Source organism: Micromonospora sp. LOL_015, assembly GCF_048060275.1.
In the GTDB taxonomy this organism is placed as follows: Bacteria; Actinomycetota; Actinomycetes; order Mycobacteriales; family Micromonosporaceae; genus Micromonospora_E.
This window is the reverse complement of record NZ_JBHMIO010000017.1, coordinates 1-110,750: the sequence shown is the minus strand read 5'-3', so window position 1 is coordinate 110,750 and position 110,750 is coordinate 1. Positions and strand designations below refer to the sequence as shown.

112 protein-coding genes, 1 tRNA gene and 5 pseudogenes are annotated in these 110,750 nt (G+C 70.5%); 64 read left to right on the top strand and 54 right to left on the bottom strand.

The window, feature by feature from the left end:
- Positions 1–293: pseudogene (locus ACFHWU_RS16115) on the top strand (hypothetical protein); the annotation flags it as partial.
- Between the two features lie 286 nt (positions 294–579).
- Here the strand turns inward: ACFHWU_RS16115 and ACFHWU_RS16110 are convergent.
- Together ACFHWU_RS16110 and ACFHWU_RS16105 are read right to left on the bottom strand one after the other, a co-directional pair.
- Positions 580–792, bottom strand: coding sequence for a DUF397 domain-containing protein (locus ACFHWU_RS16110; protein ID WP_416557616.1), 213 nt, complete (start codon positions 790–792; stop codon positions 580–582).
- Positions 782–1,678 carry a helix-turn-helix domain-containing protein gene (locus tag ACFHWU_RS16105; protein WP_416557615.1) on the bottom strand — a complete coding sequence of 299 codons (897 nt, stop codon included), beginning with the start codon at positions 1,676–1,678 and terminating at the stop codon, positions 782–784. The genes ACFHWU_RS16110 and ACFHWU_RS16105 overlap by 11 nt, the downstream gene beginning before the upstream one ends.
- A 256-nt stretch (positions 1,679–1,934) precedes the next feature.
- Here ACFHWU_RS16105 and ACFHWU_RS16100 point away from each other — a divergent pair, with 256 nt between their 5' ends.
- The 16 genes from ACFHWU_RS16100 (at position 1,935) to ACFHWU_RS16025 (ending at position 12,619) form a co-directional block, all read left to right on the top strand.
- A complete protein-coding gene (locus ACFHWU_RS16100; RefSeq protein ID WP_416557613.1) occupies positions 1,935–2,102 on the top strand; it encodes a hypothetical protein in 168 nt (55 codons plus the stop codon).
- A gap of 133 nt (positions 2,103–2,235) precedes the next feature.
- Positions 2,236–2,562: a hypothetical protein gene (locus ACFHWU_RS16095; protein WP_416557612.1), complete on the top strand. Its 327-nt coding sequence runs from the start codon at positions 2,236–2,238 to the stop codon at positions 2,560–2,562.
- Positions 2,563–2,658: 96 nt separating this feature from the next.
- Positions 2,659–2,958, top strand: a complete 300-nt coding sequence (locus ACFHWU_RS16090; protein WP_416590916.1) for a hypothetical protein — start codon at positions 2,659–2,661, stop codon at positions 2,956–2,958.
- 4 nt (positions 2,959–2,962) lie between these two features.
- Positions 2,963–3,547 (top strand): GTP cyclohydrolase I, encoded by a 585-nt coding sequence (folE, locus tag ACFHWU_RS16085; RefSeq protein WP_416590915.1) that lies wholly within the window; start codon positions 2,963–2,965, stop codon positions 3,545–3,547.
- A 78-nt stretch (positions 3,548–3,625) separates the two neighbouring features.
- The gene (queC, locus tag ACFHWU_RS16080; RefSeq protein ID WP_416569242.1) at positions 3,626–4,336 is read left to right on the top strand and encodes a 7-cyano-7-deazaguanine synthase QueC; all 711 of its coding nucleotides are present in this window, start codon (positions 3,626–3,628) and stop codon (positions 4,334–4,336) included.
- Complete coding sequence (locus ACFHWU_RS16075) at positions 4,337–4,720, top strand: 6-pyruvoyl trahydropterin synthase family protein (protein ID WP_416569241.1); 384 nt, start codon at positions 4,337–4,339, stop codon at positions 4,718–4,720. It begins immediately after the preceding gene.
- Positions 4,717–5,418, top strand: a complete 702-nt coding sequence (locus ACFHWU_RS16070) for a 7-carboxy-7-deazaguanine synthase QueE (protein ID WP_416569240.1) — start codon at positions 4,717–4,719, stop codon at positions 5,416–5,418. The genes ACFHWU_RS16075 and ACFHWU_RS16070 overlap by 4 nt, the downstream gene beginning before the upstream one ends.
- Before the next feature lie 166 nt (positions 5,419–5,584).
- Positions 5,585–6,373, top strand: a complete 789-nt coding sequence (locus tag ACFHWU_RS16065) for an RNA-directed DNA polymerase (Reverse transcriptase) (RefSeq protein WP_416569239.1) — start codon at positions 5,585–5,587, stop codon at positions 6,371–6,373.
- 10 nt (positions 6,374–6,383) lie between these two features.
- On the top strand, positions 6,384–7,004 hold the full coding sequence (locus ACFHWU_RS16060) for a formylglycine-generating enzyme family protein (RefSeq protein ID WP_416569238.1): 621 nt from the start codon (positions 6,384–6,386) through the stop codon (positions 7,002–7,004).
- Positions 7,001–7,465: a DUF6884 domain-containing protein gene (locus ACFHWU_RS16055; RefSeq protein ID WP_416590914.1), complete on the top strand. Its 465-nt coding sequence runs from the start codon at positions 7,001–7,003 to the stop codon at positions 7,463–7,465. Before ACFHWU_RS16060 ends, ACFHWU_RS16055 begins: the two co-directional genes overlap by 4 nt.
- Before the next feature lie 2 nt (positions 7,466–7,467).
- Positions 7,468–8,499: a glycosyltransferase family 2 protein gene (locus ACFHWU_RS16050; protein ID WP_416590913.1), complete on the top strand. Its 1,032-nt coding sequence runs from the start codon at positions 7,468–7,470 to the stop codon at positions 8,497–8,499.
- Complete coding sequence (locus ACFHWU_RS16045; RefSeq protein WP_416569236.1) at positions 8,496–9,431, top strand: radical SAM protein; 936 nt, start codon at positions 8,496–8,498, stop codon at positions 9,429–9,431. The genes ACFHWU_RS16050 and ACFHWU_RS16045 overlap by 4 nt, the downstream gene beginning before the upstream one ends.
- A complete protein-coding gene (locus ACFHWU_RS16040; RefSeq protein ID WP_416569235.1) occupies positions 9,428–9,997 on the top strand; it encodes a phosphoribosyltransferase in 570 nt (189 codons plus the stop codon). The genes ACFHWU_RS16045 and ACFHWU_RS16040 overlap by 4 nt, the downstream gene beginning before the upstream one ends.
- Positions 9,994–11,094, top strand: a complete 1,101-nt coding sequence (locus ACFHWU_RS16035) for a glycosyltransferase family 4 protein (protein ID WP_416569234.1) — start codon at positions 9,994–9,996, stop codon at positions 11,092–11,094. The genes ACFHWU_RS16040 and ACFHWU_RS16035 overlap by 4 nt, the downstream gene beginning before the upstream one ends.
- Positions 11,094–11,990, top strand: a complete 897-nt coding sequence (locus ACFHWU_RS16030) for a 5'-3' exonuclease (protein ID WP_416569233.1) — start codon at positions 11,094–11,096, stop codon at positions 11,988–11,990. The genes ACFHWU_RS16035 and ACFHWU_RS16030 overlap by 1 nt, the downstream gene beginning before the upstream one ends.
- Positions 11,984–12,619 (top strand): PIG-L deacetylase family protein, encoded by a 636-nt coding sequence (locus tag ACFHWU_RS16025; RefSeq protein WP_416569232.1) that lies wholly within the window; start codon positions 11,984–11,986, stop codon positions 12,617–12,619. The genes ACFHWU_RS16030 and ACFHWU_RS16025 overlap by 7 nt, the downstream gene beginning before the upstream one ends.
- Positions 12,620–12,844: 225 nt before the next feature.
- Here ACFHWU_RS16025 and ACFHWU_RS16020 read toward each other — a convergent pair whose 3' ends face one another.
- From ACFHWU_RS16020 to ACFHWU_RS16000, 5 genes are all read right to left on the bottom strand, one after another.
- On the bottom strand, positions 12,845–14,854 hold the full coding sequence (locus ACFHWU_RS16020) for a hypothetical protein (protein ID WP_416590912.1): 2,010 nt from the start codon (positions 14,852–14,854) through the stop codon (positions 12,845–12,847).
- On the bottom strand, positions 14,851–16,002 hold the full coding sequence (locus tag ACFHWU_RS16015; protein ID WP_416590911.1) for a purine phosphorylase: 1,152 nt from the start codon (positions 16,000–16,002) through the stop codon (positions 14,851–14,853). The genes ACFHWU_RS16020 and ACFHWU_RS16015 overlap by 4 nt, the downstream gene beginning before the upstream one ends.
- Positions 15,999–16,730, bottom strand: a complete 732-nt coding sequence (locus tag ACFHWU_RS16010) for an NUDIX hydrolase (protein WP_416557505.1) — start codon at positions 16,728–16,730, stop codon at positions 15,999–16,001. The genes ACFHWU_RS16015 and ACFHWU_RS16010 overlap by 4 nt, the downstream gene beginning before the upstream one ends.
- 194 nt (positions 16,731–16,924) lie before the next feature.
- A complete protein-coding gene (locus tag ACFHWU_RS16005) occupies positions 16,925–17,602 on the bottom strand; it encodes a response regulator (protein WP_416569230.1) in 678 nt (225 codons plus the stop codon).
- Positions 17,599–18,681, bottom strand: coding sequence for a sensor histidine kinase (locus ACFHWU_RS16000; RefSeq protein WP_416557507.1), 1,083 nt, complete (start codon positions 18,679–18,681; stop codon positions 17,599–17,601). The genes ACFHWU_RS16005 and ACFHWU_RS16000 overlap by 4 nt, the downstream gene beginning before the upstream one ends.
- Positions 18,682–19,232: 551 nt before the next feature.
- On the opposite strand from ACFHWU_RS16000, the gene ACFHWU_RS15995 reads away from it, so the two are divergent.
- The 6 genes from ACFHWU_RS15995 (at position 19,233) to ACFHWU_RS15970 (ending at position 26,151) form a co-directional block, all read left to right on the top strand.
- Complete coding sequence (locus ACFHWU_RS15995; protein ID WP_416590910.1) at positions 19,233–20,267, top strand: lysylphosphatidylglycerol synthase domain-containing protein; 1,035 nt, start codon at positions 19,233–19,235, stop codon at positions 20,265–20,267.
- Between the two features lie 166 nt (positions 20,268–20,433).
- Positions 20,434–21,762: an aspartate aminotransferase family protein gene (locus ACFHWU_RS15990; protein WP_416569249.1), complete on the top strand. Its 1,329-nt coding sequence runs from the start codon at positions 20,434–20,436 to the stop codon at positions 21,760–21,762.
- Positions 21,759–22,817, top strand: a complete 1,059-nt coding sequence (locus tag ACFHWU_RS15985; RefSeq protein WP_416557509.1) for an NAD-dependent epimerase/dehydratase family protein — start codon at positions 21,759–21,761, stop codon at positions 22,815–22,817. The genes ACFHWU_RS15990 and ACFHWU_RS15985 overlap by 4 nt, the downstream gene beginning before the upstream one ends.
- 48 nt (positions 22,818–22,865) lie before the next feature.
- Positions 22,866–23,837 carry a decaprenyl-phosphate phosphoribosyltransferase gene (locus ACFHWU_RS15980; RefSeq protein WP_416557510.1) on the top strand — a complete coding sequence of 324 codons (972 nt, stop codon included), beginning with the start codon at positions 22,866–22,868 and terminating at the stop codon, positions 23,835–23,837.
- Positions 23,838–23,893: 56 nt separating this feature from the next.
- The gene (locus ACFHWU_RS15975; protein ID WP_416590909.1) at positions 23,894–24,940 is read left to right on the top strand and encodes a glycosyltransferase family 2 protein; all 1,047 of its coding nucleotides are present in this window, start codon (positions 23,894–23,896) and stop codon (positions 24,938–24,940) included.
- Positions 24,937–26,151, top strand: coding sequence for an endonuclease/exonuclease/phosphatase family protein (locus ACFHWU_RS15970; RefSeq protein WP_416590908.1), 1,215 nt, complete (start codon positions 24,937–24,939; stop codon positions 26,149–26,151). The genes ACFHWU_RS15975 and ACFHWU_RS15970 overlap by 4 nt, the downstream gene beginning before the upstream one ends.
- Before the next feature lie 210 nt (positions 26,152–26,361).
- Here the strand turns inward: ACFHWU_RS15970 and ACFHWU_RS15965 are convergent.
- Positions 26,362–26,796 (bottom strand): annotated as a pseudogene (locus ACFHWU_RS15965) (tetratricopeptide repeat protein); the annotation flags it as partial.
- Positions 26,797–26,894: 98 nt separating this feature from the next.
- Between ACFHWU_RS15965 and ACFHWU_RS15960 the strand changes: the two are divergent.
- Positions 26,895–27,038: a hypothetical protein gene (locus ACFHWU_RS15960; RefSeq protein WP_416557371.1), complete on the top strand. Its 144-nt coding sequence runs from the start codon at positions 26,895–26,897 to the stop codon at positions 27,036–27,038.
- A gap of 32 nt (positions 27,039–27,070) precedes the next feature.
- Here the strand turns inward: ACFHWU_RS15960 and ACFHWU_RS15955 are convergent, their stop codons facing one another.
- The gene (locus ACFHWU_RS15955; RefSeq protein WP_416557370.1) at positions 27,071–27,778 is read right to left on the bottom strand and encodes a GTP cyclohydrolase II; all 708 of its coding nucleotides are present in this window, start codon (positions 27,776–27,778) and stop codon (positions 27,071–27,073) included.
- A 146-nt stretch (positions 27,779–27,924) separates the two neighbouring features.
- Between ACFHWU_RS15955 and ACFHWU_RS15950 the strand changes: the two genes are divergently transcribed.
- Positions 27,925–28,617, top strand: coding sequence for a RibD family protein (locus tag ACFHWU_RS15950; protein WP_416557369.1), 693 nt, complete (start codon positions 27,925–27,927; stop codon positions 28,615–28,617).
- A 35-nt stretch (positions 28,618–28,652) separates the two neighbouring features.
- On the opposite strand, the gene ACFHWU_RS15945 is transcribed toward ACFHWU_RS15950, so the two are convergent.
- The 5 genes from ACFHWU_RS15945 to ACFHWU_RS15925 all read right to left on the bottom strand — a co-directional run bounded on the left by ACFHWU_RS15945 (position 28,653) and on the right by ACFHWU_RS15925 (position 33,167).
- The gene (locus ACFHWU_RS15945; RefSeq protein WP_416557368.1) at positions 28,653–29,672 is read right to left on the bottom strand and encodes a lysylphosphatidylglycerol synthase transmembrane domain-containing protein; all 1,020 of its coding nucleotides are present in this window, start codon (positions 29,670–29,672) and stop codon (positions 28,653–28,655) included.
- Between the two features lie 146 nt (positions 29,673–29,818).
- Positions 29,819–30,646 carry a class I SAM-dependent methyltransferase gene (locus ACFHWU_RS15940; protein WP_416590907.1) on the bottom strand — a complete coding sequence of 276 codons (828 nt, stop codon included), beginning with the start codon at positions 30,644–30,646 and terminating at the stop codon, positions 29,819–29,821.
- A gap of 62 nt (positions 30,647–30,708) precedes the next feature.
- Complete coding sequence (locus tag ACFHWU_RS15935; RefSeq protein WP_416557373.1) at positions 30,709–31,785, bottom strand: glycosyltransferase family 4 protein; 1,077 nt, start codon at positions 31,783–31,785, stop codon at positions 30,709–30,711.
- Positions 31,782–32,180: a 6-pyruvoyl trahydropterin synthase family protein gene (locus ACFHWU_RS15930; protein WP_416557366.1), complete on the bottom strand. Its 399-nt coding sequence runs from the start codon at positions 32,178–32,180 to the stop codon at positions 31,782–31,784. Before ACFHWU_RS15930 ends, ACFHWU_RS15935 begins: the two co-directional genes overlap by 4 nt.
- Positions 32,181–32,183: 3 nt before the next feature.
- Positions 32,184–33,167, bottom strand: coding sequence for a zinc-dependent alcohol dehydrogenase (locus ACFHWU_RS15925; protein ID WP_416557365.1), 984 nt, complete (start codon positions 33,165–33,167; stop codon positions 32,184–32,186).
- Between the two features lie 247 nt (positions 33,168–33,414).
- Between ACFHWU_RS15925 and ACFHWU_RS15920 the strand changes: the two genes are divergently transcribed.
- Positions 33,415–33,648 (top strand): TM2 domain-containing protein, encoded by a 234-nt coding sequence (locus tag ACFHWU_RS15920; RefSeq protein WP_416557364.1) that lies wholly within the window; start codon positions 33,415–33,417, stop codon positions 33,646–33,648.
- 54 nt (positions 33,649–33,702) lie between these two features.
- Here ACFHWU_RS15920 and ACFHWU_RS15915 read toward each other — a convergent pair whose 3' ends face one another.
- Entirely contained in the window at positions 33,703–38,502 is a 4,800-nt protein-coding gene (locus tag ACFHWU_RS15915) for a family 43 glycosylhydrolase (protein WP_416569225.1), read from the bottom strand.
- A 220-nt stretch (positions 38,503–38,722) separates the two neighbouring features.
- Here ACFHWU_RS15915 and ACFHWU_RS15910 point away from each other — a divergent pair, with 220 nt between their 5' ends.
- From ACFHWU_RS15910 to ACFHWU_RS15900, 3 genes are read left to right on the top strand one after another with little or no spacing between them, the layout of a single operon-like run.
- Positions 38,723–40,243: a hypothetical protein gene (locus ACFHWU_RS15910; protein ID WP_416590906.1), complete on the top strand. Its 1,521-nt coding sequence runs from the start codon at positions 38,723–38,725 to the stop codon at positions 40,241–40,243.
- Positions 40,244–40,288: 45 nt separating this feature from the next.
- Positions 40,289–40,762 (top strand): DUF4878 domain-containing protein, encoded by a 474-nt coding sequence (locus ACFHWU_RS15905; protein ID WP_416557361.1) that lies wholly within the window; start codon positions 40,289–40,291, stop codon positions 40,760–40,762.
- A 42-nt stretch (positions 40,763–40,804) separates the two neighbouring features.
- The gene (locus ACFHWU_RS15900) at positions 40,805–41,518 is read left to right on the top strand and encodes a 4'-phosphopantetheinyl transferase family protein (RefSeq protein WP_416557360.1); all 714 of its coding nucleotides are present in this window, start codon (positions 40,805–40,807) and stop codon (positions 41,516–41,518) included.
- Here the strand turns inward: ACFHWU_RS15900 and ACFHWU_RS15895 are convergent.
- Both ACFHWU_RS15895 and ACFHWU_RS15890 read right to left on the bottom strand, forming a co-directional pair.
- Positions 41,490–42,089 (bottom strand): DUF1707 SHOCT-like domain-containing protein, encoded by a 600-nt coding sequence (locus ACFHWU_RS15895; protein ID WP_416569222.1) that lies wholly within the window; start codon positions 42,087–42,089, stop codon positions 41,490–41,492. The two genes, ACFHWU_RS15900 and ACFHWU_RS15895, sit on opposite strands and share 29 nt — an antisense overlap.
- The gene (locus tag ACFHWU_RS15890) at positions 42,086–42,625 is read right to left on the bottom strand and encodes an NUDIX domain-containing protein (RefSeq protein WP_416590905.1); all 540 of its coding nucleotides are present in this window, start codon (positions 42,623–42,625) and stop codon (positions 42,086–42,088) included. Before ACFHWU_RS15890 ends, ACFHWU_RS15895 begins: the two co-directional genes overlap by 4 nt.
- Before the next feature lie 184 nt (positions 42,626–42,809).
- Between ACFHWU_RS15890 and ACFHWU_RS15885 the strand changes: the two genes are divergently transcribed.
- Positions 42,810–43,736 (top strand): acetamidase/formamidase family protein, encoded by a 927-nt coding sequence (locus ACFHWU_RS15885; RefSeq protein ID WP_416590904.1) that lies wholly within the window; start codon positions 42,810–42,812, stop codon positions 43,734–43,736.
- Positions 43,737–43,750: 14 nt separating this feature from the next.
- Here the strand turns inward: ACFHWU_RS15885 and ACFHWU_RS15880 are convergent, their stop codons facing one another.
- Together ACFHWU_RS15880 and ACFHWU_RS15875 are read right to left on the bottom strand one after the other, a co-directional pair.
- Positions 43,751–44,806: an acyltransferase family protein gene (locus ACFHWU_RS15880; protein ID WP_416590903.1), complete on the bottom strand. Its 1,056-nt coding sequence runs from the start codon at positions 44,804–44,806 to the stop codon at positions 43,751–43,753.
- 176 nt (positions 44,807–44,982) lie between these two features.
- Positions 44,983–45,342, bottom strand: a complete 360-nt coding sequence (locus ACFHWU_RS15875; protein WP_416590902.1) for a hypothetical protein — start codon at positions 45,340–45,342, stop codon at positions 44,983–44,985.
- A 255-nt stretch (positions 45,343–45,597) separates the two neighbouring features.
- Between ACFHWU_RS15875 and ACFHWU_RS15870 the strand changes: the two genes are divergently transcribed.
- The 6 genes and pseudogenes from ACFHWU_RS15870 (at position 45,598) to ACFHWU_RS15845 (ending at position 48,563) form a co-directional block, all read left to right on the top strand.
- Positions 45,598–45,897 (top strand): hypothetical protein, encoded by a 300-nt coding sequence (locus tag ACFHWU_RS15870; protein WP_416590901.1) that lies wholly within the window; start codon positions 45,598–45,600, stop codon positions 45,895–45,897.
- A 130-nt stretch (positions 45,898–46,027) separates the two neighbouring features.
- On the top strand, positions 46,028–46,549 hold the full coding sequence (locus ACFHWU_RS15865; protein ID WP_416590900.1) for a winged helix-turn-helix domain-containing protein: 522 nt from the start codon (positions 46,028–46,030) through the stop codon (positions 46,547–46,549).
- 180 nt (positions 46,550–46,729) lie between these two features.
- Positions 46,730–47,326 (top strand): NADPH-dependent FMN reductase, encoded by a 597-nt coding sequence (locus tag ACFHWU_RS15860; protein ID WP_416590899.1) that lies wholly within the window; start codon positions 46,730–46,732, stop codon positions 47,324–47,326.
- A 231-nt stretch (positions 47,327–47,557) separates the two neighbouring features.
- Entirely contained in the window at positions 47,558–48,244 is a 687-nt protein-coding gene (locus tag ACFHWU_RS15855; protein ID WP_416590898.1) for an erythromycin esterase family protein, read from the top strand.
- A pseudogene (locus tag ACFHWU_RS15850) lies at positions 48,151–48,348 on the top strand (hypothetical protein); the annotation flags it as partial. The gene ACFHWU_RS15855 and the pseudogene ACFHWU_RS15850, both read left to right, overlap by 94 nt.
- Before the next feature lie 47 nt (positions 48,349–48,395).
- Complete coding sequence (locus tag ACFHWU_RS15845; protein WP_416590897.1) at positions 48,396–48,563, top strand: hypothetical protein; 168 nt, start codon at positions 48,396–48,398, stop codon at positions 48,561–48,563.
- A gap of 5 nt (positions 48,564–48,568) precedes the next feature.
- On the opposite strand, the gene cpt is transcribed toward ACFHWU_RS15845, so the two are convergent.
- The 3 genes from cpt to ACFHWU_RS15830 form a co-directional block, all read right to left on the bottom strand.
- Positions 48,569–49,084 (bottom strand): chloramphenicol phosphotransferase CPT, encoded by a 516-nt coding sequence (gene cpt, locus ACFHWU_RS15840; RefSeq protein WP_416590896.1) that lies wholly within the window; start codon positions 49,082–49,084, stop codon positions 48,569–48,571.
- A gap of 751 nt (positions 49,085–49,835) precedes the next feature.
- On the bottom strand, positions 49,836–50,624 hold the full coding sequence (locus ACFHWU_RS15835) for a GntR family transcriptional regulator (protein WP_416590895.1): 789 nt from the start codon (positions 50,622–50,624) through the stop codon (positions 49,836–49,838).
- On the bottom strand, positions 50,621–51,163 hold the full coding sequence (locus ACFHWU_RS15830) for a GntR family transcriptional regulator (protein WP_416590894.1): 543 nt from the start codon (positions 51,161–51,163) through the stop codon (positions 50,621–50,623). The genes ACFHWU_RS15835 and ACFHWU_RS15830 overlap by 4 nt, the downstream gene beginning before the upstream one ends.
- Positions 51,164–51,464: 301 nt before the next feature.
- On the opposite strand from ACFHWU_RS15830, the gene ACFHWU_RS15825 reads away from it, so the two are divergent.
- On the top strand, positions 51,465–51,791 hold the full coding sequence (locus ACFHWU_RS15825; RefSeq protein ID WP_416590893.1) for a hypothetical protein: 327 nt from the start codon (positions 51,465–51,467) through the stop codon (positions 51,789–51,791).
- Between the two features lie 3 nt (positions 51,792–51,794).
- Entirely contained in the window at positions 51,795–52,043 is a 249-nt protein-coding gene (locus ACFHWU_RS15820; protein WP_416590892.1) for a hypothetical protein, read from the top strand.
- A gap of 317 nt (positions 52,044–52,360) precedes the next feature.
- On the opposite strand, the gene ACFHWU_RS15815 is transcribed toward ACFHWU_RS15820, so the two are convergent.
- The 8 genes from ACFHWU_RS15815 to ACFHWU_RS15780 form a co-directional block, all read right to left on the bottom strand.
- Complete coding sequence (locus ACFHWU_RS15815; protein ID WP_416590891.1) at positions 52,361–53,500, bottom strand: ABC transporter substrate-binding protein; 1,140 nt, start codon at positions 53,498–53,500, stop codon at positions 52,361–52,363.
- 76 nt (positions 53,501–53,576) lie between these two features.
- Positions 53,577–54,341, bottom strand: coding sequence for an ABC transporter permease (locus ACFHWU_RS15810; RefSeq protein ID WP_416557398.1), 765 nt, complete (start codon positions 54,339–54,341; stop codon positions 53,577–53,579).
- Positions 54,338–55,138, bottom strand: a complete 801-nt coding sequence (locus ACFHWU_RS15805) for an ABC transporter ATP-binding protein (RefSeq protein ID WP_416590890.1) — start codon at positions 55,136–55,138, stop codon at positions 54,338–54,340. The genes ACFHWU_RS15810 and ACFHWU_RS15805 overlap by 4 nt, the downstream gene beginning before the upstream one ends.
- Positions 55,135–56,016 carry an ABC transporter permease gene (locus tag ACFHWU_RS15800; RefSeq protein WP_416590889.1) on the bottom strand — a complete coding sequence of 294 codons (882 nt, stop codon included), beginning with the start codon at positions 56,014–56,016 and terminating at the stop codon, positions 55,135–55,137. Before ACFHWU_RS15800 ends, ACFHWU_RS15805 begins: the two co-directional genes overlap by 4 nt.
- Entirely contained in the window at positions 56,013–57,026 is a 1,014-nt protein-coding gene (locus ACFHWU_RS15795; protein ID WP_416590888.1) for a TIGR03842 family LLM class F420-dependent oxidoreductase, read from the bottom strand. Before ACFHWU_RS15795 ends, ACFHWU_RS15800 begins: the two co-directional genes overlap by 4 nt.
- A gap of 11 nt (positions 57,027–57,037) precedes the next feature.
- Entirely contained in the window at positions 57,038–58,444 is a 1,407-nt protein-coding gene (hydA, locus tag ACFHWU_RS15790; RefSeq protein ID WP_416568780.1) for a dihydropyrimidinase, read from the bottom strand.
- 16 nt (positions 58,445–58,460) lie between these two features.
- On the bottom strand, positions 58,461–59,303 hold the full coding sequence (locus ACFHWU_RS15785; RefSeq protein ID WP_416568781.1) for a nitrilase-related carbon-nitrogen hydrolase: 843 nt from the start codon (positions 59,301–59,303) through the stop codon (positions 58,461–58,463).
- A gap of 288 nt (positions 59,304–59,591) precedes the next feature.
- Positions 59,592–60,680: a lytic polysaccharide monooxygenase auxiliary activity family 9 protein gene (locus ACFHWU_RS15780; protein ID WP_416590887.1), complete on the bottom strand. Its 1,089-nt coding sequence runs from the start codon at positions 60,678–60,680 to the stop codon at positions 59,592–59,594.
- Positions 60,681–61,185: 505 nt separating this feature from the next.
- Here ACFHWU_RS15780 and ACFHWU_RS15775 point away from each other — a divergent pair.
- The 3 genes from ACFHWU_RS15775 to ACFHWU_RS15765 all read left to right on the top strand — a co-directional run bounded on the left by ACFHWU_RS15775 (position 61,186) and on the right by ACFHWU_RS15765 (position 64,838).
- Complete coding sequence (locus ACFHWU_RS15775) at positions 61,186–61,560, top strand: hypothetical protein (protein ID WP_416557292.1); 375 nt, start codon at positions 61,186–61,188, stop codon at positions 61,558–61,560.
- A 32-nt stretch (positions 61,561–61,592) separates the two neighbouring features.
- On the top strand, positions 61,593–63,590 hold the full coding sequence (locus tag ACFHWU_RS15770; RefSeq protein ID WP_416590920.1) for a glycogen debranching N-terminal domain-containing protein: 1,998 nt from the start codon (positions 61,593–61,595) through the stop codon (positions 63,588–63,590).
- Between the two features lie 144 nt (positions 63,591–63,734).
- The gene (locus ACFHWU_RS15765) at positions 63,735–64,838 is read left to right on the top strand and encodes a Vms1/Ankzf1 family peptidyl-tRNA hydrolase (protein ID WP_416590886.1); all 1,104 of its coding nucleotides are present in this window, start codon (positions 63,735–63,737) and stop codon (positions 64,836–64,838) included.
- A 38-nt stretch (positions 64,839–64,876) separates the two neighbouring features.
- Here ACFHWU_RS15765 and ACFHWU_RS15760 read toward each other — a convergent pair whose 3' ends face one another.
- On the bottom strand, positions 64,877–65,752 hold the full coding sequence (locus ACFHWU_RS15760) for a universal stress protein (protein ID WP_416557294.1): 876 nt from the start codon (positions 65,750–65,752) through the stop codon (positions 64,877–64,879).
- Positions 65,749–66,726, bottom strand: coding sequence for an Acg family FMN-binding oxidoreductase (locus ACFHWU_RS15755; protein WP_416557295.1), 978 nt, complete (start codon positions 66,724–66,726; stop codon positions 65,749–65,751). The genes ACFHWU_RS15760 and ACFHWU_RS15755 overlap by 4 nt, the downstream gene beginning before the upstream one ends.
- Before the next feature lie 196 nt (positions 66,727–66,922).
- Here ACFHWU_RS15755 and ACFHWU_RS15750 point away from each other — a divergent pair, with 196 nt between their 5' ends.
- On the top strand, positions 66,923–67,561 hold the full coding sequence (locus tag ACFHWU_RS15750; protein ID WP_123600861.1) for a response regulator: 639 nt from the start codon (positions 66,923–66,925) through the stop codon (positions 67,559–67,561).
- A gap of 44 nt (positions 67,562–67,605) precedes the next feature.
- Here ACFHWU_RS15750 and ACFHWU_RS15745 read toward each other — a convergent pair whose 3' ends face one another.
- The 3 genes from ACFHWU_RS15745 to ACFHWU_RS15735 form a co-directional block, all read right to left on the bottom strand.
- Positions 67,606–69,282 carry a GAF domain-containing protein gene (locus ACFHWU_RS15745; RefSeq protein WP_416590919.1) on the bottom strand — a complete coding sequence of 559 codons (1,677 nt, stop codon included), beginning with the start codon at positions 69,280–69,282 and terminating at the stop codon, positions 67,606–67,608.
- Between the two features lie 118 nt (positions 69,283–69,400).
- Positions 69,401–70,279, bottom strand: a complete 879-nt coding sequence (locus ACFHWU_RS15740; RefSeq protein WP_416590885.1) for a universal stress protein — start codon at positions 70,277–70,279, stop codon at positions 69,401–69,403.
- Complete coding sequence (locus ACFHWU_RS15735; RefSeq protein ID WP_416590884.1) at positions 70,276–71,388, bottom strand: Acg family FMN-binding oxidoreductase; 1,113 nt, start codon at positions 71,386–71,388, stop codon at positions 70,276–70,278. The genes ACFHWU_RS15740 and ACFHWU_RS15735 overlap by 4 nt, the downstream gene beginning before the upstream one ends.
- Positions 71,389–72,403: 1,015 nt before the next feature.
- Between ACFHWU_RS15735 and ACFHWU_RS15730 the strand changes: the two genes are divergently transcribed.
- Positions 72,404–73,714: an FAD-dependent oxidoreductase gene (locus tag ACFHWU_RS15730; RefSeq protein ID WP_416590883.1), complete on the top strand. Its 1,311-nt coding sequence runs from the start codon at positions 72,404–72,406 to the stop codon at positions 73,712–73,714.
- A 65-nt stretch (positions 73,715–73,779) separates the two neighbouring features.
- On the opposite strand, the gene ACFHWU_RS15725 is transcribed toward ACFHWU_RS15730, so the two are convergent.
- The 5 genes and pseudogenes from ACFHWU_RS15725 to ACFHWU_RS15705 all read right to left on the bottom strand — a co-directional run bounded on the left by ACFHWU_RS15725 (position 73,780) and on the right by ACFHWU_RS15705 (position 77,486).
- Complete coding sequence (locus ACFHWU_RS15725; protein WP_416590882.1) at positions 73,780–74,457, bottom strand: pyruvate formate lyase family protein; 678 nt, start codon at positions 74,455–74,457, stop codon at positions 73,780–73,782.
- 124 nt (positions 74,458–74,581) lie between these two features.
- Positions 74,582–75,460 (bottom strand): universal stress protein, encoded by an 879-nt coding sequence (locus ACFHWU_RS15720; protein WP_416568787.1) that lies wholly within the window; start codon positions 75,458–75,460, stop codon positions 74,582–74,584.
- 10 nt (positions 75,461–75,470) lie between these two features.
- Positions 75,471–75,920: a universal stress protein gene (locus ACFHWU_RS15715; protein WP_416557301.1), complete on the bottom strand. Its 450-nt coding sequence runs from the start codon at positions 75,918–75,920 to the stop codon at positions 75,471–75,473.
- Between the two features lie 206 nt (positions 75,921–76,126).
- Positions 76,127–76,417, bottom strand: a pseudogene (locus tag ACFHWU_RS15710) (helix-turn-helix transcriptional regulator); the annotation flags it as partial.
- A 208-nt stretch (positions 76,418–76,625) separates the two neighbouring features.
- Positions 76,626–77,486, bottom strand: a complete 861-nt coding sequence (locus tag ACFHWU_RS15705) for a universal stress protein (RefSeq protein WP_416590881.1) — start codon at positions 77,484–77,486, stop codon at positions 76,626–76,628.
- Positions 77,487–77,629: 143 nt separating this feature from the next.
- Between ACFHWU_RS15705 and ACFHWU_RS15700 the strand changes: the two genes are divergently transcribed.
- The 4 genes from ACFHWU_RS15700 to ACFHWU_RS15685 all read left to right on the top strand — a co-directional run bounded on the left by ACFHWU_RS15700 (position 77,630) and on the right by ACFHWU_RS15685 (position 80,699).
- Complete coding sequence (locus ACFHWU_RS15700) at positions 77,630–78,295, top strand: HAD family hydrolase (protein ID WP_416590880.1); 666 nt, start codon at positions 77,630–77,632, stop codon at positions 78,293–78,295.
- Between the two features lie 181 nt (positions 78,296–78,476).
- Positions 78,477–79,304 carry an SAM-dependent methyltransferase gene (locus ACFHWU_RS15695; protein WP_416590879.1) on the top strand — a complete coding sequence of 276 codons (828 nt, stop codon included), beginning with the start codon at positions 78,477–78,479 and terminating at the stop codon, positions 79,302–79,304.
- A 293-nt stretch (positions 79,305–79,597) separates the two neighbouring features.
- Entirely contained in the window at positions 79,598–79,879 is a 282-nt protein-coding gene (locus ACFHWU_RS15690; RefSeq protein ID WP_416590918.1) for an alpha-L-arabinofuranosidase C-terminal domain-containing protein, read from the top strand.
- Between the two features lie 121 nt (positions 79,880–80,000).
- The gene (locus ACFHWU_RS15685; protein ID WP_416557306.1) at positions 80,001–80,699 is read left to right on the top strand and encodes a DedA family protein; all 699 of its coding nucleotides are present in this window, start codon (positions 80,001–80,003) and stop codon (positions 80,697–80,699) included.
- Positions 80,700–80,730: 31 nt separating this feature from the next.
- Here ACFHWU_RS15685 and ACFHWU_RS15680 read toward each other — a convergent pair whose 3' ends face one another.
- From ACFHWU_RS15680 to ACFHWU_RS15670, 3 genes are all read right to left on the bottom strand, one after another.
- Positions 80,731–81,147: an NUDIX hydrolase gene (locus tag ACFHWU_RS15680; protein ID WP_416568790.1), complete on the bottom strand. Its 417-nt coding sequence runs from the start codon at positions 81,145–81,147 to the stop codon at positions 80,731–80,733.
- A gap of 159 nt (positions 81,148–81,306) precedes the next feature.
- A complete protein-coding gene (locus ACFHWU_RS15675) occupies positions 81,307–82,671 on the bottom strand; it encodes a cellulase family glycosylhydrolase (RefSeq protein ID WP_416590878.1) in 1,365 nt (454 codons plus the stop codon).
- Between the two features lie 257 nt (positions 82,672–82,928).
- A complete protein-coding gene (locus tag ACFHWU_RS15670) occupies positions 82,929–84,140 on the bottom strand; it encodes a LolA family protein (protein ID WP_416590877.1) in 1,212 nt (403 codons plus the stop codon).
- A 136-nt stretch (positions 84,141–84,276) separates the two neighbouring features.
- Between ACFHWU_RS15670 and ACFHWU_RS15665 the strand changes: the two genes are divergently transcribed.
- Positions 84,277–84,933: a response regulator transcription factor gene (locus tag ACFHWU_RS15665; RefSeq protein ID WP_416568793.1), complete on the top strand. Its 657-nt coding sequence runs from the start codon at positions 84,277–84,279 to the stop codon at positions 84,931–84,933.
- Between the two features lie 47 nt (positions 84,934–84,980).
- Positions 84,981–86,435 carry a sensor histidine kinase gene (locus ACFHWU_RS15660; protein ID WP_416590917.1) on the top strand — a complete coding sequence of 485 codons (1,455 nt, stop codon included), beginning with the start codon at positions 84,981–84,983 and terminating at the stop codon, positions 86,433–86,435.
- Positions 86,436–86,446: 11 nt separating this feature from the next.
- Here ACFHWU_RS15660 and ACFHWU_RS15655 read toward each other — a convergent pair whose 3' ends face one another.
- The gene (locus tag ACFHWU_RS15655; RefSeq protein ID WP_416590876.1) at positions 86,447–89,014 is read right to left on the bottom strand and encodes a tetratricopeptide repeat protein; all 2,568 of its coding nucleotides are present in this window, start codon (positions 89,012–89,014) and stop codon (positions 86,447–86,449) included.
- A 58-nt stretch (positions 89,015–89,072) separates the two neighbouring features.
- Positions 89,073–89,363: a MarR family winged helix-turn-helix transcriptional regulator gene (locus ACFHWU_RS15650; RefSeq protein WP_416590875.1), complete on the bottom strand. Its 291-nt coding sequence runs from the start codon at positions 89,361–89,363 to the stop codon at positions 89,073–89,075.
- Between the two features lie 56 nt (positions 89,364–89,419).
- Between ACFHWU_RS15650 and ACFHWU_RS15645 the strand changes: the two genes are divergently transcribed.
- Entirely contained in the window at positions 89,420–90,358 is a 939-nt protein-coding gene (locus tag ACFHWU_RS15645) for a hypothetical protein (RefSeq protein WP_416557312.1), read from the top strand.
- Here the strand turns inward: ACFHWU_RS15645 and ACFHWU_RS15640 are convergent.
- The 5 genes from ACFHWU_RS15640 to ACFHWU_RS15620 form a co-directional block, all read right to left on the bottom strand.
- On the bottom strand, positions 90,309–90,860 hold the full coding sequence (locus ACFHWU_RS15640; protein WP_416590874.1) for a potassium channel family protein: 552 nt from the start codon (positions 90,858–90,860) through the stop codon (positions 90,309–90,311). The two genes, ACFHWU_RS15645 and ACFHWU_RS15640, sit on opposite strands and share 50 nt — an antisense overlap.
- Before the next feature lie 84 nt (positions 90,861–90,944).
- Entirely contained in the window at positions 90,945–91,091 is a 147-nt protein-coding gene (locus ACFHWU_RS15635; protein ID WP_416590873.1) for a DUF4236 domain-containing protein, read from the bottom strand.
- A 15-nt stretch (positions 91,092–91,106) separates the two neighbouring features.
- Entirely contained in the window at positions 91,107–91,562 is a 456-nt protein-coding gene (locus ACFHWU_RS15630) for an RrF2 family transcriptional regulator (RefSeq protein ID WP_123600883.1), read from the bottom strand.
- Positions 91,517–92,503, bottom strand: a complete 987-nt coding sequence (locus tag ACFHWU_RS15625) for a helix-turn-helix domain-containing protein (protein WP_416554081.1) — start codon at positions 92,501–92,503, stop codon at positions 91,517–91,519. Before ACFHWU_RS15625 ends, ACFHWU_RS15630 begins: the two co-directional genes overlap by 46 nt.
- Positions 92,504–92,695: 192 nt before the next feature.
- Positions 92,696–93,127 carry an SsgA family sporulation/cell division regulator gene (locus ACFHWU_RS15620; protein WP_282230144.1) on the bottom strand — a complete coding sequence of 144 codons (432 nt, stop codon included), beginning with the start codon at positions 93,125–93,127 and terminating at the stop codon, positions 92,696–92,698.
- 384 nt (positions 93,128–93,511) lie between these two features.
- On the opposite strand from ACFHWU_RS15620, the gene ACFHWU_RS15615 reads away from it, so the two are divergent.
- From ACFHWU_RS15615 to ACFHWU_RS15605, 3 genes are all read left to right on the top strand, one after another.
- Positions 93,512–93,997, top strand: a complete 486-nt coding sequence (locus tag ACFHWU_RS15615; RefSeq protein ID WP_416568796.1) for a TIGR02611 family protein — start codon at positions 93,512–93,514, stop codon at positions 93,995–93,997.
- Between the two features lie 60 nt (positions 93,998–94,057).
- Positions 94,058–94,132, top strand: a tRNA-Val gene (locus ACFHWU_RS15610).
- Between the two features lie 367 nt (positions 94,133–94,499).
- Positions 94,500–95,354 carry a fumarylacetoacetate hydrolase family protein gene (locus ACFHWU_RS15605; RefSeq protein ID WP_416590872.1) on the top strand — a complete coding sequence of 285 codons (855 nt, stop codon included), beginning with the start codon at positions 94,500–94,502 and terminating at the stop codon, positions 95,352–95,354.
- Positions 95,355–95,544: 190 nt separating this feature from the next.
- Here ACFHWU_RS15605 and ACFHWU_RS15600 read toward each other — a convergent pair.
- The 3 genes and pseudogenes from ACFHWU_RS15600 to ACFHWU_RS15590 all read right to left on the bottom strand — a co-directional run.
- Positions 95,545–95,592 (bottom strand): annotated as a pseudogene (locus ACFHWU_RS15600) (hypothetical protein); the annotation flags it as partial.
- A gap of 160 nt (positions 95,593–95,752) precedes the next feature.
- Positions 95,753–96,502, bottom strand: coding sequence for an IclR family transcriptional regulator (locus ACFHWU_RS15595; RefSeq protein ID WP_416590871.1), 750 nt, complete (start codon positions 96,500–96,502; stop codon positions 95,753–95,755).
- A 10-nt stretch (positions 96,503–96,512) separates the two neighbouring features.
- On the bottom strand, positions 96,513–97,574 hold the full coding sequence (locus tag ACFHWU_RS15590; RefSeq protein WP_416590870.1) for a LacI family DNA-binding transcriptional regulator: 1,062 nt from the start codon (positions 97,572–97,574) through the stop codon (positions 96,513–96,515).
- Positions 97,575–97,828: 254 nt separating this feature from the next.
- Here ACFHWU_RS15590 and ACFHWU_RS15585 point away from each other — a divergent pair, with 254 nt between their 5' ends.
- The 9 genes from ACFHWU_RS15585 to ACFHWU_RS15545 all read left to right on the top strand — a co-directional run bounded on the left by ACFHWU_RS15585 (position 97,829) and on the right by ACFHWU_RS15545 (position 108,469).
- Positions 97,829–99,115, top strand: a complete 1,287-nt coding sequence (locus ACFHWU_RS15585; RefSeq protein WP_416568798.1) for an ABC transporter substrate-binding protein — start codon at positions 97,829–97,831, stop codon at positions 99,113–99,115.
- 109 nt (positions 99,116–99,224) lie between these two features.
- Positions 99,225–100,067: a carbohydrate ABC transporter permease gene (locus ACFHWU_RS15580; protein WP_416554093.1), complete on the top strand. Its 843-nt coding sequence runs from the start codon at positions 99,225–99,227 to the stop codon at positions 100,065–100,067.
- Positions 100,057–100,920, top strand: a complete 864-nt coding sequence (locus ACFHWU_RS15575; RefSeq protein ID WP_416554095.1) for a carbohydrate ABC transporter permease — start codon at positions 100,057–100,059, stop codon at positions 100,918–100,920. The genes ACFHWU_RS15580 and ACFHWU_RS15575 overlap by 11 nt, the downstream gene beginning before the upstream one ends.
- Before the next feature lie 12 nt (positions 100,921–100,932).
- Positions 100,933–101,700, top strand: a complete 768-nt coding sequence (locus tag ACFHWU_RS15570) for an SDR family NAD(P)-dependent oxidoreductase (RefSeq protein ID WP_416590869.1) — start codon at positions 100,933–100,935, stop codon at positions 101,698–101,700.
- Entirely contained in the window at positions 101,697–103,271 is a 1,575-nt protein-coding gene (locus ACFHWU_RS15565) for a heparinase II/III domain-containing protein (RefSeq protein WP_416590868.1), read from the top strand. The genes ACFHWU_RS15570 and ACFHWU_RS15565 overlap by 4 nt, the downstream gene beginning before the upstream one ends.
- Positions 103,271–105,322: a hypothetical protein gene (locus tag ACFHWU_RS15560; protein ID WP_416554101.1), complete on the top strand. Its 2,052-nt coding sequence runs from the start codon at positions 103,271–103,273 to the stop codon at positions 105,320–105,322. The genes ACFHWU_RS15565 and ACFHWU_RS15560 overlap by 1 nt, the downstream gene beginning before the upstream one ends.
- Complete coding sequence (locus ACFHWU_RS15555) at positions 105,310–106,071, top strand: hypothetical protein (protein ID WP_416590867.1); 762 nt, start codon at positions 105,310–105,312, stop codon at positions 106,069–106,071. The genes ACFHWU_RS15560 and ACFHWU_RS15555 overlap by 13 nt, the downstream gene beginning before the upstream one ends.
- Positions 106,068–107,201 carry a sugar kinase gene (locus ACFHWU_RS15550; protein WP_416568802.1) on the top strand — a complete coding sequence of 378 codons (1,134 nt, stop codon included), beginning with the start codon at positions 106,068–106,070 and terminating at the stop codon, positions 107,199–107,201. The genes ACFHWU_RS15555 and ACFHWU_RS15550 overlap by 4 nt, the downstream gene beginning before the upstream one ends.
- 110 nt (positions 107,202–107,311) lie before the next feature.
- Positions 107,312–108,469 carry an MFS transporter gene (locus tag ACFHWU_RS15545; RefSeq protein ID WP_416568803.1) on the top strand — a complete coding sequence of 386 codons (1,158 nt, stop codon included), beginning with the start codon at positions 107,312–107,314 and terminating at the stop codon, positions 108,467–108,469.
- Positions 108,470–108,552: 83 nt separating this feature from the next.
- On the opposite strand, the gene ACFHWU_RS15540 is transcribed toward ACFHWU_RS15545, so the two are convergent.
- A complete protein-coding gene (locus tag ACFHWU_RS15540; RefSeq protein ID WP_281554221.1) occupies positions 108,553–108,924 on the bottom strand; it encodes a DUF805 domain-containing protein in 372 nt (123 codons plus the stop codon).
- 492 nt (positions 108,925–109,416) lie between these two features.
- Between ACFHWU_RS15540 and ACFHWU_RS15535 the strand changes: the two genes are divergently transcribed.
- Positions 109,417–109,797 carry a hypothetical protein gene (locus ACFHWU_RS15535; protein ID WP_416590866.1) on the top strand — a complete coding sequence of 127 codons (381 nt, stop codon included), beginning with the start codon at positions 109,417–109,419 and terminating at the stop codon, positions 109,795–109,797.
- A 151-nt stretch (positions 109,798–109,948) separates the two neighbouring features.
- A partial coding sequence (locus ACFHWU_RS15530; RefSeq protein WP_416590865.1) for a transposase domain-containing protein occupies positions 109,949–110,750 on the top strand: 802 nt, incomplete at its 3' end.

Here is a 110,750-nt window from a genome sequence, read left to right as displayed (position 1 = left end):
CGGTACGGATCTGGGACCCTGACACCGGCGACCAGCTGGCCAAGCTCACCGGCCACACCGGCCAGGTGGCGGCGGTGGCGGTGCTGCCCGGTCCAGACGGCGGACACCTCATCATTTCCGGCGGCGGCGATGGCTCGGTACGGATCTGGGACCCTGACACCGGCGACCAGCTGGCCAAGCTCACCGGCCACACCGGTCGGGTGAATGCCGTTGCGGTGCTGCCCGGTCCAGGCAGTCGACACCTCATCGTCACTGGAAGCGACGACCGTTCCGTGATGGTCTATCGCCAGTGACCAAAGAGCCGCGCGGCAGCCGGCAGTCCCGCTAGCGACACTCTGGGACCCCGTTAGATTGGAGCATTCTCGCGGTGATCTCGATGGTGACCTTCTAGCTAGCCTGCAGCTGTCCCCGTTGGCGGTCTGCGGGATTGACCAGGCACCCACACTGCGGTTCACTGCCATGATCTCAGTAGCCGGCACGGTGGCGTGCCGGCTACTGGGATCAATGCGGTGAAGGCTGTCAGCCGCCCTCTGCGGACAGGGCCAACCCAGACGGCCTGTGGGCGCGGCGTACTGGCTGTTAGGCGGTGAAGCGTTCGCGGCTCGCTTCGCGTACGAAGGACTGCCAGTCCTCGGGGCCGATACTCAGGACGGGGCCGGCAGGGTCTTTGCTGTCGCGGACGAGGACCCGCCCGGTGGTCGGGAGGAGGTTGGTGGCCACCTCCACGCAGTCGTTGCCGTTGCCGCTGCGGCTGGACTTACGCCACTGGGCACCGGTCTGGTCAGGCTTCACGGAGTGCCTCCAATGCAGAAGTGATCATGCTTCTCGACTCGTCCTCGTTGAGTGAGCGGCGGTCGATGTCTTCCCAGACGAGCTGGTAGGTGCCGGACTCGCCGGGCTTGTTCAGGTAGAGCGCTCCGGTCAGGGTGTCGACGTAGGCGAGTGGCGGCTCCAGCGGCTCACCGCTCTGCGGGTCCGCCGGGAAGGTCAGCAGCGCGAACGGGGTGGACGCTGCCATGCCGCCGTGGACTCCGGCGGTGAACGGCAGCACCCGGATGCTGATGTTGCCGCGCCGGGTCAGGTCGAGCAGGTGCTCGAACTGCTCGACCATCACCTCGCGCCCGCCCACGTGCCGGTGTAGTACGGCCTCATTGAGGATGACGCTGAGGTGGGGCGCGCGAGGGCGGGTGAGCAGCGACTGCCGCTCCATCCGAACCTCGACGCGTCGCCGCTTCTCGTCGTCATCGATGTAGTCGGTCGGCACCCCATGGACTTCCTCGGCGTACCGCCGGGTCTGGAGCAGACCCGGGATCAGCTCGACCTCGTACTTCCGAATCGTCTCGGCGGAGTCCTCCAGCGAGACGTAGAGCGCGAAGAACGCCGGTAGCTCGGTCTCGGTGCGGTCGTGCCACCAGGACTTCCGTCGCCCGTTGCGGGTCTCGGCAGTGAGCGCGAGGAGGATCCTCCCGTCCTCAGGCTCCGCGCCGTAGAGCTCCAGCATGGCCTTGACGTCGATGTCCCGGAAGCGTACGGCCTCGTGCCCATCCTCCATGCGGGCGATCGTCGCGCGTCCCTTCTGGAGTGCGTCGGCTGCCTGCTCCTGGGTCAGGCCGGCGCGTCGTCGCAGTGCTTCGAGTCGCCGGCCGACGTACCGACGCAACAGTGCAGAACCCACCATATCCGACACCTGTCGACCACCTCCCGCTCGTTTTGGGCGTGTGTCTCGCCCAAATGATACAACCGTTCTGCCATTACATACATTGGCCCCGCCTAAATGGGCTGGACAATTACCGATGATCTCACGTCGGCTCGATTAATGGAAAGCCGATCCCCTGAGGTGTTGATTTTTGGTCACACTCAAAGTGTAATGAGGTGGTCGCAAGTTCTCCGCCGCCCGTTCTGGCACTGGCCAGGCTATCGATTGGAGCAAGAGCGTGATTCTCGTGCTGGTAGCCGCGATATGCCTGTTCGCCGGCGTCTTCGTCGGGTTCTGCTTCGGCAAGGAAGTCAGCGGATGGTGCGTGGAGTGCGGGGATCGGGTGCGCCCACCCGATCTGCACCGTGCCGGCGGCCAGACCCGTACCCGAAGACCCTGGTCCTGATCAAACGGACGCGCAACGGACCGACGTGCGCGGCCGACGACGGCTCGCGGAGCTTCAGCACCCCTGCACCTCGCTGCCCAGGCCGGGACCCGGCTCAACACCTATTACATAGCAACTCAAGGAAGGAGGCGTGATGCCACCACCCACCCCTGCCACCGACCCGCACCAGCGCCGCCCCGATGACATCGCCGACGCGGCCACCTATCGCCCGTCCGACCGCGTCTGGGTATGGCCCCCACACACCGGCCAGTGGCGACCCGGCGTCGTGGAAGCCAGGTCGAACCTTGCGGTGCTGGTGACCTACCAGCGTCCCGGCGGCGGGACCAGCGTCGACTCGCTGCTTCCGCACAACGTCATCGCCCGTACCGAGCCCGACGCCGACCTCGACGGCACCTCGTCCCTGCCGATCCGGCTGCGCGACATCCGCCCCGTGGTCGCCGGAGCCACCGCCTCAGCCTGACCAGCCGACTCTCGACGCGAAAGGGCTACGTGTGGACAGCGAGCTCCCAGCACCATCCGACATCCTCGACCACCCGGACTGGTGTGATCTCAACGAGTGCACCGCCGGCGGCCCCAGCGAGTTCCACCCGAGTCGTCGCCGCCCGCGCACTGGGGCCACCGGCATCCCTGCAACCCCCAGCCGGGGCGGTACCCGACCGAGGTCGCCGTCCAGCTCGTCCGGTTCGTCGATGACCCGCCGAAGACCGACTTCATCCGGGTGGAGCTGGGCAGCTACGAGGAGCGGCGCTCGCACTACCTGCGCCTCGCCCAGGGCGCGGCGATGCGCGACGTACTGAACGTGCTCCTCACGCAGACGCAGACGGGTCGCGACGTGACCCGCCAGTCGGGGGCGTGATCCCATGACCTCCGGCACTGTCGACGTGGAAGCCGCGGAACGTGCCGCCGAGCAGTTCCTGACGGAGCTGGGTGTCACCTTGGACACGGACTCCAGGTCGCGCAGCGCGGCGCGGATGGTGGCCGCCTACCGGGAGCTGCTGGCCGGCCCGCAGTTCGCACCGACGACCTTCGCGAACGACGCCGGCCATCGGGATCTGGTCCTGGCCCGCGCGGTGCCGTTCGTGTCGCTGTGCGAGCACCACTTCTTGCCGTTCACCGGGGTCGCGCACGTTGGCTACCTCCCTGACGGCCGCATCCTCGGCCTGTCGAAGATCGCTCGGCTGGTGGAGATGTTCGCCCGGCGTCCGCAGGTCCAGGAGAGCCTCACCCAACAGATCGTGGGCTGGCTGTTCGAGGAGTTGAGCGCACGCGGCACCGGGGCTGTCGTCGTCGCTGAGCACACCTGCATGACCCGCCGAGGTATCAGAGCGCACGGTGCGACAACCGTCAGCGTGGGATGGCGCGGCACCCTCGCCGACGATCCGTCCGCGAGGGCAGAGTTCCTGACCCTTGCCGGAGTCGCGCTACTCGCGGGAGGCGCGCTGTGACCGAAAATCCCACCCCGATAAGAGATCGCGAACGTACGGCAGACCTCACGCACGTTTCAGGTGACGCCAGGAGGGGCGATGAGACACGGACCTAGCGGGGCGAACGCGGGATCGCCAAGGAAAGTGGTACTGGTGCTTTCCGGCGGGTTGGACAGCACCGTGCTCGCCCATCGCCTGCGGGCCGAGGGCTGCGACCTGACGATGCTGTCGTTCAACTATGGGCAGTCGCATCGCCGGGAGCTGGAGTTCGCTTACCGGACAGCCGCAAGCCTCGGAGGTGCCCACCGGGTCGTCCAGCTCGGCGCGATCGCTGAGCTGCTCGCTGGGTCGTCGCTGACCGACCCAGCGGTGGCGATGCCCGACGGGCACTACTCCGACTCCTCGATGAGGGCTACGGTCGTGTCGAACCGCAACGCGATCATGCTTGACGTGGCGGTGGCGCACGCGGTTGCCATCGGAGCCAGCGCGGTGGCGCTCGGCGCTCACGCTGGCGATCATCCGATCTACCCGGACTGCCGGCCGAGCTTCGTCGCCGCCTACGAGCAGATGGTACGGGTGGCGAACGAGGGTTTCATCGATTCGGACTTCGTGGTCCTCGCGCCGTTCATCAACGCCAGCAAATCGCAGATCGTGGCCGAAGGTGCCCGACTGGGGGTGCCGTTCGAGGACACCTGGTCGTGCTACCGGGGCGGCGCACGGCATTGCGGCAGGTGCGGGACCTGCGTCGAGCGCCGCGAGGCCTTCTTCGTCGCCAACGTGGCGGACCCGACCGAGTACGAGGTGCCGTAGGTGTTCACCATCAGAAAGTCGTTCCGGTTCGAGGCGGCGCATCGAATCTCCGGCCTTCCCGCCGATCACAAGTGCGGGCGGCTGCACGGGCACAGCTACACCGTCGAGGTCCTTGTCACCAGCCCCGACCTCGTGCCGCCGGGGTTCGTGGTGGACTTCGCCGACCTGGCGCCGCTCGGTGAGTACCTGGCCGCCACGTTCGACCACCGGGACCTGGCGGAGGTGCTCGACGTCGCGCCGACGAGCGAGAACCTGGCGTGGTTTCTCTACGAGTGGTGCCAGGAGAACCTGCCCCTGCCCGTGACGGTCCAGCTGAGGGCCGTCCGCGTCGGTGAGACCGCGTCGACTTACGCGGAGTACGCCCCGGCGGACGGCCGGTCATGAGCGCGGCGGCCGGCGGCCTTCTGGTGGCGGAGATGTTCGCGACGGTGCAGGGCGAAGGGCCGAGCTGCGGCCAGCAGGCGTTGTTCGTCCGGCTGTCGCGGTGCAACCTGTCCTGCCCGTCGTGCGACACCCCGTACACCTGGGATTGGAGCCGGTTCGACCCGGCGCGTGAGGCGACCCGGCGTTCGACGGACGCCGTACTGCGGTGGGTGCTGGACCAGCCGACTCGGCTGGTGGTGGTCACCGGCGGTGAGCCGCTACTCCAGCAGGCCGAACTGGTGCCGCTGCTCGCCGAGCTGGCTGCTGCCGGTCGCCGAGTGGAGGTGGAGACCAACGGCACGGTGGTGCCCGATCCGGCGGTGGCGGAACTGGTGGACTGGAACGTCTCGCCGAAGCTGGCGAGCTTCAGCGCCCCGCGTGACCAGCTGCGCCGGACAGTCGGTAAGGCGTTGGAAGCGTTCGCGCGCACCGGCCGGGCGCGGTTCAAGTTCGTCGCATCCGGCCCGGCGGACCTCGACGAGATCGCCGGCCTGCAGCAGCGGTTCGGACTGGACCCGGTCTGGGTGATGCCGGAAGGCACCGCAGCGGATCAAGTGCTGACCGGGCTGCAGGGCCTGGCCGACGAGGTGGTGCGGCGGGGATGGAACCTGACCTCGCGGCTGCACGTCTTGGCCTGGGGTGACGTCCGTGGCCGGTAACTCGACCCATCACGAGGGCGAAGGGCCTGGACGGGGCCGTCGTTCCCGGCCCCATCGGCCGCGCGTGTCGGGTAGCGGCTCGGGTGACGCTGTGGGGGGCGGGATCGTTCCTGCCGTCCAGGCTCGATCGAGCGTACCGGATGCGGCCCTCGCGGCACACTCCCTGATGTCGTACCTCGTCGATCCGGTTCATCTGGTCGCGGCGGCCCGCGCCTGTATGCGGCGGGCGTCGGCACCCGGTGTCGACGGGATGACCTGGGCGGCGTACCGGGTGGGCCTACGGGACCGGCTCGCGAAGCTGGCTGAACGCCTCCGCGCCGGCTCCTGGCAGCCGGCTCCGCTGCGGCAGGTATGGCTTCCGAGCTACACCGGCAAGACCTTCCCAGCCGCGATCCCGACAGTGGAGGACCGGATCGTGCACCGCGCGATGCGCGACGCGCTCACGCCGATCATGGAGGCGAGGGTGCTCGCCGACTGGGTGTCGGGGTACCGCGCCGGTCGTAACCGGATCACCTCGATACGGCAGGCCGACCAGCACCGGCGTGCGGGTAGGTGTTGGGTCGCGGACGTTGACGTTGCCGGCGCGTCACAGGGCGGCACCGTCGACGAGCTGGTCGGCTGGCTCGCCGTACACGTGAAAGACGGTGCGTTCCTGGCACGGTTCCGCCGCGCCCTGGATGCCCTGCCCACCCCGATGATGCCTGGCAGCGGCCTGTGGCCGGTGGTGTTTCACCTGCGGCTGGCGCAGGCAGATGCGCAGCTCGACGGGCTGTCAGTAGTGCGCTTCGCCGACAACTACGCCGCGCTCGCACCCGACCGCCGAGGCGCGGCCATCGCGTACGAGCGGATCGGCTGCGCGCTCGCGTCGGTAGGGCTCGCCCCGAACGTACGCAAGAGCCGAATCCGGCCACCGCACCTGGCGCACCCCGAAGACCTGTTCCTGATCGACGGATGAGAGGAGAGACATGCACAGCACCGATACGACGCGGACCACCAACGCGGACGATAGGGCTGGTCGGGCGTCACCACTGCGGTGGCTACCCGTTCCCGGCGGCAACGGCCGGTTCGGGGACACGGCCCGGGAACGTACGGTGACCGACCTCCTCGTGGCGGCCACACCGTTGACGTACTGGCATCTGAACCGGGCCGACGAGCCGCCGGACCCGGACCTGCCGGTCGTCGAGGTCGACCATGCCCAGGCCGTCCGGCTCGCAGCCGACGTGGGCGGACGGCTGCCCACCTCAACGGAGTGGGAATGGATCGCCGGCGGCCGGCAGCGACGGACCTGGCCGTGGGGAGACGACTCCTGGCGGCCGGACCTCGCCCGACTCCGCGGCACGGAGGTCGAACACACCCGCTGCGGGCCGGTCGGCGTCCACCCGGCCGGGGCGACCCCGGAGGGCCTGCTCGACGTGGCCGGCAACTGCTGGGAGTGGACGTCCACACCAACCATGGGGCACGGGTACGTGATCAGAGGCGGCTCCTATGCCTCACCGCCGTTGTACGCCCGCTGCACGTTCCTCAACGCCGTGCACGCCGAGTGCCGCAGCGCGGGAATCGGCGTACGCCCGGTGAGGCCGGCATGAACCACAAACTTGCGCTGCCGGTCAGCGACGGGCTTGTCCTCGTCAGCTGCTCGAAGGAGAAGTCAGCAACGCGCCGTGCGCTGGCCGCGTTCGACCTCTACGACGGCGGCTGCGTCCCACCGATGCGCGATCGGCTCGGCTACCGGCCGCACCGCGACCGAGTCCGCTTCCTCAGCGCCGAACACGGACTCGTGCATGCCGACACCCCGTTGCACACCTACGACCGGCCGCTCGATCCGCACCGCGCCGTCGAGCTGCGGCCCCGGGTGGCGGCGGCACTGACCGCCGAGTTCGACACCACCGGCGTGCCGGACGAGATCCTCGTCGTCGCCAAACCGCTGTACCTGGTCCTGCTCGCCGACCTGCTCGCCCACCCGGCACGCCCTCGCATCCACTGGATTCCCGACCACGCGTCCGGGTGGCCCGACGCCGCCCGTGTTCTCAACACCTGGGGATGGTGACCATGCCGACCCTGGCCCAGATGCTGGCCGCCAGCGACAACGACCACACCGACCTGACCGCAGCGTTCACCGCCCGCACCGGGCTGGGCTGGCACGACCCGACACCAGCGGCGATGGCAGCGGGGACCGCGCTGTCGGTGGTGATCCCCGCACACAACAACGCCTACAGCCTGCCCGTCGTGCTCGACGCACTCGCGAAGCAGGACACCTCCGGAACGGTCCAGGTCTCCGTGATCGACGACGCCTCCACCGACGACACCCCGGCCATCATTCGACTGCACCCCGCAGTCGACACCGCCTACCGGCTGCCCGTACAGGTGGGTGGCGCCGCCGCCCGCAACGTCGGCACCCACCTCGCCGACGCCGACACCATCGTCCACCTCGACGCCGACATGGTGTTGACCGCCCACGCCCTCGCCGACATCGCCGTACGGGCCCACCCCAGCCTCGTTCAGGTCGGATTCCGGCACAACATCGCCTACCAGCCCGGCCGGTACCTGCGGGCCGAGGTCCCCGAAGGGGAGCCGGACCTGCACGCTGACCACCGCGTCCGGTGGACCCCGCCAGTCGGCAAACCCATGTTCTACACCGGCGATGTCTACCACCAGCCGATGGACCTGCGCCCGCTCGACGACACCCACGACTTCGTCGATCTCGGCCACGGCGCCCGCTACTTCGACTGGGACCTGCCGAGGATGGTCGTCACCGCACTGGTCGCGATGCCCCGCGCAGCCGTCACCCACGTCGGCGGATTCGACCCCGGATGGACCGTCGCCGGCTGGGGAGCCGAGGACACCCACCTCGGCGCGACACTGATCGCCGCCGGCTGCAAGATCACACCCCTGCGTCAGCTCCGCGCCTGGCACATCGACGCCCCCGACGCCGCAATCCAATGGCGGGCGAAGCTGGCCAGCGTCCCAGCCCGCATCGCCTACTACCGGCACCTCCTCGGCGAGCCCGCCCCCGCCCAGCGGGAAGCCGACCTCGCCTCGCGGGCCCAGGCCCTGCTCGCGCATGCGGAGGTGCTGCGGTGACCTCTCGTGTGTATGGCGTCGATGGCCACCTCGCCCACGACCCGGCGACCGGACTGACCCACCACGCCCCACACCCGCTACCCGCCGGCAGATGGAGCGGAGACCCCGCTGAGGTCAGCCGGTGGCCGGTCATCGCCCCCGACCAGCACACCCGATCCCAACCAGCCAGCATCTGCTGGTCGCCGATCGTCCGCTGCAACCTGCACTGCCCGCACTGCCTCGACGACACCAGCGTCCGTGAACTCGGCCCCGCCGACCGCAACCGCATCGCCCAGATCCTCGCCAGCAGCGACATCCTCGGCGTGGACATCAGCGGCGGCGAACCACTGCTCCTCAAAGACCTACCCGACCTGGCCCACACCGTCACCGCCGGTGGACGCGCCGCAGTGTCGATCACCACCAACGGCACCCACCTGCAACGCCGCGTCCCACACCTCGCAGACGTCGTCGATGCCATCCGGGTCTCCCTCGACGGAGCGACCGAGCCCACCCACGACCGGCTACGCGGCACCGGCAGCTTCACCCACGCCATCGCCGGAATCCGTGCCGCCGTCCAGGCCGGCGTCTCCGTCCAGATCCAGACCGTGCTGATGGCCACCAACCAGCCGGAGACCCAACGAATGATCGACCTCGCCCACGACCTCGGCGTCAACGGCCTGACCCTGCTCCAAATGCTGCCCATCGGCGCTGGCCTGCACCAACAGAACCAGATGCTCACCGACGTCGCCGCACTCGACCACGTGCACCGCCTGCACATCCCAGACACCCTGCGCGTCCGGCTGCGCACCCGCGAACTCGCGGGCGGATTCACCGTCGTCCGCGCCGACGGACACATCTGGCGCAACGACCAGCGCGGACTGACCATCGCCGGACTGAAGCCGCTGACCACCCCCGCCGACCTCACCCTCACCGCGAAGGACGGATCCGCATGACCAGCCGCACCGCCCAGCGGACCTTCACCCACCGCCGCGTCCTACGGCTCACCGCCGACGCCTACGAGCAGGCAGTCAACCTCCTCGCCCGCGAAGTGACCAACCGGATCGGACCCATCGGGGCGATCATCGGCATCGCCAACGGCGGCGTACCCCTGTCCCACAGCCTCGCCGCCCGCCTCGACGCCCGGGTCCTACGGGTCGATGCCAGACACAACCCCACCGACACGATCTACACCCAGGCCACCGGCCACGTCACCCTCGACCTGCGGCCACTCACCACCGTGCTGCGCGACACCCGCCTGCTCGGCAACGTCCTGCTCGTCGACGACATCTGCGGCACCGGCGCGACCATCGACGCGCTCTACCCGAAACTGTTCCCGTACCTCTGGGCGGGATCGGTCGTCCACACCGTCGTCCTGTGCCGCAACACCGGTGCCGACTACAACCCCCACCTGTGGATCTGGGACACCGACGACTGGGTGCACTTCCCCTGGGAAGCGCCCCTCCCCACCGCCACGCCCGTCGAAGACCTCGCCGTCCCCGACACCGCGCAACACCGATGACGACCGTCGCCTTCGTCCTCGCCTCCTGGCGACCGGACGCCCCCGCCGGCATGGAACGCGCCGTCGCTGGCACCGTCACCGGTCTGACCGCCAGCGGCCACCGTGCCGTCATCATCACCGCCGACCGCACCACGCCACCCAGCTACGCCGCCGCGCCCGTCGTCACCCTCGACAGCCTGCGCATCCCGCACCCCTGCGACGACGACAGCCTGCGCGACGCCATCACCGCCGCCGAAACGCCGATCCGCGCCGAGCTGACCAGCACGTTCGCCGCACACCAGGTCGAGATCACCGTGTACGTCGACAGCCTCTGGGGACTTGGCCGGGTCATGCCCACCACCGACACAACCCGCCGGATCCTCGGCATGCACGTCGTCGGCCATCACACCGACCTGGCCGCCGCCCTGCCCCGAGCCCACACCGTCATCGCCCCCTCCGACACCGTCCTGCGCCGCGCCGCCGCCAACGGCTACGACACCTCCCGCTGGCGGGTCGTCCCGAACCCTCTGCTCACCGACCAGCCGCCAGCACCGGAATCCCGCCGCCGTCTACTACGCCGGGAAGGTCCGATCCGCGTCGTCGCGCGCCTGGGCCCGGAGAAGGGCGTCACGCAGCTGCTCGCTGCCGCCAGCGCCCGTCCGTCCGGATACGCCGTCGAGATCGCCCTGGCCGCTGCCGGGTTCGAGGTCTCCACCGGGGGCCAATCGCAGCTACTTGGTGAAGCGCGGCGTCTCGCCGCCGGAGCCGGAGTGCAGCTCCGGGCAGGTCTGCGATGGGCGCAGGTGCCCGCCTGGCTCGCCGCCGCCAGCGTCTGCATCGTGCCTTCCCTGGCCGAGACGTTCGGCCTGGTCGCCCTCGAAGCAATGGCCGTCGGCACCCCCGTCATCGCCCTCGACGTCGACCACCTCCCGACGCTCATCGGCGATGGCGGCGTCATCGTCGAGCGGGCCAGCGGCCACGTCGGGCTGTGGCGCGCCGCCGACCAGCTCCTGCACGACCCGGTACGCTACGAACGCATCTCCAGGGTCGGCTACTACCGCGCGCGGGACTATCGACCCGCCCACATCGCTGGCCAACTCCTGAAGGTGGTGAGCTGATGGGCGGTCGCCCCATGCAGCCAACGCTCCCAATCCCCGCCGACATCACAGCTGCCCCGCCGCTGCTGCTCGTCGACGGACACAACCTCCTGTGGGGAGCCACCTTCGGCTTCCCCGCACCGATCTACTCCCGCGACAAGACCCGCCTGCTCACCGGACTGTTCGCCTTCTTCGCCCTCCTACGGGTCGCGATCCGCAACGAGATCCCCGGCGGCGGCCCTGAAGTCATCGTCGTCTGGGACGGCGAACACGGCTCGCGGGCACGCCAGCAGGAACACGACGGGTACAAGGCCAGCCGGCCCACCGACGACGACGCCCTCCTGCCGCTGCGCTTCCTGCCCGACGTCAAGCGAGGGCTCGACAGCTGTGGCATAGCTTGGATCGAACTGGACCAGGCCGAAGCCGACGACGTCATCGCCACCCTCGTCCATGCCACGCCAGCGCCGCGATCCGTGATCGTCATGTCCCGCGACCGGGACTACTACCAACTCGTCACCGACCGCGTACACGTCCTCAACACCCGCTTCCGCGCCGGCCACCGGCTCGTCACCCCCGACGAGGTGTACGCCCGCCACCAGGTCACCCCCGACCAGTGGGCCGACTTTCGCGCCCTGGCCGGCGACCCCGCCGACGAGATACCCGGCGTCCACGGCGTCGGTGCCAAGACCGCCGCGCGACTCCTCGACGGCGGACTTCACCTGGAAGACCTCCCCGCCTCCGGGCGGCTCACCAACGGCCGCGGCCGAACCGTCGCCGAGCAGTACGACCTCGCCCTCAAATGGCGCGACCTCATCCGACTCACCACCACCCTCGACCTGCCCCACCACCCGACCGGCACCCCCAGCCCGGCACTACCCCGACCCGCCGACATCGTTGAGGAACTCGGACTGTGGTAGCCACCCCCACCGGCGGAATCCTCACCGTCATGGCCCACCCCGACGACGCCGAACTCTGGGCCGGCGGAACCCTCGCCGTACACGCCGCCGCCGGCGTACCCGTCGCCATCGCCGTGCCCGGCCTCAACCCGACGAGACGTCGGGAAGCCGTCGCCGGCGCCCGACTCCTCGGCGCGACACCGCACCTACTCGATGCCATCACCGTAGACACAGTGCGGGATCTACTCGTCGGCATTCAGCCCGACGTCGTCATCACCCACAACCTCGACGACATCCACCCAGACCACCAACAAGCAGCGCAGATGCTGCTCACCGCGCTACCAGACGTTGTCATCAGCACCGGCAAACCCCACGCCGTCTACACCTGCGACAGCTACCACAACCTCGACCGCCACGGACACCCACTACATCTACCCACCATCATCGACATCACCCCCACCTGGCGCACCAAGATCACAGCGCTCGCCGTACACCAGTCCCAGCCCATCACCGAGCACTTCGGCCCCATGGCCGAAACCCTGGCTCGCCTCCACGGCGGACGCGCCGGTGTCCAGTACGCCGAAGCCTTCGCCCCCGTACCCGTCCTTGGCCGACTCCCCACCACCCCACTCTCCCTATCGGGGCATTAGGTGGAGTACGCACGAATTGCCGCAATACTCACTGGACGTAGATTCGCTAAGTGGACAAAATTGATATTCCGAGTGAATGCGGGCCGCTCTGACTAGTCGCGTAGCAGTTTGCGCGACGGAACTTGCAAGACCCAAATAAACTGCATGGGAATTCCATGTACTACGGGTGCGGTGATCGATGCTGAGTGCTGGCCGTGACCCCTGAAGTGGCCAGCGCCGCGTGGGTCAGTCCTCCATAGCCGCGACGAGCCGTCGTAGGCCGGCGCGTTCCCGGCGGTTCTCGTGGGTGATCCACTCCTTGCCTTCGGCGGCGATGCCTTCCAGCACATGCAGGGTGCGATCGAGACCCGAGGCGTCGAGGGAGACCTGGGAGGCGATGCGGTCGTCGTCGCCGAGCTCCGGCATGCCTGGCCACTCACCATTGATCGTCAGCTCGTCCCGGGGGTTGTTCGTCAGGGTCAGGGAGAGCTTTTTCTCGCCGTTGCGGGCATCGACGACGTGCGCCGCCACGACCGAGTTGTACTGGTATGTGAGGCGCTGCTGATCGCCGAATCCCGTGGTCTCGAAGTCGAGGGTGACCGTCACCTGGCGGACGCCGTCCTTGGTGAGCAGGAAGAGGAGAAGTTTGTATCGCGAGTAGCGCCATGGTCCTTTGCTGACTCGGGCCCGCTTGCACCCGGGCAGGGGCGCCTCGATGAAGGCGTGCGCTATCACGTCCTGCGCGGCCAAGCGGTAGTGCCGCAGCGTGTCCTGGACCAGGATCTTGCGATCGCAGTCGAGCCAGTGCGCCATCTCCGCGTCGGTTGGCTTCGATTCCAACTTGCGTACCCACCTGTCGTACGCCGCGCACCGGTCCTCGTAGTCGTGCCGGACCCGGACCAAGTCGTCCCGGTAGCGGTGGCGCTCGAGAAGGAGCGCATGCCAGCCCTGGATGGCGAGGCGAGCCCCGGCCACGACGCCGACCGTCGCGATCGCCGTCGTGAACGGTGCTTCGACGAGGGCCTGCCACAGGAGCAGCGGCCCGGCAACCACCAGGGCGAACACGGCGGCGCCGAAGGCGGCCCACGTCGAGGATGGCACTCGCGAGTTCTCGGGATCCGCTGTGAGTTCACCGCTGAGCCACAGCCGCTTGACGTCGCTGGCGAGGAATCTCACTAGCCAGGCGACCCGCTTGGCGTCGACCGATTGCTCCCGGTACAGCTCGACCAGCTCGTTGCGCAGGGACTGCCGGATGCCCGCCGTCTCCGCCAGCCACGTCTCCCGGGCCAGGCCCTGCGGCAGGTAACGTCCGAAGTAGCGGTCGAACAGGGAGTCCATCGCTGAGGCGAACCGGTCGGACTGTGCGGGTACACGCTGAGGTGTGAAGGTGAGACGTTGGCGGGCCATCCGCCGTCGATGCTGAGCCAGTCGGATCGTGAATCCCGCCCGGACCGTCACGACGGCGGCTCCAAGAGCCATCATCAGGTAGCCGGCCGAGCGGGGCCACGAGTGCGCCAAGGCGTAGTTGATCACCAATAGGCCCGTGACGAGGAGCAGCGCCGAGCCGCCGATGGCGCGCAGGACGTCCGCCGCGTCGGTGCGGAGCGGGGGTGGCGGAACCGGCCGAGGACGTACCGGCTTGGGCTGGAAGAACTTCCAGACGCGCTGCGCCCGGTCCTTGGCCGTCCTGTCGCGCCGCGCGGCCGCGAACGTCTTCTCCCAGGTCCAGTCCTGATGCGGGCCGGCCAGGAAGACCTCGAGATGGTTGAGGATGCTTTCCTGTAGGGACGGGTCGAGCGACTCGAACTCCTTGACCACCGCACCGATCTCGGCCGGGTCGGGAGTCTCCGCCGTGGTCTGCGGCAGCGAGTCCAGCAGCGAGCCGACGACATTGATGCCCCGAGCCCAGGGATCTTCGGAGCGTTGTGTCGCCCAACGGCGCACCTGTGCCAACTGTGCGAGTTCCTGGTCGGTCAGGCTCTGCACGGTACGGCCGCTCAGCAGTGCGAGCGCCAGGTAGAAATAGGCGCGGGAGTACTTGTAGCCCCGGGCGACCGCTTTCATGATCAGCTCCCTCGCCTTGGACGGCGCGCTAATCTCCAGGTAGTGGAGGCCGACCTCGAACTGCCGCTCAGGCGGGTCGTCCTCGCTGACGTGGTACCCGCCTTCGATGTGGACCCATTGGGCCTGGAACCCGACCCGGGCATCGCCGTCCGCGACGTTGATGAACGCTTTCTCCTGCGGTCCGGCGCTCATGACAGGGCCCGCAGAGCCGCTATGAGCCCCGCGACCCGCGTGGCGAGATCCGTCCAGTCCAGCAGCAGGCCGCGCAGCTTCCGCAGGGCGGTGGTCGCACGACTGCGTGCCTCGTCGTCGGCCGGAGGAACCTCTGCGGCGGCGGCATCCATCTCCTGCTCCGCAGCGCGGTACGTGACCGTGTCCACGTCACCCGCCTCATGGCACTTACGGAGCGCGGCGCGCAAGTCTGCGAGCTGGTCGTGGAATGTCTCCCTGCCGGGACCGCCTGGCGCGCCGTAGACGGTCGCGTGGTGAACGGTATGTGCCTGAAATCCGACGTGGGCGTTGCCCTTGGCGACGTTTCTGACAGAGCCGGACATCGACGAATCACCTGCTTCTTTCCGAGGACGGCGAGGGGAGGAGCCATACTGCGCCCCGAGCTCCTGAGCGAGCGCGAGGGCGAAGGCCGCAGCGTTGGCGGCGGCACGCGGCTGCCAGTTCTCGCCGTCGGTGTGGACCTTGGTCCCGTCAGCGCGGTCGCTGATACCGCGGACGACGACGGCCGGCAGAGAGCGGTTCAAGTGGGCGGCCTGGGCGACCCCGGCGGACTCCATCTCCACTGCCAACGCGTCGTTGTAGTGATCACGAATGCGCGTGGCCTCGGGCGAGGACGCCGAATCGAGGACGACCTCTCCAGCGGCGATCGGGCCGAACCGCACCCGGGGCACGCCTCCGGAGAGACCCTGCGCCCAGCCCCGCTCCCGCTCAAGATGCCGGGCGAGCTGATCACAGACATGGGGGATCTCCCACACGCGAGGTCGGGTGCGGAACGCGTCGCTCTCGCTGGTGCCGCCGTGATAGGCGTACACGTGGGTGGCCACGACGACGTCGCCGAGGCCGACGGAGGGCCAGAGCGCCCCGGCCACGCCGGCGAAGATGACCGCTTCCGGATCGAACTCGGTCATGGCGCGCTCGGCGATGACAGCGGAGGGATGGTTCCCCTTGCCGACAAGGCCGAGAATGATCTCACAGGAGCCTCCGGCCACAGTTCCACGTTCGAATCGCGTGCCCATCGGATGCACGTGCGGTTCGACTTTCGTGAGACGTTCGCGGACTGCGTTGTACTCGAGGTCCAGTGCGGTGAGCACGACCACAGGTCTGGTCATCTCTCATCTCCTCCGGATGTGACGGCCGAATCCGTGCGGATCATGGGTGGGTAGAGGTTCTGGCACGGACCAGCGCGGTAGACGCGGGCCGGGCGACCGGTGCCCGTGGCGCGCGGCGGACCGGCGGGGACCACGAAGCCCTTCGTGCCCTGGACCTTGCGGTAAAAGTTGCGGGGGTCGAGCGGCGTACCCCAGACGGCCTCGTAGACCTGCTGCAGCTCCGTGAGGGTGAAGACCTCGGGGCAGAAAGCGGTCGCGAGCCCGGTGTGCTCCAACTTGGAACGAGCACGCTCCACCCCGTCGACGACGATGCGGAGATGGTCGAAGGCAAGCGGTACCCGCGCCGCGAGTACATCGTCGGCCGGAGTCCACTCGGCGGCTGCGGCGTCGGTTCCGGCGATGGGCTCGGGAAGGCGCGGCACGACGGCGAGGTGGGCGACGGAGACTACGCGTCCACGAGGGTCACGGTCGGGGTCGCCGTATGTACCGAGCTGCTCCAGGTGCGGGATGTCGGTGAGCCCTGCCTCCTCCCGCAGCTCCCGGCGGGCGGCGCCGAGGATGTCCTCTCGCTCATCGGCGAGGAATCCACCAGGCAGCGCCGCCTGCCCAGCGAACGGCTCGACGCCGCGCCGCACGAGGAGCAGGTATAGGCGACCATCGCGCAGGGTGAGGATCACGAGATCGACAGTGAGCAGGATCCGGGGCGGTTCCCATATGTCATCGAGCACCACTCGACCATAGCTTTTTGTCGACATGACAAGAAGTCATCTGACCTGTCGTATCGTCGACACTCAAAGTAACGACTTGATCATCAAGAAGTGAGCCAACGGTGGCGAGTCAGTCCGGAAACGGTCCGATCGCCGGGCGTCCGATCGGCCCGGCACCGGGGAGCGCCGAAGTGCGGCGATGCGGGCGAGCCCAGTCAGTTGACCGGTGCCTGCGGCGCCGGCTTGATCAGCCGCGCCGCAGTAGCCTTGCGGATCGCGTCGACTCGCGACACCGCGTGCAGCTTCGCGTAGATGTTCGTCAGGTGCCGTTTGACGGTGGCCTCCGTGATGCACAGCCGACCGGCGATCTGGGCGTTGCTCAGCGCTTCGGCGGTCAACCGCAGCACCTCCAACTCCCGTTCTGTCAACGGTGGCGTGGTGCGCGGTCGCTGCCGGTCGAGCCGTTCCACGGTCGCGCGGGACACCGCCAGCAGGACGTTCTGCACGGGCCGGCGCACCACGGACCGGACGGCGGCGACGAGTTCGTCCCGCAGGATCGTCTTGAGTAGGTACGCGACCGCGCCGGCCGTCAGCAGTTCGGACACGAGGTCGGGGTCGTCGTGCATGGTTACCACGACGACCCGGGTCTGTGGGGCGGCCCGGCCGACCTGACGGACGACGGCGGCGGCGCCGAGGCCGGGCATCTCCACGTCAAGCAGCAGGACGTCGGGTCGTAACCGGACGCACACGGCCACCGCCTCCGGCCCGGTCGACGCCTCGCCGACGACCGTGAATTTGGCATCGGTGCAGAGCATCTCGCGGATGCCGTCACGCATCAGCGCGTGGTCGTCGGCGAGACAGACCCGGATCTGCGGCCGGTCCGGGGCGGTCAAAGCCCGCTCTTCATCAGCGGGACCCGTACCTCCACGCGGGTGCCCCTACCCGGCTCGCTGACGACGGAGAGTCGGCCCCGAAGCAGCAACGCCCGCTCCCGCATCGACGGTAGTCCGCCGCCGGCCCGGTACGGGCCACTCGAATCAAAGCCCCGGCCGTCGTCGGAGACCACGGCGCGCACCTCGGTGGCAGCTGCATTGACGGTGACGTCCAGTCGGCGTGGTGCGGCGTGGCGTAGCGCGTTGCGGACCGCCTCGCGCAGGATCAGGTAGAGCTCCTCGGTGGTATCCGGAGGCAGGGCCTTGGCGTCGCCGGTGATGCGCAGCGAGACCCGTACCGATGGTGGCGTCGTCACCTTCAGGTATTCGCGCAGCGCGCTCGCCAGGCCCTCCTCGCCGACACAACGGCGCAGTTCGGCGGACAGTTGCTGCACGGTACGCACCGCCTCGCCGAGGTACTCGACCGCGCTGTCGAGATTGGCCCGCGCACGCGCCTGGTCGTGTTCGGCGTAGTGCCGGTTCAGGTCCAGTCGGTGCAGCGTCAGGCTCATGCCGTGCAGCACCCGGTCGTGCAACTCCCGAGCTATCCGTCGCCGCTCCTCCTGCCGGGACTCCTGCAGCTTTGTCATCAGGAACGTCACGTAGGACAGGGATCCGACGGCGACTCGCGCCATGATCGCCTCATGGAACAGTTTGCTGATCCGGGTCGCGCTGATGCTGTCGGTGGGCGCGAATTCGCGACTGATGATTGGCAGGCCGACCTCGAACAACGTGATGGCGGCGCGTAGCGACTCCACCGGGTGGATGCCGTGCTCGGCCCGCTGCGCACCGATTTCGACACTGGGCAGCCGAGCCTCACCCGTCAGTGTTATCCGGAAGGTGTCCGGCAGTCTGAGCTGAGCCGCCACGTCGTCGAGGACCGATGCGACCTGGTCGGCGAGCTGTTCGGCGACCTCCGGCCGGCTGATCAACTGGTTGCCCTGCTGCCGCAGGGCCCTGGTGAACGCGCTGAGGACCTCGTCGAGGATCCCCGTGGTGTCCGTGCTTCGGGCCGCGTCCGCGTCACGCCCAGTTCTCAAGAGGCCTCCCCGCCGACTCCTGTCACGGAGACTTATGATAGCGCTCCCGACTGGAACATCCACCCCTTACGGGGTTTGAGTGTCGGGATTAGATCGTCTCTGCTCAGGCCGCTTGGTTGTGGTCTCCGTCTTTGATTTTGCTGGCCATAAGCTTTTCTTTAGCAATTTACCCATATAAATCAACTTGAATCCTTACCGGTTGGACCTGGTTGGCCTTTTCGTCGTGCTGCGGTGCGGACGGCGTAATCCCGTCCGACAGCCTCCGCTCCGCCCGCCCGCGTGTCGTCCGACCCGGCGGTGCGCCTGCGCCCCGGCTGCATCCGTACGCGCCGTTGGTCGAGGCGTCGCGCGTCCTTGGTCGTAGCCGGTGCCGCCACCTTCATGGAGCCTGTCGGCGGATGGGGCTCTGCCACCTTGGCCGGCCCGGAAGCCGGCCCCTACCATCGACCCATTGATGATTGTCGTTGTGGGGAGCCTGCTCGGGCCACGATCCGCCCTGTGCGGGCGGCCCGCCGACGAACCATCCGACACGAGGAAAGGAGCAGGCCGTCATGGTCACAGACGCGCCGACACCCGCCGGCCGAGAGCCGGCACCCGGCACTGTCCGGCGTGGTCGCCGGCTCGTCGGGCGGCTGGTCGTCGGGGCGTTCGTGGTCGCCGTCTGCATCGTCGTCGCGTTCGCACTCCGTGACCAGGACTGGTCGACGCTCGGCCAGCTGACCCGTCCCCGGACGGTGCCGGCGCTGGCCGCCGCCCTGGTGGTCACCTCCGGCGGCCTGCTCTGCGCCGCCCGTGCCTGGCTGCTGACCATCTCGACGACCGGCGTGCCGGTGCCGGTCACCGCCGGTGTCCGGATGTTCTTCGTCGGCCTCCTCGGAAAGTTCCTGCCCGGCCGGGTCTGGGGCCTGCTCGCCCTGCTCAAGCTCGGCGAGCGGGCCGGGGTGAGCCATCCCAGAATGGCGGGAATCTACCTGGTGAACGTGGTGGTGGTGCTGCTCAGCGGTGGGGCCGTCGGTCTGCTGGTCGCGCCGGCCCTGCTCGGGGCCCACTCCCTCTGGCTGTTCCCGGCCCCCGGCGCGCTGCTCGGGTTACTGCTCCTGCGGCCGGCGTTGATCGACCGGGTGGTCGCCGTGGCGGCCCGGCTGGCCCGTCGCCCACAGCTGGCCCGGCTGGCCCGGCCCGAGCACCTGCGGCGGTCGATCGGCTGGCAGACGGCCTCGTGGGTGCTGTTCGGGGTGCACGTCTGGCTGGTCGCCACCCTGCTGGGTGCCGCGCCGGTCAAAGCGCTGCCAGTGGCGCTGGGCGCCTTCGCAATCGCCAGTGTGGCTGGCACCCTAGCCCTGTTCGTTCCGGACGGCGTCGGGGTGCGGGACGTCCTGCTGATCGCCGCCCTCACAGTCGTGCTGCCCCTGCCGGCGGCGGTCACCACCGCCATCGCCAGCCGGGTGCTGTGCACCCTCGCCGAGATCCTCACCGCCGGGGCCGCCCTGCTCGTCACCGCGCTGCGCGACCGGCGTGCTGCGCGGGCGGCCGCCGCGTCGACGGACACCTCGGCGGGACGGTCCCCGGCCCCGGCTTCGTTCTGACCCGCCACCGCCCCGCCATCGGCGCGTACCCACTCGCCGCGATCAGAGAGCGAAAGGACCCAGCGAGATGCCACCACTGTTGTCCATCGACGACGCCGAACAGCTCAGCGTCGAGCAGGTGCACGACCTGTACCGCCAGCACGTGAACAAGGGCCAGGTCAGCCTGATGACCTCGTTCGGGTTCGGCCGGGAACTCGCCGACCGGGCCGAAGGCGCCTACATCCACACCCGCGACGGCCGGCGGATCCTCGACTTCACTGGCGGCGTCGGGGTGCTCAACCACGGCCACAACCATCCGCGCATCCTGGCCGCCCGCCGCCGGTTCGCCGAGCGGCAGCGGATGGAGGTGCACAAGACCTACTTCTCGCCGTACCTCGCCGCGCTGTCACACAACCTGGCCGCCGTCCTGCCCGGCGACCTCGACATGTCGTTCCTGCCGAACTCCGGCGCGGAGGCCGTCGAGGGCGCGGTGAAGCTGGCGTACAAGTACCACGGCGGGCGGCGCAACACGATCCTGCGCAGCGACATCAGCTTCCACGGCAAGCTACTCGGCTCCGGCAGCCTCACCGGCAGCACCCAGAACCACTTCACCTTCCCCGGTATCCCCGGGGTGGTGTCGTTCGACTACGACGATCTGGCCGCCGTGCGGGCGGCGGTGGAGGCCAGCCGCGACCGCAAGGGCCGCAGCGACGTGTACGCCATCCTCATCGAACCGTTCAGCGCCTCGACGATCCGGTGGTGCTCGGAGGAGTTCCTGCGTGGCCTTCGCGAACTGTGCACCCGCGAGGACATCGTGTTGATCTTCGACGAGATCTACACCGGCTGGGGCAAGACCGGGACCATGTTCCACTTCATGCGCTACCCCGGGCTGATCCCCGATGTGGTGACCACCTCGAAGTCCTTCGGCGGGGGCAAGTCGTCGATCTCGGCGTACGTGGCCCGGCGGCGGATCTTCACCAAGGCGTACGGCAGCCTCAACGACGCGCTGTTGCAGAGCACCAGCACCACCTACTACGGCTTCGGCGAGGAGACCGCGACCGCGATCGAGGCGATCAACGTGGCGGTCGACGAGGACTTCCCGGCCCGGGCACGGGCCATCGATCGGGTGCTCGCGCCGGGACTCGCCAGGATCGCCAAGGAACATCCCGACGTGGTGACCGAGGTACGGGGTGCCGGTGCGCTCTGGGGCGTCTTCCTGAACAGCGCCCGCTCGCTGGACCTGGCGGCCAAGGTCGCACCGGGCGGGCTCGCCAAGGATCCGCAGTTCGGCACCAAGCTCGTCACCTGCGCGGTGATCAACGCCCTCTACCGCGACCACGACATCTACAGCTACTACACGCTCAACGGCAGAAACCCGCTGGTGGTGGGGCCACCGCTGGTCGTCGAACCCGCCGAGGTCGAGCATTTCCTCGACTGCCTTGACCGGACTCTCGCACTCGGCATGACCCGGCTGCTGGCCCGCTTCGTGGCCGAGAAGGTGTCGTCGCTGTGGTGAGCGGGGCCGCGGCCGGGACGGTGACCGTGACCGGCGGCAGTGGCATGCTCGGTGGCAACCTGGTGCGATCCCTGGCCGGCGACGGATGGCAGGTACGCAGCGTCGACCTGCGGCCACCGGCCGAACCGGTGCCCGGCGTCGACTACCTGACCGTCGACGTGCGGGACGCAGCCCGGGTCCGCGTGGCGCTGCGCGGTACGGACGTGGTGGTGCACACCGCCGCGGCGCTGCCCAGCTACCCGGAACCGGAGATCCGGTCGATCATCGTGGACGGCACCCGCAACGTGCTCGACGCCGCCCGGGCGGTCGGTGCCGACCGGGTCGTGCACATCTCCACCACCGCTGTGTACGGGCTACCCGGGCAGGTGCCCACCACCGAGGACCACCCGCGTGAACCGGTGGACCCGTACAGCCGGGCGAAGGCCGCCGCCGAGGAGGTCGGTGAGCGGTCGCGGGCCAGCGGGATGTGCGTACCGATGCTGCGACCGAAGACCTTTCTCGGCCCTGGCCGGATGGGTCTGTTCGCGATGCTGTTCGAATGGGCCGAGGAGGGCCGGAACTTTCCGGTGCTCGGCCGGGGCGGCGTGCGGATCCAGATGTTTGCCGTGGAGGACCTGGTTGACGCGGTCCGGGTCGTCCTGCACACCCCCGCCGACCACGCCAACGACACGTTCAACCTGGGCGCGGCCGAGTTCGGCACGCTGCGGGAGGACTTCCAGGCGGTGCTCGACGCGGCCGGGCACGGCGGGCGGGTGGTGCCGGTTCCGGCCCGCCCCGCCGTCGCGGTCCTGCGGCTGCTCGAGCGGCTGCGGCTGTCGCCGGTGTACGGGCGACTCGTCCACAAGCTGTGCAACGACTCGTACGTCAGCATCGACAAGGCCGGCGAGGTCCTCGGCTGGCGGCCGCAGTACTCCAACCGCGACGCGATCCTGCGCACCTACCACTGGTGGCGGGCGGCCCGCTCCGCCGGACCCGTTGCCAGCCCGTCCACCGGGCGGACCAGCCGGGATCCATGGAAACAGGGCGTCCTGAGCCTGGCCAAGGCCGTCTTCTGAACCGTCCGGTAGCTCACCCCGCGCCTCCCACACCCACCGGAGCTCGTCGTGACCATCGCCATCGACCAGCCCGTCGGCCCCGGCCCGACCCCACCGTCGCCCGGGGCCAGCCGGCCCGGCCTGCTGACCGACCTGATCACCCTGATCCGTCCGCACCAGTGGGCGAAGAACCTGCTGGTGGTTCCGCTCGCCCTGATCGACGCACCGGCGTTGGGGCCGGGACCGCTGGCCCGGGTCGGCTGGGCGGTCGTGCTGTTCACCCTCGCCTCGTCCATGGTGTACGTGGGCAACGACGTCCACGACCGGCACCGGGACCGGGCCCACCCCACCAAACGCCGCCGGCCGATCGCCGCCGGTCGGATCAGCGTCCCGGTGGCGTACGCCGTCGGCGTGGCCCTGGCGCTGCTGCTGGCCGCCGCGGTGCTGCTCGGGCCGGCCGTCGCCTGGTGGCCGATCGCCGGCTACCTGGTCCTCAACCTGGCCTACAGCCGTGGCCTGAAGCACCTGCCACTGGTCGACGTGTGCGTGGTCGCGGTCGGCTTCGTGCTGCGGGTCGTCCAAGGCCACCTGGCTGTCGGCGCACCGGTCGGCCGGTGGCTGCTGGTCGCGGTCTTCGCCCTGTGCCTGCTATTCATCCTCGGCAAGCGGCGGCACGAGGTGACCGTCTCCGGCAGCGACCACCGGCCGTCGCTACGCGGGTACTCGGTCCGGTACCTGGACCATCTGATCGTCTTCTGCGCGGTGCTGGCCGTGGTCGCCTTCCTCTTCTCCCTGCAGGAGACGGTGGCCGACCCGTACACCGATCTGGCCCTGCTCGGTTCGGTGCCGTTCGCGTTCTTCGCTGTCGCCCGCTACCTGCAGGTCCTGGTGGTGGACGGGCGTGGCGGGGAACCGACCCGGATCCTGCTGCGTGACCGGGTCATGGTCGTCAACGCCCTGCTGTGGGGCGTGCTGCTGGCCGGCACGCTGCTCGCCGCGCACTACGCCGTGCCGCTCGATCTCACCGCCCGGCTGCGCTGACCGACGGCCGGCCCCACCCTCAGCCGACTACCGCCCCAACCCGACAAGGAGCAGCAATGGCCGACCCGCTCGTGTCCGTCATCATCCCGAACTACAACTACGGCAACTCCATCGGCCAGTGCGTCGACGCGGCACTGGACCAGACGTACCGCCCGATCGAGATCATCGTGGTCGACGACCACAGCACCGACGACTCGCTGGCGATCGCCCGGCAGCGGGCCGTCACGGTGTTGCGGACCGCCCGCAACAGCGGCGTCGCGGTGGCCCGCAACATGGGGGCCGCCGCGGCCCGGGGCGAGATCCTGTTCTTCGTCGACTCGGACGTGGCGCTGCGGCCGGACGCGATCGAGACGGCGGTCGCCGAACTGCGCGCGCATCCCGAGTACGGTGCGGTCTGCGGCATCTACGAAGACGAGCCACTGATCCGCGACAGCGTGGTGGAGCAGTGCCGGGTGCTGCAGGCGTACTGCTGGCGGATGGCCTCGCTCGGCGAGGTCAGTTTCCTGTTCTCGTCGCTTACCGCGATCCCCCGGCGGGTGTTCGACGAGATCGGTCCGTTCAATCCCCGGCTGCGCCAAACCGAGGAGGTCGACTACGGGCAGCGGATGTCCACCCGCTACCAGATCCGGGTCACCGACGCAGTCCGGGGCCGGCACGACGACGACGACAAGCTGCTGCCGCTGATGCGCAAGCTGTTCCGCCGGGCGCGGCTGCGGGTGCCGTTGTTCGCCCGGCGCCGGCGCTTCGCCAAGGGCTTCGAGAGCGCCTCGCGTTCGCTCGCCGCGCTCGCCGCGCTCGGTGTGCTGGCCAGTCTGCCACTGGTCGTGCTGAGCCCATGGGCGTCGCTGGCCACCGGGGCGCTGCTCGCGGTGATGCTCGCCGGTGACGCCGCGATGTACCGCTACGTGCTGCGTCGGCGCGGCCCGGGCTTCCTGGCGGTTTTCACCGCCGTCGCGTTCGCGACCAACGTGGCCATCTCTACCGGCATCGCGGTCGGTGCCTTGCAGTGGCTGGTGTCCGGCCGGTTCCGCCGGCTGTACGACGCTCAGTGGCCGTCCACCGCCGTGCCGGCCGCCCCGACGGTGACCCGGGCGCCGGCATGAGCCACCTGATCACCGCCGCTGGCGGCGCGGCCCGGACCGCCGCGCCGCCAGCGGCGCCAGGGGTGCCAGGGGTGCCAGGAGACGGACCGGCCGGCGGTACGGCGGACCGCGGCCCCGGCGGCCCCCGGCATCGAGGTTGGCCACCGCGTACCCGGCTGGTGTTCGCCCCCGTCGCCGGCTGGAGCCTGTTCCTCGCGGTGTTCCTGACGCTCACCGGAACGCAGTGGTGGTGGCGTCCGTTCGAGCTGATGCCGCCGCTGCTGTTCGTCGCGGTGCCGTTGCTGCTGGCCCCACTGACGCTGCTGGCCCGCCCGGTCCGTGCCCGGCTCGCCCTGGTGCTCGTCGGTTGCCTGGTGCTCGGTACCGACCTGGCCGGGCTGAACGTGCATGCCCTGCCGGGCGGGCGCACCGCCGCACCCGCCCCCGCCGACGCGGTTCGGGTGTTCGCCTGGAACACCGAGTACTGGCACGACGGCGACGACCCGGAGCGGTTCTACGCCTACCTGGCCGACCAGCGGGCCGACGTCTACCTGCTCAGCGAGCACGTCGGCTGGGATCTCGCCGGGCACCGGCCGGTCCGCGTCGACTACCGTGCCGAACTGCGCGAACGGTTCCCCGGCTACCAGATCGTCGCGGTCGGCGAGCTGCTGACGATGTCCCGGTACCCGGTGGTACGTCACCACGGGCTGGACGCCACGCCGTACCTGACCGACCCAGGGCTCGGCGGTCCGCCCCCCGGCTCCGACTTCCCGGACTACTACCGGTACAAGGTCCTGCGGACCGACCTGCTGGTGGGTGGGACCGTGTTCTCGGCGTACAACGTGCACGTCCCGGTGCAGCTGGACGTCTCGATGGATCCGCGACGGGCCGAGTTCACCGCCTTCATGCGGGCGCAGGAGATCCGTCGGCAGGCCCACTACCGGGCGGTGGCGGCCGACCTCGCCGGCAACCCGGCAGCGGTGCTGCTGGCCGGCGACTTCAACGCGACGTCGGCGATGGGGGAGTTGCGTGCCCTCGGCCGCCGGCTACGGGACGCGTTGCCGGCCAGCCGGGAGATCTACCCGGTCTCCTGGCCGGACGGCGGGACCGTGTTGTGGCGGTTGGACTGGGCGTTCACCGCCGGTCCGGCCCGGGTCCACGACTACCGGATGGTGCCGGGCTGGGGGATGAGCGACCACCGGGGACAGCTCGTCACCGTCTCGGTGAGCTGAGCGGATGCCACCTAGCCGGCGATGCCGGCCGCGGCCAGCTGGCCGTCCACCTCGGTCGTACGGGCGACCATGCCGCACCGCTCGGACAACCGGCGCGCTTCGCCGACCAGCCTGCCGGCCGCGTCCCGGTCCCTGCGGGCGAGCTCGGCGCGACCCAGCGCGCACCGAGGATCGAAGCCCGGGCGTCGCCGAGCGTAGGGCGACGGTGACGGCCTGCTGGAAGGGCCGGATCGCCGGCTGCGGGCGGCCGGCGAGCAGGTGCGTGTTGCCCAGCGCGCTCAGCGCGTACGGTGCGATCCGGCGGTCCGGGCAGCGGTCGACCACCGCCACGGCACGAGTGAGGGTGCGTAGGGCTTCGTCGAACCGGCCGGTGTCGCGTTGTAACTCGCCGAGGCCACGCAGACAGCGGGTCTCGCTGGCCCGGTGGCCCGCCGCACAGGCCAGCGCGAGTCCCCGCCGGTAGTGCTCTTCGGCCTGCGAATGCCGGCTGTCCAGCCAGTGCAGGTCACCTAGTGCGCGTAGCGTCCGTGCCTGCAGACCGATGTCGCGAATTCGTTCGGCCAGCTCGCGGGCACGATCCAGATGGTCCCGGGCTTCGGCGGTAAGACCCCGGTCGAGCCCGAGCGGTCCGGTTCGGCGATGCACAGCCTCGCCGGCCGTGGCGGCGGAGCGATCGAGGCACCGACGCTGGTCAACCGGGGCGGTTACTACCGCTACTACTACCTGTACGTCTCCGTCGACCGGTGCTGTCAGGGCGCGGCCAGACGGTACTTGCCGACAGCGACGGCGACTACCTCGCCTACCACTACTACGCGAACAACGGTGCCGCGTTGCTCGGCATCAACCGGATCGGCTACGACGCGGCTGGCTGGCCCTACCTGTGCTGACCGCCCAGCCCACGAGTGTCGGGTCGGCTCAGTCAGTCGGTCACCGACAGATCGATGGTGTGCGCGGCGTGGTTCGCCTTGGCGGCCAGGTAGCGGACGTTCGCGGCGGAGACGTGCACGCCGGTGGGGACCTGCTCGGTCACCGTGACGCCGAGCCGGGTGAGCTGCGCCGCCTTGTCCGGATTGTTGCTGAGCAGGGCCACCCGGTGCACGCCGAGCGCGAGCAGCATCTGCGCCGCGACCGTGTAGTCGCGTTCGTCCTCGCCCCGGCCCAGCGCCACGTTCGCCTCGAACGTGTCCAGCCCGGCGTCCTGCAGCGCGTAGGCGTCGAGCTTGGCGTACAGCCCGATGCCCCGACCTTCCTGCCGCAGATAGAGCAGGAAGCCGCCGTGAGCGGCGATCCGCTCCACCGCCTCCCGCAGTTGCGGGCCGCAGTCACACCGCTGACTGCCGAACACGTCGCCGGTCAGGCACTCGCTGTGCGGGCGTACCAGTGGCGGGTCGCCGCCGTCGGTGGCCTGGTCCAACGCCCGGTCCCAGTCGCCCAGGCCCAGCGCCACGTGCTCGCGCTGGTCGGTCAGACCGTCGAAGGTGAAGACCCGGGCACTGGCGATGTAGCCGTCGGCGAACCGCAGCGGCACCGTCACCTGCCGGCGGACCGTCGCCGTCGGCGCGGGACCCGTCCCGTTGGTGGCGGCGCGCTTACCGTTGACTGGAGCGTGGGGCGGCGGTTCAAGCATCGTGCGTCCTATCGGTGATGTGCTGCGCAGAGCGTCGGCACCGGTCCGGCCGGCACCGACACTCGAGCCGTACGGGAGAATGTGTGCCGGCCTCGCATGCAGGCTATCTTCCGGTCGTCAAGCCGGTCGTCAAGGAGGTGCCATCAGTGGTTGAGCGACCCTACGTCCTGCTCAGCTGCGGCATGTCGATCGACGGGTATCTGGACAACGCGAGCGGGCGGCGCCTGCTGCTGTCCAACGACGCCGACTTCGACCGGGTCGACGCGGTACGTGCCGACTGCGACGCGATCCTGGTCGGGGCCGGCACAGTGCGCCGCGACGACCCTCGGTTGCTGGTCCGGTCGGCGGACCGTCGGCGTCGGCGGGTGGCCGCCGGCCACCCACCCACCCCGATGAAGGTCACCGTCACCGGCAGCGCCGACCTCGACCCGCAGGCGCGGTTCTTCACGGTCGGCGACGTCGACAAGGTCGTGTACTGCGCCACGGCGAGCCTGGGCAGCGCCCGCAGCCGGCTCGCCGGGCTCGCCACCGTCGTCGACTGCGGTGACCCGGTCGACCTGCGACGGGTCGTCGGTGACCTGCACGTCCGGGGCGTCGGCCGGTTGATGGTCGAAGGCGGCGGACGGGTGCACACCCAGTTCCTCACCGCCGGCCTGGCCGACGAACTGCACCTGGTGGTCGCCCCGATCTTCGTCGGCGACTCCCGGGCACCCCGGTTCGTCGGCGACGGCAGCTTCCCGTGGCACGCCGACCGGCGGGCGACGCTGGTCGAGGTCCGCCAGATCGGCGACGTGGCCCTGCTGCGCTACGCCCTGTCGTCCCGGTTCGGCGAGCAGTAGCCGACCAGCCCGTCCCGCCGTCACGTTGCTGGCCGTCACGTTGCTGGCCGTGGTCGCAGTCGCAGCCGCAGCAGCAGCGGCGGCCGCTGCCGGACCGCCGGCAGCCGACGCACCCAGCGGACCGCCAGCACACCGGCACCCGGCAGGCTCGCCGTCAACGCCAGCAGGCCGTACACCACCGCGACGGTCAACCCGAGGCCCGCGCCGAGCCCGGCCGCACCGAACGCCCACGCGGTCACCCCTTCCCGCGGTCCCCAGCCGCCGACGTTCAACGGCACCGCCATCGCCAACAACGCCAGCACCATCAACGGTGCCAGCTGGTGTAGCGGCGCCGTCGACCCGGCGGCGCGGGCGGCGACCAGGAAGGTGGCCAGGTGACCGGCCAGCGCGGCTACCGACAGCAACGCCACCCCCGGCCAGGTCCGTCGGGCCAGCAGACCGCTGCGCAGGTCGGCGACGGTCCGCCCGACCGCGCGGGTCCACCAGGATCCGCCCGGCCCGGCGGCTGCCGTTCGACGAACCCGTGGCCGACGGCGGCGTACCGCCACGAACAGCGCCACCACCAGCGCGGCCGCCGCGACCATGGCCGCCGCGACCTGAGCCGCAGTGACCAGCCGCGCGGGTGCCGGCACCGGCAGCGTCAGCAGCACACCCGCAGCGACCGCGAACAGCACCAGCTGACCGGCGGTCCGTTCCAGCACCACCGCGCGTACTCCCCGGCCCACGTCGGCCACCTCCCGGCCGTGCCGGACCGCGCGATGCACGTCACCCAGCACCCCACCGGGCAGCGCGGCGTTGAGGAAAATCGCCCGGTAGTAGTCGGCGACCGCCCCGGCCAGCGGCAGCGCCAGCCCCATCCCCCGGGCGACCAGGCACCATCGCCAAGCGCTGCAGACCGTGGTCAGCAGCCCGATCCCGACCGCCAGCAGTAGCACCCGCGCGTCGATCACCCGCATTCCGTCGAGGAACGCGTTGGTGCCGAGCCGGCAGGCCAGCAGCCCCAGGATGGTCACCCCACCGGTCAGTCGTAGCCAGGCCCAAGCCTTGCCCTTCACTGTGCGTCACGGCCGGTGCCGGCCGTGCGCAACGGGCTCTCCGCCCTGTGCATTACGTGCCCCCCTCGATGAGCCTCCGCCGACAGATACGCGACGGTGCCGCCTCCGGTTCATCTGCCCGGCACCGGAAGTACGCCGTGCAGACCTCAGCTGGGCACGACCAATATGTCCCGGTGTTCCACGGTGACCCCCAGCTCACCGGCGGCGGCAGCGGCGAGCCGGCGGCGCCGGTAGCCCCCTGGCCGGGCGGCCAGCTCCGGCCGCTGTTCGTACGCCGCCGCGATCCAGCCGCCCAGCCATCGTTCGGTCAGCTTGGCCCGCTCGGGGCCGAGCAGCCACGGACTGGGCCGCACCAGCACGGTGGCCCCGTGCCGGGTGAACGCCTCGGTCGCCGCCTCCACCGCCGACGGGCCGAGTAGCGGACGACCTGCGGTGCGCCGCCGCTGATGGTCGTTGAACGCGGCCGTCAGCTCACCGTCGAGCGGGTCGGCGGGATCGAACCATACCTCACCGACCACGGTCAGGGTCAGCAACGCCGGACAGGCGACCGCCCGGACGGTTGCCGCTAGCCGGTCCACCTCGTCGGCGGTGAGCAGGTCCAACAGGGCCGACGCGGTGACCAGGTCGGCGCCGGCGAGGTCGTCGACGGTGAGCGCGGTGAGGTCGTCGCGGCGTACCGTCGCGGTGACCGGTGCGCCGTCGGACGCCGCCGGGGCCATCCGGGCCTCGGCATGGCGCAGCAGTTCGCGGTCGCGGTCGTGCAGCACCCAGTGCTGGGCACCGGGCAGCTGCGGGGCCAGCCACCGGCCCATCGACCCGGTGCCGCAGCCGAGGTCGTGTATCTCGGTGCGGGCGGCGCCGGTCAGTAGCCGGCGTACCTCGGCGACCAGTTCCGCCGAGCGCGCCTGCGCGTCTGCGGGCTCCCGCAGCCCCAACCACGCCGGGCTGTACCCGGCCGACTCGATCGTCTCCATGAAGTCTCCCTCTGCTGGTTGGCGACGCCGTTACCGGGGTGGGGCTGGGTGGGGCGCCGCCGTCAGCGCCGACTCAGTTCGTGTAGTACCGCACCAACTGCGGCGGCAGTGTCCGCCCAGCCGGGCAGCCCGGCCCGGCGCGCGACGGCGGCCGCCCGCAACCGCTCCCGCTCGCCGCCGTCGGTCAGCCAGCGGCGTACCGCCGCACCGAGCGCCGCCGGGTCGGCGGGCGGCACCAGCCGGCCCGGTCGCTCACCAGCGTAGGTGCGACCCAGTGCCTGCGGCACCCCGCCGACGTCACTGGCCAGCACCGGGATGCCGCAGGCCAGCGCCTCGGTGACCACCATGCCGTACGTCTCGGCGTGCGACGGCAGGATCAGCAGATCGGCGTCGGCGTAGGTGCCGGCCAACGTCGCCGCCGCGCGGGGCCCGGCCAGCGTGACACGGTCCCCTATCCGGTGGTACGCGATCCGCTGCCGGACCCGGTCGACGTACGCGGCGGCGGTCAGCGCTCCCACGCAGAGACATTCCCAGTCCAGGTCGGCGACGGTGGCGAGCGCCTCGACGAGCACGTCGTGGCCTTTACGGGGGGTGACCGACGCGACGCAGAGCAGCCGTCGGCCGGTCGGGTCCCGGTTCGCCAGGGGCGCCGGTGGGACGCCCGGCACCGCCACCCGGATCCGGTCGGCGGCCAGGCCGTGGCGGGCGGCGAGTTGGCGGGCCGTCGCGTCGCTGGTGGCGATCACCGCGGCCGCCGCGCTGAGCGCCGCGCGTTCGGCCAGGTCCAGCTCGGCAGCCTCAGCCGGGTCCAGCCCGGTCTCGTCGGCGAGCGGCAGGTGAACCAGCACGGCCAGCCGCAGCCGGTCGGCGTGCGGTCCGATCACCTCCGGCACCCCACAGGCGACCAGGCCGTCGATCAGCATCACCGTGCCGTCGGCCAGGGTGGCGAGGAGGTCAGCGAGCGCGGCCCGGCTGGTCCGGTCCGGGCACGGCCAGTCACCGGGGACAGCGATCTCGCGCACCGGCCATCCGGCCGCGGCCAGACCGGTGCAGACCTGCCGGTCGTAGACATTGCCGCCGCTGGGGGCGGTCGGATCGTCCACGTTGCCGGGCAGCACCACGACGATCATCGACGTCAGAGCGCCCGCTCGTAGCTCGCCCAGGCGATGTGCGACTCGTGCAGGGTGACGCCGATCCCGGTCAGACCACGGGCACCGGCACCGAGATCGCCCGCGTGCACCCGGTCGGCCAGCCGGTCGGCGATCAACTTGGCCAGCCATTCGGTGGAGGTGTTGATCCCGGCGAACGCCGGCTCGTCGTCGAGGTTGCGGTAGTTCAACTCGGCCAGTACGGCCTTGAGCTGCTCGGTGGCCAGACCGATGTCGACGACGATGTTGTCGCTGTCGAGGTCGATGCGCTTGAAGGTGGCGTCAACGACGAAGGTGGCCCCGTGCAGCCGTTGCGCCGGGCCGAACACGTCACCGGTGAAGCTGTGGGCGACCATAATGTGGTCACGTACGGTGACGCTAAACATTTCTCATCCTCCAGTCGGGTAACGGATCACGTGGCACAAGGCCGGCAACTCGCCGGCGGCCAGCCGGGGCAGCACTCCGGGCAGGTCGGTGAAGTCGCTCTCGCCGGTCAGCAGCGTGTCGAACCTCTCGTCGGCGAGCAGGTCCAGGGCGAGAGCCAGCCGGCCGGCGTACCCGCGCCGCTCGCGCCGGGCCGGGGCTACCCGGCCGACCTGGCTGCTGCGCACGGTCAACCGGCGGGCGTGGAAGTGCTCGCCGAGCGGCACGGTGACCGGGCGATCGCCGTACCAGCTGAGGTCGACAACCGTGCCCTCGACGGCGAGCAACTCCAGCGACCGGGCCAGCCCGGCCGACGTGGCACTGGCGTGGAACACCAGGTCACATCCGTCGGTGGCGGTGTCCGGGTGGGCGAAGCCGACGCCGAGCGCGGCGGCGGTGGCGGCTCGTGCGGGGTCGATGTCGACCAGTTCGACCCGTACGCCGGGGAACCGGGCGGCGAGCGCGGCGACGGTGGCACCGACCATCCCGGCGCCGACCACGGCGATCCGGTCACCGAGCAGGGGAGCGGCGTCCCACAGAGCGTTGACCGCAGTCTCCACCGTGCCGGCGAGCACCGCCCGGCGGGCCGGCACGCTGTCCGGAACAACGGTGACCGCGTCGACCGGCACGACGTAGCGGGTCTGGTGCGGGTAGAGGCAGAAGACGGTACGGCCGACGAGCTCGTCCGGGCCCTGCTCGACCTGCCCGACGTTGAGGTACCCGTACTTGACCGGGGCGGGGAAGTCGCCGTCCTGGTACGGGGCGCGCATCGCGGCGTACTGGCTGGGTGGTACCTCGCCCCGGAAGACCAGCGTCTCGGTGCCCCGGCTTAGCCCGGTGAACCGGGTCCGCACCAGGACCTCGCCGGATGCGGGCGGTTCGACGTCGGCCGACCGGATCTCCCCGCTGCCGGGGGATCGTAACCAGAACGCTTGATCGCGCAGCGTCATCTACCCGCTCCCCTCGTCTCGTCGGTGCCTCGCCTCGCTGGCCTCGGTAACGATAGCCGGGTGCGGATCATGACAGCTGGTGACCGGCCGCCCTGGTGAGCCCGCGCGCCGGTGGACCAGTCCCCCCGCGCGTCCCGTTCTGCGGTAATCTGCCGTGTCGCTGTCCAGACCGACCGGTCCTGGACGACGAACCACCACATCGGCCACGGGGGACCGCGTGCCGATCGTCTATTTTGGAAGGTATACCATGTCGCAGACCACGGCCGTGCCGGCCACCGGGCAGAAGTCCTGGCTCGTCGCGGTGCTGCTCAGCTTCTTTCTTGGCGGATTCGGGGCGCACCGGTTCTACGTCGGCAAGATCGGTACCGGTGTGCTGATGCTGGTCACCTTCGGCGGACTCGGCCTCTGGGCGTTGATCGACTTCATCGTCATCCTGATCGGCAAGTTCACCGACAAGCAGGGCCAGCCGCTCGCCAAGTGACCGGCGAGGCTTGCGCGCCGGGGCGCCACCCGTACGGGTGGCGCCCCGGCCGCGTCATCGGACGTCGACGACGACCGCCCCGCCGCCGAGCGCGGTTGTGTCGGCGTTGATCCGGCTGTCATAGACCACGGTCCCGGTACCCGCCTCCCGGATCCGGATCCAGAACCGGTCCTTGCCCTGCTTCCGCAGCGCCTCGTCGTTCAACCCGACCATGTACTCGTAGTCGCCTGCGCCGTTGACCGTGCCCCGGCCGTTGAACCGCACCTGCGGGCCGTCCACCACGTACCCCCGGTGGCTGGTCGCGGCGAACTCCCACTCGCCGACGCGCAAGCGCAGCGCAACCGGGCCCGGCCCGGTCGCGTCCGGACCGGCCGTCGCTACGAACCCGAACTCGGCCCGCCCGGCCACCTGCTCGTCGGCGACGTACGCCCCGGCCGGTGAAGTGATCCAGCCGGAGCCGGCGACGTGCCCGCCGTCGGCCCGGTGCACCGCCAGATGGCCGCCGGCCAGGGTGTGCGCGGCATCCCGGTCGTCGATCACCGTGACCGTCGGCCGGTACACACCCGGTTCGGCGTAGCTGTGCGCCGCGACGCAGGCCGACCCGTCGATCACGCCGGCGTCGACGGTGCCGTCGCCCCAGACCACCACGCACCGGTGGGTGTCGTCCGAACCGGAGTCGGTGAACGTCGCCGTGACGCTGACCTCGGTGCCGGCGGCGACCGGCCCGGCCGCACCGGTGACGGCGATCACCGTCGGCGCGGAGTTGACCGGCCGGATCGGCGCGACGCTCTCCAGGGTCGGCACCACCGGGACGATGGAGCCGTCGGGGGCGAACTCCAACCGGTCGATGGTGGTCTCCCGGTGTGTGCCGTCGCCGTCCGGGATGGCGAACCGGTGGTACGCGATGTACCAGTCGTCGGTGCCCGGCACCCGCACCACCGAGTGGTGCCCGGTGCCTTTGATCCCCAACGACAGGTCCTTGCGCAGGATGGTGCCCCGCCGCTCGCTCCACGGCCCGAGCGGCGAGTCGCCGACGGCGTACGCCACCTGGTAGTCCTCGCTGCGGGTGTCGTTCTCCGACCACATGAAGTAGTAGCGGCCGTCCCGCTTGATGACGAACGCGCCCTCGTTGTATCCGGACGGCCGGTGCGAGGTCACCTCGGCCGGGTCGAACGACACCATGTCCTCGTTGAGCTCGACCTGGTAGGCGTTGCCGTTGCCCCAGTACAGGTAGGAGCGTCCGTCGTCGTCGGTGAACACCGCCGGGTCGATCATCTGACCGGGGTACGTCCCGGCCGGCACCAGCGGCTCGCCGAGCGCGTCGCGGAACGGCCCGGTCGGGGAGTCGGCGACCGCGACACCCAGGTGCTTGCCGGTGTCGCCGGTGGCCTTTCCGCCGCTGAAGTAGAAGTACCACTTGCCGTCGCGTTCGGCGATGGTCGGTGCCCAGGCGCTGTTGTCCGCCCAGTCGACGTCGGTCTCCAGATCCAGGATCACCCCGTGGTCGGTCCAGTTGACCAGGTCCGCCGAGGAGAACACCGAGAACTTGGTGCCGCTCCAGCCGGCGAATCCGTCGGTGGTGGCGTAGAGGTAGAACCTGTCGCCGAAGACCGCGATGTTCGGGTCGGCGTACAGTCCGGGCAGCACCGGTGAGCGCATCAGGTGGGCCTCAACGGTCCAGGTCGCGGTGGAGCCGTCGGCGCCGGTGACGGTGTACGTCATCGGTGTGCTCAGGTCCCGTACGGTGCCCGACTCTGGTGCGACGGTGGCGCCGGGGGCGAGGGTGAACTCCGGTGCCAGGGCGGTCAGGTCGGTGTCCGGGTGGACCGGCAGGACGATCCGTCGGGTGTCGGCGTCGACGATGGCGTCCACCTTGAGCTGCGCCACGATGGCACCGGTGATCGCGGCCGGGGCGCCGCCCAGGGCGTACACCTCGTCGGCGGTCAACGCCCGGTTGTAGATCCGGAAATCGTCCACCTCGCCGGCGAAGTACGGGTCAGCGCCGTAAAGCGAGCGGCCGACATATCCGGCATAATCCCGGCTCGGGTCGTGCAGGTCCGACGGGCGGATCGCAACGTCGGTGGCCCGGGCGATCTCGACCCCGTCGAGGTACATCACGGCGGTACGGGTGGTCGAGTCGACGGTGACCGCCAAGTGTTTCCACTCGCCTCCGGTGAACGCTGCCGACGCCCGAAGCTGCTTCTCGGCCTGCCAGCTGCCGGTGGTTATCGCCGAGAACAGCACCCCACCGCCGTTGCGCGGCGTGCTGAACAGGTAGCGGTTACTGTTCGGACCCAGCCCGTAGATCCACTGGTTGGCGGTGCTGGAGGCGTCCCACTTGACCCATGTCGCCACGGTGGTGCTGGAGACACCGGCGTACACCCCATTGGGGATGGTGACGTACGGCGCGGTGGTCGAGCCGCTGGCGCCGCCGCTCATCTTGAACGAACCGCCCTCGACGCCGGTGCCGAACTCCGGGGTCCGCTCGTAGCGGCCGTGCCGGCCCTGCCCGGAGGAGTCGGTGGCGACGGTGCCGCCGGTTTCATCGAACTTGTAGTGCAGCAGCAGCCCGTCGGCCGGTGGCTCCGGCCCCGGGTCAGGCCCGTAGGCGGCGAGCAGCGCGTCGTACTCGGCCTGGGTGACCGGCAGTACAGTGCCGTGGCGTGGGTGCGACGGCAGCGTGTAGTCACTCGACGGTGTCCACTCGCCGGAGGCAAGGTCGGTGGTCTCGAACGGGATGTAGCCGCGTCCGCCGAACTCGTCGATGAACAGGTACCACTTCTCCTCGGTGTTCGACTTGAAGATGGTGGGTCCCTCACCCTGGGACATCGAGCCTTGGCCGATGCAGTCGGTGAGGAAGTCCCATTCGGTGTCGCGCAACGACGTCGCCGTCTCGGCGAGGATGAACTTGCTGCACGGCGTCGACGAGGAGTTGTTGCGCTCGTCCTTGGTGAACCGGTAGTAGACGCCGTCGTGGTCGATCACCGTCGAGTCGATCACCGAGTAGCCGGGATCCACCCACACCTGCGGCTCGGAGAAGGTGTGGAAGTCCCGGGTGGTGGCGTACAGCATCTTGTTGTAGGTGCTCCCGGTGTGGTCCGGGTCGTTGGCCGCGTACAGCTTGGAAGCCCAGAAGACGACGTACGCGCCGATCGACGGGTCGTAGTACGTCTCCGGTGCCCAGGTGTTGCCGGCGGTGTCGGGGGAGACCTGGACCAGGCGCTGGTCGGTCCAGTTGACCAGGTCGGTGGATTCCCACACCATGATCGACTTGCTGCCGTGCCGCTGCGCACCGTCCCAGTTGCCGTTGCCGTGGATCCGCAGGTCGGTAGCGATCTGGTAGAACTTGTCACCCTCCGGGGAGCGGATGATGAACGGGTCGCGCAGCCCTTTTTCGCCGAGCGTCGAGGTGAGCACCGGCCGGCCGTCGTTGAGCTGCTGCCACCGCAGCGGGTCGTTGCCCTGGCTGAGGGCGAAGTAGACCTGTTCGCCGTCGGCGGTGCCCTCACCGGTGAAGTAGCTGAACAGGTAGCCCGTGCGGTCGGCTGGTGCCGGCAGTTCGGGGACGCTGGCGGTGAACTCGCGGGTGGCGCTGGCCGCGTTGCGAGTAACGGTGGCGGTCAGCGTGACAGTGGTGTCGCCGGCTCCGGCTGCCGGTCGGTTGACCACGCCGTCCGTGGCGATCACCGCCGGGTTGTCCGACGCCCAGGTCACTGTCGTGCCGTCGGCGCCTGCCGTGGGCAGGGTCAGGTTGCCGCGCACGTCGTCAACGTTGTGCACGGTCAGCGCCGTGGCGGCGTCGGCGACGATCTGCGCGTCGTCGAACTCGGCCAGTACGGTCACCTCGAAGGTCCTGGTATCGGTGGCGGTGCCCCGGCTCAGGGTGGCGGTGAGCGTGGCCTGCGCGTCGGGCTGGCCAACGGCCGGTCGGGTCACCGTACCGTCGGTGGCGACCACCGCCGGGTCGCTGGACGTCCAGTCGATGGCCGAGCCGCCCGGCCCGGTTGCCAGCAGTGGGAGGTCGGCGGTGACCCGGCTGGTGTCGCCGAGGTCCAGCTCGGCCGCGTCGTGGGCGACGACCGCGGCCGCCGCGCGTGCACCGAGCTGGGCAGCTTCGTCGGCGGTGACCGCCCGGTCGTAGATGCGGAAGTCACGCACCCGACCGGCGAGGTAGCGGTCGCCGGTGTAGACCGAACGCCCGATGTAGTTTGCGGTGGTGGTGCCGCCGCCGATCGACCCGGGGGTGATGGTGACCGCGGTGTTGCGGCCGACCTCGACCCCGTCCTCGTAGAGCACTCCGGTGGTGCCGGACTGGGTGTAGGTGAGGTGCTTCCAGACCCCGCGGGCGAGGTTGCGGGTCGGGTTCGGCCGGGTGTTCTGCTCGGTGGACCAGTTGCCGCTGGCGATCGCGGCGCGGAACTGGTCGCCGGTGGCGAACAGGTAGCCGTCGCCGGTGCCGCCGCTGGTGTTGCCTATCCCGAAGATGAAGTAGGGGGTGGCCTGCGCCGGGTCGATGAGCACGTCCATCGTCACGGTGACCGAGTCCAGGTCGCGTAGAACGTCGTCGGGCAGATCCACGTACGTGTCGGTGCCGTTGAGGCCGAGTCCTTCTTCACCGGACCAGTCGGCGGTGCCGTGCACGGTGCCGTGCCGGTCGTTGCCTGAGGCGTCGGTGGCGACGGTCCCGGCGGTGGCATCCAGTTCGTACCAGAGGACAAGTCCGTCGGTCGGTCCGGCGGCGGTGGCGGTGGTCGGGCCGGCGGCCAGCAGGCTGGCGGTGAGGGCGAGGGCGGCGAGTGATGCCAGGGCTGTTCGTCGTGGTCCGGCGGTACGCGGTCGATCCCGCTGCGGCATGACTGTCTCCTCCAGGGAGGTGTCCGATTTCTTGTTTGAGATCCGGTATCAGTTGTTGTTAGCGTTAACAAAAATTGGTGGACAGGAGCCGGGTCGTCGGTTCCGATTCGCTGCCGCGACACGGCTGTTGCGAGAGTGTTAACCGGGTCGTACCTTGTCGTCAAGGGTCGACGACCCGGCTTCCCGCCGCCGGCACCAGCGGACGGTAAGGTCGCGCGGCATGAGAACGGTCTACACGACAGCCGACTCCGACACCTTCCACCCGGCCCGACAGCGGCTGGTCGGCCAGGTCGGGAAGTGGGCGCGTCGGCAGGGGCGTGCCGGGCTCGACCCATTTGTGATCGAGACGCTGCTGGAGCACCGGTGGAGCCACGGCGACGGTCTGTTCGGACGGTGGCACCCCGACGACCTCACCGCCGCCCTGCTCGACTGGTTCCCCCGACAGGTCACCATGCACCCGGACGACTGGGACGCCGTCGTGCCGAGCGTACGGGGATTCGTCGACTTCCTGTTCGACGAAGGGCTCGCCGACCGGCACTGCGCCGACCGGGACCTGCTGCACAGGACGCTCGACGAGCTGACCGGACCGGTCGCCGAGGCGCTGGCCGACGAGCGGCGCTACGGCCCGGCGAAGTACTGGGCCACCCGGATGATGCGCGACGGCGTCGACCCGACAGACAACGCGGCCGCCCAGGCGTTCATCGCCGACGTGCACGCCGGCCGGATCCCCGTCGACCGGGACCTGCTCAACCAGATCATGGCCAACCACCTGGCCGCGTCCGACCGCGCCCAACGCCCACCGACCCTGCCACTGGTGGTCGTCCCGGACGACGCCGAGCTGCGCACGGCGGCCGAATCGTCGACGATCCTGCACCAGGTCCGGCAGTTGGTGACCTGGATGGGCCAGGGCCGTACCCTGACCCCGAACGGCAACCTTCGGCTGGCCGACGCCCGGGAACTGGTCCCGCTGCTCGGCACCGCCGACGTGATCGACCCGGCCATCGGCGACCGGGTGTTCAAGACCCGCAGCAGCGAGGAGCTGTACGGGCTCTCGGTCGTCGTCGCCTGGGCCCGGGCCGCCCGAGTGGTTCGGGTGGTCAAGGGGCGGCTCGTGCCGGTCAAGAGCGCGGCCAAGCTGCTGACCGACCCGCTCGCCCTGGCCCAGCGGCTGTACGCGGCGCTGCCCGAGATCGGGGCGGCCGTGTGCGGCAGCGGCTGGAACGAGTCGTCGATGCGGTGGCGGTTCGACGACGCCGTCGTCATCGCAGCGCTCACCGTCTACTCGTCCGCCGAACCGTTGCCGGTCCCGGCCCTGCGTGAGCTGCTGCACCAGTCGCTGGAGGAGTCGATGCTGGTGCCGAACGGCGGCACCGAGGAGCAGCAGCAGGCGTGGCGACGGCTCGCCCACGACGACGCCGACCGGCTGTTCGCGCGGCTGGCCGATCTCGGCGCGGTCCTGCTCACCGACGACGAGATCAGCCTGACGCCACTCGGCGCCGCGCTGGTCGGGTACCGTCTGCGCGAACAGGGCGTCGTGGTGCCGACCGTGGCTGAGCTGCTGGACGAGACCGCCGAGGTGGTGGTGGCGGTCGCCGCCGACAGCGATCCGGACAGCGCCGAACGACTGCTGACCGCCTGGTGCGCCCACCAGCCGCAGCGCGGTCCCGCTGAGCTGCGGGCGCTCGCCCGGCGTACCGACGACCGGATACACCAGCGTCTCGCCCGGGCCTATGCGGGGTAGCCGTGCCGGGCCGGTAGGTAGCGGGCGGCCTCTAGCATCCGGATCATGAGTTACCAACCACCGGGGCCGTCACCACCGCCACCATCGTCCGCCGGGCCGAGCCGTAGCGGGCGGACGATCGTGATCATCGTCGCGGTCGTGTTCGCCGTCGTCCTACTCTGCTGCGTCGGTGTCGCCGGGGGTGGCTTCTGGCTGTACCGGACCGTGTCGGCGGCCACCGGTCCGGCCCGCGACGCCACCACCGCCCACTTCGACGCGCTGTCCGTCGGTGACTACGCCGGTGCCTACCAACGGCTGTGCCAGGACCGGCGGGACACCCTGTCCGAGACGCAGTACGTCCAGCAGGAGTCCGCCGCCGGACAGATCGCCGGGTACGACATCATCGGTGTCACTGTGTCGACCACCAACGTGCGGACGACCGGCACCGTCACCGTCGAAGTCACCTACGACGGTGGCGCACAGCGGCAGGAGGCCGTCAGACTGGTCGAGGAGAACGGCGAATGGCGGGTCTGCCAGTGACACCCGACCACCTGCCACGACGGTGACGGAGGACGGAGCGGGATGATCGAGGCACTGCTGCCGGCCACGGCGGTCGCCCGCGAGGCGTTCGACGACAACGTCCCGGTCACCCTGTTCCCCGAGGAGTCCGCGGTGCTCGGCAACGCGGTCGACAAGCGCCGTCGTGAGTTCGGCACCGCACGCCGCTGCGCCCATGAAGCCCTCGCCGAGCTGGGCTTCCCCGGCGTACCGGTGCCGTCCGGTGCACGCCGCGAACCCCGCTGGCCGGCCGGGGTGGTCGGCAGTATCACCCACTGCGCCGGCTACCGCGCGGCGGTGGTGGCCCGGTCGGTCGACCTCACCACGGTCGGAATCGATGCCGAACCGCACGAGCCGCTGCCCGCCGGCGTCCTGAACAGCATCACCGTGCCCGACGAACTCACCTGGCTGACCGCCCGCCGGGACAGCCACCCGCAGGTGCACTGGGACCGGCTGCTGTTCTGCGCCAAGGAAGCCGTCTACAAGGCGTGGTACCCGCTGGCGGAACGCTGGCTCGGCTTCGAGCAGGCGTACGTCGAGGCGAACCCCGGCCCCGACGGCACCGTCGCCCCCGGTTCCAGCGGCGCCGCCACCGACGGGGACTTCACCGCCCGGCTGCTGGTGCCCGGCCCAGCGTTGCCCGACGGCACGCCGCTGACCGGGTTCACCGGCCGGTGGCTGGCCCGCAACGGCCTGATCGTCGCCGCGATCAGCGTCCCGGCCGGCCCCGACGCTTGACCGTCACACCGCCCCAGAACGCCAACCCGCTGATGTGGATCCTCGGCCCGCCGGGGCTGCCCATCCCGGCGGCCCGCTGACCAAAGTCGCCCATCACGCCCACCCCGGTGATCGACACCTCGGCGTCATCCGGCACCACGATCTCGATCCCGCCCATGATCGCCCAGGCCTGGATCCGGATCACGTTCGCGTCGAGCTGTGCCTGTCGCAGGTCGAACCGGCCACCGCCCCAGAAGGCGAGCGCCCGCAACCTGCCCGGTGCCACCCACCGGCCCCGGCGGTCGACCCCGCTCATCACCGCGACCGCCCACTGCGACGGCCGCGACGGCTCCAGACCGTGATCGCCCCGCCGGGCGACCGAGTCGGACACCGCACGGGGAATGTCCCGGGTCAGCGGCTCCAACTCCGCGTACGTCCGGGCGGCGTACACCCGACCGAGTCGTTCGTCCAACTCGGGCAGATCGATCCGGCCCTCGGCGGCCGCGGCCCGCAGCACCTCCGCCACCTGCTCGCGGTCGGCGTCCGAGGCCCGCAGCCGGTCAGGGGGCAGGCGGTCAGGAAGGTCGCTCACGCCCACAGCGTACCGAGCGTCGCCGGGTTCGTCGGATCAGTCAGGTAGCGCGCCAGCACCTCGGTGTGCAACGGGAACGCCAACCTGACCGGCTCGGTCACCACCAGCCACTCGGTGGCCTCCTCGGTCGCCACCGACACCGGCAGCGTCTCCGCCGGTCGGGGCGGCAGCACCCCGATGATCAGCAGGCTGGCGCCGTTCGGCACGCTGCGCACGGCGTACAGTCGCACCTGGTCGGACCGCCCGGCCAGCCCGGTCTCCTCGCGCAGCTCGCGGACCACCGCCGTCCGCCAGTCCTCGCCGTACTCGATGAAACCGCCCGGCAGAGCCAGCTCGCCGCGCGCCGGCTCGATGTCGCGGCGCTGCACCACCACCCCGATCCCCTGTGGACTCGTCACCGGCACCAGGGCAACCGCCACCGGCGTCGGGTTGCGCCACACCTGCTGCCCACAGTGGTTACAGGACCGGGGCCAGTCGGCGTCGGCCGGGTAGCGGGCACCGCACGACGAGCAGAACGAGTAGGGCACGCCAGTCACAGCGTCCGACGATACGCCGGTCGCCGGGCCGGGCCCGTTGTCGCCTATCCGACCGCCGCCGGGCACCCGCCGGCCGCGCCCGGTCGGGGATTCTGACCCGCTGGGCCCGGCATCTGGACACCACCAGCGCAGCTACCTGCGCCGGTCGCTGCGCTTGTTAAACCGGCGGCGGTAACCTGCGGCGATGCGGCATACCTTGGAGCCGAACGCCCGGACCCTGCACGGCTACCTCTCACCGGACTATCCACCGGTGCTGACCATCGACCCCGGAGACACGGTCACCTTCCGTACCCTGGACTGCTGGTGGTCGGCCGGACCGTACGCCGGCGGCCCGCACGACCAGCGGCCCCGGCACGCGGCGCACCGGCCGGGGTTCGGCCACGCGTTGGTCGGGCCGGTCGCGGTGCGCGGCGCCCGGCCCGGGACCACCCTGTCGGTACGCGTCGACGAGGTGCTGCCGGCCGATTGGGGCACCACCCTGGCGGGCAGCGCGTTGACCCCGCACAGCGAGCGGTACGGGATCGCCGGCACCGAGACGGTGCACACCTGGCAGCTGGACCCCGCCGCCGGCACCGGACGCAACCAGCTCGGCCACACCGTGACGTTGCGGCCGTTCCTCGGGGTGCTCGGCATGCCACCGGCGCAGCCCGGCGAGCATTCGACCATTGCGCCCCGGCGTTGCGGCGGCAACCTGGACTGCAAGGACCTGGTCGCCGGCAGCACCCTGCTGCTGCCGGTCACCGTCGACGGCGCGCTGTTCTCCGTCGGCGACGGGCACGCCGCCCAGGGCGACGGCGAGATCTGCGGTACGGCGATCGAATGCCCGATGGACCGGGTCCAGCTCACCTTCGATCTGGTCGACGACCGACCGTTGACCGGCCCGATGGCCCGGGTCGACGGCGCCTGGCTGACCCTCGGCCTGGGCGACACTCTCGACGCCGCGGCTGCCGACGCCCTCGACGCGATGATCACCCTGATGTCCCGCCGGCACGGGCTGTCCCGGGGTGACGCGGTCGCCCTGGCCAGCGTCGTCGTCGACGTACGGGTGACGCAGATCGTCAACGGCGTCGTCGGCGTGCACGCCCGGCTCGCCGACGACGCCCTCCGCTGAGGGTGCCAGCCGGCTCAGCTGGGCGGTAGGAGTGATGGGCGGCGGCGGGCGGCGACGTCCTCGACCCAGCCGATAGCCAGCACCACCGCGACCAGCAGCACGGTGCCGACGCCGAGAATGGCCGCCTTGCCGGCGTAGAGTCCGGACAGCGTGAGCAGCCCACCGGCGGCGTACAGCACCGGCAGATGCCAGATGTAGATGGTCACCGCGCGGGCGTTGACCATGCGGATCAGTCGGGCCAGCCACGGCACCTGCGCCAGCCAGTCCAACCGGGGCCGGGCCCGCATCAGCAGCAGCACCACCGCCCAGCCCCACACCAGCGCGCCGAGCCGGTCGTCCTCGCCCCGCTCTGCCAGCCACATCATCGCGACGAGCGCCAGCCCGCCGACGCCGAGCGCGTACCACCGCAGCGGTACCCGGTCGAGCAGCCCGGTGTGCCGGGCGTAACCGATCAGCCAGCAGCTGCCGTACGCGGCCATCGACCAGACCACGTCGGTGACCGGGTTGACCGGTAGGTCGACCAGCGGCGACGTCAGCAGCACGGCGAGTGCGGGCAGGCCCAGCAGCGCGCCGACCGGCCAGCGACGGAACGCCCACCACAGCAGCGGGGAGAGCAGCACCAGCCACAGGTAGGCGCGGATGTACCAGAGTCCGAGGGAAAACGGCCCGCCCCACTCGCTGTTCGGCGGGTTCCGCAGCGGCACCACCCACCAGGTCACGTCCAGCAGGCTGGGCCGCCAGCCGACCAGGACCATCAGCGGTACGGCGACTGCGGCGAGCGCCCACAGCGGTGGCAGCAGCCGGCGCAGCCGCGAGCCGACCACCCGCAGCGGCGTACCTCGGTCCAGGGACACGGCCGTGAGGTAGCCGGCCAGCGCGAACATCACCGGCATCGCCGGGAACGCCAGCGGCAGCCAGGTCAGCCACAGGGTGTGCAGCAGGTAGACCCGCAGGATCGCCAACGCCCGCAGCGCATCGATGTACGGGCTGCGCTCGCGTGTCGGGCGCGGCGAGGCCACCTGGGTAGGCGCCTCCTGCTCGCTGTTGCGCAGGGGCGGGCTGACACGCATGGAGGCCGAAACTATCCGGGGTAGCTGAGTGTTTCCGCAACGTACGGTTGCGGTGCAGCAACAAGCCGGTTGATGACCGGCGGCGTCTCGTGCCGTACCGACAACCGGCGGTGCGGGGCGGCGTCAATGGATCGCCGCCCCGCTCCAGCTACCCCGGACAACTCACCGGGTACGACCTACCGCTGCCGCACCGTCAACTCCACGGGCACCGTCAACACCGGGTACGGGGTCTGCGCCCGCAGTGCCAGCGTGGCGGTGTACCGGCCGGGCCCGTCGACCCCGGTCGCGGCGTTGGCGGTGAACCGCAGCGTGACGGCCTTCGACGCGCCCGGCGCCAACGTGAAGCTGGCCGGGCGTACCCGCAGCCAGGGCACCTCGGCCGACGGTGTGCAGCCGTCCGCCCCGGACCACTGGGAGATCGACGGCAGGGCCGCCCCCTGCGGCGACATGCCGCCGATCGCCAGCCCACCGCAGGCCCCGGCACCCCGGGACGCGGCCTGCCCGGTCGGGGCAAGCACCTGCCAGGCGTCGGCCACCGGGGCATGGCCGCGCGCGCCGACCAGCGGTCGGTGTCCGGGTCGTAGGCCAGCGCCCGGTCCCCGGTCACCTGCACCGCGTTGGCGATCCAGAAGCTGGTGTGCGGCACCTTGCGCCGGGTCAGGTCGGCGGTCAGCCCTCGCTGGCTGCGCTCGGCGACCTCGGTCAGCTGCTCGTACGCGACAGTGGAGCGCCGGGCCCGCTCACTGATCCGCGCCGCGGCGTCCAGGGTGGCCTTCTCCCGCAGGTAGACCATGAAGCCGGTGGTGCCGTCGGCGGCCAGGTCGGCCAGCAGTTCGGCACTGACCGTCGCTGGGGCGTCGCCGTTGCCGCCGATCGGGGCCGCCGACGCGGCGGGGGCGGCAGCCGTTGCGGCGGTGACGCCGAGCACGACCGCCAGCATCGCGGCGACGGCCCGGACAGTCACGGCGACGGACCGGGCACCCGCTGGTGGCGGGCCGGTCCGTCCAGGTGGATGGATCATCGTTCTCCTCACAGTGGTGACAGGCGGATCCCGCCTGCCGGCCATGCTCGGCGCGCCGATGACCAGGTGAAAGCACCAAGATGGGCAATCGCCGGACAATACCGGGACAGCGCCCGCCGCTGGGAGGCCTCCCACGGGGACGTTGACGTCGGCCGGTCCACCCGCTTGGCTGACCCCGGGGACACACTGGGGGAGATGCGGTGACGGATGGCGAGGTGCCGTTGGCGGTGTGCGTGTCGACGGACCCGGCGGTACGCGAGCGGCTGGTGTCCCGCGTCGACGACCTCGGCGCCGTACTGGTCGTCAACACCCTGACCGAACTGCGGACCATGCTGCTGTCGACGTCGGCCGATGGACTGGCGGCGACCGATGGACTGCCGGCGTACGCCAGGCCGACGGCGACCGCCGGTCGGTCGCCGGCCGGGCCGACCCGCCTCGGTGACCTGCTGATCGATCCGGTCTCCACCGAGGTCACCTGGCGCGGCGAGGCGCTGGCGCTCACCCCGTTGGAGCGGGCGACGCTGCTGCGGCTGGCCAGCCCACCGCTGCGGCTGTGGACGTACCGGCAGTTGTTCGAGGCGGTCTGGGGCGGCGCCTATCTGGACGACCGGGCCGCGCTGCACGCCACCGTGAAGCGACTACGTCGCAAGCTCGCCGTGCTGCCGAACGGGCCACGGGTACGCACCGTCCGAGGGGCTGGCTACCACCTGGTGTCCGGCTGATCTGCGGGCCGCACCAGCGACTGCGGACGGCCGGAAGCCGAAATCTGTTCTGCCGTGTCCCTCCCCGAATCCCAGCGACTCTGGTGGACAAGACCGCTCAGTGTCGCCGGGCGACTGTGGTGGACATGGGACGCGTCGCCGCTTGACTTAAACCAATGTTGAAGTTTTAGCGTCGATGGCATGGAAACGGACAACGTCGCCGGCCCTACCGGACCGCTGCGGGTCGGCGTGATCGCCGGCAGCACCCGCCCCACGAGGCGGTCACCGGCCATCGCCCAGTGGGTGGCCTCGGACCGTAGTCAGCCGGATCTCCGCCTGGAGCTGGTCGACCTGGCCAGCTTCGATCTGCCGATGCTGGGCGAGCCGCTCGCGGCCGTATTCGGCAGCTACGAGCACGACACCACGCGCCGCTGGGCCGCCGCGATAGCCAGCTACCAGGGGTACGTCATCGTCGTCCCCGAGTACAACGCCTCCTTCCCGGGCGTACTGAAGAACGCCCTGGACCACCTGTACGCCGAGTGGGCCGACAAGCCGGTGGCCTTCGTCGGCTACGGCATGTCCGGCGGCGGCCGAGCTGTGGCGCAGCTGCGCCAGGTGGCCGAGGAGCTGCGGATGCGGCCAGTGGGAACGTCGCTGCACCTCTCACCGCACCAGGTCGCCGACGGCCGGTACGCGGCCAGGGCTGGCGACGTCGAGGACCGCGCCCGGATGCTGGCCGAGTTGGCCGGGGCACTCAGCGTCGGGCGCACCCCCGCCGCCGAGGGGAGGATCCGATGAGCGCCGGGGCACCGGCGGCGGTCGTCGACTGGCTGTCCGCACAGGTCCGACCAATGCGGCCGTACGGCGACACCCCGTGGCGGGACGTCGTGACCGACATCGCCGACGGCCTGCTGCCGCACCGGGCAGACCACCGAGGCGGCCGATACGCCGACGGTCATCGGACTCGCGCCGACGACCCGGGAGAGCGCCGAGGTCAGCGAACTGCAGGTCGACCTTCTTCAGGCGTTGGTGACCCGGGGCGTGCGTACCGTCGTCCTGCAGGACACCACCGAGATCGGTGACCGGCTCGACCGCTGGGCCAGGGCCGGAGACCGGTCGGCGAACGGCCCCGAGGCGATCCTCGTCGACGCCTGGGGGCCGTGGCGCACCGAGTCGCTGCGCCGCGCACTGCTCTGGTTGCGCGCCCACAACGCCACCCACCCGGAAGACCAGGTGGAGATCCGCGGAATCACCCGCCCCACGGCGGTGCCCGCCGACTACGACCGGGTCCTCGCCCTGACAGCGGGCACCCGCGACCACGAGCGGATATCGGCGCTGCTGGCGACGATCCGGGTCGCGCACGACGGCGGCGAACACGTCGAACGCGCCCACGGCAGGTGGACCGGCAAGCCCTTTGTCGACCTGGCCCGGCAGGCCCATACCACGACGGCGGCCGTGCTCGACCCCGGCTCCGACGCCGCGACCCGTGCACTCGGGGCGCTCGACCGCATCGTGCGATTCCACGCCGCCCACTCAGCCGAGGCCGCAGCGGCGACGACGAAGAGACGGCCGCAGCGGACCAGCTCGTCGAACACCTGCGGGCCACCGGCCGGCGAGCCGTCGTCTGGGACGGGCTCGGTCACCTCGCCGCCCGGGGGACCGGCTTCGGCTCTCGACTCCGCGCGCACCTCGGGACGCGCTACCGCTGCCTGCTGACCACCTTCGGGTCCGGTCACCTTCGGGACCTGCGCCTGCCGACACCCCGCCCCGGCAGCCTGGACCAGACCCTCGACCAGGTCGGGGCCAAGCTGGGTGCGGGGTACGCGGTCGACCTGACCGCAGCGCCGAAACCCGACGCGGTCGGGCGGTGGCTGGCCGGCACGCCGTACGCCTTGTTTCGGGCATGTACCGCCCCGACGAGGACGAGCGGCACTACTCCGAGCTCGACGACCTCGCCGGTTCCGTCGACGTCCTCCTGCACCTGCCGGAAATCACGCCGGTCAGGTACGTCGAACCTCCAGAGACGAAGAACTGAGCCGGTCAGACCACACCCGCAGCGATCATTCGGGCACAGCCCAGCGACTCCAGGTGGCTGGTGTCCACCTCGATGTCGTACTCGACTCCCTCATGGACTATCTCGGCCTGCGACGCTGCCATTCCGACCACCCGGTCACCACGGGCGATCTCCCGCGACGCCGCGATTTCCGCAGCGCACCGCACCCCGACCCACAGCACGGACAAGCCGTCCAGATACCGGCGGGCCCGCTCCTGGGAGGTGCCCCCGCCCAGAAACACCTCGTCGATGATGATCCGTGCCCCGGCCCTCGCCACCGCCGCGACGCCCACCCACCAGGCGTGCTGCAACTCGTCGAAGCCGTCGCCGAGGATGACCTCGCCCTGCGCGCCGAACGTCACCATGGTCGGCGGCAACCGTTCGATCAGGTCGTCGATGCCGAAACTGATCCACGGTTCGGGCAACAGGTGCTTGAGGCACCGGACGATCCCGGACTTGCCAGAGCTGGACCCGCCATTGAGCACGATGACCTGCGTCGCCATGTGATCGGTCACCTTCTCGGTCCGGCTTCGGGGTGTCGTGCTCGACTCTATAGACGGTCCGACCTCCGGCTCGGGCGAGATCGCTCGGTGGCATCTGGTCAAATCACTGGGCGATCGATCTCCGCGCCGACCTGGTCGACTGAGTGCCTGTAGGCGTCATCTGACCGTTAGCGGAGTGCAGATCTCGTGCTTCAACCCGGCTCAGTTTCGTGCGCTCAGAGACAAGCGAAGGACTTCGACCCCGACGGGCCGACGGTCAGGTTTCCATCCGGCTTGGTTTTCGTGTGCTCGGGGACCGTGTCCGAAATGTCGGGCGGTCTGACCTGGGCAAACAGAGGGTCTGGAGGGCAACCTCCTGTTCATCATGATCTTGGTGGCGGCTTAGATGATCTCTACGGGGCTGGTTTTCGCAGCTCGGGGGCGGTTTGGGATCTTTCCGCCAACCTTCCCCAGATCCCGGGCGTGTCGGAGGTTGCCGCAATCGACATTTCGCCCCAACTCCGGCACCTAATCTTGCGTACATCGATGCGTTGTCTGTCCTTATCGGATGCTGCTGGTTCGGCGTGGCTATCTCTCCTCCGTCCGGTACCTAACGGCAGGCCGATGTGGAAGTTGTCGCGTACACGGTTGGCTCCGGCAAGGGGGACAGTGGTTTGTTGTGAGCCTGCTGCGGGCAGCCGAGTGGAGTTGACCGTGGCCACCTCCACTTCCTCGGTGGCGGTCTGGTACGTGTCGGGGGAGGGCGGTGAGGTCAGGCTTCCGACGGTCCGGGCAGGAGATATCTGGCCCTGTGCCGGTGGGCGGCTTTGATCATCTCGGTTACCTCGATCGGTTCGCCGTCGGTGGTGTAGACGATGCGGAACTGACGCAGCACAGGCATGTCGTCTGGCATCTCCAAGGCGATGAACTCGTCGATGGTGGGCATGGTGGCTTCGACGTCGTCGACGGCTGGTCCGGCGTGCTTGCCGAGTTCGGCGAGCACCCGGAGCGATCCGCCTTTGATCAGGCGGTGCTCGGTGAGCGAGGTGCCGCGCGCGAGGTCGGTGCGGTAGTAGTTGGTGACCAGTTCGGCCGGGACGTCGTCGAGCAGGAGCAGAAGTCGCCGGCGGATGACGCGGGTGTCAGGTTCGATGTCGTACGCTGCGGCGACCGCGACCGGCGGCGTTACCTCGTCGACGGACAACAGGCGGCTGGTCTTGCGGCGGCCGTGACTTGCGATCTCACTGATCCACGGGTACGGAGTGGCGCTGCTGGTGTGGCCCGGGTGGTGGTTCGCTTCGACGGCGATCGGCTGGTTGGCGGTGACGAACACGCCGACCCCGGACTCGCCACGGACGAATCCTTGCTTCTTGAGGATGGCGAGTGCGCGCTGGGTGGTGAGGTTGGAGACGCCGTACCGCTCGCAGAGTTGGGCGGTGGAGGGCACCTTGTCGCCGGGCTTGAACTCGCCGGTGAGGATCTGTCGGCGGAGATCGGCTGCGATCTGGCGTTGGCGGTCACGTACGTCGTCGTCGGCAGCGTGGTTGGGGTCGTTGGTCATGCGGTTGGGACCTGCATCTGGTAGGTGTGGCCGGCTGAGCGGCTGGTCACGGTACGCATGACGGCGTACTCGGCGGGCTGGCCGGTGGCGGCACGGCTGAGGCGGGTGAGTACAAGGATTGGTTCGTCGGCGGCGACGTCGAGTAGTTCCTGTTCCTGATCGGCTGGCCGTCGTGCGGTGACGTGCTCGCTGACCTGATGCGGTGTGAGTCCGAGGTCGGCGAGGACCCGTACCGCGCCGCCTTTGATCTTGTGGTTCTCAGCGAGTGGGGTGCCGGCGGCGATCGGCTCCGGGTAGTAGGAGTCGGCGAGTTCGACGGGCCGATCATCTTCGAGGATGAGGCGGCGGCGGACGACGGCTCGTTCGGTGTCGGCGAGTCCCAGTGCGCGTCTGACCCGTTTGTCTGCGTCGACGGTCTCGACGCCGAGAAGCTGTTGGGTGCCGACGCTGCCCCGGGTGGCGGCCTCGGCGGACCATGCGTCGTACTGCTGTGGGGTGAGGTACGGGTCTGAGCTGCTGGTCCAGCCTGGGTCTGTCATGGTTGCCTCCGGTTGCTGCCTCCGATCATGGTGCCGGATGCGCGGGCGGTGTGGGTCGCTGACCGCGCTGGGTGGGGAACTTGGCTGGCCAACGCTACTTGCAGCCTTATAACAGTCATTATAAGCTCTGCTTACTTGAGGCTCCTGAGCCGGTCATTCGACCAGAGATCCCCGGCCCCCATGGATCACGGATGTGGAATCCAGGGCACTGGTGACCCCAGTGCTCTTGCCCGCTGTGCCTGAATTCGGCCCTGTACCTGCCGCGGACCTCTCAACAGTCCTCCCTGCGAAGGAGAAGCTCTTGACCAGGAACCAAGGTCCCCGCAGTAGGTATGGCGGGTCGCCGTACGTCGTTCGCGATGAAGGTCCGACGCCGAACCGGCCGCCGTTGCCGCGACGGACGCCGGGGCAGACGGACATCGGGCGTGATCCGCGTTTCCGGCTGCTGGCCGCGCGTGCGGCGGCGTCTGCGCCGGATGCCGAGCGTCCGGCTGTCGACGCCGAGCAGGCGGTGCTGGATGAGGTGGCGGCGGCGATGCGGAACCGGCCGGGCGTCGACGTGTTGGACCGTGCGCGGGAGACGGTGGCTGAGCACATGCCGAGTCGGTTGGCCGAGTGTCGGGTGTGAGACGTGGCGGCGTTCTGCCCGCCGTTCACCACCGCATTGGCGGTGCTGGACCGGTGGGACCAGGTCAAGGCGCGTCGGGTGCGGGCGGTGTTGCAGTACGCCGGGTTGTGGCCGGACGGGTACGTCCACGACGGGCGGGACGGGCGGATGGCCGCGATCGGCGTCTACAAGTCCGCGTTGACCCGTCCCGGCGTTTTGCGTCGGCACCGGCCGCCCAACGGTGCCGACCCCTTCCCGGCCGCGCACCCATAGACCCGCCCGCCGTTTGTGTGAGCCGGGGTCGGGTCGGTGGCGGCAACCACCAGCCCGACCCCATTCCAAGCTACAGAGCTGCTCTTGGATTGCTTGCCTGTCCTCCCCGTATTCGTCCAGGCGCATGGAAACCACACCGCCATTAACTGATGAAGGTCAATGGGTTTGAATGAGTCGGGTGTGGATCTTGGTTTGCCTTCGCTGGGCCAGACGATCAGATGACGAAGAACCGGGCGACACGCCGGTGCCGTCCCGGTTCTTCGTCATCTGATCATGGGAGGTGGCCAACCAACCGGAGGCTGACGGATCGCCTCGGCTCAGGCGCCGCCGGGGTTGAGGGTCACGGTCAGCGGGGTGAAGCCGGAGCCGGTGACGTCGACGCCGCCGGCCTTCGCCGCTTCGAGCGCCTGGGTGATGTAGTCGTTGGTGTAGGCCAACCCCTCCGGCTCGGCGGTCAGCACCGTCTGGCCGTCCTGGTTCTTCGTGGCCAGCGACAACTCGACCGTACGCGCCCAGTCCGCCTCGTCGATCAGCCCGATCCCGCCGGTCGACGGCCAGATCAGCTTGTTGACCTCGTTGACCTGCCACAACTGGTGGCTGGCACCCAGCGTCGACCCGGCCGCGACGGACAGGTCCCGGCACTCTTCCGGGTTGTCCCGGCAGTACGCCCAGCCCTTGATGGTGCCGGTGAGGAACTTGACCGTCTGCTCCTGGTATGCCGGGTCGTCGAGCTTGGTGGTGTCGGCCCAGATGGCGTCCTGCAGCATCGCCGTGCCGACCTCGTTCCAGTCGAGCACGGAGAAGTCCTCCGGCGTGTACAGCTCACCGGTGTCCGGGTTCTCCGCCTCCAGCAGCTGCGCGTACTCGTTGTAGCTCATCGCCTGGGCGGCGTCGATGTCGCCGCGCAGCAGCGCCTGCATGTCGAACTGCTGCTGCACCAGGGTCACATCGGACCCCGGGTCCAGCCCGGCCTGGGTCATCGCGGCGAACAGCTCGAACTCGTTGCCGAAACCCCAGTTGCCGACCTTCTTGCCGCGCAGATCCGCCGGCCCACTGATGCCGGGGTCGGCGAACGCCACCTGGTAGGTGCCGGAGCGGGCGAAGATTTGCCCCACGTCGGTGATCTCAGCACCCTGTTCGCGCGAGGCGAGCGCCTTCGGCACCCAGGCGATCGCGTAGTCGGCCTGCCCCTGAGCGAGCACCGTCTGCGGGACGATGTCCACCCCGCCTTCGAGCAGCTCGACGTCGAGCCCTTCCTCCGCATAGAAGCCCTTTTCGACGGCCGCGATGTAGCCGGCGAACTGGGCCTGGAAGAACCACTGCAACTGCACCTTTACCGTGGTGGTGCCGTCGATGGCACCGCCAGAACCGTCCGGCTCGGCGTCCGCCGTACCGCAGGCGCTGATCAGCAGCGCGGCACCCGTCAGCGCCGCCGCGGCGGCCAACCGTCTTCTCATCTTCGTCGTTCCTCCTGGTCGCGATGATGGAGCGGGGGACTACGGCGCGGGACGGGTGCGCCAGGGGAGGTGGGGGTCACGGGGCCTGGCCGGTGCGCCACGGCATCGCGAGGCGTTCCAGCAGCAGGGTCGCCAGGTAGAAGACCAGGCCGAGCAGGCAGGCGCCGACGACGAAAGCCCAGGCCCGGGGGTACGCGGTGAGCGCCGCCGCCGAGGTGATCCGCGCCCCCAGCCCGTCCTGCAGCCCACCGAAGTACTCGGCGACCACGGCCGCGATCACCGCCAGCGACGACGCCTGCCGTAGCCCGGTGAAGACGAACGGCAGCGCGCCGGGCAGCCGGACCAGCCGGGCGAACGTCGCGCCGCTGGCGGCGTAGCTGTCCATCAGTTCGCGGTGGATCGGCTGCACCTGGCGCAGCCCACGCAGCGTGTTGACGAAGACCGGGAAGAACGCGACCAGGCCGACGACGATCCGCCGGGGCACGCTGCTGGCCGCGTCGAACATGTTGTTCAGCACCGGGGCGAGCGCGATGATCGGCAGCGCGTTGACCAGCGCGGCCAGTGGCACCGACACCTCGCTGAGCAGCCGCAGCCGGCTGACCGCCAACGCCACCAGCACCCCGAGCGCTGCCCCGGCCAGCAGCCCGATCAGCGCGTTGGTGCCGCTGGCCAGCCCGGCGGTCAGCACCACGGTACGGCTGGCCCAGAACTGTTCGGCGATCGCTGACGGGGCCGGCAGCACATAGGAGGCGACCCGGCCCAGCCGTACCGTCGCTTCCCACAGCGCCAGCCCGGCGAGCCCGACGGCGACCGGCGGCCCGGCCGCCCGAAGCGCTTTCACGCCACCGCCGCATCCGCAGCCGGCGTACCGGTGCCGCGCAGCGCCCGGCGGACCTCGGTGACGGCGGCGAAGAACTCCGCCGACTGCCGGGTCTGCTCCGTACGCTCGCCGAGGTCGACGTCGACGACGGCGGTGATCCGACCCGGCCGGGCCGACATCACCACCACCCGGTCGGACAGGTACACCGCCTCGGAGATCGAATGGGTGACGAAGACGGTGCTGGTCGCGGTGCGCGCGCAGATGCCGAGCAGTTCGTCCTGCAGGCGTTCGCGGGTCATCTCGTCGAGGGCCCCGAACGGTTCGTCCATCAACAGCAACGGCGGGTGTACGGCGAGCGCCCGCGCGATCGCCACCCGCTGCTGCATGCCACCGGACAGCTGAGCCGGGTAGTGCCCGGCGAAGTCGGCCAACCCGACCAGGGCCAGCATCTCGTCGACCCGGGCCCGCCGCTGCGCCCGCCGCACCCCGCGCAGCTCCAACGGCAGTTCCACGTTGCGCCGCACCGTCCGCCAGTCGAAGAGGCCGGCCTGCTGGAAGGCGATTCCGTACTCCTGGTCCAGTCTGGCCTGCCGGGCGGGTTTGCCGTTGACGGTGACCGTGCCGGCGGTCGGGGTGATCAGGTCGGCGATCAGCCGCAGCAGGGTGCTCTTGCCGCAGCCGGACGGCCCGATCAGCGACACGAACTCGCCCCGGCCGATGGCCAGCTCCACCCCGGTCAGCGCGGTGACCGCGTCGGCCCGGCCGGCGTGGAAGACCTTGTCGACCCCGGTGAGACCGACAGCGAACTCGCTGCTCATCCGGTCACCGCCACCCGCCGCTGGTGCCGGGTCAGTCCGACCTCCAGCAGGGTCACCGTGGCGGCGACGACCAGGCCGAGGACGGCGGCACCGAGGATCGCCGCGTACACCTTCGCCGGGGCGCTGGTCGCCTGCCGCGAATATTCCAGGATCAGTCGGCCGATGCCGCCCCGGGTGCCGGTGGAGATCTCCCCGACGACCGCGCCGACCACGGCCGCCGCCCCGGCCAGCCGCAGCGCCGGGAACAGGTACGGCAGCGCGGCCGGTGCCCGCAGTTTCCACAGGGTGCGCCACCAGCCGGCGGCGTAGCTGCGCATCAGCTCGACCCCGGCGGCCGGCGGCGACTGCAGGCCGCGCAGCATGCCGACGGCGACCGGGAAGAACGCCAGGTACGCGGCGATCACCGCGACCGACATCCACGGCTGCCACGGGTAGGTGCCGATGGACAGCCGCCCTCCCCAGCCGGCGATCACCGGGGCCAGGGCGACCAGCGGCACGGTCTGCGACAGCACCACGTACGGCAGCAGTCCACGCTCGACGATCCGCCACCGCTGCATCGCCACCGCCAGGACCAGCCCGACCAGCGTGCCGGCGGCGAACCCGACGCCGGTCACCCCGAGGGTGAACAGGCAGGCGTCCACGACGACCCGCCACACCGGCTGGCCGGCGGCGACGTCGACAGCACCTAGGCCGGCGACCACGTCGGCCAGGTGCGGCATGGCTGCGTCGTCGGCGCGCGGCAGCAGCGGTACGCCGTACAAGTCGGTGCCGTCCGGGTCGCCGACCAGTTTGTAGCCTTCCCAACCGGTGGCGGCGAGGGCGAGCGCGGCCAGCGCGACCCCGGCGACGCTGGCCCGGCGCGTCCAGCCGCTGGTCAAGACGCGACCACCCGGCGGTACGCGGGGATGATCTGCTCGCCGTACGCGGCCAGGGTCTCCTGCTTGGCGTCGTGTTGCAGGTAGACGGCGAACTGGTCGACGCCGAGATTACGCAGCTCGGCGAGCCGCCGCAGGTGCTCCTCGGCCGGGCCGAGCAGGCAGAACCGGTCGATGATCTCGTCGGGCACGAAGTCGGTGTGGGTGTTGCCGGCCCGGCCGTGTTCGGCGTAGTCGTAGCCCTGCCGGCCGGCGATGTAGTCGGTGAGCACCTTCGGCACCGCGCTGCCGCCACCGCCGTAGCGGGCCACGATGTCGGCGATGTGGTTGCCGACCATGCCGCCGAACCAGCGGGTCTGCTCCCGCTGGCGGGCCAGGTCGTCGCCGACGTAGGCGGGGGCGGCGACGCAGAAGGTGACCGCGTCCGGGTCGCGGCCGGCACGTTCGGCCGCCGCCCGGACCGCACCGATCATCCAGGCGGCGATGTCCGGGTCGGCGAGTTGCAGGATGTAGCCGTCGCCGACCTCGCCGGCCAGGGCGAGCGCCTTCGGCCCGTACGCGGCGACCCAGACCTCCAGCGCCCCGTCACTGACCCACGGCAGGGTGATGTCGCGGTCGCGGTAGCGCACGGTCCGCCCGGCGGCCAGGTCGCGGATGACGGTGACGCATTCGCGCAGCTCGGCGAGGGTGGTGGGGCGGGCACCGAGGACCCGTACCGCTGAGTCGCCCCGGCCGATGCCGCAGACCGTACGGTTGCCGTACATCTCGTTGAGGGTGGCGAACGTCGACGCGGTGACGGTCCAGTCCCGGGTGCTCGGGTTGGTCACCATCGGCCCCACCGTCACTGACGAGGTGGCGGCGAGGATCTGGCTGTAGATGACGAACGGCTCCTGCCACAGCACGTGCGAGTCGAACGTCCACACGTGGCTGAAGCCGGCCTGCTCGGCCCGTTGGGCCAGCGACACCAGCTCCCGGCCGGGCGGGTCACACTGGAACACGACGCCGAAGTCCATGCTCGCCTCCTTCACAGCAGGTAGTCCGACAGGCCGCGGCGCAGGTAGCGGCCGTGGCCGGCGCGGCCGTGGTAGGCCCCATCGCCGCTGACCAGGACGGTGCCGCGGGAGAGCACGGTGTCGACCTTGCCGGTGATCTCGAACCCTTCGTACGCCGAGTGGTCCATGTTCATGTGGTGGGTGGCCGCCGAGATGGTGGTCCGGCCGGCCGGGTCGTAGACGACGATGTCGGCGTCGGAGCCGGGGGCGATGACGCCCTTGCGCGGGTAGAGGCCGAACATCCGGGCCGGCGTGGTGGCGATCGTCTCCACCCAGCGGGCCAGGGACAGTTTGCCGTCGACGACGCCCTGGTAGACCAGGTCGACCCGGTGTTCGACGCCGCCGATCCCATTGGGGATCTTGGAGAAGTCGCCGAGGCCGAGTTCCTTCTGGTCCTTGAAGCAGAACGGGCAGTGGTCGGTGGAGACTACCGCCAGGTCGTTGGTGCGCAGCCCCCGCCACAGGTCGGCGCGGTGGGGTTCGTGCCTGCTGCGCAGCGGAGTGGAGCAGACCCATTTCGCGCCCTCGAAGCCGGGCGCGCCGAGCTGGTCCTCCAGGGCGAGGTAGAGGTACTGCGGGCAGGTTTCGGCGAAGACGTTGCGGCCGGTGTCGCGGGCGGCGGCGACGGCGGCGAGGGCTTCGCTGGCGGACAGGTGCACGATGTAGAGCGGGCAGTCGGCGGCGACCCCGGCCAGCGCGATGGCCCGGCTGGTCGCTTCGGCCTCCAACGCGGCCGGGCGGGTCAGTCCGTGGTGGATCGGGTCGGTCTCGCCCCGGGCGAGGGCCTGGCCGATGAGCACGTCGATGGCGATGCCGTTCTCGGCGTGCATCATGATGGTGGCGCCGTTGTCGCGGGCCTTCTGCATGGCCCGCAGGATCTGGCCGTCGTCGCTGTAGAACACCCCCGGGTACGCCATGAACAGCTTGAAGCTGGTGATCCCCTCGGTGGCGACCAGCGAGTCCATCGCCTTGAGCGATTCGTCGTCCACCCCGCCGATGATCATGTGGAAGCCGTAGTCGACGTGGCAGTTGCCCTCGGCCTTCGCGTGCCAGGCGGCCAGCCCGTCGCCGACCACCTCACCGGCACGCTGCACCGCGAAATCGATGATCGTGGTGGTGCCGCCGTGTGCGGCGGCCCGGGTGCCGGTGTCGAAGGTGTCACTCGCGTTGGTGCCACCGAACGGGAGCTCCATGTGGGTGTGGACGTCGACGCCGCCGGGGATGACGTACTTGCCACTGGCGTCGAGGACGTCGACGCCAGTGGCCGGCCCGGTGCCGGGGGAGTGCAGCGCGGTGATCGTCTCGCCGTCGACGAGCACGTCGGCGGCGTACGGTCCGGTGGGTCCGATCACGGTGCCGCCGGTGATCAGCAGACTCATGGCTTCCTCCGCCGGCTCAGGGTTGGACCAGGTCGCCGTAGGCGTCCGGGCGGCGGTCGCGGTAGAAGGCCCAGCGGTTGCGGACCGTCTCGATTAGGCCGAGGTCGAGGTCCCGGACGATTAACTCCGACTGGTACGGGTCCCCGGTGTCGCCGACGAACTTGCCTTCCGGGTCGACGAAGTAGGAGGTGCCGTAGAAGTCGTTGTCGCCGTAATCGGCCTCGACGCCGACCCGGTTGATCGCGGCGATGAAGTACTCGTTGGCCACCGCTGCCGCCGGCTGCTCCAGCTTCCACAGGTACGACGAGAGGCTGCGGCTGGTCGCCGACGGGTTGAACACGATCTGCGCGCCGGACAGGCCCAGCGCCCGCCAGCCTTCCGGGAAGTGCCGGTCGTAGCAGATGTAGACGCCGATCCGACCGACGGCGGTGTCGAAGACCGGGTAGCCGAGGTTGCCGGGGCGGAAGTAGAACTTCTCCCAGAAGCCCTTGACGTTGGGGATGTGGGTCTTGCGGAACTTGCCCAGGTAACTGCCGTCGGCGTCGATCACGGCGGCGGTGTTGTAGAGCAGGCCGGCCTGCTCGCGCTCGTACATCGGCAGCACCATCACCATGCCGTGCTCGGCCGCGAGGGCGGCGAACCGTTCGGTGATCGGCCCGGGGATCGATTCGGCGTACGCGTAGTACTCGCTCTCCTGCACCTGGCAGAAGTACGGCCCGTAGAACAGCTCCTGAAAGCAGATCACCTTGGCGCCCTGGGCGGCGGCCTGCCGGACGTACTCCTCGTGCGCTTTGATCATGGATTCCTTGTCGCCGGTCCAGGCGGTCTGGACGATGGCGGCGCGGACGACTCCTGACATGGGCGGATCCTCTCTGCGGTACCGGTTTCCCGGCACCATTGATCCACTTCGGACAGCATGGCTGATCCGGTTGACCGGCCGTGACCTGCGCTTCCTGGCCCCGAGAAGGTACGACTGTAACCACGTGGGCAATGGCTGACAATAATATCCGTGTTACCGCCTGTTTCGGATGTGTAAGACGGTCAATTACCTACGATGGCCATCGATCTGATTTCGGCCCGGCATGACAACCGGGGCGGTGCCGCGAACCGCGACACCGCCCCGGAAGGCGTGCTGACCCGGTACGCCTCAGGTGGCGCGGCAGGTCACCGACGGTGTGCCGCCGGAGTTCGAGCCAATGAAGCCGAAGTTGGTACTGGCTCCGGCGGCGAGGCTGCCGTTGTAGCTGACATTGCGGGCGGTCACCGTCGAGCCGCTGGCCGAGACGGTGGCGTTCCACGCCTGCTGCACGGTCTGTCCACTGGGGTAGCTCAGGGTCACCGTCCAGCCGCTGATCGCCGACGCGCCCGCGGTCACCCGTACGTCACCCTGGAAGCCGCCGGACCAGCTCGAGGCGACCGTGTAGGACGCGGTGCAGCCGGCCGAGCCGGGCGGCGGCGCGGTGGTCGGTGGCGCGGTGGTCGGTGGCGCGGTGGTCGGCGGCGGCGTGGTCGGTGGCGCGGTGGTCGGCGGCGGGTTGCTACCGCCGAAGTTCACGTCGCTGCAGAAGTAGTAGGACTGGTCCATGTGGCTGGCCTGCCAGATGGTGTAGACCATGTGCCGGCCGGTGCGCCCCGGAGCGGTCGCCGGGATGTCGATCTGCACCCCGCTGGGCACGCTCTGCCACTGCGACGCCGGTGTGTTGCCGATCTGGGCTACGAGCTCCAGATTGCCCCAGCCCAGCGCCTGGGTGATCGGGTTGAAGCCCTGCCGGGTCACGTAGACCCGGATGTAGTCGGCGCCGTGGCTGGCCCCGTCGAACAGCCGGACGTTGAAGGAGTTGTTGATCGACGTGGCGCGCCAGTCGCCGATCGCGTCCATCGCGTTGTAGCGACCGCCTTCGGTGCGTCCACCGCTGCAGAGCTGGCCGTCCGGGATGGCGCCCTGGTGGTTGCCACCGACGCCCTCCCGGTAGAGGCCGTTCCAGTTCCACATCGCGGCGGCGTTGGCCTGCCACGCCTGGTAACACATGGGGTCCTCGGTGGCCATCTCCGGCGCCATGTGGTTGTCGCCCCAACGCTCGAGGCAGCCGTAGTTGCGTGAGGCCGGGCTGATCACCGAACCGTGCGCCGAGGCGACGTTGGCCAGCGCCGTGGTCAGCAGCAACCCGGCGGTGACCGCGACAACCAGGGCGTACAGCCCCAGCGGTCGGCGGTCGGTGGTGGTGGGAAGGGACATGACGACTCCAACTGTGGTGGGTACGCGCCGGTGGACGGCGCGACCTGGTTACGTGTGCGTTCTGCCCGGAAGATGCGCGTGGTCGTCGACGCGTGCCGAGTCAGTGGAGAGTTGCCCTGCTCCCCACGCGGATGTCAGGCTCCTACGCGGTACCCTGAGGTTGGCATCATGATCGATATTTGTCAATGGTGCCGGTTGGTCGTGGTATCGAAGATCGCTCTTGGTATCGCTGGGTTATGGCGAGTGTCGGGCGGCTGCCGTCGGTGGCAGGGACGGTCGGTGGTGCGGACCCACCGTCCCTGCCGTGGCAGGAGAAAGCGCTTTCCTCAGAGCGGTTGACATGCAACTATGAAGTCAACACGCTCGCCGGCCGGAACTCGGTATCCCACGGGCCGCAGCGAATGCCGTCGTCGGACACCCTGCCGGGTGATTTCCGGCGCAACCGCCCGCACCCCGCCGACCCAACCGGGAAGCTCGCTGAGTAGCGGACGACGGAGGTGGCGGATTGTCAGCGACCACGGAGGCCTTCTTCGCCGGTCTCGACGAACGTGCCCCCCGGCTACCCCCGACGATCGACGGCACGCTGCGATTCGACGTGCGGTACCGCGACCACATCGAGCAGTGGCTGCTGCACTTCGCAGCCGGCGGTGTACAGGCCGAACAGTCCGGTGCCGACGCGGACTGCGTCGCCGTCATCGACGGCCCACTGTTCGAGCGGCTACTGCGCGGCGAGGACCGGCTGTGGGCGACCTTCGTTCGGTTCGCGTTCATTGTCGAGGGCAACATCTTCATGGTGCCGGCGTTCGAGCGGCTGCTACCCGACACCGTCGGTGCCCGTCACCCCCGGCAGTTGGCCCAGGGCTGGGGGAGAGCACGGTGAGGAACCTGAGCTACACCAGCATCCTCGACGGCATGATGTTCATGATCAGCGACGGTCGGGGAGACATCCTTCCGTCGGCTGAACTGCCCACCGGACTCTTCTCGTTCGACATGCGGGTGCTCTCCACCTGGGATCTCACCGTCAACGGCGAAGGGCTCACCGCCCTGTCGGTCGACGACCTGCGGTACTTCGAGTCGCGGTACTTCCTGGTGCCCGGCGAACCGACCCACTACGTGGACGCCAACCTCTCGGTGATCCGGCAGCGGTCGGTCGGTGGCGGGCTGTTCCTGGAGCGGCTCACCGTCCTGAACCATCAGGACGTGCCGGTGGACCTGCGGATCCGCCTCGACATCAGCACCGACTTCGCGGACATCACCGAAGTCGCCGACGTGCAGAAGAAGGGCAAGATCTCCGTCGCGGTCGAGGACGGCACGCTGCGCCTGCTCTACCACCGGGAGAACCAGCGACGCGAGGTCGTGGTATCCAGCAGCGCGGACGCCGCCGTTGACGACCACGGCATGACCTTCGAGATCCAGGTCGGGCCGCACGGCGCCTGGGATACCACCTTCCAGGTGGTGCTCTGGAGCCGCGGAACCGAAGGGCGGGACATCCGGGAGGCGGTGCCGGCCTACGATACCCCCGCAAAGGTGGAGACGGGCGAGGCGCTCGACGAATGGCTGGCCGCCGCGCCCACCCTCACCTGCGACTCGGCGAGCCTCGACCAGGCATACCGCCGCAGCCTCGTAGACCTGGCCGCGCTGCGGTTCCAGGGCAACACCCGCGGCGAGATGGTCTTCGCCGCCGGGCTGCCCTGGCTGATGGGCTTCTTCGGCCGGGACGCGATCATCACTAGCCTGCAGGCACTGCCGTTCGCCCCGCAGCTCACCCCCGCTGTGCTGCACACCCTCGCCGATGCGCAGGGCAGCCGGCTTGACGACTTCGCCGAGGAGGAGCCGGGCAAGATCCTGCAGGAGTTCCGGTACGGCGAACGCGCCGGCTACGAGGAGATCAGCGCCTGCCCCTACTACGGCGGTGCCGACACCACGCCGCTGTTCGTCGTGCTGCTCGACGAGTACGAACGGTGGACCGGCGACGCGGATCTGGTCCGGGAACTCGAGTTCCACGCCCGGCTCGCCCTGGACTGGATCGACTCGTACGGCGACATCATGGGCGACGGATACGTCTGGTACGCGTGCCGCAATGAACGCCTCGGAGTGCAGAACCAGGGGTGGAAGGACTCCGCCGACGCCATCTCCTACCGCGACGGTCGGCTGCCGGTCGGCCCCCGCGCAACCTGCGAACTGCAGGGCTACGCGTACGACGCGAAACGGCGCGGTGCCCGGCTGGCCCGCGACATCTGGTCCGACGCGGCCTACGCCGACCAGCTGGAACGCGAGGCGGCCGAGCTCAAGCGTCGGTTCAACGAGGAGTTCTGGATTTCCAACGGCAGGTACTACGCGCTCGGCATGGACGCCGACGGCAACCTGATCGACGCCTGCGCCTCGAACATGGGGCATCTGCTGTGGAGCGGTATCGCCGACCCGGACAAGGCCCGGCACGTCGTCGGTCACCTGATGAGCCGGCGGCTGTTCTCCGGCTGGGGGATTCGTACCCTCGCCGAAGGTGCCGGGCGGTACAGCCCGGTTGGCTACCACAACGGCACGATTTGGCCGTTCGACAACGCGCTGATCGCCTGCGGAATGCGCCGTTACGGCTTCGACGAGGAGGCGGCCGTTGTCGCCGGAGCGATGATCGGGGCCGCGCAGTTCTTCGACGGGCGGCTGCCCGGCGCGTTCACCGGCTACGACCGAGCGTTGACCAAGTATCCGGTGCAGTTTCCAGCTGCCTGCAGCCCGCACGCCTGGTCGGCCGGGGCGGTACTGATGTTCCTGCGCTCCATGCTCGGCCTGGACCCCAAGGGTGAACACCTGATCGTCCGCCCGCACCTACCGCGCGACATCGGTCGGATCGAGCTGCTGGACATTCCCGGTCGCTGGGGCGTGGTCGACGCGTTCGGTCGCGGGCACTGACCCGCGCTGGCACCGACCCTGTCGGTCACCCGGCTCGTCCGCCGGCATCCGACGGCGACGCGCCGGGGGAGTAGCCGGACCGCCGACCGGGTACCCCGTAGCGACGACCTGCCCGACCCCGTACGACCATGGGAAGGACCAACGGTGACTTCGACCACGCCCCGAACCACCCTCGTCGACCTGGCCACCGCACCCGGACCGTTCGTGTCGCTCTACCTGGACACCAGCGGCCGGGCCCCGGACACCGCCGAGCAGGTCCAGCTGCGCTGGCGGGCGGCGCGTCGGCAGTTGGCCGAGGCGGGCGCGCCCGACCACCTGCTCGACGTGATCGGTGGGTTGACCGGGCGGGCCAATCTCGACGGCGACACCCTGGTGGTGGTCGCCGACGCCGACCGGGTGCGGCTGGTACGCCAGCTGCCGGAACCACCGGATCGGGAGACCGCCAGCTATGGTCCGGTCGCGCACCTGCTGCCGCTACTGCGCTGGGAGCAGCGGCAGCTGCCCGTGCTGGTGGTGGCGACCGACCGGGTCGGCGCCGAGATCGTCGCCCTGCAGCCGGACGGTGTGGAGGTGACCGAGACGGTCGCCGGGGAGACGTTGCACATCACCCGGTCGCATCCGGGTGGCTGGTCCCAGCGGCGGTACCAGCAGCGGGCCGAGGACCGGTGGGAGGCCAACGCGACGCTGGTGGCCGAGCGGCTCACCGAACTGGTCGACGAGGTCCGCCCCCGAGCGGTCGTGGTCACCGGGGACGTCCGGGCGGTGCAGTTCCTGCGGGACAAGTCACCGACCCGGGTCGCCGCACTGCTGCACGAGGTGCAGGGCGCCTACGACACCACCGACGCGGCGGTCGAACAGGCCGTCGACGTGGTGGAAGACATTGCCGACGCCGACGTGGCCGCCGCCGTGGCGGCGTACCGGCGGGAGATCGGCCAGGCCGACCGGGCCGCCGGTGGAGCGTCGGACACCCTCGCGACGCTGGCCCGCCGTCAGGTCGACACTCTGCTGCTGGTCGACGGTCCGCAGCTGACGACCCGTTCGGCGTACACCGGTCCGCAGCCCGACCAGGTGGGTGCCACGGCCGGCGCGGTGGCCGTCTTCGGAGTGACAGACCCCGTCGAGGTGCCGCTGGGTGACGCCGCCGTGCGGGCCGCCCTCGCCGGCGGCGCCCGGCTGGTGGTGGTGCCGGACAAGCTCGCCGACCAGGTGCCCGACGGCATCGGTGCGATCCTGCGTTACACCGTCTGACCGGGCGGCCGGGACGTCCGACCCGGCTGGCGGGCCGGTCAGCGGTGCGGATGCGGGCGGGCCACCAGCACCGGGCAGTGCGCGTGGTGCACCAGCGTCTGGCTGACCGAGCCGAGCAGCAGCCCGGTGAAGCCACCCCGACCGCGGGAACCAACCACCACCAGACCTGCCTTGCGGCTCGCCTCGACCATCACCGCGTCGGCCTCGACCCCTTCCAACGGCCGCCGCTCGATGGGCAGGTCCGGATGGTGTCGCCGAACGGCGGCGACCGCGGCGTCGAGCAGTTCGTCGGCCTCCCGGCGGGCGCTGTCGGCCGGCGCCGCGACTTCGGTGCTGTCCCGCATCGGACTCGGCCACCACACGTGGAGTACGGCCAGCCCGACCCGGCGCGCGGCGGCTTCGTCGGCCGCGGCGTGCAGGGCCTGCTCCGCGTGCGCCGACCCGTCGACGCCGACCAGCACCGGGCCGTCCGCCTCGACCGGCGCGTCCGGTGGTCGGACCACCAGCACCGGGGAGTGCGCGTGCCCGGCCACCTGTGAACTGACCGAGCCGAGCAGCAGTCCGGTGAAACCGCCGAGGCCCCGACTGCCGACCACCACGAGCTCCGCGTGCCGGGACTCCTCGATCAAGGTCGGTGCCCCGCCGGCCGCCACCTGCCGGGTCTGCACCGTGATGCCGGGCCGCTCGGCGCGCAGCTGCGCGGCGGTCTCGGCGAGCATCCGCTCACCTTCCTCGTTCGGCCCGGGTAGTTCGCCGTCGTACGGATTGATCGGGATCCCGTACCCGAAGGCGTGCAGATAGCCGTGGACCAGCACCAACGGCGCGCCGTGCCGGACCGCGGCCTCGGCGGCGTGTCGGGCGGCGCACAGGCTGGCCGGTGATCCGTCCACCCCTGAGACGATCGGGTCACTCATCGTTCCTCCCGGACCGTGTCGATCACGTTGGCCGGATCCCGACGTGGCGTCGGTCGGCCGGGCTGACCGTATCCGATCCTGATGACCATTTGTGGTGTTCCGAACCGGCCGAGCGCCAGCCGGAGCTGCTCGCGGGCCTGAGCGACCTCGATCGGCTGGGACAGCATCGACGTCGCCAGGCCAGCGTCGGTGGCCGTCAACAGCACCCGCTGCAGCGCCTGCCCGGCGGTCAGCTGGTCGCTTGGCGTGTTGCCGGTCGCGCCGAGCACCGCCACCAGCGGTTCGGACTCGAAATCGCGTCCCGCAGCGCGGCGGGTACTGCCAAACGGTCGTCGGGGAAGTAGATCGTGCGGCTCCGCGACCGGTCCGCCGGCGGCCGCCGGCACCCCGTCCGGTGCCGGGAAGTGCCGGGTCCACCGGGCCACTTCCGCCCGGTACCCGGGATCCCGGTCGAGCACCCGGTTGGCGCTGGTGGCGATCTCCGCTACGGCGGTGACGGCGGTTGAGCCGACCACCAGCTCCAGCCAGCCGCCCTCGGCCCGGGCCGCCTCGATCAGCCGCCGCCGCTCCGGCGGCGGCACCGGGTCCGGCCGCAACGGCAGCCGGTTGCTGTGCCGGCGTGGCACCGCGGCGTACAGCCGGGACTCGGCCGGCGTGGCCGGCCGCGGCGGTCCGGGCACCAGCCGGGCCAGCAGCCACGGGTCGGCCGGCTCGGGGCGGAGCCGGACCTCGGCCGGTGTGCCGGCGGCGACCAGGGCGAGCCGTAGGTTGAACAGGGCGGCCCCGCAGCCGATCCGGGCGGCCCAGCCGGTCGGATCGCAGGCGGTGAGCAGCCGGTCCGGGTCGAGCCGGAGCTCGATCGCGCCCTCGACCAGCCGGAACCGCCACGGCTGGCTGTTGTGCAGCGACGGGGCGCGGACCGCCGCGGTCACCGCGGTACGCAGCTGGGCCATGGTGAACGTGGTGGTCAGCATGACTACACGGTGCCCGGTCCCGGGCCGGCACCGGCAGGGTCGTACGTCCCGGATCCTCCCGGGCCACCGGGCCCGTCCGTCTTGCCTGCCGCGCCCCACCGTCACCGGCACCCGGTCCCCGGCCGGCCCGGCCGGTCCCGGCGCCCGGGACTTTGGTCCCTGGCCGCCGCGCCCCGCGACAGGGTAGAAACAGGGGATGATCCGCGTCTTCCTGCTCGACGACCATGAGGTCGTCCGCCGTGGCCTTGCCGACCTGCTGCAAAGCAGCGGCGACATCGAGGTGATCGGCGAGTCCGGGTCCGCGCAGGAGGCGGCCCGGCGCATCCCGGCGCTGCGCCCGGACGTGGCGATTCTCGACGCTCGACTGCCGGACGGCAACGGCATCGACGTCTGTCGCGACGTGCGGGCCGTCGACTCGTCCATCAACGGGCTCATTCTCACCTCGTACGAGGACGACGAAGCGCTCTTCGCCGCGATCATGGCCGGTGCCGCCGGCTACGTGCTCAAGCAGATCCGGGGCACCGACCTGGTGGACGCGGTACGCCGGGTGGCGGCCGGTCAGTCGTTGCTCGACCCGGCGGTGACCCGCCGGGTGCTGGAGCGAATTCGCAGCGGCGTCGAGGAGCCGCACGAGCTGAAGTCGCTCACCGAGCAGGAACGCCGGATCCTGGAGTACGTCGCCGAAGGGCTGACCAACCGGGAGATCGCCGGCAAGATGTTCCTTGCCGAGAAGACCGTGAAGAACTACGTCTCCAGTCTGCTCGCCAAGCTCGGCTTGGAACGGCGGACCCAGGCGGCGGTGCTCGCCACCCGGCTGCTCGGCCCGCGTCACTGACCCTCGGTCAGATCAGTCCCGTAACGGGACCTTGCCGGGTCAGATCAGTCCCGTAACGGGACCTTCCAGGTAAGGATGGTGCCGCGGGGATCCCCGGCGGCCACCGAGAAGGCTCCGCCGCGCTGCTCGGCACGTTCTCGCATGTTGACCAGCCCACCCCGGGCGGCGGCCGGGTCCACCCCGATCCCGTCATCGGTCACCGTGAGCGCGAGTTCACCTTCGAGTGCCGACACCCGTACCGTCACCTGATTCGCCCGGGCATGCCGTACTACATTGGACAGCGCCTCTCGCAGCACCGCCAGCAGGTCCGGACGGAGCTGGTCCGGCACGGCGCTGTCCACCGGCCCGTCCAGCTGCAGGGCGGGCCGGAAGCCCAACCCGTCGGCGGCCAGGTCGACCGCCTCGCGCAACTCGGTACGCAGGGCCGCGCTCATCGGGGTACGCAGCTCGAAGATCGCCCGGCGGATGTCCCGGATGGTGGAGTCCAGATCGTCGACGGCGGTGTTGATCCGTTTTCCGATCTCCGGTCGACCACTGCACAGCGGCATGGCGCTCTGCAACTGCAGCCCGGTGGCGAACAGCCGCTGGATCACCACGTCGTGCAGGTCGCGGGCGATCCGTTCCCGGTCCTCCAGCACCACCAGCAGCTCGCGTTCCTCCTGCGCCCGGGCCCGCTCGATGGCCAGCGCCGCCTGACCGGCGAAGCTGGCCAGCAGCGGCGCGTCCCCGTCGGCCGGCCCGGCAGCGTCCGCATGGTGCGCCACCACCAGCACGCCGTGCAGCGTCTCCGCGACCGTCAGTGGAGAGATCACCGCTGGTCCGGCGGTGACCGGCACCGGCCACGGTGCCGCCTTCGCCAGGCTCTCCACCATGATCGGCTCACCGCTGGTGATCGCGCCGGCGAAGCTGGTCTCACCAGCCGGCAGCACCGCGCCGACCAGCCCGAAGGTCGACCCTTGCGGTACGTCCACCACCTCGACCGTGAACTGGGCCGCCTCGTCGTCGTTGACCAGGACCAGGACCATGTCTGCCTCGGCCACCTCACGTGCCCGCCGGGCGACCAGGGTCAGCGCGTCGGTGCGGCGCACGGTGCCGAGCAGTACGCCGGTGATCTCCGCGGTGGCGGCCAGCCAACGTTCGCGTCGGTTGGCCAACTCGTACAGCCGGGCGTTTTCGATCGCCACGCCGGCGGCGGCGGCCAGCGCCGTCACGATCTCCTCGTCGTCCTCGGTGAACTCGGCCGCACCCTGCTTCTCGGCCAGGTACAGGTTGCCGAAGACCTGGTTGCGGATGCGCAGCGGCACTCCCAGGAAACTGTGCATCGGCGGATGGTGCGGCGGAAACCCGTACGACCGGGGGTGCCTGGTGATGTCCGGCATCCGCACCGGCGCCGGATCGTCGATGAGCAGGCCGAGAACGCCTCGACCGTGCGGCAGGTCACCGATCGCCGCGTGCGTTTGCGGATCGATGCCGTGGGTGACGAAATCGACCAGCTGGCGGTCCGGGCCGATCACCCCGAGGGCGCCGTACCGGGCCCCGGCCAACCCGCACGCCGCCTCGACGATGCGCCGCAAGGTGCTGTGCAGCTCCAGGTCGGTGCCGATGCCGACCACCGCGTCGAGCAACGCACGGAGCCGCTCCCGACTGGTGACGACCTCGCCGACCCGGTCGAGCATCTCGTGTAGCAGCTGGTCCAGTCGGACCCGGGACAGTGGGGTCAGCCCGAGCGACGGCGCGTCGCGGTGCTCGTCCGGCGGGGGGTTCGCGGCGCTCACAGCGACGATGCTAACCGGCCCGTCGCCGGACCGGCTCGGCTCGCCGCCCGCCGGGCCGGCCCACTCAGTGCCGGGTCGGCCGGATGACGACCAGCGGACACTGACTGCGGTACAGCAGGGCGTTGCTCACCGAGCCGAGCAGCAGCCCGGTGAAGCCGCCCCGCCCGCGGGCGCCAACCACCAGCAGCTGACCCCGGGCCGACTCTTCGGTCAGCACCTTGGTCGCCCGACCCTGGACCGACAACTGCCGTACGGTCAGGTCGGGATGCCGCTCGCGGACCCCGGCCACCGACTCGGCGAGCAGCGCCTCCTCCTCTGCCTGCAGGGCTGCCGCGTCGTAGACCAGCGGTTGCATGTCACCCGGTCCGATCGACGGCGGATGGGTCCAGGTGTGGACCGCGAGCAGCTCCGTGCCACGCAGGTCGGCCGCCTCGGCGGCGAAGCCGATGGCCTGTGCGGACAGCTCGGAGCCGTCCACCCCGACAATCACTGGACCGCTGCGGTCACAGTCGCCCCGGGCCACCAGCACCGGACCGTCGGCGTGGGTCGCCACCTGGGAGGCGACCGAGCCGACCAGCGCCCCGGAGATCGGTCCGAACCCGTGGTCGCCGAGGACGACCAGCGCTGCGGAGCGGGCCTCGGCGAGCAGGACCACGGTGGCGGCCCCGTCGACCACCTGGGTGGCGATCTCGAGCTGCGGCGCCTCGTCGGCCGCCGCCCGGGCGGCCTCGTCGACGATCTCCCGGGTGTACCGTTCGACTTCGCCCTCCGGCGGCACCGCTGGTGCCAACGCCATCGGTGCCTGCAGCGCCGGCCAGACGAAGGCGTGCACGATCCGCAGCGGGCGCCGTCGCATCGCGGCCTCCCGGGCGGCCAGCCGGGCGGCCTGCACTGCGGCCTTGGAACCGTCGACACCGACCAGTACGGGTCCGTCGGGACTCATCGGCCCTCCGCAGGGTCGGCGGCGTGGGGTTTTGCGGTGTCCACCGCACTGGTGTCCACCAGCTGCGCCGCCGGCATCCTCGGCGGGTGCGGCGGGCCGGCGTGGTCCGGGCTGGCGATGCCGAGCCGTAGCACCAGGTACGGGTAGCCGAGCCCGGCGAGGATGTGCCGCAAGGTCTGCCGGGTGGCGGCCACCTCGACCGCCCCGCTCAGCGGCACCACCGAAATGCCCAGCTCGGTCGCGGTCAGCCAGGCCGAGGAGAGCGCCTCGCCGGCGGCCAGCCAGGACGCCGGTTCGTCGTCGGCACCGAAGAGCAGGGCGTAGACGGCAGCCCGGTCGTGCCCGCCGCCGACCGGCAGAGTGCCGGCCCGGCCGAAGTCGCGTCCGGGCACCGTGGTCTGCGCGGCGCGTTCCGGCAGGACCTCGTCGGGCAGTCCGGTGCCGGGCGGGGTGCCCAGCCCGGTCCAGTAGTCGAGCTCGCTGCGGATCTGCGGGTCCTCCGACTCGACCTCCTCCGCCCGGCTGGCTGCTGCGGCGAGCAGCACTACCTGGTCGGAGGAGAGGATCTGCAGCTGGACGTCGGCTCCGGCGGCGGCGGTGATCGCGGTGACCGCCGCGACCGGCAGCGGCTCGTCGCTGACCGGCCGGCGGTCGGTGTGTCGCACCTGCATTGCCTGGAACATCCGGACGGTGTCGGGCTGGATCGCGATCCGTTCGGTGGGTCGCAGCACCGCCAGCAGATCCTCCTCGGCCGGGTCCGGCAACCGCTGCACCTGGGCCGTCCAACCCTGGGCGGCGAGCGCGATCCTCGCGTGGTGCAGCGCGGCACCGCAGCTGAGGATCAGTAACCGGCGGTCCGGATCGGTGGCCGGCAACTGCCGATCCCGGGCAGCGCGCAGCTCCAGACTGTCCGGCCGAACCCGCCAGTGCCAGGGCTGGGTGTTGTGCACCGACGGCGCGTGGCCGGCGGCTGCGGCGGCCTCGGTCAGTACGGCGGCCAACGGCCGGGCGCCGGTCGCGGCGTCGGCGCCGGTCACCGCCGTGTCGACGCCGGTCCCGGTCCCGGTCCCGGTGCTGGTGCTGGTCCCCTTGGTGGTCGCCTCGTCCATCTGCTGCCTCCTGGTCAGGGTCTGCTACGCCGGCTCACGGCCGACGGGACGCGGGGAATCCGGACCCGAACCACGTCCGTTCCCGCTCCGGGACAGATGTAACACCAGTGCGGGCAGCGCCGCGACAGCGGCACAGGCCGCCAACTCGGGTAAGCGCCAGCGGCTCGGCGCCCAGCAGCGTGTGCAGCGGGCCGAGGTAGACCCCGGCGAGCTGCAGCAGACCCGCGCCGGCCACTGCGAAAACCAACGCCGGGTTCGCCATCCGCCGCCGCACCCCGTTGGAGGCATTGCGTCGCCGTGCCCCGGCGGGCCCGGACCGCGAGCGCGACGCCCAACTGGGCCAGCCCGAGGGTGACGAAAACCATCGTCTGCCAGGGCCGGCCCGCGTGGTACGCAGCCACCGGCTGCCAGGGTGACCGCTGTGATCAACGCGCCGGTGGTGAGCACCCGGTGAGCAGGCCGGCGCCGAGCACCGACTCGGTCGGTGGTCTGGGCGGCCGACGCGGCACGTCCGGCTCGGCCGGTCGTTCCTGGCCGACCTACCCCGGCCCTGGCTGGAGCGGCTGTCGTACCAGGCGCGCCCCGGGGGTCCGGCACAGCGGGCAGCAGATCTCCCGGCAGGGGCGGACGGCGGACCGGTTCTGGCTGCTGCGGACCGGTTCTGGCTGCTGCGGACCGGGCAGGTGGTGTTGAACTTCCAGGTGCGGGGCCGTGGCGAAATCGACATTCAAACGGTTGCGGCCGGGAGCGTGCTGGGCTGGTCGTGGCTGCGCGGGTCGCGACGGGTGATGGTCGGGACGAAGTGACCGGTTGGTAATCGGACCCAGTGTGCGAACGCCTGCGGTGGGGTGGTCGTTGGAAGCGTGTCAGCCCAGCCGGAGCTCAGGGCGCGGTACAGCATGATGCGTTGTCTCGATAGGCATCGATTCAGCTGATGGGGTGACGGGCCAACTCGCGGACGTCCCCGCTGCGTGCTGCCGTCTCGGCTGGCCGCCACCACGTCGAGAGGAGACAGATGAGCATCGAGTACGCCGCCCGGCAACTGCCCGTGGTCGTGATCGGCGCCGGCCCGGTGGGACTGGCCGCCGCCGCCCACCTCGCCGGGCACCGGGTCCCGTCGCTGGTGCTGGAAGCAGGCGCCGCCGCCGGTGCCGCGATCCGCAACTGGCAGCATGTACGGCTGTTCAGCAGCTGGCGGGACAACATCGACCCGGTTGCCGGCCGACTGCTCGACGCCGCCGGCTGGTCGGTACCCGAACCCGGGCACCACCCGACCGGAGCCGAACTGATCGAGGAGTACCTGCTGCCGCTGGCGAAGCTGCCAGTGCTGGCCGACCGGATCCGCTACGGCACCCGGGTCACCGGGATCACCCGGCTCGGCGTCGACCGGCTGCGCGGCCCCGGACGCGGCGACGCGCCGTTCGTGGCCCGCCTGGCCGATGGCACCGAACAGCTCGCCTGCGCCGTTGTCGACGCGTCGGGGACCTGGGACACCCCCAACCATCTGGGTGGCGAGGGCCTGCCCGCGTTCGGCGAGCCGGCCGCAGCCGCACATCTCGACTTCGCCCTGCCCGATGTGCTCGGCGTCAACCGCGCGGAACATGCCGGCCGGCACACCGTCGTGGTGGGCGCCGGACACTCGGCCGCCAACACCTTGCTCGACCTGATCGAACTGGCCGACCAGCAGCCTGGCACCCGGATCACCTGGGCGGTCCGTCGGGTCACCGCCGATCCGATCTTCGCCCCGGGTGCCGCCGACGCGTTGCCGGCACGCGGGGCGATCGGCACCCGGCTGCGCCAACTGGTCGACGTTGGTCGGATCGTCCTGGAGACCGGATTCGTCACGCATCGGGTGGAGCAGCTGTCCGACCTTGGCCCGGTCCGGCTGTCCAGCCGCGACGGGCGGACCGTCGTCGCCGACCGGGTGGTGGTCGCCACCGGGTTCCGTGCCGACCACCGGCTCGCCAGCGAGCTCCGACTCGACCTGGACCCGGTGCTCGGCACCAGCCGTGGCCTGGCCACCCTGCTCGACCCCGGGCCGGCCCGGGGTTGGTCGGTGCCGGCACCCGGAGTCGACGAGCTGCGCCATCCCGAGCCGGGCTACTTTGTCGTCGGCATCAAGAGCTACGGCCGGGCGTCGGCCTTCCTGATGGCCACCGGCTACCACCAGGTCCGGCAGATCGCCGCCGAACTGGCCGCCGCACCGGTCAGGTCGGCGGCCGCCGGCGGCTGGCGTGGCGGCACTCACCGGTTCCGCTGGTCACCGGCGTGGCGGGTTGACCGCCCGGTCGCCGTGGCCTACGGCGACCAGGTCGGTAGCCGGTGAGTCCGGTGGACGGGTAGCGCCGGTGGGCCGGTCAGTAGCCGGTAGGTCTCAGCGGGCGGTAGGTCTCAGTAGACGGTGAGCCCGTGGTCGCGGAACTGCCCCCGGACGCAGTCCAGCAGCGCGTCGTCCGGCGGTGTCGTCGCCGCCAGCGGAAACTCCAGACCCAGCTCGGCGTACTTGTGCCCGCCCAGCCGGTGGAACGGCAGCACGTCGACCCGCTGCACCGTCGGCAGGCCAGCCGCCACCTCGGCCACCCCGGCCACCCCGGCCACGTTCGACTCGGCGTCGGTGAGCCCCGGCACCAGCACGAACCGGACCCAGATCGGGGTGCCCCGGTCGGCGATTAACCGGTCCACACCGTACAGGGCGACCCGCCGATAGTCACCGATGATCCGTCCCCGCCTGTAGGCGTCCGGCAGCCCGGTGACGATGTGCGAGTGGCGGGCCCGCAGTACGTCGGCCGGGTAGGCGTCGAAGACGGCGTCGTTGTGGGTCTTGCGGTACGTGGTGAAGATTCGGTGCACCTGTGGGTCGGCCGGGTAGCCGGGAGCATGCGCGGTGATCGTGGACGGCGTCGCGAAGCCGACGTCGTAGACGCCCCGACGGCGTTCCTCGACGAACATGTCCCGCAGCCGGTCCCAGACCGCCCGGGTCCGGTCGGGCCGGTCAGGAACCCGGCGTCGCCGGTGTACGGCGTGTAGTTGGCCTGGACGAAGGCGGCCACGTCGATCGTGTCCCGCCACCGTCGTCCCTGGAAGGTCCGCCACGGATCGTGGATCTGCTCGGCGAACACGTCAGCCTCCATGGGTGGAAGGCCCGGCGGGTCAAGGGACGGCCCGCCGGGCGGGTGGTCGTCGGCGCGCCAGCTCAGGGCACGTCGGCCGGGATGGTGTCGCGGATCACCGCGACCGGGCTGTGACTGTGGTGCAGCAGCTGCTGCGACACCGAGCCGAGTAGCAGGCCGGTGAAGCCGCCCCGGCCGCGCGAGCCGACCACCACCAGGCTGGCGGTACGCGACGCGTCGACCAGGACCCGGCCCGGGTTGTCGCCAACCGCCTCGGCGGTCATCGTGACCTCGGGATACTTTTCCCGCCACCCGGTCAGCTCGTCGTCGAGCAGGGCACGCTCGGCGGCGACGATCTCCCGAGGGTCGAAGGCCGGTGGCTGCCACCGCTGTGCCGGTGGGTGCCAGGCACGCAGCACCCGCAGCGGCACCAGCCGGCTGGCCGCCTGCTCGACGGCGAAGCGCAGCGCGGCCAGTGACGACTCGGAGCCGTCCACGCCGACCACCACCGAGGCGGTGGGGTGTGCCGCACCGCGAACCACCACCACCGGGCAGTGTGCGTGCGCGGAGACGGCCACGCTGGTCGACCCGAGCAGCAGGTCTGCGAAGCCGCCGTGCCCCCGGTTGCCGACCACCAGCAGCGCCGCGTCCCGGGACTTCTCACGCAGCCGTAGGGCGGCGGGTCCGTCGAGGACGACGGTGCTGATGTCGGCGTCCGGGTGCGTCTCGGCGGCCTCGGCGGCCGCCACCCGCAGCATCGTCTCCGCGTCGCGCCGGGAGGCCGCGTTCGGCCAGCTGGTCGGCACGGGGGCCAGCGGACCGGTCCCGGTCGGCCACTCGAAAGCGAACGCGAGGACCACCGGGGTGGCGGTCCGGACGGCTTCGGCGACCGCCCAGCTGACCGCGGCGTCGGCGCTGGACGAGCCGTCGTACCCTACGACGACCGGCCTGATCACGGCCATCACCTCCGGCTCAGCTCGTGGGGTCGGCGGCCGAGCAGACCAGCGCGGGAACGGGGATCACCACGACCGGGCAGGTGGCCTTGCGGATACACTCCTCGCTGACCGAGCCGAGCACGGTGTGCTGCAGGCGGCCGTGCCCGTGGCTGCCCAGGACCAGCAGGTCCGCGCCGCGGGCGGCGGTGGTCAGCACGTCGGCGGCGCGGCCCTCGACCACCTCGCCGACGACCGGCGACGCCGATCCGACCCGGGCGGTCAGCGCGGTGATCTCCTGGTCCAGCAGTTCGCTGGCGCGTTGCCGCTCCTCGATGGGGCTGACCGTGGTTCCACCGTCCCACCGCCAGGCGACGACGGCGCGCAGCGCGCCGCCCCGCTCGGCGGCTTCCCTGGCGGCCCAGTCGAGAGCCTGGCGGCTGCCCTCGGAGCCGTCGACACCGACGACGATCAGGTGACTGGCGCTCATGGTCCTCACTCCTTCAGTCGCACCTGACTACAGTCCACCTCCGTCGACGGCTGGGGGACAGGTGCGAAGGACCCGCCGTTGCGGGACTGGGGTCCCGTCGGTCGACCGGCCGGCGTCGGCGGCCCGGCCGGGGTCGGATGTGGATCGGCCGGCGGCGATACGGTCGGCGTCGGCGTCGGCGGTCCGGCCGATGCCGGCTGGCCGCCGGTGAACAGCGCGAGTAGTTCGCCGACCAGGTGGTCGCATTCGGCCGGATGTCGGAACGGCACGTGCGGATTGACCGTGTACTCGTTGCGCCGGCCGACCCGGTGCCGGGCGAGGTATCCGGCTTCCTCCAGGTCGGCGACGATGGTGTGCGCCGCGCGTTCGGTTATCCCGACCCGCGCCGCCACGTCCCGCAGCCGGGCCCGTGGGTCGCGGGCGATGGCGAGCAGGACGTGTCCGTGGTTGCTGAGGAGGGTCCAGGGCGGAAGGCGCCACGTGTCGGGGGTTGTCACAGCGTAATCATATGAGTACCAATACGTGAACATCGTCCACATGGCTGCCGTGTCCTGACCGTTCCGTGCTGCCGTGTCCCGACCGGGCGGGCCGGCTCACCGGCTCAACCGTCGGGCCCCTAGCATCCGGGCCCACCAGGGACGACGGCTGTCGGCGACGACCCGTGGCGCCCGCCTCCTGCACGGTCGAGGGTGACCCGCACGCCGGTCAGTCGCCGACGGCCGGCCGGGGGCCGCCTTCGCGGACGATCGCCGTCGCGCACCCGGCATGGTGCAGCACCGCCTGGCTGACCGCGCCGAGCGGAACCCGCAGCGGATGGTCGCCACGGGCTCCGACGACCACCAGACCGGCCTGGGTGGCACGCTCGATCAGCACCCGGGCCGGCGGGCCGTTCACCACTTGCTGACGGACCGCGACGTCGGGATGCTTCTCCTGCCACGGGGTCACCGCCGCAGCGAGTTCGTCGGCGGTCGCCGCCGAGGCGTCGGCCCAGCTCGACTCGCTCTCCCAACTGCGCACGACGATCAGGTCGCTGCCCCGTTGCGCGGCGGCGTCGAAGGCGAAGCCGAGCGCCCGCTCCGAGCCGGCTGAGCCGTCAACGCCGACCAGCACCGGCGCGGCCGGTTCGGGGGCCGGCTCGGAGCCGGCCCGGGCGACCAGCACCGAGCAGTCGGCGCGGGCGGCGATCTGTACGGCGAGTGCGTCCAGCGGCAGGCAGGTCCACCGGGCCAGGTCCCCGTCGCCGATCACGATCAACGACGCCATCCGGGACTCCCGGAGCAGCGCGGTGGCCGGGGCGTTCTCGGACACCTCGGTGGTGACGTCGATTCCGGGGGCCGTCCGGGTGGCGATCTCCACAGCGCGTTCGACGAGCTGGTAGGCGTCCGGCTGGGGGTCGTCGCCGCCGGACAGGTCGTCCGGGATCCAGTTGAGGGCGTGCACCAGCCGCAGCGGCCGGTGCGCGGTGGCGGCTTCCCGGGCGGCCAGGGCGACGGCGGCCCAGCTGGATGCCGAGTCGTGGACGCCGGCAACGATCCGGTCGCGGGCCGGTGCGGCGTGCTCCGACATCGCAACTCCTTTCACCGCTTCAGTCCGGTGCGTGGGCCGCTGCAGCGACCCGGCTCGGATCGAGAAAGGGGAGCTCACCTGCGAGGATAGCGCTCAGTGACCCCGCTCCGGGTCGATTCCGGTCGACCGGGCAGGATGGGGTCATGATCTCGGCGGTGGTGTTCGACATGGACGGCGTACTCATCGACACCGAGCCGGTCTGGGAGCAGGTCCGGCGCGACTACGTGGCCGGGGCCGGTGGTCGGTGGCTGCCGGACGCCCAGCAGCGGCTGATGGGGATGAGCACCCCGGAGTGGGCCGGCTACCTGGACGCGGACCTCGGCGTCGGGCGCGGCGCCGACCGGGTCGCTGACGAGGTGATCGACGCCATGGCGGCGCGGTACCGGGCCGAGCTGCCGTTGATCCCAGGCGCGATCGAGGTGGTCCGCGACCTCGCCGGGCGGTTCCCGCTCGCGCTGGCCAGCTCCTCCCCCCGCCGTCTGATCGAACAGGTGCTGGCCACGGCGGGGCTCACCGAGGCGTTCCGGGCGACCGTGTCGACCGAGGAGTGCGCGGCCGGCAAGCCGGACCCCGAGGTCTACCAGGTGGCGGCACGGCTGCTCGGCGAACCGCCGGGGCGGTGCCTGGCGGTGGAGGATTCGAGCAACGGGCTGCGGTCCGCCGTGGCCGCCGGTCTGGTGGTGGTCGCGGTGCCACACCCCGCGTATCCGCCGGCGGCCGACGCCCTGGCCGGCGCGACGCTCGTCGTCGACCGCCTCGACGAGCTGACGGTCGACCGGGTGCTCGCCCTCGCCGTCGACAGGGGATAGAGTGGCCGGTTCCGCCGTCGACAGGGGATAGACATGCCACCGGCGGTTCCGACCCGGCGCGGGTGAGCCGGATCCGCCGGGAGAGTCCCCGGGCGCCGGGCGGATCCTCTAGACTGCGCCTGGCAGCGCTCCCAGCCGACCACGAGATCCTGGTCGGACGCATCCCCCGGAGGTCTCCGCCGTGAGCATTGAGGACCGAGTTCCGGTCGGGGTGGACACCACCCGCCCTAGCGTCGCCCGCGTGTACGACTACATGCTCGGCGGCAAGGACAACTTCGCGGTCGATCGCCAGGCCAGTGAGATGGCGCTGCAGGTCACCCCCGACGGTCCGCTGGCCGCCCGGGCCAACCGCGGCTTCCTACGCCGCGTGGTGCGGCACCTGGTCGCCGAGGCCGGCGTGCGGCAGTTCCTCGACATCGGCTCGGGCCTGCCGACCCAGGGAAACGTGCACGAGATCGCCCACCAGGTCGACCCGCAGGTGCGGGTGGTGTACGTGGACAGTGATCCGATGGTGCTGGCACACGGTCGGGCGCTGCTCGACAGCTCTCCGATGACCACCGTCGTCCATGCGGACGCCCGCGACCCGGAGCAGATCCTGGCCAACCCCGACGTACAGTCGATGATCGACCTGGATCAGCCGGTCGGTCTGCTGATGCTCGGCATCCTGCACCATCTCGGTGACGACGAGGATCCAGCCGGGGTGGCGACGGTCTACCGGAACGCGGTCCCGAGCGGGAGCTACCTGGCCCTGTCCCACTTCCACCACCCGGGTGACAGCCAGCCGGAGGCCGCCCGCAAGGCGCTCGTGGTCGAGAAGATCTTTAACCAGACGTTGGGTACCGGTCGGTGGCGCCAGCGTGACGAGATCCTCGGGTACTTCGGCGACTTCGAGATGCTCGAACCGGGCTTGGTGCCCCTTGCGGAGTGGCGCCCGGACCATGACGACGAGCCGTCGGAGCAGACCGACACCTACTACACCTTCGTCGGCGGCGTCGCCCGCAAACCCTGACCCACCGCGTCCGTCCCGTACGCTGTCGTAGCCGCCGCACCCTTGCCGTAACCGGGCCTGCTGGCAGGCAGGGCTACACCGCGCGTGCTAGCGTCCGACAGCCTGGGGCGCCGGCGGTGACCGTCGATGCCCGTGGCCGGTCGCCCCACGACCGCACCCGTGCACCTTCTGCGGAGGTACGCCGTACCTTCGGATCCTTCGTCGAACGCCTGGCACAGCATCGAGACCAACGCTTTCGGGCTGGATGAGTTCGTCAGTGGTGTCTCGGCAACGAGATGGACGGGCCTTGACAGCTGGGTCATCAGACCGCCGATGTCAACCGTGGGCAGCGGGAGTCCCTCGTGCTCGACATCGACCTGCGGGCATCCCCCGGCTACCGGGTCGTTGAGCAGGGCGTGCTGACCGACCCGGACGTGCGGGCCGCCAACACGTCGGCGCAGCCGGACCGGGTCCGTCCCCAGACCCTTCCCGGCCCGGCGGTCGACCAGGGGCGGCTGTCGGTGATGCTGCCGTCCGTCTCCTGGACGATGGTGCGTCTGGCGACGTCGGCTGATCCGCCGACCGGGTCCGGGTGACACCTCTCTGTGGTGGGGAGTACGCCCGCGACGCCCCGGCGCGGCATCCGTCGGACCGTCACGGGCACCGTCCCGCAACTGCTAACGTCGGCTCCGCAGCCCCCCGCGAGCGGGGGGTGCTGTGCTGAGCGACTGGCTGCAGCCGTTGCTGTCGATGGACAGTGCGTTGATCTACCTGCTGGTCGGGCTGTTGGTGTTCGCCGAGGACGCGCTGTTCGTCGGCTTCGTGTTCCCCGGCGAGACCGCCGCGGTGCTCGGCGGCGTCGCCGCCAGCCTCGGCACCATCTCGCTGCCCGGCATCACCGTGGTCGTGGTCAGTGCGGCCGTGGCCGGCGATACCACCAGCTATCTGATCGGCCGGGCCCTGGGGCCCCGGCTGCTGCGGATGCGTTTCCTGCGCAAGCGGCAGGCCTGGGTGCGGCGGGCGCAGCACCAGTTGGCGGTACGGGGCGGCACCGCGGTCTTCGTTGGCCGGTTCGTGACCTTCTTCCACGCGGTGATGCCCGCCCTGGCCGGCGCGGCACACATGCCGTACCGGCGGTTCTTTCTTTACAACGTCGCCGGCGCGTTGGTCTGGGGGGTCGGCACGGTGCTGATCGGCTACCTGGCCGGCAGCTCCTACGCCGCGATCGAGGAGGTCGCCGGCCGGGCAGCCGCCGTCGTGGTCGCGGTGCTGGCGCTCGGGGCGCTCGTCGTCTGGCGGCTACGGGCCGCCCGCCGCGAATGTGCACCCGACGCGGCCGCCGGCCAGCCGGCATCCGGTCGTCACCGGCCCGGCCGAGGCCGTGACGGCTGCGACCGGTCCGGTGACCATGCCTGACGACCTACCAGCCGCGCCCGGCGACGAATTCCTACGCCGGCACCGGTAGCAGCTCCGCCATCCGCAGCCCGTCAGCGGTCGGCGGCGACAGGGGCAGCCGGTCGATCTCGTTGACCGGCACCCACCGGATGGCGTCCGCACTGCCGCCGACCTCGGTGACAACCGGCTCGCCCGGCCCCACCCGCGCGCTGTGCAGCAGCCCGACCACGTGCCAGTCGGTGCCGTTGCGGTGCGCCAGGTACGACCGCACGTCCAGCAACCGCGACGACATCACCTCCAGCCCGGCCTCCTCCTGCAGCTCCCGGGCGAGCGCCTCGCTGGGCTGCTCGCCCGGATCGAGACCACCTCCCGGCAGGTGCCACGCACCCGGCTCGAACACCGGAGACGCCTCGGACAACCGGCTCAGCAGCACCGCTGAGTCGCGGACGACCACCGCGTACGCGCCCACCCGTATACGAGGACCTTCGCTCACCATCAACCTCCAGCTCGTAGCGACTTGGCAGTGCCCACACCGGCCGCCGGCCGGCTCAGGTGAACGACGCCGGGTGTGGCCGGTGGCCGGACGGGTACCCGTCCGGCCACCGGCCACACCTTCGGGTGGCGGCCGCTACCGCGCGGCGCAGGACAGCGTCGGCACCGGGTTGCTGCCGCTCCAACTGCCGATGAAGCCGAAGGTCGTGCTCTGTCCGGCGCCGAGGTTGCCGTTGTAGCTGACGTTGGTCGCCGAGACACTCGCCCCGGTGCTGGTGACGGTGGCGTTCCATGCCTGGTTGACCGACTGACCGCTGGCGAACGTCCAGCTCACCCGCCAGCCGCTGAGCGCCGAACCGCCCGCAGTCACCCGGACCTCACCCTGGAAACCACCCTGCCACTGACCGACCACCGCGTACGTCGCGGTGCACGCCCCGGCCGGCGGCTGGGTGGTGGGGGGTGTGGTGGTGGGGGGTGCGGTGGTGGGGGGTGTGGTGGTGGGCGGTGGCGTACCGCCGCTGTAGATGGTCGCCTCCCGAGCGGTCTCCCGGATTCCGTCGGCACCGTTGAACAGCCGCTGACCCCACGAGGTGAGGCTGTTGACGTTGAAATTGTTCACCATGTCGAGGTATTCGACGCCGCCGCTGTTGCCGCTCCACGACCAACCGAGCCAGCCGATGCCGTGCTGCCGGGTGTAGGACAGGATCGAATCCTCGTCCGGGTTGCCGTCGGAATGGTCGTGCCCGAACTCGCCGACCGCGATCGGCAGCCCGGCCGAGCGGAACCGCCCGAGATAGTTGCTGATCTCGGCGGCGGTGTCGAACACGCCGTACATGTGGATCGAGAAGATCAGGTTGCGGGTCGGGTCGGCGTTCCACACCGACTGCGCGTTGTCGCGCATCGTGAAGGTCCAGTCCTGTCCCCAGTTCGGTGCGTCGACCATGATCGCGTGTTCGAAACCGGCGTCGCGCAGCCGCTGTACCGCGCTCGTGGTGTGACTGGCCCAGCTCTGGTAGCCGCTGTTGCCAAACGGCTCGTTGCCGATGTTGATGATGACGTAGTTCTCCTGGCCGCGCAGCACGCTGGCCAGGCTGATCCAGTAGCCGGCGGCGGACGCCAGGGTCGCGGCGGCCCCCTCCTCGCCGTACCCGGTGGTGTCGTGCACCTCCAGGACGCAGATCAGCCGGTTGGCCTTGCACAGCGAAATGACGTTGGCGACGTCACTGGCATCGTTGCGGGTCCACCGATGGCCGTTGCTGAGCACCACCCGGACGGCGTTCGCGCCCAAGGACTTGATGTTGGCGAAGGAACTGGTCTGGCTGGGGTACCAGGTGTGTGCGTGGTTGACCCCGCGCAGGACGAACGGAGTGCCGTTCGCCTCGACCAGCCGGCCGCCGCTGACGTGCAGACCGACGGCGGCGTGTGCGGGCTGGACCAGTACCACGACGGAGGTGACCAGGGCGAGCAGCGTCGCGGCCGCGACGCTCAGACGTGTCTTCATGACCTACCTCGGGTAGCGACCCGTGGGTGACCCACGGGGACGAAAGACACCGGCTGACCTGGCCAGCGCGGTGTCGGCGACTACCCGGCCCTTCACGCAGGCATCAGAGTAGACCGGCGCGGTCCCGCTACGCAACCGGTTAAGTTGCTCCGTCCCTGGTGTCGGTCCGCACCTCTGGCTGATCGTGCCCGGTAACCGCCGCTACCGGCGTCGACGTCCGGTGATCCGGGGTCGACGCCGGTAGTGGACCGGTCAAGTCAGCGGGTCTCGGTAGCCACCTTGTACAGCCGCTCCGGCGTCACCGCGCCGGCGAACAGCCGGCCGTCGTCGGCGATCAACGCGGTGAACAGCGCACTGGAGAACAGCCGGCCGCTGCCCCACGGGCCGTCGACCGCCGGCAAATCACCCAGCATCTGCATGACTTGGGCGCCCTCGGCGGACTCACCGGCGTGCTCCTCGACCGCGGTCGCCGCCTCGGCCGGCGGCGTGATCACCAGGACGGTGCCCCAGCCGCTGCCGACCGTACGGACCGCGTCCTCACTGTCCGCCCAACCCCGCGCCAGCTCCTCCAGCATGCCGTCGGTCTCGGCGTCGCCCGGCAGCTGGTCCGGACCTCGGGAACCGTCACCCGGCGCCGCGACGTCGTCCTCGCCCGCCTCGATCACCTCGGTGCCCGGCGGTGGGTTGAAGACGAACTGCTCCTCATCCGGTGTGTCGAAGCTGACCTGGGTGAACGCCGTCTCGATGGCGGCCCGGTCGGCGCCGACCGGATAGACCGCGAACCGCAGCGGCACGTACTCCACCGAGTCGATCGCGATCCGGATCTCCTCGACCAGCGAGTCCTTGTCGCGTGGGGTGAGCACCAGTTCGTACGCGGTCCGCCCGGCGAGCTCCGCCGAGCGGCCCACCGACACCTCGGTGCTCGGGTCGATCGCCTCCAGCACTTCGTCGGCCGCCGCCTGCGGGGTGATGGGCAGCTCCGGCGTCGGATCGGCGCCGGCCCGCTCGCCCGCCGCGTCGGCGTGATCGCCCTCGGCCGGCAACTCGAAGTGGGTGGCCTGCTGCTGCTGGCTGGACCAGATCCAGACGTCCCGTCCGTTGCGGATGACGTCGGTCTCGCCCAGCGTGCGGACCATCGCCAACCGGGCCTGGTCCGGACCGGCATACCAGACGCGCAGAGTCTGCGTGCCGTTGATCAGCGAGCCGAGCCCGTTGCCGGCACCGATCTGATCGGCCAGGTTGAGCGCCGTCGGCAGGCCCAGCTCGGCGCGGTGCACGACAGTCCCGGACATGCCGTCGATTTCGGCGGTCTGCAGGTCGACCAGCAACTGCTCGGCGCTGCGCGGCGGCAGGACCGGGTCAGCGGACGCGGCGAGCGCCCCCACGGCAACGCCGCCGCCGACGAGCACCGCCGCGGACGCGGCGGGGACCAGCCAGCGCATCGCCGGCCGGGATGTGAATACCGACATCTTCGTACCTCCTGCCACCCATCGTGCGTCGGGTGTACTGAGACGTTGCTGAGAGCCGGTGGCCAAGCTGAGAACACGCTCAGCGACGACGGTCACGGGTAACCCGGTTACACGCCCATGGTGGCACCCTTGACCAGTGCGGGTGCTGGTGGTGGAGGACGAGGTCCGGTTAGCCGACGCCCTGCGGCGCGGCTTGCAGGAGGAAGGCTTCGCCGTGGACGTCGCCGCGAGCGGGCCGGCCGGGCTGGAGCTGGCCCGGCACGGCGGGTACGACGCGATGATTCTTGACGTGATGCTGCCCGGACTGTCCGGCTACCGGGTGGTGCGCCAGCTGCGGGCCGAGCAGAACTGGCTGCCGGTGCTGATCCTGTCCGCGAAGGACGGCGAGTACGACCAGGCGGACGGCCTCGACTGCGGTGCCGACGACTACCTGACCAAGCCCTTCTCGTACGTGGTGCTGCTGGCCCGGCTGCGCGCGCTGCTGCGGCGCGGCGCGCCGCAGCGGCCCGCCGTGCTCACCGCCGGTGACCTGAGCCTCGACCCGGCCCGGCGGCGGGTCACCCGGGCCGACGCCGAGGTGGCGCTCACCGCCCGTGAGTACGCCCTGCTGGAGTACCTGATGCGGCGCGCCGGCGAGGTGGTCTCCAAGATCGAACTGCTCGACCACGTCTGGGACGCCAGCGTCGACACCGCGCCGAACGCCGTCGAGGTGTACATCGGGTACCTGCGCCGCAAGGTCGGCCGGGATCGGCTGGAAACCGTCCGGGGTGCCGGCTACCGGCTGGTCCCGTGACCGGCCGACGGCTTTCGGTGGTGCATCCCAGTCAGTGGCGGGCGTACCTGCGGGTCCGGCTCAGCCTGCGCACCCGGCTGACCGCGATCAGCGTGCTGGGTCTCACCGCCGGCCTGGCCGCTGGGGCGATCGGGCTCACCGTCGTCCTTGCCCTGGCGTTGGAACGCAGCGCCGACGCCGACGCCCGGACCACCGCCGACGCGATCGCCCAGCTGGTGGCCGCCGACGCGGTGCCTGACCCGTTGCCGGTGGCCGGCAACGACGTACGGGTGCAGATTGTCGACGAGCGGGGACGGATACGCGCCGCATCCATTGGCGCCGACCGACTCGTCCCGATGCTCTACGCGGCCGAGCGGGAACAGCTCGCTGCCGAACCGACCGGGGCGGTCACCGTGCCGGGTGCCCGGCTCGGTCTGCGCGGCCCGGTTCGGGTGATCGCGCAACCGGCCGGCGGGCTGGCGCAGCCGCGTACCGTGCTGGTCGCCCGGTCGATGGCCGACATCAACCGCAGCCTCGCCCTGGTCCGGGTGATTCTGCTGATGACGTTCCCACTGTTGGTGGCAGCGGTCACGGTCATCGTCTGGCGGGCCGTCGGGGCGGCGCTGCGGCCGGTGGAGAAACTGCGGGCCGGCGCGGCCGAGATCACCGGTGGCGACCAGGCCGGCCACCTGCCGGTGCCGGGTGGTGGCGACGAGATTCACCGGCTGGCGGTCACCCTCAACGACATGCTCGACCGGTTGGAGGCCGCGCGGGCCCGGCAACGCACGTTCGTCGCCGACGTCGCCCACGAGCTGCGCAGTCCGCTGACCAGTCTGCGTACGCAGCTTGAGGTGGCGCAGCGACTCGGTAGCCGCACGGACTGGTTGGCGGTCGCCGACGACCTGCTGGCGGACAGTCAACGGCTCAGCCGACTGGTCGACGACCTGCTGCTGCTGGCCCGCGCCGACCAGCAGGCCGGCCAGTTCGGGGTGGTGCTCGGCCCGGTCGGTCCGGTGGAACTGGGCGAACTGGCCGCCACGGTGGCCGCCCGGTATCCACGACCTCCGGTGCGGGTGGTGCCGCCGGACCAGCCGCTGTGGATCGCCGGTGACCCGGACGCGCTGGTCCGGGTGTTGGCCAACCTGCTGGACAACGCGGTCCGACACGCCCGCTCCGAGGTGCTGGTGACCGCCCGACCGCACGGGCCGGACTGGCATGAGCTGCTGGTCACCGATGACGGTCCGGGTGTCCCACCGGCCGACCGGCAACGGGTCTTCGACCGGTTCACCCGGCTCGACGACGCGCGGGCCCACGACGCCGGTGGCGCCGGGCTCGGGCTGGCCATCGTCGCGCAGTTGGTCCGCCGACACGGCGGCACTGTCGAACTGGCCGATGCGGGGCAGGCGGAAGATGCGGCGGGACGCGACGGTGATGCGGCAGGGCCCGACGGTGCCCATACCGGACTTCAGGTTCGGGTTCGGCTTCCGGCAGACCCGGTGGACGACGACCCCGGCCCGGCATAGACCGGACAGCGTCACCGGGCGTTCGCTGACCGGTCCGTGCAGACCGGGTCGGCCTGCCCGATCACATCGGCCGAGTAGACCACGGCGACCGTGAAGCAGTAGTCGATCGACTCGTCCAGCCCGTACGCGACGAAGCTGTCCGCACCCGCTGGCAACGTCATGAAGGCCCGGGGCTGCTGATCGCTGCTGCCCCCGGAGATCAGCACCTGTCCCTCGGCACCCGCCGGATAGGTCCAGGTCAACGTCACGCTGTCCCGGTTGTCGCGCAGACCCACGCCGCCCGGCGCGGTACCCGGTGTGGCCGGCGGCGCAGCGCTGGTCGGCGTACCGGTCGGGGGGGTGGCCTCGGCTGGTGCCCCGGCCGGCTCGGAGGGCGTCTCGTCGACCAGGCTGACGCCGGCCACCACCGCCGCAGCGCCGAGCAGAACCACCACCACGCCGGTGAACACCAGCATCGGCCCGCGTGGGCGGGCGGCGGTCGCCGCCGGCTTGGGCACCGGCACCAACTCTCCTCGCTGCCGTCGGACCGGAAGACTCCTGCGGCGGTCGGGTATCCGGCTGAGTTCACGTCGTGGCAGTCGGGACAGCGTCCCGGTACTCCGGCCCGTGCCGGTGGCGCCGGTTCCGATGGTCGCGCCGACTCCACCGGCTGCGACGCTCGCGGCCGGTTCGTCCGTGGCTCCGGTGCCCGGCCCGTCCGTGACCTCGGCGTGGCGGACCGCGGAGTCGGCATCGACCGAGGCCTCCCGGCCCGCAAAATCTTCGTCGCTCACCGGTGGTGCCGGTTCCGGTCGAGCGTCTGCCCTGTCGGGCACCCGTGGGTTGGGTACGAAGGCAGGGGTCTCCGGCGGCACCGGCTCGCCGGGCACGGCCGCCGGGCCGCTGATGGAACTGTCGGCCGTGGGAGAGTCGGCCGCTGACGGGCCGGTCGCTTGCCGGAACCGGACCGGCCCGAACGGGCTGACCGGGCCGGCGGCGTCTGAGGCGTCCGGCCGCTCTGGTGCGTCCGGTTGATCTGGTCCGTCCTGGCGATCCACCGCGGCCGGATTGGAGCCGTCCCCGGCACCGGACTGCTCGGGCGGCCACCACGGTTCGTCGAAGAGCCAAATACCAGATGACCCGTCATGGTTGGCTGAGCCGGACGGCGGCAGATCGACCGGCACCCGGGGCGGTGGGATGGTCGCCGGCCGGCCGTCGGTCGGGTCGGGTTCGTCCGGTTGGTGCTGGTCGCCTCCCTGCTCCTGCCCGGTCGTGTTCCGCCGGGCAGGGGAGGGGTCGTCGGTTAGCCAACCACTGGGCGACCAGAGCGGGTCGTCGGCGTCGCTGCTCGCCGGTTCCCGCTCGATCCAGCCGTGCTGGGCCCACGGCCGGCCGCTGTCCAGCTCAGCCACCGGGTCGGGCACCGATTGGTCCACCGGCTGGTCCAGCGGGTCGAGCCAGGGCGGGTCGGCCCGGTGCCGTCCGTCCCGATGGCCGTCCGTCGCGTCGTCGCTTGACCGGCCGGTGGTCGGCGTCGCCGACGGCGCGTTCGGTTCCGTCCAGAACGCCGCCGACCAGCGGGGGTCGGCTACCTCAGCGACCGGTGGTTCCGGCTCGATCCAGCCGGGCTCGGCCCAGGCCGGACCGGTGAGCCGGTCGCGCCCGGCGGGATCGGCCGCCGGAGTCGTTGGCCCACCGGCCGGCCTGGTGCCGGGCGGCCAGCCGCCCTGGTCCAGGCCGCCGTCGTGGCCTGGGCCGCCGTTATCGTCCGGCTGAAGACTCGGGCCTGGGCCGCCGCTGTCGTCCGGCTGAAGATTCGGTCCTGGGCCGTCGGTGTCGTCCGGACTGCGGCCGGGATCCGGGCCGCCGGTGTCGTCCGGCCCGTCGTTGACCGGCCCCGGCCCGCCACAGCGGTGCGCCGGATCAGCGGACGCCTCGGCCAGCGCGGCGACCTGCCCGACCAGCGGATGGTCGGCCGGCAGGCGGGTGCGGCACAGGTCGATGGCGAGCGACAGGCTGACGTCGGACTCGGCGAGCCGGCCGCAGTCGCGCTGCATCGCGCCGAGCCGGGCCAGCATCTTGATCCCGGCCGGATGCCCCTCGCCGTACACCTCGCGGTGCAGTTCCCAGGCATCCTCCAGACGGTCCCGGGCGACGTCGCACTCGCCGCGGGCGAATTCGACGGTGGCGAGGTCCGCGTGGGCGGCCAGGACCCGGAGCGACTCGGGGCCGTCGATGGCGCAGAGCTCGTCGATCACCTCGCGGTACAGGTGCGCGGCGCGGGCGTCGCTGCCCACCCGGTGCAGTACGGCGGCGAGGGTGGCGGCGGCCCCGATGGTCCGTTCGTCCGCCGTTCCATGCAGCCGCTGGTTCGCCGAGTACGCGTACGCCGCCCACGCCCGAGCCGCCGGTGCGTCGCCGAGCGCGACCGTCACCCGGGCGAGTAGTCCGGCGGCCTCCGCCTGTTCGGTGCCGGCGTGTGCGGGACGCGGGTCGGTGTCGGCCAACGCCGTGGCCAGCAAGTCGCGCGCGCCCAGCAGGTCGCCGACGCTGATCAGGCCGTGCGCCTGCGTGGTGATTTCGCCCAGGCCGAGAGACACGTCCCATCGTGCGTGTCCGACGACGGTCTGTACAAGGGCCTGATGTGGGACAGTTCGCTCATGATGGCGGATTGTTACCGGCCAGATGCTTGACTAATGCTTCGCTGATGATCCGCAGTTGATCGACCTGTTCCGGGGTCAGCTGGTCGAACAGGTGTCGCCGAACCGCGTCGACGTGGCCGGGCGCGGCGGCGGTGCGGGCAGTTGAGCCGGGCTCGGTGAGCACCGCGAACTGACCGCGCCGGTCGGTCGGACACTCCTCGCGGCGGACCCAGCCGAGCTGTTCCAGCCGGGACACGGCGTGCGACAACCGACTACGGGAGGAGCCGGGTCGACGGCGGCCCGCCAACGGGTCGGTCGGCCCCGCCCGTGCGGGCCGTGACCCGGGCCGGTAGAACGGACGCCATGACAGCCGAGCCAGCGGGCCGGGTCCCGCGTGACCTGTTGCTCCGCCACCTGAGCACCTGGGTTCCCGCCGCGCTGCGCCAGGCCCGTCGCGCCACCTTCGTTCAGGCGTACCAGGGCCCGCCGGGGGCCACCGCGTACGCTGCGCTGCGCGCCGTCGCCGACCACCCGGAACTGGTCACCGGCCGGCACCTGACGGTCGTCACTGTCACGTCCTCCGGTGCCGAGGCGGACCCGACCGGGCTGCCGGCGGCGGTGACGGCCCATCTGCTGCCTGGCAGTCCGGAGCTGCTCCCGGTGGCCGTGACCGCCGCCGCAGCCGCCAACGCGCCGCTGTTGTGCCACCTTGACCTGGCCGGTGGCCCGTTGCCCGGACCCGCCGTGTGGCGTGCGTCGACGGCCGGCCGCCCGGCCGAGTTGCTGGTGGTCGGAGCGGCTTCATCAGCTGAACTGCGCCCGGTGTTGACCGCAGCCGGCTTTCCGCTGATCAGCGTCGTCGAGCTGGTGCCGGCCGGGGCGACCGGGCAGGTCGACGGCGCTACGTCGTACCCGGTCGCCTTCGCCACCGGGTCCGGCAAACGCATCGAGGCGTTCAAGGAAGCGCTCTGGGAGGTCGACCCGGCGGGGTGGGGGCTGCGTGCCGCCGACGATCCGCAGGCGACGGCCGTCGCCGGGCCGGAGCCGGACCACGGGCTCGCCGCGCTGCGCGACCGGCTGTACGCCCACCTCGTCGAGTGCGGCTCCCGGACCGTCGCCGAGCTGCGCAGCTTCACGGTGACCGGGACGGTCCACCGGGCCGTCGACGCCAACCGGGCGCTGGCCGGTCTGCTCGCCGCCGACCGGGTACGGCGCTGGCCGGCGGACGGACGGTTGGCCGGCGATGTGGAGATCACCCCGACTGCCCCGGCTGCCGGCGGGCGTACTCCGTCCACTGCCTGACCAGCAGCGACGCGCCGGTGGCGAGCACCCCGACGCTGAACACCATCTGGACGCACACCGCCGCGCGGGCGAGTTGGCCCTCGGCGTGCACGTCGCCGTACCCGACGGTGGTGAGCGTGCCGATCGCGAAGTAGAGCGCGTCGGTCTTCGTCGTCAGGTTGACGAACTGGTCCGGGTCGCTGAACGAGATGACCAGGTCGGCCAGCGCGAACACGACTACTCCGCCGACCAGCGCGATCGCCAGTCGGGTGAGGCGTACGTCGGTCGGATCGGCGGTGATCTGGGCGCGGATCTGCTGGAGCACCAGCGCAGCCGCCAGAGCCACGCCGACGACGGTGACCACGGCGCGGACCGCGAGATGCATCCCCGTCACCCCCGGCTCCACCGGGACCAGGTAGTAGAGCAGGACCATCAGCAGGCAGATGGCAGTGGTACGCCGTACCTCGGCCCGGCGGGGATTCCGAGTACGGGACAGAGCATCATCTCCAGCTATATCGGACATAAGATTATTATTCCTACAAATCAAAGGCCCGGCGGGTGATCCCGCCGAGCCTTCGGTCGTTGCCCTGCGCCTGCGCTGCGCCGCTCAGCTAAGCGACTTGTCCTGCTTCCACGAGAACGGGCCAGGCAGGTCGTACCGGTGCCTCCTGGCTCGCGAGTTCCACGACCATCGGCCGATCCGGATGGTCCAGGACGAGAACTCGTTTTCGGTGAAGTTCAACTGGAGCCCCACCGTCCACTTGCCTGACTAGCGGGACTCCCAGGCATCCGGCTTCAGCGTCAGTTTGCGTACGTGCGCCGGCATCCGGCCGGTGAGTACCTCGGCGAGGCTGACCTCGTCGACCACCTCGCGCAACGCGGCGCGTACCGCGATCCAGAGCCGGGGCAGGTTCTCCGCGGCGCCGGCGTACCGGGTCTCCTCCGGACGCAGCCCGCGCACCCCGGCCAGCGGCCCGTCCACCGCCCGCAGGATCATGCCGATGGTGACGTCCCCAGGCGGCTGGCTCAGCGTGTAGCCACCCTCCGCGCCGCGCTGCGCCCGGACCACCCCGCCGCGGCGCAGGTCGGCCAGCACCGCCTCGAGGAATTTGCGCGGCATGTCCTGCTCGGCGGCGATCGCCTGGGTGGACATCAGCGTCGGGTACGCGGCAGCCAGGATCAGCGCTGCTCGTACCGCGTAGTCGCCGCGCGCGGAGATCTGCACGCCACCATCATGCCGGTTGCCGCGACCCGGTCGGTCACCGGTGGGCGTTCCCGCAGGTCAGCGCGGAAGCTACCCGGGCTGCACCCCACTTCGCGTTGAAAGAAACGGCCGAAGTTCGTCGGCTCGGGGAAGCCGAGCCGTGCACCGATCTGGGCCACCGGCAGGTCGGTCGCCGCGAGTAACCGCTTGGCCTGCAGGGCCACCCGGTCGTCGATCACCTGTTTGGCGGTCCGCCCGGCCACGGTCAGACTGGCCCGGGTGAGGGTCCGGACCGCGCAGGACAGCCGTTCGGCGTACTCCTCGACCCGCCGGCTACGCGCGTGGTCTCGCTCCACCTCGGCCCGGAACCGCCGGAAGGTGTCCCACCTCGACGAACCCGCCCCGGTGGCCTCGTCCGCCCATGCGGGAACGTCACCGGGACGGTCATCTGTGGTGGGGGCATCGAGCGCCGGCGGGGAGTCGGACGGCAGCAGGGCGATCCGTAGCAGCAGGACCCGCAGCTCATGGCGGAGGAGTTCGTCGACGAGCGTCGTCCGCCGGGACCGCTGGCTGTCCACGACGAGTTGGCTGACCTCGTTGATGATGGCGTCGGCGTCCTCACCGGTGAGCTGCCAGTGGGCGCGGGAGGTGGGCCGGTCCGGCATCCCTGGTGCCGCAGTCCATCGCACCAGGATCGCGTCCAGACCGTGCTGTCCGCCGGCCCGGACCACCTGCCCGGCCCGGGCCCACAGCAGAGTGCCGGGTCGGCACGGGTACGCGACAAAGTCGATCTCGTGGCTGCCGTGACCGGCGGTGACCAGTAGCAGTTCGTCGTGGGGGAGTAGTCGTGGTCGAGGTGGTGCGTCAGCAGTCAGGCTGTCACTGAGAGTAGTTGCGCTGATCGCTGGCCCGAGGGAATCCGGGTCGGACATCCGGCGGGCGAGCTGATCGGGCTGAACCATCGTTCTCGACGGTAACCGCAGTGCGCCGCAACCGCATCCCGGCCACCCGGCGGGATCGTCGCATCGTGCCAGCGGAGGTGCCGGGGCGCACCGGCGGCGGCACCAGCGGCGGGAGTACGGCGCATCGCCGTACTCCCGTCACGCGAAACAGCCGTAGTCCCCGCCGGGTCGGGCGGAGTCGGGCCGTTCCGATCAGCGTCCGGCCAGCAGCCGGTTTACCGCAGTGTCCACGTCTAGGTGGTCGGACTCGCGGCCGCGGGGCACCACCACGTAGGTGCGGCGCAGAAAGCGGACCAGCACGCTGCGCGGTACCTCGAACAGCGCGTTGCCGTCCGGGGAGCTCAGCGCGAGCGCCACGAAATCGCCCCGGGGAGTTGCCCAGGGCCAGACCCGGACGTCACCGATCCCGGCCGGTTCGTCGAGCCCGGTCACCAGAAGCTCTCGGGCGAACGACCAGCTGACCGCTTCACCGCCGGCCGACTCCGCGTGGAAGAGCACGTGGACCGCGTACGGATCAGTTGGTTCGTAACGCAGGCTGGCTCGTACCGGCAGCGCGGTAGCGTCAGGCGCGATGAGCCGTAGTGACGTCTCGACCTCGACGGTCGTTGGTCGGATGACACTCATGGACGTTCTCCCCCCGGCGCCGCTGCGGGACGCCCGCCCCGCTTTCCCCATACTCCGGCCTTGCATTTGACTACGCTCCGTCTATCACTGATCTCACCCAGTAGAGGGAAGCGGTTCCGGCATGCACTGAAAAAGTCCGTTTTAGGTGGCTTGTCCGGATCTGCTTGGGTACTGGGACGTGCCCGGCGTCGGGTGGTTCAGACGTCGACTCACTCCGGTAACGTCCAGTGGTGCCCTGGGGTGACGGGGCAGGCGACAATGAGGGGCAAAATGGCCATAAAACCCTCCTCCGCCAAGCGGATGGCCGAGAATTCAACACCGGGTCATGCGCCGTACGACCCGGCGGATGAGGCTGTCGGACACGCCGAGTCGGGGGGAGACCAGGTGGGCAGCGACCCAATCGGGCGTCAGGGTGGGCGCGGCGCTCCGGTTGCCGTCACCGATCGTCCCGAACCGGAGGCACCGCGAACGTTGTCCGGGCTGCGCCAACGGATTCGGGTGACCCTCGCCCTGATCCGCTCCAATCCCACTGGCCGGATCGCCTTGAAAGTCGGCGTCGGCCTGCTCGGTGCCCTGATCGTGGTCCTCGGCCTGGTGCTGATCCCGCTACCCGGGCCAGGCTGGCTGATCGTCTTCGGCGGACTCGCGGTCTGGGGCGTGGAGTTCCATTGGGCCAAGCGGCTGCTCGCCTTCGCCCGACGGCACGTTCAGGGATGGACCCGGTGGGTGACCCGGCAGAGCTGGCCGGTGCGGCTCGGCATAGCCGGGGTGGGCCTCGCCTTCGTCGCGGCCGTGGTGATCGTCTCGCTGAAGGTCGGCCTCGGCATCGACGTGATCGCCAGCTTCCTGCGCTACCTCGCCACCACCTGAGCCGACCGCCACCCGGATGTGCGCTCAGGTGGGATGATCGGGTACAGTCATCCGCGCTGAGGGCGATTAGCTCAGCGGGAGAGCGCTTCGTTCACACCGAAGAGGTCACTGGTTCGATCCCAGTATCGCCCACCACTTTCATGCGAGCGGGGCCCGCAGTGGCGGCCTTGTCACGAGGAATCCACGTACGGGCGGTCCGCTCGGTTCGGCGTATCGCGTGCCGGTCACCGGTCCGGCGGTGATCCGTCGCCGGACCGGTGACCGTGTCCCGGTCCATCCGCGCTGATTAACGGGCCAGCTGCACGGTGTCGTACGGGTGGCGACCACCCTGCCCGCCCGGCTGATCAGTCCACAGGCTGCTTCGAGGGTGTGCGTCGTCGATTGACAGACCGCGCGGAGGTTGACGAGACTGGCGAGTGTATCGATTTACTGCGCACGGCCTGGCTGATGCCGATGGTGCCGTCCCGGTCTGCGGAGACTTGTCCTGCTTCGAAGGGAATTGATGATGAAGCTCATGCGGGTCGGCCCAAAGGGCAGCGAGCGACCGGTCCTCCTCGTCGGGGGCCGTCACTTCGATCTGACCAGCGTCACCGCTGACATCGACTCGGCCTTTCTCGGCGGTGACGGCATCAACCGGGTACGCGCTGCCATGGCCGCCGGGGATCTCCCAGAGGTCGATGTCCGGGGTGCCCGCGTCGGTGCGCCGATCGCCAGGCCAGGCACGGTGGCCTGCATCGGGCTGAACTACTCCCGACATGCTGCGGAGTCCGGCACCGTTCCGCCGGCCGAGCCGGTCGTTTTCCTCAAGGCTTCGAACACCGTGGTCGGGCCCTACGATGACATTGTGATCCCGAGGGGTGCGGTGAAGACCGACTGGGAGGTGGAGTTGGCGGTCGTCATCGGCCGGCGGGCACGTTACCTCGCGTCACCCACCGAGGCGGGCGACGTCATAGCGGGGTACGCCGTGTCCAATGATCTGTCCGAGCGGGATTACCAGATGGGTGATGCCGGCGGCCAGTGGGCCAGGGGCAAGAGTTGCGAGTCGTTCAACCCGATGGGACCATGGCTGGTCACTGCCGATGAATTAGATGATCCGCAACGCCTCACCCTGCGCAGCTTTGTGAACGACCAGCCTCGTCAGTATTCCACCACACAGGACATGATTTTTGATGTGCGCCACCTGATCTGGTATCTGAGCCAGTATCTGGTGCTTGAGCCAGGTGACGTCGTCAACACCGGTACGCCGGAGGGGGTCGCGTTGTCTGGCCAGTTTCCCTATCTGCGCGTGGGGGATGTGGTGCGGGTCGACATCGAAGGGCTGGGCGAGCATCGCCAAGTCTGCCGCGCCGCCGATTGACTCTGCCGTCGGTGCCGGTTATCGGAGCCGATGTCGGGCGCTTTTGTAGAATCCGCCCGCTCTGACCTCGGCGCCAGGGGCGGAAGCGACGCGAGGACGCCGCGCCGCCCGGGGGTGTGAGCCCCCGGGTGTGTGTGCCGGAGGTCGACGACCAGCTCGCGTGGGCGGCACCGTTGTTCGCCATCTCACGCAGCTCCGACCGGGCGTAGCTGGAGCCGCCGGTGGTCACCCCGTTGACGGGGGAGCGGAGCTGGACCGACTGGCACGAGTCCGTAGTGACGAAATAGGGGAGATTTGGAAGCCGTTCAGGGCGGGTTGCTTGATTTCGGTCGGGCTGCCGGAGGAGCCGGTCGGCAGCGCGAAGATGACTGGATGGTCAACGGAGTATTGCGAAGTTGTTAGATCCGACCCGTCAGGCCGGCGATGGTCGCTGCCCGGATTGCGTCCGCGAGTTCACTGGCATGCGCCTCGGTCAGCTCGCCGTCGGTGACGCAGACGCCGATCGCGTCGTGCGGGCCGAGCTTGGCCGGAGCGGCGACCGCCACGCCGCGGCCGCCGTTCGGGTCGGCCGGCACCTGGTCGACAGCATGTCCACGCTCGACCACCCGCCGGAGCTCTTCGCGGAGCGCTGCGAAAGCGTCGGGAGGCAGGGGTGGTGAGGCGGACAGCATCCGTGCCAGTGACTCGTCGTCGGCCACTCGGGCCAGTACGACGCGGCCGATCGCCGTGGTGTATGCCGGCGCCGGCCAGCCCGTCCGAAGCATCGGTGCCACGTCGACCTCTTCCCGCGTCAGCAGAGCGACCATGTGGCCACCGACCAGCCGGCCCAGTTGCACGGTGGTCTTGAGCCGGCGGTGCAACAGGTCCACGACCGGGGTGAGCCTGCGGACCGCGCGGTCGGTACGCAGGTAAGCTGCGCCGGTCCGCAGTGCTTGGACACCCAGCCCGTAACGGGACCCTGCGGTGTCAGTCTCAACCCAGCCGCGCTGCACGAGGGTGTGGAGCAGTCCGTGCATGCTGCTCTTGGGGATACCCAGGGCGCGGGCGAGTTCCACGAGGGTGCGCCGGTCCGCGGTGGCGGCGAGTAGCTCCAGCAGCTCGACGGTGCGGTCTGCCGATTTGACCCGGGGGACGCCGCCTGTCGTCATCGTGGTACCCCTACTTCCTCACTTCCGGTACCCGGCCCGTCGAGGTGCGGACCACCAGCTCTGGGCGGAGCAGCAGCGACTGGCTCGGGCCGGGTTCGGTGTTGTCGATCCGGTCCCGCAGGTGCCGGAACGCGGCTGCCGCCATCTCCGCGACCGGCTGGCGTACGGTCGTCAGTGGTGGTGCGGCGAGGTCGGCGAGCACGATGTCATCGAAGCCGACGACCGAGATGTCCTGGCCTACCCGGAGCCCGGCGTCCCGGATGCCGGCGCTGATTCCGAGGGCGCACATGTCGTTGATGGCGACGATGGCGGTGGGGCGGTCCGAAGTCCGCAGCAGCGCGTTCGCGGCGGTGCGACCGAGACCGGCGGCGTCGAGATCTCCGTAGGGCTCCTGCTCTGCGCCACCGGACCAGACAAATGTTTCGACCGGGTCCAGGCCGGCCTGCTCGAGTGCGTCGGTGAAACCCCGGAACCGTTCCCGGCGGTTCACGCTGCGCAGCGACCCCGAGACGAAGGCGATGCGTCGGTGGCCGAGCTGTAGCAGGTGGGCGGTGGCCAGGTGGGCGCCCACCACGTTGTCGACGCTGATGTTGACCAGAGTCCCCGGGTCACCGGCCTGAGCGGTGCGGTCGAACGCGACCAGACTGAGCCCGGTCTCGACCAGTGGCAGTACGTGATCCAGCGAGGGCAGCGAGGAGCAGAGGACGACGCCCCGGATGCCGTCGGCCCAGAGCTCCTCGAGGTAGCGCCGTTCCCGGTCGGGTTCCCGTTCGCTGTTGCAGAGCAGGACGTGGTAGCCGTCGCTCAACGCGGCCCGCTCGAGGTAGCGGGCGAAGCTGCCCCAGAACGGATTGGCGACCGACGGCACAACGAGCCCGATCACCTGGATCCGGCCGGTGCGCAGTTGCCGGGCCGCCCGGTTCGGCCGGTAGCCGAGCCGGTCGATTGCGGCGGCCACCCGGATGCGGGTCTGGGGGAGCATGCGGCCGGGACGTCCGTTGAGGAAGTTCGACACGGTGCTGGGCGAGACGCCCGCCTCGCGGGCCACCTGGTAGATCGTCACACCGCTCACGTCGCGTGCTCCCCCTTGTTGGCGATCTGAACCAGCTGAGTGTAGAGGTTTACCAGCTCGTGACCGCCCGTGGGCCTACCAGTAAAGCCGGTGTTTCGGCGCCGTGTCTAGCCATTGACATGTCTGCACCTCGCTCCTAGCCTTGCTGCAACGATCTACCAGTAAATCGATGCAAAGATCTTCCTGCCACGAGCTAGATCGTGGTGTCGCAGCTAACCAGAGCGGCGGAGCGCGCCGCGGGAGAGAAGGCCAGGATGACCAGAACCCGGGGGAGTCGGACCCGTGCGGTGACGATGGTGCTCGTCGCCGCGCTGCTCGCCACCGCGTGCGGCGGACCGGCGGGCACAACGGAGGGCGACGACCAGACCAGCGGCACGATCCGGCTGTTGACGCCGATCTTTGAGGGCGCCGACGGCAAGACCGTGTTGGAGGAGCAGCTCGACGCGTTCAAGGAGGAGTACCCGGACATCACCGTCGAGGTCGACTACACCTCGTACGGCAAGCTGAACGAGAAGCTCACCACGTCGATCGCAGGTGGTCGGCCGTACGACGTGATGCTCATGGGCGTCGGTTGGATCCCGCCGTTCGCAGCCAAGGGTGCCTTGGCCGAGCTGGACGAGAACCAGCAGGAGCTTGCCGAGCGGTACAACGAGCGGGTCGTCGAGCCCGGCATCTACCAGGGCAAGGTGTACGGCCTGCCGATCATGTTGGACACCCGGTTCGGTCTGTACCGCAAGGACATCTTCGCCGAGGCGGGCATCGCCGCCCCGCCGAGCAACTTCGCCGAGCTGCGGGAGATCGGGCGCCAGCTGACCGTGCGAGACGCAAGCGGCAAGCTCACCCGCGCTGGCGTGGACATCCTCTCCAACGATCTGCGCCAGACCTTCCTCCCGCTGATGTGGGCCAACGGTGGCGAGCTGTGGACCTCCGACGGGCAGCCGGCCTTCAACAGCCCGGAGGCGGTCGGGGCGTTGCAACTGATGACCGACATCATCCTCACCGACAAGAGCGAGGACTTCGGCTTCACTCAGCCCGGTGCCACCGGCCTGCCGTTGGCCCAGGGACGGGCGGCGATGATGGTGGGGCACAACAACCACCTACTGGCGATCGAGGAGCAGGCACCGGAGCTGATCGAGGAAGACAAAATCGGCTTCTTCATGATCAGTAACGAGCGTCCCGCGATGTTCCAGGGCGGGACCCTGGCAACGGTCTCGGCCAAGTCGCAGCGTCCGGCGGCAGCCAAGGCGCTGGTCAGCTTCCTCACCGACGAACAGGCGTCGCTCGCCGCGAACGAGCAGCGGGGTAACGTGCCGGCCCTCAACAGCCTGGCCGACTCCGATTACGTGCAGAGCAACCCGGCCGCGCAGTTCGCCATGGCGAACCTCGACGCCGCCTACTCCGAAGGGGGTGTGCCGGCCTGGTTGGAGATCCGGGGCGACTTCAAGGCGGCCATCGAGTCCGCCCTGCTGGGCCAGAAGGACCCGCAGCAGGTACTCGACGAGCTGGTGGCCAAGGCCCAGGCAGCGATCGCCAAGGGCTGACATGACCAGCACCCTCGAGACCGTGAGCGTGGCGTCCGCGAGTCGGGCGCCACGCCCGCCCCGCCGTCGCCGAAGGCTGGGTGCCGAACGTCGTCGCGCGGCGTACCTGATGCTGGCCCCGTCGGTCATCCACCTGGTCTGGTGGATCGGCCTACCCGTGGTGGCCACGTTCGGCCTGGCCTTCACCGACTACGACATCATCGCCGGCACCGTCGAGTGGGCCGGTCTGGAGAACTTCCGCGAGATCTTCGCCGACGACATCTGGAACCTGTCGATCTGGCATACCGTCGTCTTCACCTTCTTCACCGTTCCGGTGGCGATGGCGATCGCGGTGGTCATCGCGGTGCTGCTCAACCAGCGGATCAAGGCGCTGGCCTGGTACCGCGCGGCGTTTTTCATGCCGCACATCACCGCCACCGTCGCGATCGCACTGGTCTGGATGTGGATGTTCGAGCCCAACCTGGGGTTGTTCAATCTGCTGCTGGGCTGGATCGGGGTGAACGGGCCGGCTTGGCTATCGGACCCCGACTGGGCGATGCCGGCGGTCATCCTCGTCAGCATCTGGAAGGGCATCGGCCTGAAGATGCTCATCTACCTGGCGGCGCTGCAGAACATTCCGCACGATCTGTACGAGGCGGCGGATATCGACGGCGCCTCCGGCCCCCGTAAGTTCTTCGCGATCACCCTGCCGTTGCTGAAACCCGCCACGTTCTTCGTCTTCATCGTCTCCATGATCGACGCGTTTCAGGTATTCGATCAGGTGTACGTCCTGACTCCCGATGGCGGCCCGGCGAACTCGACAACCGTCATGACATACGAGATTTACCGGACGGCGTTCGGCGAGTTCGACATCTCGGCGGCCTGTGCGCAAAGCGTGGTGCTGTTTGCCTTCCTGCTCGTCCTGACGGTGATCGGGCGCCGACTGACCGGGAAGGACGGCGATGAAGCGTAAGTTCGACGCCCGCTGGGTGCTGCACCTGCTGCTTGGTCTCGGCGGACTCATCATGGTCGTTCCGTTCGTCTGGATGATCCTGACGTCACTCAAGAGCCGCGCCGACATCGCCGCCTACCCGCCACAACTGCTGCCGACCGAATGGGTGTGGAGCAATTACCAGGCAGCACTGGACTACGCCCCGTTCGGGACGTACTTCCGCAACAGCCTGCTGATCGCCATCGGGCACACGGTGATCAACCTGATGCTGGCTACGATGGCCGGTTACGCGCTGGCCCGGGTTTCGTTTCGGGGCCGGACCGTACTGTTCATGGCCATCCTCGCGATGATGATGATCCCGACCTACACGAAGATCGTCCCGCAGTACCTGATCGCCAAGGGGATGCCGTTCTTCGGCGGCAACGACTACCTCGGTCGGGGCGGCTACGGCTGGCTCGACTCGTGGTGGGTCCTGATCGTTCCGGGCGCGCTCACCCCGTTCGCGATCTTCCTGTTCCGGCAGTTCTACCTCTCGCTGCCCCGCGAGCTGGAGGAGGCCGCCCGCATTGATGGTATGGGGGAGTTCGGGATCTTCGCCCGGGTGATGACCCCCTTGGTGAAACCAGCCGTCGCGACGGTCGCCCTGGTCACCTTCGAGAGCAGTTGGAACAATTTTCTCTGGCCGTTGCTGGTCACCACCCGCGACGATCTGCGGGTGATCCAGGTCGGTCTGGCAGCCTTCCAACAGGCCGAGCGGACCGAATGGTCCTACCTGATGGCCGGATCGACGCTGGCCACCGTACCGATGATCGTGCTGTTCCTGTTCGCCCAGCGGTACTTCGTGCAGGGCTTCGCCACCGCCGGAATCAAGTAAAGGGGTATCTCAATGAGTATCGATCTGTCTGGGCGTCGAGCCCTGGTCACGGGTGCCGGCCACGGTATCGGGGCCGCCATCGCCGTGGCGCTCGCCCAGGCCGGGGCGGACGTGGCCGTCCACCACGGACACTCCGCCGGCCCGGCCGCCGAAGTGGCCTCGGCGATCGAGGCGCTGGGTCGCAAGACCGTCGTCCGGCAGGCCGACCTCACCCGGACGAGCGAGGTGGTCGCACTCGTCGAGGAGGCTACGGGTTTCCTCGGTGGCCTGGAGATCCTGGTCTGCAACGCGGGCGGAATGGTCGGCCGCAGCCCGGTGGCGGAGATGACCGACGAGCACTACGCCCAGGTCGTTGACCTCAACCTGGGCGTCACCTTCCGAACGGTGCGGGCCGCGATTCCGCACCTGCGGGCCGCCGGTACGGCGGGGCGGGTGATCACCATGTCGTCGTTGGCTGCACACAACGGTGGCGGTGCCGGATCAGCGGTCTACGCTGCGGCAAAGGCGGGGGTGCGGGGCCTGACCAAGGGGCTCGCCAAGGAGCTGGCGGCGACCGGGACCACGGTGAACGCGGTCGCCCCGGGATTCATCGGCGGCACTGCCTTCCACGAGACGTTCACCCCGGCACAGACTCAGGAAGCGATCATCGCCGGGGTACCGCTCGGCCGTGGCGGCCGGTCCGAGGACGTCGCCGGCGCAGCCGTGTGGCTCGCCTCCGAGGCGGCCTCCTACGTCACCGGGTCGACGATCGACATCGACGGTGGAGCCTGGTTCCGGTGACCGTGCCGACGCCGACCCTGCGTGCGCCGGTACTCCCGTCCGAGCGGGGCGGTTGGTGGCATGCATACGTCTGCCCCGCGCACGGCGTGGAACTCGATCACGACCGGCTGCTCGACGGTGCGTTCCCGGACGCCGGCGCGCGGTGCCGCCACGGCTGCCGGGTCGACAATCCGTCGGTGCGGGGCGGTTGGACCGTCCTGGCGCATCAGGCGAGTGCCCGACGTATCCGGTTGCTCGCCCGGTCGCCCCGGGGTGACGACCGCCGGGCAGCTGTCAACCTGCTGACCGCGTACGCCCGCCAGTACGCGGCACTCGGCGCGGCACCGCACGACGGAGCAGCCGACTGGATGCTGCGTGGCCGGCTGTTCCATCAGGCGCTGACCGAGGCGATCTGGGCGGTGACCATCGGCCAGGCCGCTGCAGCGCTGCGGGCGGGCGGTGAACCACTGCCCACGGAGGTGAACCAGTTGCTCCAAGCCCTTGTCGAGGCAGCCGGGCAGGCCCGCCAGGCGCTGGTCGACGCCGGCAAGTTCGAGTCCAACTACACCGCGTGGCTGATTGCCGCTGGCGCGGTCTGCTCGGGCCGCCCCGACTGGCTGACCGGTCGGCACGGACTGTGTGACCACGTCTCGACGGCGATTCGCCCGGACGGGTGGGAGTGGGAGGCAGCCACCTACTACCACGGCTTCGTCCTGCGGGCGTACCTGTTGACCCTCCAGTCACTGCCGCAGACTCTGGTGCCACCGCAGACGCACGCCCGACTCGCCGGGATGGCCACGGTGCTCGAGACCCTGGCCACCGACGGAGGTCTGCTACCAGCCCTGCACGACGGCCCGTACGACCGGCCAGCGGCCCGGTACGAGCTGGACGAACTCCGGGAACTGCTGCCCCTGCTGGGCCGTGGGCCGACGGAGCCGCAGCCGGTGACGATCTTTCCCGACGGGGGCTATGTGGTGCTGCGTGGATCGGGGCTGCACGCTGTCGCCGACTTCGGCCCGCACGGTGGCCCGCACGGGCACCGCGACAAGCTGGCCCTGTACCTGTACGGTGCCGACACTCCCTGGCAGCCCGACCCGGGTCAGGTGCCGTACGGCCACCACGGCTGGCGGCACCACTACGCCTCGACCGCCGCCCATCCCACCTTCGCAGTCGACGGGCTCGAGCAGGCGGAGTGCACCGGGCATCTGATCGGGTACGACAGCAGCTCGGCCGCCATCGGTTGTGACACCGCGTATCCCGGGGTGACCGCCCGGCGCCACCTGACCCTGCGCGGCGGTGTGCTGGTCGACGAGTTGCGGGTGGAGACCGACCGACCCCGCCGAATCAGCGCGCAGCTCAGACCGGATGTCGACCTGGCGGTTCGGGCTGTCGCCGACCGAACCCTGGAAACGGTCTGGCCCGGCCGGCAAACCCTGCACGGCCGGCACACCGTATCCGTCGACGCCGACGTCGTCTGCCGTCCCGGACCCGGACCGGCGGACGACCCGCAGCGCGTACGCCGCTGGGTCGACTGGACCGCGACCGACGCGACCACAGTGACGTTCCGATCGATCTACCGGATGGAGAGCTGATGCAACCCCTGCTCATCGGTGACCGCCTCGGGCAACTGCGCGCGGCGCTCACCACCACTCACGCCGCCCAGTGGCGGCGGCTGTACGAGCAATGCGCCTGGTACCGCGGACAGAGCCCGCCCGCCGAGCATCCGACCGCGAGCATCACCTACCTCGGCCCGGCCGCGATGAACCTGGCCCTCGCCTACCGCCTCACCGGCCAGCCCGGCTACCTGCTCGAAGCCCGCCGCTGGATCGGTACCGCCGTGTCCTACCCGCACTGGGGCAAGGCGAAGATGCCCGACCACGACCTCGACGCGGGTTGGCTGCTGCACGGGCTGTCCCTGGCGTACTCCTGGCTGCGCGACGACCTGCCCGACGACGAGGCGGCGGCGCTGCGGGCAAAGCTCACCCTGCAGGGTGAGCGCCTGTACGCCTTCGCCGTCGAGACCGAAGGCTCCTGGTGGTCGTCGAGCTACTGGCAGAACCACAACTGGATCTGCTACGCCGGCCTGGCCGCCGCCGGATACGTCCTCGACGAACCACGGTGGAGCGACCGGGCACGGGAGAATCTCGCGACGGTGCTGGACCTGATGCCGGGCGACGGATCGGACTCCGAGGGTGTCGTCTACTGGCGGTACGGCGTACCATGGCTGGCCATCCACCTCGACCTGCTGCAACACGCTGAAGGCATCGACTGGTGGCGGCGCGGCGACTTTCTGAGTCGCACCTTCGAATGGCGGCTGCACCAGTGCGCCCCCGGCTTCGAGGAGAACATCGACCACGGGGACTGCCACGACCGCCGGTCCGGGCACAGCGTCGCGCTCTACTACAAGCTCGCCGCCGCGTACCGCGACGGCCGCGCCCGCTGGCTTGCCGACCGCGTCGCCGATCGACACTTCTGGCGGGAGGCGTACGCCTCCGGCGTCAGACCGGGCGTGATGCCGGAGGCCGGCTACGAACTGCTCTGGTACGACCCGCAGGTGCCGGCCGTGGATCCCGCCGACACGGTGCCGACCTCCGCTCATTTTCCCGACCTCGGACAGGTGACCGCCCGTACCAGCTGGCAGTCGGGCGCGGCCTTCGTCAGCTTCAAGGCGGCCCCCGGCGGGGGACACACCGCCTGGGACACCGCTGAGCAGTTGCGCCGGGACAAGGGCTGGCAGACTCTCAACGCCGGTCACCACCACCCCGACGCCGGGGCGTTCGTGTTCGGCGCGTACGGCGAGTTCCTCGCCGTCGACGACGGGTACTGCAACCGTAAGCGGGCCGCCCACCACAACCTCGTCCTGGTCGACGGGCAGGGTTGGGCCGGCGAGGACCGCTACCAGGTCTACCAGGGGCTGCCCCACGAGCGCCAGGCCCGCCTGCGGGACGTGCTCACCGAGGACGGGCTGGTGCACGCGACAGCCGAATCTGCCGCGATGTTCGATCCGGCGCTCGGCGTCCGGCGCGTCGACCGGACACTTGTCTTCACCCCGGCCGGCCGGCTGGTCGTGCTCGACCTCCTCGCCGCCGACCAGCCACGCGAGTGGACCTTTCTGCTGCATTCGGACTGGCCGGCCGAGCTCGTCGGCGGCGACATCGTGCTCCGGTCCGGACCGGCGCAGGCGTACGTCCGCCAGGTCGTCCCGGACGCCGCCACCGTCAGTCAGACGACGACGGAGATCGAGGCCAACCCCACCGGCAGTACGCCGAGTCTGCGGATCGTCCGCACGCTGCACACCGTTCGGGTCCAGGTGGCGCCGGTCGTCCGTACCCGGATCCTCACCAGCGTCGAACCGACCTCCGCGCTGGCCCCGAGCGCGGCCGTCGCCGAGCCGGTGGACTGTGCCGAAGGAGCCGGGGTGCGGTTCGGGACCGACGGCGAGACGGTGCTGCTGGCGCCGGCCGACCGTCGGATCGACGGCGCGGACGTGCGGGCCGCCGCCGCCGCCGTGATCCTGCTGCCTGGCTCCGCCGACCGCCCGGCACAGGTGGGGGTGGTCGCGGCGACCCACGTGGATGTCGCTGGTCGCGACCTGGTGCGCAGCGACGAACCGGTGACCGGGGTGCTGCCGTGGCCGGCCTGAGCGCCGCGCCGTCCGCCACCGGACGGGGGGCGGCCCGGCGTCGAAGCGAGGTGGCGGCCGCCCAAGGTGGCTGGGCGGCCACCACGTTGCGGGTGCTGGAGTTCGTCGCCTACCCGGCGCTGGCGGGCTGCGCCCTGCTCCTGTTGAGTCTGGGCGTCGTCACCTGGCTTGCGGCGCTGGCCGCCACGGCACACGCGCTGCAGCAGTGGCGTACGGATGGACGGGCCCGGCCGTTCGTCGGTGCGCTGACCATGTTCGGGCACTACTGGCGGCGGTTGTGGCGGCACTCGATCCTGTCCACGGTCGCCGCTGCACTGTTGGCGGCCAACATCGTCTTCCTGGCCACCCGTCCAGGTGCCCACGCCGCAGCCCTGCTGGCCCTGCAGATCGGGCTGATCCTGGCACTGGTGCCGTACCACCTGGCACTGGCCGTCACCGCCGCCGGTGACCCCGGCGGGGAAGCCGGACGCTGGGGACGTGCCGCGCTGCTGTTCGCCTTCGCCGCTCCCCGACGTGGGTTGGCCCTGCTCGCGGCTGCTGTCGCGGCGCCGCTCGTCACCGCGCCGCTCGCCTTCGGGCCGTTGCTGTTCGGTGCCACTCTGCCGCTGCTACTCGGCCTGCGGCTCGCGGACAGCACACGACGACGAGGCACCGTCACGGCGTGGGTCGGTGCGACCGGCGACCGGTCCGATGCGGCTGCCGCGAGGGCGGCGGAGCGTAGCGGCAGATCCAGGGAGCGGGTCCGATGACCCTGACGATCCGTCCCGCTGCCGAGTGTCACTTCGATCTGCTCTCCCTCGGTGAGGTGATGCTTCGTCTCGATCCCGGTGCGGGGCGGGTACGGACCGCACGCACCTTCGCCGTCTCGGAGGGCGGTGGCGAGTACAACGTCGCACGTGGGCTACGCCGGGCCTTCGGCCTGCGGACCGCCGTGGTCACTGCTCTGGCCGACAACGAGATCGGCCGGCTCATCGAGGACCTGGTACGTCAAGGGGGAGTGGACACCTCGTTGATCCGGTGGGTGCCCTACGACGGAGTCGGCCGTACCGTCCGTAACGGGCTCAACTTCACCGAACGTGGCGAGGGCGTGCGTGCTGCGGTTGGCACCTCGGACCGCGGCCATACTGCGGTCAGTCAACTCGGCTCCGACCAGATCGACTGGGACCACCTGTTCGGCACCCTCGGGGTCCGCTGGCTGCACACCGGTGGCGTATACGCGGGCCTGTCCGATGCCGCCGCTGAGACCGCATCCACCGCCGCCGCAGCCGCCCGTCGGCACGGCACAGTCGTCTCGTACGACCTGAACTACCGGTCGAGTCTGTGGCGCGACATCGGCGGCCCGGACCGGGCCCGACTCGTCAACCAGCGCATTGCCCGGACGGTCGACGTGCTGATCGGCAACGATGAACACTTCCGTACCGTTCTCGGTGCCGGCCGATCGGACTCCGGCGTGGACCATTGCGAGGGCCGGTGGGAGGCTCCCGGCGAACGGGTCCGTCCGGACCTGGGCGATGCCCAGACTTCGCTGGAGCAGGTAGCCCGGAGCTACCCCAATCTGTCGATCGTGGCGGCGACGTTGCGCACCGTTCGGTCCGCCTCGGTCAACGACTGGGGGGCCGTCGCCTGGTCCGCCGACCTCGGCCCCGTCGCAGCCCGGTACCGACCGGGTCTGGAGCTTCTGGACCGGGTCGGCGGCGGCGACGGCTTCGCCGCTGGCCTCATCTACGGCCTGCTGCGGCTCGGCGACCTGCGGATCGGTGTCGAGTTCGGTGCGGCGTACGGCGCGTTGGCGATGACCACGCCGGGGGACGCATCGATGGCCGCTCTGGCGGAGGTTGAGGCATTGGCCGCCGAATTCAACGCCCGGGCACTCCGCTGAGTACCACCCGTCGTACGAGTGTCGTCCAAGGACGAGGGCAGCCGGCGTCCTGCTCGGGGGACGCGCCGGCCGGCCGCCGACGCATGCGGTGGTCGTCCGGCCTGCGGATCATGGTCGCCGACACATTCCTCATGGGGCTCGGCTTCTACGCCCTGGTCCCCCTGCTGGCGTACCACCTCCTGAACGACCTGGGGCTCAGCATCGCGCTCACCGGGTTGCTCGCCGGGGTACGGTCGGCCAGTCAGCAGGGCATGATGCTCTGGTCGGGGATGCTGGCCGACCGGTTCGGTCACCGTCGGGCGATCTGCGTGGGCGTGCTGCTGCGTGCCGCCGGCTTCGCCGCGTTCGGTGTCGTGGACGCCGTACCCGGACTCGCGGTCGCCTCGGTCCTGGCCGGCCTGGGCGGATCCCTTTTTCACCCGGCCAGCTATGCCCTGTACGCCGAACTGACACCGGCGCCGTTGCGTACCCGTGCCTACGCCGTGCGGGAGATGGCCAGTAACGTGTCCTTCGTCCTCGGGCCCGCGCTCGGTGGCCTCCTCGCGGCCACCAACTTCCCGGCGCTGTGCATCGTCGCGTCCAGCCTGTTCCTGCTCGCCGGTGCGATCACCTGGATCGGACTGCGACCCGACCCGCCTACCACCGAAACGTCGGCACGGATGTCCTCCCTGCACCGGTTGCGGACCGTTGCCCGAGATCGCGGGTTTCGACGGTTCGTTGTGGTCAGTGCTTTCGCATGGGCGCTGTTCAGTCAGCTCTACCTCGCCGTTCCGGTGCGGGTCGGGCAGGTCCTGCCGGGAGCGACGTCGCTGGGCCTGGTCTACACCGTCGCGGCGGTCGTCATGGTCGTGGCGACCGTTCCGTCGACCCGCCTTGCCGAGCGGTATCTGACGACCGGCCGGACGCTCGCCGTGGCCACGGCCATGCTCTCCGTCGGTCTGTTGCTGCTGGGTGTGCTGCCGGGACCGGCTGGGGTGGTCACCGGCGTCGTCGTCTTCACGCTCGGGCAGGTTCTACTGCTACCGACGGTCAACGGCACCGTTTCGCGGCTGGCCCCACCGGGCGCGGTCGCGTCGTACTTCGGTGCGAACGGCCTGGTGCTCTCCCTCGGTGGACTGATCGGCAACCTGGGCGGCGGGTGGCTGCTCGACCTGGGCGACGACACCGGCAACTGGCTACCGTGGACGGTGTTTGCCGGCTGGGGCGCGGCGGCTGCGGTCGCCTACCTGTTGGTGCTCCGACCGTCGACACCAGTCAGGAGTGACTGAGCGTCGATGCGGCGGCCCACCTGGCCGGCCGCACCGACGCTCCTGCACCCCGACGATCCGGACCGGGTGCAGCCGTACGCCGACTAGTACTTCGGGCTGGGACCGAAGCGGTTCGGGCCGGGGGTGCCGTCCTGCACGGTGAAGATCAGCATCACGAGGGGGCCGATTAGCGGGATCGGCGAGATCAGCACCCACCAGCCGGATCGTTCGGTGTCGTGCAGGCGGCGGACGGCGACCGCCAGCGAGGGCAGCGCGAGCGCCAGGAGGGCAACCACATAGAGAATGCCGAGGTTGCCTCCGTCCAGACCGGTCCCCAGCAGGAGGTCGAGGATCGACCCCACGATGGCGACGGCGGTCGAGAACAGGACGAACCACCAGTACTCGGCGCGGCGAGCCCGGCCGCTGAACCCTACGTACCGGGTCAGGGCCGAACGGACAGCTTCGGTGAACGACATGACGTTACTCCAGCATTGTGGACAGATGAGCAGAGGCGCGGCATCAGGGTACGCGAGTGTCCGCCGCGCTCTGGCGTCTGATCTGTCAGACCCTGTCCGGGATGATCTCCCCGCAGATCGAGCCGTCGGTCCCGTCGGACGCAGCGTCGATCTCGAAGGTGTTCACCTGGATGCCGGGAACACCGCCTCGCCGTCTGCTGGTGCTGATAGCTTGTCCACCTTCTCCGTACTCCGCTGAACCAGGCGTTCTTGTGCGGCGGGCCGGTTGCTGGTCGACGCCGCCCGGGTCGCGTCCGCCGAGGTCGCCCGGTGCGCACCGCCGGCTGCCGGGATGGCCGCGACGCTCAGGCTGGCCCGGTGAGGTTGTTGCACTCCGGGGCAAACCCGAGGTGCTTCCGAGGACGTGATGCCACAGGTGCATCTCGATGCATCTCTGGCATCAAGCTTAGCTGGTACCCCGACCCGGCGAGGTGACACTGCATCCACCGGCTGATGACCGGCAAGAGGAACGACGTCGACCCGGTCGAGGTCGAGCGGTGGATCACCGCCCGCATCGCCAAGCACAAGGGCACCCCGGTCTTCGTCGAGCTCGGCAAGCGGCTCGCCGCCCGGCGCGAGAAGTACGCTCACGCGCAGCAGGCCAGTCTTGAATTCCTCAAGGAACTCTTCGCCCTCGCCCGTGACACCGTGGCTGCGGAAAAGGCCGCCGCCGGGGTTCCGCCCGAGGAGCAGGGGAAAGCGGCGCTCGCCGAACTCTTCGAATCCCTCAAGGGCGAAGACACCCCCGATCATCGTCGAGAACGTCGTCAACGAGGTCGACGAGGTGGTCCGCGCGGTCCGTTTCAGCGGATGGCAGGACACCTACGAGGGTGACCGTCTGGTCCAACAGCACTGACCTAAACTTTGGTCGTTTTGTTGGCAATACTGCTGGTTTTGGGCTGGGTGCGGGTCGGGCGTGAGACGTGAAGAAGCTCCTGGTAGGACATGGATTGACTAGATCAACATGTTCCAACCAGGAGCTTCGGTGTCGGATTCTGCCATGCTGTCCGCCGCTACGGTGCTACAGGCCACCGCCCAACGGGAGATGCTGCGGACGGCGGTGATCACGGGGCCGGCTGGTGTCGGGACCCTCGACGAGCAGGTGACCGGCCGGTTGTGGCCGCTGCTGGCCGATACCGCAAACATCGAGCGGGCGCAGGCCGTAGTGGGGCACGTCGACGCGCGGCGGCGGGTGCTGACCGGGGCGGTCACGGTGATGATCGTGCTCGGGCTGTGTCTGTTCCGGCGGGAGAGCACGTCGGTGGTGACCGCACGGGTGACCTCGCGGATCCCCCGCACCCGGGTGGAGGGCACCCCGACCGCGGCGGCGGTGTCGAAGGCCCGGGGCAGACTCCCGGCAGCGGTGACGGAGCGGGTGTTCACCACCGGCGCCCGGTCCACGCCGACGTTCGGGCCCGAGTCGTACGCGTTCGGCCTGCTGGTCACCGCGATCGACGGCACCGTGTTCGACCTCGCCGACACGGCCCGGACACGGGCCGAGTTCACCACCCCGACCGGCGGCCGGTTCCCGCAGGCCCGGATGGTCGCCCTGGTCGCCTGCGGCATCCGCTGGATCCTCGCCGCCCGCATCGCCTCCTCCGGAGTCAGCGAACAAGCCCTCGCCGACGACCTGATCGGCGAACTCCAACCCGGCACCATCAACCTCGCCGACCGGGGCTTCTTCTCCATGGACCGCTGGACACGGGCGGCCGCCACCGGCGCCCACCTGCTGTGGCGGGTCAAGAACGGCGCACGGAGCCTGCCCGCCCGCCTGGTCGAGGTCCTCC

What these genes read in the sequence shown, in the direction of transcription:
- ACFHWU_RS16105 (WP_416557615.1), bottom strand. Translation starts at nt 1,678, where the DNA reads ATGGTGGGTTCTGCACTGTTGCGTCGGTACGTCGGCCGGCGACTCGAA.
- ACFHWU_RS16095 (WP_416557612.1), top strand. Translation starts at nt 2,236, where the DNA reads ATGCCACCACCCACCCCTGCCACCGACCCGCACCAGCGCCGCCCCGAT.
- folE (WP_416590915.1), top strand. Translation starts at nt 2,963, where the DNA reads ATGACCTCCGGCACTGTCGACGTGGAAGCCGCGGAACGTGCCGCCGAG.
- queC (WP_416569242.1), top strand. Translation starts at nt 3,626, where the DNA reads ATGAGACACGGACCTAGCGGGGCGAACGCGGGATCGCCAAGGAAAGTG.
- ACFHWU_RS16070 (WP_416569240.1), top strand. Translation starts at nt 4,717, where the DNA reads ATGAGCGCGGCGGCCGGCGGCCTTCTGGTGGCGGAGATGTTCGCGACG.
- ACFHWU_RS16065 (WP_416569239.1), top strand. Translation starts at nt 5,585, where the DNA reads ATGTCGTACCTCGTCGATCCGGTTCATCTGGTCGCGGCGGCCCGCGCC.
- ACFHWU_RS16060 (WP_416569238.1), top strand. Translation starts at nt 6,384, where the DNA reads ATGCACAGCACCGATACGACGCGGACCACCAACGCGGACGATAGGGCT.
- ACFHWU_RS16055 (WP_416590914.1), top strand. Translation starts at nt 7,001, where the DNA reads ATGAACCACAAACTTGCGCTGCCGGTCAGCGACGGGCTTGTCCTCGTC.
- ACFHWU_RS16050 (WP_416590913.1), top strand. Translation starts at nt 7,468, where the DNA reads ATGCCGACCCTGGCCCAGATGCTGGCCGCCAGCGACAACGACCACACC.
- ACFHWU_RS16040 (WP_416569235.1), top strand. Translation starts at nt 9,428, where the DNA reads ATGACCAGCCGCACCGCCCAGCGGACCTTCACCCACCGCCGCGTCCTA.
- ACFHWU_RS16035 (WP_416569234.1), top strand. Translation starts at nt 9,994, where the DNA reads ATGACGACCGTCGCCTTCGTCCTCGCCTCCTGGCGACCGGACGCCCCC.
- ACFHWU_RS16030 (WP_416569233.1), top strand. Translation starts at nt 11,094, where the DNA reads ATGGGCGGTCGCCCCATGCAGCCAACGCTCCCAATCCCCGCCGACATC.
- ACFHWU_RS16020 (WP_416590912.1), bottom strand. Translation starts at nt 14,854, where the DNA reads ATGAGCGCCGGACCGCAGGAGAAAGCGTTCATCAACGTCGCGGACGGC.
- ACFHWU_RS16015 (WP_416590911.1), bottom strand. Translation starts at nt 16,002, where the DNA reads ATGACCAGACCTGTGGTCGTGCTCACCGCACTGGACCTCGAGTACAAC.
- ACFHWU_RS15995 (WP_416590910.1), top strand. Translation starts at nt 19,233, where the DNA reads ATGGTCACAGACGCGCCGACACCCGCCGGCCGAGAGCCGGCACCCGGC.
- ACFHWU_RS15990 (WP_416569249.1), top strand. Translation starts at nt 20,434, where the DNA reads ATGACCTCGTTCGGGTTCGGCCGGGAACTCGCCGACCGGGCCGAAGGC.
- ACFHWU_RS15975 (WP_416590909.1), top strand. Translation starts at nt 23,894, where the DNA reads ATGGCCGACCCGCTCGTGTCCGTCATCATCCCGAACTACAACTACGGC.
- ACFHWU_RS15970 (WP_416590908.1), top strand. Translation starts at nt 24,937, where the DNA reads ATGAGCCACCTGATCACCGCCGCTGGCGGCGCGGCCCGGACCGCCGCG.
- ACFHWU_RS15955 (WP_416557370.1), bottom strand. Translation starts at nt 27,778, where the DNA reads ATGCTTGAACCGCCGCCCCACGCTCCAGTCAACGGTAAGCGCGCCGCC.
- ACFHWU_RS15940 (WP_416590907.1), bottom strand. Translation starts at nt 30,646, where the DNA reads ATGGAGACGATCGAGTCGGCCGGGTACAGCCCGGCGTGGTTGGGGCTG.
- ACFHWU_RS15930 (WP_416557366.1), bottom strand. Translation starts at nt 32,180, where the DNA reads ATGTTTAGCGTCACCGTACGTGACCACATTATGGTCGCCCACAGCTTC.
- ACFHWU_RS15925 (WP_416557365.1), bottom strand. Translation starts at nt 33,167, where the DNA reads ATGACGCTGCGCGATCAAGCGTTCTGGTTACGATCCCCCGGCAGCGGG.
- ACFHWU_RS15920 (WP_416557364.1), top strand. Translation starts at nt 33,415, where the DNA reads ATGTCGCAGACCACGGCCGTGCCGGCCACCGGGCAGAAGTCCTGGCTC.
- ACFHWU_RS15915 (WP_416569225.1), bottom strand. Translation starts at nt 38,502, where the DNA reads ATGCCGCAGCGGGATCGACCGCGTACCGCCGGACCACGACGAACAGCC.
- ACFHWU_RS15910 (WP_416590906.1), top strand. Translation starts at nt 38,723, where the DNA reads ATGAGAACGGTCTACACGACAGCCGACTCCGACACCTTCCACCCGGCC.
- ACFHWU_RS15905 (WP_416557361.1), top strand. Translation starts at nt 40,289, where the DNA reads ATGAGTTACCAACCACCGGGGCCGTCACCACCGCCACCATCGTCCGCC.
- ACFHWU_RS15900 (WP_416557360.1), top strand. Translation starts at nt 40,805, where the DNA reads ATGATCGAGGCACTGCTGCCGGCCACGGCGGTCGCCCGCGAGGCGTTC.
- ACFHWU_RS15885 (WP_416590904.1), top strand. Translation starts at nt 42,810, where the DNA reads ATGCGGCATACCTTGGAGCCGAACGCCCGGACCCTGCACGGCTACCTC.
- ACFHWU_RS15880 (WP_416590903.1), bottom strand. Translation starts at nt 44,806, where the DNA reads ATGCGTGTCAGCCCGCCCCTGCGCAACAGCGAGCAGGAGGCGCCTACC.
- ACFHWU_RS15870 (WP_416590901.1), top strand. Translation starts at nt 45,598, where the DNA reads ATGAAGCCGGTGGTGCCGTCGGCGGCCAGGTCGGCCAGCAGTTCGGCA.
- ACFHWU_RS15860 (WP_416590899.1), top strand. Translation starts at nt 46,730, where the DNA reads ATGGAAACGGACAACGTCGCCGGCCCTACCGGACCGCTGCGGGTCGGC.
- cpt (WP_416590896.1), bottom strand. Translation starts at nt 49,084, where the DNA reads ATGGCGACGCAGGTCATCGTGCTCAATGGCGGGTCCAGCTCTGGCAAG.
- ACFHWU_RS15835 (WP_416590895.1), bottom strand. Translation starts at nt 50,624, where the DNA reads ATGACCAACGACCCCAACCACGCTGCCGACGACGACGTACGTGACCGC.
- ACFHWU_RS15830 (WP_416590894.1), bottom strand. Translation starts at nt 51,163, where the DNA reads ATGACAGACCCAGGCTGGACCAGCAGCTCAGACCCGTACCTCACCCCA.
- ACFHWU_RS15815 (WP_416590891.1), bottom strand. Translation starts at nt 53,500, where the DNA reads ATGAGAAGACGGTTGGCCGCCGCGGCGGCGCTGACGGGTGCCGCGCTG.
- ACFHWU_RS15805 (WP_416590890.1), bottom strand. Translation starts at nt 55,138, where the DNA reads ATGAGCAGCGAGTTCGCTGTCGGTCTCACCGGGGTCGACAAGGTCTTC.
- ACFHWU_RS15795 (WP_416590888.1), bottom strand. Translation starts at nt 57,026, where the DNA reads ATGGACTTCGGCGTCGTGTTCCAGTGTGACCCGCCCGGCCGGGAGCTG.
- hydA (WP_416568780.1), bottom strand. Translation starts at nt 58,444, where the DNA reads ATGAGTCTGCTGATCACCGGCGGCACCGTGATCGGACCCACCGGACCG.
- ACFHWU_RS15785 (WP_416568781.1), bottom strand. Translation starts at nt 59,303, where the DNA reads ATGTCAGGAGTCGTCCGCGCCGCCATCGTCCAGACCGCCTGGACCGGC.
- ACFHWU_RS15780 (WP_416590887.1), bottom strand. Translation starts at nt 60,680, where the DNA reads ATGTCCCTTCCCACCACCACCGACCGCCGACCGCTGGGGCTGTACGCC.
- ACFHWU_RS15770 (WP_416590920.1), top strand. Translation starts at nt 61,593, where the DNA reads ATGATGTTCATGATCAGCGACGGTCGGGGAGACATCCTTCCGTCGGCT.
- ACFHWU_RS15760 (WP_416557294.1), bottom strand. Translation starts at nt 65,752, where the DNA reads ATGAGTGACCCGATCGTCTCAGGGGTGGACGGATCACCGGCCAGCCTG.
- ACFHWU_RS15755 (WP_416557295.1), bottom strand. Translation starts at nt 66,726, where the DNA reads ATGCTGACCACCACGTTCACCATGGCCCAGCTGCGTACCGCGGTGACC.
- ACFHWU_RS15750 (WP_123600861.1), top strand. Translation starts at nt 66,923, where the DNA reads ATGATCCGCGTCTTCCTGCTCGACGACCATGAGGTCGTCCGCCGTGGC.
- ACFHWU_RS15740 (WP_416590885.1), bottom strand. Translation starts at nt 70,279, where the DNA reads ATGAGTCCCGACGGACCCGTACTGGTCGGTGTCGACGGTTCCAAGGCC.
- ACFHWU_RS15735 (WP_416590884.1), bottom strand. Translation starts at nt 71,388, where the DNA reads ATGGACGAGGCGACCACCAAGGGGACCAGCACCAGCACCGGGACCGGG.
- ACFHWU_RS15730 (WP_416590883.1), top strand. Translation starts at nt 72,404, where the DNA reads ATGAGCATCGAGTACGCCGCCCGGCAACTGCCCGTGGTCGTGATCGGC.
- ACFHWU_RS15720 (WP_416568787.1), bottom strand. Translation starts at nt 75,460, where the DNA reads ATGGCCGTGATCAGGCCGGTCGTCGTAGGGTACGACGGCTCGTCCAGC.
- ACFHWU_RS15715 (WP_416557301.1), bottom strand. Translation starts at nt 75,920, where the DNA reads ATGAGCGCCAGTCACCTGATCGTCGTCGGTGTCGACGGCTCCGAGGGC.
- ACFHWU_RS15705 (WP_416590881.1), bottom strand. Translation starts at nt 77,486, where the DNA reads ATGTCGGAGCACGCCGCACCGGCCCGCGACCGGATCGTTGCCGGCGTC.
- ACFHWU_RS15700 (WP_416590880.1), top strand. Translation starts at nt 77,630, where the DNA reads ATGATCTCGGCGGTGGTGTTCGACATGGACGGCGTACTCATCGACACC.
- ACFHWU_RS15675 (WP_416590878.1), bottom strand. Translation starts at nt 82,671, where the DNA reads ATGAAGACACGTCTGAGCGTCGCGGCCGCGACGCTGCTCGCCCTGGTC.
- ACFHWU_RS15670 (WP_416590877.1), bottom strand. Translation starts at nt 84,140, where the DNA reads ATGTCGGTATTCACATCCCGGCCGGCGATGCGCTGGCTGGTCCCCGCC.
- ACFHWU_RS15645 (WP_416557312.1), top strand. Translation starts at nt 89,420, where the DNA reads ATGACAGCCGAGCCAGCGGGCCGGGTCCCGCGTGACCTGTTGCTCCGC.
- ACFHWU_RS15640 (WP_416590874.1), bottom strand. Translation starts at nt 90,860, where the DNA reads ATGTCCGATATAGCTGGAGATGATGCTCTGTCCCGTACTCGGAATCCC.
- ACFHWU_RS15625 (WP_416554081.1), bottom strand. Translation starts at nt 92,503, where the DNA reads ATGGTTCAGCCCGATCAGCTCGCCCGCCGGATGTCCGACCCGGATTCC.
- ACFHWU_RS15620 (WP_282230144.1), bottom strand. Translation starts at nt 93,127, where the DNA reads ATGAGTGTCATCCGACCAACGACCGTCGAGGTCGAGACGTCACTACGG.
- ACFHWU_RS15605 (WP_416590872.1), top strand. Translation starts at nt 94,500, where the DNA reads ATGATGAAGCTCATGCGGGTCGGCCCAAAGGGCAGCGAGCGACCGGTC.
- ACFHWU_RS15595 (WP_416590871.1), bottom strand. Translation starts at nt 96,502, where the DNA reads ATGACGACAGGCGGCGTCCCCCGGGTCAAATCGGCAGACCGCACCGTC.
- ACFHWU_RS15585 (WP_416568798.1), top strand. Translation starts at nt 97,829, where the DNA reads ATGACCAGAACCCGGGGGAGTCGGACCCGTGCGGTGACGATGGTGCTC.
- ACFHWU_RS15580 (WP_416554093.1), top strand. Translation starts at nt 99,225, where the DNA reads ATGCTGGCCCCGTCGGTCATCCACCTGGTCTGGTGGATCGGCCTACCC.
- ACFHWU_RS15575 (WP_416554095.1), top strand. Translation starts at nt 100,057, where the DNA reads ATGAAGCGTAAGTTCGACGCCCGCTGGGTGCTGCACCTGCTGCTTGGT.
- ACFHWU_RS15570 (WP_416590869.1), top strand. Translation starts at nt 100,933, where the DNA reads ATGAGTATCGATCTGTCTGGGCGTCGAGCCCTGGTCACGGGTGCCGGC.
- ACFHWU_RS15560 (WP_416554101.1), top strand. Translation starts at nt 103,271, where the DNA reads ATGCAACCCCTGCTCATCGGTGACCGCCTCGGGCAACTGCGCGCGGCG.
- ACFHWU_RS15550 (WP_416568802.1), top strand. Translation starts at nt 106,068, where the DNA reads ATGACCCTGACGATCCGTCCCGCTGCCGAGTGTCACTTCGATCTGCTC.
- ACFHWU_RS15545 (WP_416568803.1), top strand. Translation starts at nt 107,312, where the DNA reads ATGGTCGCCGACACATTCCTCATGGGGCTCGGCTTCTACGCCCTGGTC.
- ACFHWU_RS15540 (WP_281554221.1), bottom strand. Translation starts at nt 108,924, where the DNA reads ATGTCGTTCACCGAAGCTGTCCGTTCGGCCCTGACCCGGTACGTAGGG.
- ACFHWU_RS15535 (WP_416590866.1), top strand. Translation starts at nt 109,417, where the DNA reads ATGACCGGCAAGAGGAACGACGTCGACCCGGTCGAGGTCGAGCGGTGG.